Raw genomic sequence first — 112,019 nt, 5'->3', positions numbered from 1 at the left:
CGCGGGACTCGATCTACCTCAGCAGCCGCACGCCGCTGGTCAGCGAAAACGGCAGCAGCCCGTTGTTACGCGAAGTGGTACAGGCGGTCGGGCGTTTCAATGACCACGACACCAGTGACTGGATCAGCGAAGGACTGGCCGAGTATTACGCCATTGAGCTGATGCGTCGGGCCGGTGGCATCACCGACGAGCGCTATCAGGCAATACAGGCGCGATTGGCAAAGGAAGGTAAGGGCGTGACCAGCCTGCGCGGCGAGCACGTCAGTGGCGCGACGGTGTCGCGGGCGGTGGTGGTGTTGCAGGAACTGGACCGCGAGATCCGCGTGAAGACTCATAACAAGCGGTCGCTGGATGACCTCGCGCAAGCGGTGATGCGGGCCAACCGCATCACCACCGCGGAGTTCGTGCAGCTGGCCGAGAGCATTATCGGCGAGCCCTCAGTGGTGCTGGATTCCAAACTGCTGCGCTGATCCTAAGCCCGCTCCCACAGTTTGATCTCCATCACATGGAAGATCAGACTGAGGTTTTAACCGCCTTCTCAGCCGCCACTTCCGCCTTGGTCTTCAAGTTCTGTAGCTCTGCCCCGGCACGTTCGATCTTCGTCCGCACGGTGTTCATCTCCTGACGACCTTGCGCCAGCTTGTCCTTGAGCGAACTGTGCCCGGTGACACCCCGCACCAGCGCCACACCGCCGATCGCCACCTGGATCAAGCCGAAAATCCCGCCACGGCGCAGGCCTTTGCCCACCATCATCACGCCACCGGCCACCGAGCCGATGCGCTCCCAGCCGTGCACGTTTTGCTGCGGCTGCGTTTCAAACGGGGTGTGCTCGATGATAGGTCGCAAGGTTTTGCTGTCGCTCATGATCTGTCTCCAACGAGGGCTAGTGATAAATAGCTGACTGCCCGCAGGTGCCGGATGTTCCGAAAATATCAGTATTTGGGGCCCGAACGGGTGTTGTTGCCCTTGGCCAAGCGGTCATAGAGCACCACGTTGACGGTGGCGGCGAGGTTCATGCAGCCGGTGGTCGGGATGTAGATCACGTCCTCGCACCAGTCGCGGATCTCTTTGTCGAGGGAGCCGTCTTCCGGGCCGAAGATGTACAGCGCGCGGTCAGGGTGGGTGTATTCGGGCAGGGGCCGAGCGCCTTCCACCAGCTCCACGGCGACGGGGATGCAGCCCAGGGGCAGGATCTTTTTCAGGTCATCGATGCCGATCAGCGGAATGTCGTGGTGGACCTTCTTGGTGTCGGTGATGAAGTCCCGCGCGCGCTCGTAACGCACGCCGGTGTAAAACACCGAGGCCACGCCGTAGCAGCCGGCGGCACGCATGACCGAACCGACGTTTTCGGGGGATTTGGGGTTATACAGACCGATGCAGCTGTAGCGTTTATTGCCCACGGGGAGGGGTGCCTTGGAGGAAAACGGCGATTATACGGCCTTGGAGTGATGCCGTGGTTGGCCGATCGCCTTCGCGAGCAAGCCCGCTCTCACATTTGAATGTGTTCACAGACCAAAAGTGTGGGAGCTGGCTTGCCTGCGATGAGGCCGTTACAGCCGACGAAGGCCTTCAGTCGTCCTTCTTCATCAGACCGGCCAACGCCGCAAACGGATTATGCGTGGCCTTGGCAATCGTCGGGCTGCTGGTGGAGCCGTCGCCGAAGTATTGCTGGTCGGTATAGCGCGAGTGTTCGTTGTCGTGGCAATACAGGCACAGCAACTCCCAGTTGGAACCGTCCTGGGGATTGTCATCATGATTGTGGTTGCGGTGGTGTACGGTCAGCTCACTCAGGCGTTTGCCGGAGAACTCACGGGCGCAGCGGCCGCACACGTGGGGGTACATCTTCAAGGCTTTGTCGCGGTAGCCCATTTCCCGGTCGCGCTGGGCATCGGCAAGGATGCGATCCAGCTTGGCGGTGTGGGAGGGCGGGTTGGTCGAGCTCATCATGGCTCCTGGCTATTTGATGGTTCACGGATAGGGTTGATTCTAGCCGCTCGCGTTGCAAATAACCGCTTCACTTTATCGATAAGGATCTGAAACTCATGCGTCTGCATTCATGGACTGTTGCACTGTTGCTGTGTGGGCTCACGGCCCAAGCCCAAGCGTTCTCTACCCCTCAGCCCGGTCAGGTGATCGAGGTGGCCCTGGAGCAATTGCACCCGACCCAGGCCGTGGTGGGTTTCGATCAGATCTACTACAGCCTTGGCCTGTTCGCCGATAAACCCAACAAGGTCTTCGATGAATACTGCGAAACCAACGGCCAGGGCGAGGCCGACAACGTGCCCAAGGGCGCGGACCTGCAAAAGCCGGCGAGCTTCACCTGCAAGGATCCGGTGGGCACCCATCCTGACGACATGAAAACCGTGGTAGTCGGCCCCGGCGGCCAGTTGTACCTGACCGACGGTCACCACAGCTTCACCACCTTGTGGGAAGCGCCCGGCGGCGGACCTCGCCTGAACATGTGGGTCAGGGTCACCGACGACTTCAGCAACAGCCCGACCATGGCCAACTTCTGGCAGCGCATGGAGGCCGCGCGCAAGGTCTGGCTCAAGGACAATCAGGGCCAGACCCTGCCGCCCGAGCAGTTGCCGGCGCACCTGGGCTTCAAGAACCTGCAGGACGACACCTTCCGCAGCCTGGTGTATTTCACCCGCAAGGCCGCGTATGGCAAACCTGATGCTGGCGAGATCGCGCCGGAGTTCCTGGAGTTCTATTGGGGCAACTGGCTGCGCACGCAAATTGATCTGGGCAAGTACAACCTGAACAAGAAGGCTGGCTACAAGGACGCGATAGAAGCCGTCGCCAAGCGCATGGTCAGCCTGGCCCCGGGCTCACCGGTCGGCGACAGCGGTTTCACCGCCCATCAACTGGGCGGCATGACGACGCTGGACCGCGATGAATTGGAGAAAACGTTCGACAAAAAAGTGCCGTACGTGATCGATTACCGTAATTCCCAACCATAGCGCAGATCAACAATGTGGGAGCGGGCTTGCTCGCGAATGCGGTGTTTCAGTCACTGATGTGCTGAATGACACACCGCATTCGCGAGCAAGCCCGCTCCCACATTAGACCTGCAGTGTGATCAGCCCTTGAGCTTCTCCGCAATCCAGATGGTGTGCCGTGTGCCCTTGTTGCCGTGGGCAAACACCTGCACTTCCTCGGCCTTGAAACCGGCCTTGCGCAGTTTGTCGCTGAACAGCTTGTCGGCGCTGGCTGACCACACGGCCAGCACGCCTTTGGGGCGCAGGGCCTTGGCGCAGGCGGCCAGGCCAGCGGCCGAGTAGAGCCAACTGTTGGCCTTTTGCGTGAGGCCTTCGGGGCCGTTGTCCACGTCCAGCATGATTGCGTCAAAGCCTTGGGGCTCGGCTTGCAGCACCTTGGCCACGTCTTCCATGCGGATCACCGTGCGCGGGTCCAGCAACGGTCGGCCGGATTTTTCGCCCAGCGGCCCCCGGTTCCATTCCACGACGCCCGGCACCAGTTCTGCGACGACCACTTCAGCGCTCTTGCCCAAGTGCTTGAGGGCTGACGCCAGGGTAAAGCCCATGCCCAAGCCACCAATCAATACCCGTGAGCCGGGGCGCCCAGCGACTTTGCGGCAGGGGATTTCCGCCAGCGCATCTTCAGAGCCGTGCATGCGCGTGTTCATCAACTGGCCACCGTCGCCGCCCTGGATCTTGATGACGAAATCTTCACCGTATTCGAACAGGCACAAGGCACCGCCGTTGTCGGGGATCGGGGTGGTGTCCAGCAGAACAAAACGTTTCATGGGAATCTCATTGGGAAGGGCATTCTTGCGCGGTTGGGAGTAGCCTTACGATATTCCGGTCAGGCCATGGAGCCATCGATGAAGTGCAGCATTCTAACGGTCATTGTGTTGAGCGCGCTCGCCTCAGGTGCGGCGCAGGCTCAGGAGTTGCAAACCGTACCGGTCGCGCCCGCCCCAACCCCAGGCGCGCCGGGCACTCCGACGCCGACGTTATACCCGCAAGTCACCCCGCCCGCCGTGCCCAAGACCAATGGCTCGCCACCCTTGGTGCCTATCGTGCTGCCAACGCCACCCAAGGACCAGACGGTGCCGGGCCTGCAAAATGACAGCAAGCCGAAGACGCCTGGCGGTTAGATCTGTTGCGAGAGTAATTGCCCGTCGGCCATGCGCAGGCGCTTGGACAGGGCGATAGCTATCGCGCGGATGATCTTGGCGGCGACCCTGGGCGCCTCGTTGAGCATCTTTTCCAGGGAGTCCTTGCCCAGGTTCAGCAGCACGCAGTCACTGGCCGCTACGCAACTGGCGGAACGCCGCTCGCCGTCGAGTACGGCCATCTCGCCAAAGGCCCGGCCGCTGCGCAGGGTCGCGATGGTCAGGCGCTGACCTTCGTGGTTGGTTTTCTGCACCGCCACCTGGCCGCTGTGGAGGATGCACATGAAGGTGCCGGCATCGCCCTCAAGGAAAATCACCTCATCGCGGGCAATGCTGCTGATATTGAAATAGCCGGCGGCGACATGAAAGTCTTCCGGCAACAGCGGGTCGAACAGGCCGCAATCCATAAGCATGTCGCGGATTTCGGTTTGTAAAGAAGAACTCATGAGTGTCGGTAATGCCATGGCAGCAATCTTGATCCATCAATCAGTAGGCAGTCCTGTGTTCAGACAGAACCGCCCCGCTAAGTTCCTTAAACCAGCCCCAGCGCCTTGAACACAAAGCCATATTCGAGTGCTACGTCACGTAACCCCTGGTAACGACCGCTCATGCCACCGTGGCCGGCGCCCAGTTCGGTCTTGAGCAACAGAAGGTTGTCGTCGGTCTTGGTGTCGCGCAACTTGGCCACCCACTTGGCGGCTTCCCAATATTGCACGCGGCTGTCGTTGTAGCCGGCGATCACCAGCAGGTGCGGGTAGCCCTGGGCGCGAACGTTTTCGTAGGGCGCATAGGCCTTGATGCGTGCGTAGACGTCCGGCTCTTCAGGGTTGCCCCACTCGTCGTATTCGGTGATGGTCAACGGCAGTTCCGGGTCGAGCATGGTGTTGAGCACGTCGACGAAGGGCACTTCGGCAATCGCCGCCTGGAACAGCTCAGGGCGCTGATTGAGCACCGCGCCGATCAACAGGCCACCGGCACTGCCGCCGCTGATGGCCAGTTGCTTGGAGGTGGTCAGACCCTCGGCGATCAGGTGTTCGGCACAGGCGATAAAGTCACTGAACGTGTTCTGTTTGTGCGCCTGCTTGCCATTGCGGTACCAGGCTTCGCCCAACTCCCCGCCGCCACGCACGTGGGCGATGGCAAACGCCACGCCACGCTCCAGCAGGCTCAGGCGTGCGTGGGAGAACCACGGGTCCAGGCTCGAACCGTAGGCGCCATAGCCGTACAGATACAGTGGCGTGGCTTTACCCAACTGGTCGCGCTTGACCACCAGGCTGATCGGTACCTGGGTGCCATCTGCCGAGGTGGCCCATAGCCGTTGGCTCACGTAATCGTCGGCGTTGAACACGCCGAGTACCGGGGTTTCCTTGAGCACCTGTTGCGCGCCGCTGGCCAGTTCCAACTGACGAACCTGGGCCGGGCGGTTCAGGGCTTCATAGCGCAGGCGGATCTTGTCGCTGACAAACTCCAGGCTGTTCTGTACGTAGAGGCTGTAGGCGGCGTCAGGTAATTCCACGCGATAGGCCGGCAAGCCCTGTGGATGCACTTCGATCACCGGCAGGCCACCGATGCGCAGGCTCAGGGTCATGGCGTGGGTGTTGAGGCTCACGCCGTCGAGCATCACCTCGTCGCTGTGGGGGATCAGGTTCTGCCACTCAGCTTCGGTCGGCACATCGCCAATGTCGGTCGCCACGAACAGGGCGTAGTTGATGCCATCACGGTTGCTGCGGATAAACCAGGTCCACGCGCCATTCAGCTGGCCGTGATCGACATCGTATTCGTGGTCCTCGACCCGTGGCGCCAGGCACGTAAAGTCCAGCTGCGGCTGATCGGCGTCCAGGGCCCAGACTTCGCTGGTGGTCTTGCTGCCCAGTGACAGCAGCAGCTGGCGCTCGGAGCTGGAACGGTAGCAATGCAGGAAGAAGCGTCCGTCCGGCTCATGGAACACTTCCTGCGCTGCCGTGCCGTCCAGGCGATAGCGATACAGTTTGTGCGGGCGGTGGGTGTCGTCCAGCTCGCCGAAGAACAGGGTCAGGCTGTCGTTGGCCCAGGTCATGCTGCCGTCGCAGTGTTCAAACTCCAGTTCGCTGACTTTACCGGTGGCCAATTCCTTCACGTAGAGGGTGTAGATCTCTTCACCGCTGGTATCGAGGCTGTAGGCCAGGCGCTGGTGGTCGGGGCTGATACTGAAGGCGCCAAGGGAGAAGAAGCCACCATTGGCTAGCTCGTTCGGGTCCAGCAGCAATTCTTCGCTGCTGTCATCCACCTGGTTGCTGTCGTCGGCCGGGCGACGGCAGCGGTAGTGGCGGGCGTATTCGTCACCGGCGGTGGTGCGGGTGTAATACAAATACGGGCCCCACGGCGAAGGCAACGACAGATCGGTTTCGAGAATGCGGCCCTTGATCTCCTCGAACAGGGTTTCGCGCAGCGCTGCCTGGTCGGCGAGCTGGGCTTCCTGCCAGGCGTTTTCAGCCTTGAGGTAATCGAGCACCTCAGCACTGTCGCGCACTTGCAGCCAGGCGTACGGGTCTGGGCCTTGGGCCTTGCGGGCAATCGGAGCGGTCGATACGGGCATGGGATTATTCTCTATCGGGCGGACGGTGGCAGGCATTGCAGCCGCGACACGCAAAAGCCGTTATCATAGCCGCCTGTTTGCCAACCTTGCCATGGACACCATGACCGAGAACGACTATCTGATCGCTTGGGGCCTTTACGCCTTCGCCGCTTTGGGCTGCCTGTTGGTGTGGTGGCGCATGACCCGCTGGATCTGGCGCTGGCTGCGCGAGCCGCTGCTATTGCTGATGGCGGTGCTGCTCTTCAGCCCGACCATTGTCGACCCGGTCAAGACCCAGTTCGCGCCGGCCGTGGCGATCACGGCCCTGGACCTGGTGCTCAAGGTCGGCAACAACGCCTGGCGGGCCATTTCCGATCTGTTCATGTACACCATGATCGCCTTTGGCGTGTACCTGGTGTTTGCGCTGATCCGCTGGCCCATCGAACGGGCCGCCAACGCCCGCCGTGAGCGCAAGGCCGCTGCTGATGCCGCCCTGGCCGCCGAGCCGGATCAAGATGACGATGACGTGCCTATGCGGCGTCCTGCGCCGGTGAGCGGTATGCGCGTCGAACCGCGCCTTTAACGTTGTCCGCCCTGCTGCGAGAGCCCTGGCATGTGTGAATTATTGGGCATGAGTGCCAACGTCCCCACCGATATCGTGTTCAGCTTCACCGGGCTGATGCAGCGCGGTGGGCGCACCGGTCCGCACCGTGACGGTTGGGGCATCGCCTTCTACGAAGGCCGTGGCCTGCGCCTGTTCCAGGACCCGGCCGCCAGCAGTGAATCGGAAGTCGCGCTGCTGGTGCAGCGTTACCCGATCAAAAGTGAAGTGGTGATTGGTCATATCCGCCAGGCCAACGTCGGCAAGGTCAGTTTGGCCAACACTCACCCGTTCGTTCGCGAACTGTGGGGCCGTAACTGGTGCTTTGCCCACAACGGCCAACTGGCCGACTTCACCCCACGCGCCACTTTCTACCGCCCGGTGGGCGATACCGACAGCGAAGCGGCCTTCTGCGATTTGCTCAACCGTGTGCGCGAAGCCTTCCCTGAGCCAGTGGACATTGAAGACGTCCTGCCGGACCTGATCGCCGCCTGTGCCGAATACCGCAGCAAAGGTGTGTTCAACTGCCTGCTCAGCGACGGCGACTGGCTGTTTTGCTATTGCTCGACCAAATTGGCCCAGATCACCCGTCGCGCCCCGTTTGGTCCGGCACGCTTGAAAGATGTCGACGTGATCGTCGATTTTCAGGCCGAAACCACGCCTAATGACGTGGTGACCGTGATTGCCACCGAACCTTTGACCGATAACGAAAACTGGACCCGCTACGAACCGGGCCAATGGAGCCTGTGGCGACGCGGTGAATGCGTCAGCCAGGGCATCACCGAGTAAGGATATTGACCATGTTGCTCAGTTATCTGCGGTTGGTGCTGTTTGCGATTGGCCTGTTGGTCGGCGTGCAAGTGCCGGGCTTCATCAACGACTACGCCAAGCGCGTCGAAGCTCATTTGATCGAGGCCCAGACCGGTCTCAGTGGGTTTGAGACCACTGCCCGGCAGTTCTTCAACGGTGACTTGAAGGCGTTGGTCGCGCATTACCGCGCCAGCGATGACCCGGTGTTCCAGAGTGACGCCAACAGCCTGGGCGCCATGCTGGATCGCCAGGTGGCGTTGGACAAGCAATTCCAGGCCATGCAAGGCCCGTGGTATATCCGCGCCCTGCAAGTGGCGGTGGCGGCGGACCCGGATATCCGCCAGGAAACCTGGAACGGCTACAGCTACCAGATCCTGCTCACGCCTGAGGCCATGGGCTGGGGGTTGGGCGGAGCGATGCTGTTGTCGTTTGGCATCGAATGCCTGTTCCGCCTGATCGACTGGGTCGTGCTGGGCGGCAAGCGCCTGCGCCAGAGCCGGCCGATCGAAGAGCGCGACCTGAAAGGTTTGTAAACCATACGCAGATCCAACTGTGGGAGCGGGCTTGCTCGCGAATGCGGTAGATCAGTCACAACATCTTTGACTGACACGCCGCATTCGCGAGCAAGCCCGCTCCCACATGTTTAATCCGGTTTCCTCAGTAAGGTTGGTGTGCTCAGTACCATCCGCTCTTCACCGACTTCTTCGGCATACCGCGCCACCACCTTCTGGCACAACCCCACAATCTCCTCCACCAACTCCACCCCCACGCGCCACGACACCACCACCTGCAAGTTCGGCAGTTTCTGCGCCATCGGCAACATCACCAATTCCCCACGCGCCAGTTCTTCGCTGACCAGCACCGGCGGCAGCGCGCCTATGCCGAAACCATCGCGCAGCAAGCGGGTGATGGCCGATACTGAATTCACGCAGTTCATCCGTGGCGCGGCCACGCCGTTGGCTTGCATCAGGCTGATGACGTCCTGGTGCGGGTGGGAGTTTTTCGAGTAGGTGATGATGCGTTCCTGGGCCAGTTCTGCGAGGGAGGCGTAGTCACGGTTGTAGATCGACTGGCTGGCGACGATCCAGGCCATGGGGTGGCTGGCCAATTCCAGGCTGCGTACGGTTTCGAGGCGCACCAGGTCGGTTTGCAGGATCAGGTCGAGGAAGCCTTTTTGCAGCTGATCGCTGAGGTTCAGCGCGGTATCGGCGACCAATTCGATCTCTACCAGGGGGAAGTGGTCCATCAGTTCCGCCACCAGCGGGCTGAGCCAGGTGTGGATAACCGTGTCCATCGCGCCTATCCGAATGCGCCCGACCTTGCTGCTGGTGGTCTCCAGGGACTGTTTCAGGCCCTGCATGGTCACCATCATCTGCTCGGCATAATCGAGCACTTTCAAACCCTCAGGGGTCAGGCTCACGCCGCGTGAGTCGCGTAGAAACAACTTCACCCCCAGTTCGCTTTCCAGCACCGCAATACGGCTGGAGATCGACGCCTGGGTGGTGAACAACTTCTCGGCGGTCAGGCGGAAACTCTTGAGCTTGGCTACCCAGACGAAGGTTTCGAGGAACTTCAAATTCATGGGATCAACTTTTTCTTATGCATGGATCGGTTTTTATTAGTTGGACGCCGTACCGGGCCAGCGCCAAAAATCGAGCCATTCCACGATAAGCGCCGTTGGGGTGTCAGGACAAGTTGCGAGTTCTGCGTAAATAATCCCACACTACAAAAAAATAAAGCCTACAGGAGCGACAGTCCGTGAGCCGTCTTTTACTCAATTGCGATATTGGCGAAAGCTTTGGCAACTGGACCATGGGTCTGGACGCCGAGGTCATGCCGTTCATTGATTGCGCCAACGTGGCGTGCGGTTTCCATGCCGGCGACCCGAGCATCATGCGCAAGACGGTCAGCCTGGCGTTCAAACAGGGTGTGCAAGTCGGTGCGCACCCGGCGTATCAGGACCTGCAAGGCTTTGGCCGTCGCTCGATGGCCTACACCCCTCAGGAAATCCAGGATCTGCTGCACTATCAGATCGGTGCCCTCGACGGCATCTGCCGGGCACAAGGCGGGCGTGTCAGCTACGTGAAGCCTCACGGAGCGATGTACAACGACATGATGGCCAACCCCGCACAGTTGCGTGCGGTGATGCAGGCCGTGGCTGCCTACGGCGACCTGCCACTGATGCTGCTCGCCACGCACGACAACAGCGCGGCCCAGGCCTTGGGTGACGAATACGGTGTAACCCTGTGGTTCGAAGCCTTCGCCGACCGGGCCTACGATAACAAGGGCCACCTGGTCTCGCGCCAGTTGCCCGGCGCCGTGCACCACGATTCCGACACCATTCTGCAGCAAGCCCTGACCATTTCCCGGGGTGAACCGCTGACCGCCAGCGACGGCAGCCCGTTGGTCCTGCAGGCCAATACCTTGTGCGTACACGGCGACAACGCCAGCTCGGTCGCCGCCGTGCAACGCATCTGCGAGGCATTGAAGCCAGCATGAAGCCTCGGATTGAAGTGGTGGCCATCGACTGCCTGATGGTGCGCCTATTTGATGCCATCGCCGAAGCCAATATGCCGTGGATGCTTGCCGCCACCCAGCGCTTGCGCAGCGATTTTGGTGCGGCCTTGGTGGACCTGGTGCCGTCCTACACCACGTTGATGGTGCATTACGACCTGACGGCATTGAGCCCGGCCCAGGCGCGGGAGTTGATCGACCTGGCCCTCACCGATCTGCAGCCACAGGCCCAGGGCAGTGGCCAGTGCCATGTGCTGCCGGTGTGGTACGACCTGAGCGTCGGCCCCGAACTGACCCTGCTTAGCCAGCGCAGTGGCCTGTCGGTGGATGAAGTGATCCGCCGCCACAGTGCCCACGAATACCAGGTGTTTGCCCTCGGCTTCGCCCCTGGCTTTGCCTTTATGGGCCTGGTGGATGAAAGACTCGCCGCGCCACGTCTGAACACCCCACGCAAACGCGTGGCGGCCGGCAGTGTCGGCATCGCCGAACGGCAAACCGCCGCTTACCCGGTGGTCTCGCCGGGCGGCTGGAACCTGATAGGCCGCACCCCGGCCCGACTCTTTGACCGCGAGCGCGAGGGCTACAGCCTGATGCAGCCTGGTGACACGGTGCGCTTCGAGCCCGTCGATCACGCTCAATTCATCACATTAGGTGGCGATGACACGCCGTTGGAGGCGCAGGCATGAGCCGCTTGATCATTGAGGCCAGCACGCCGCTGTGCCTGTTGCAGGACGGCGGCCGTTTTGGCGTGCGTCACCTTGGCGTGACCCAGGGCGGAGCGCTGGACTGGGTGTCGATGTCCTGGGCCAACTGGCTGCTGGGCAATGCGCTGGACGCGCCGGTGGTGGAAATCACCCTGGGCGGTTTTACCGTGCAAGCCGACGATTATTGCCTGCTGGCCCTGGCCGGAGCGGACTTGGGCGCGTACATCGACGAACGCCCCATCAGCCCCGGCCGCAGTTTCATCCTGCAAAAGGGCCAGCGCCTGCGTTTCACCCAGCCATTCAAGGGGGCGCGGGCCTATCTGGCCGCGCCGGGCGGCTTTGATGCGCCGGATGTGCTGGGCAGTTGCGCCACCGTTGTGCGTGAGGAACTGGGCGGGGTGGACGGCTTTGGCAAGGCATTGGCCGAAGGCGGGTGCTTGGCGTATTCCGGCACAGGCGGCGCAATGAAGGTTCTCAGCGATTTAACCCTGCCAACCAAAGCACCGTTGGACGTGATTGTCGGCGCACAAATCGGCCAGTTCAGTGGGCAAAGCCTGTTCGATGCATTCAACACTGAGTGGGCCCTCGACAGTCGCGCCGATCGCATGGGCATGCGTTTGTTGGGCACGCCGTTGCAGTATCAGGGGCCGTCGTTGATCTCCGAAGGCATTCCGTTGGGGGCGATCCAAGTGCCGCCGGATGGGCAGCCGATTGTGTTGCTCAATGATCGGCAGACCATCGGTGGCTACCCGCGTCTGGGGGCACTGACGCCTCTGTCGCTGGCGCGGCTGGCGCAATGCCTGCCAGGAGAGAAAGTACGCTTGACGCCAGTGGTGCAGGAGACGGCGCATCGTCAGCAACTTGAATGTCTACGCCAGTTCATTTGACCGCTGAGGCAGTGGGACACTCGCAGAGATATCCCACACTACCTGAGTCCTTTGCCGTATTGGTTTGCAAGGTGGCGCATGGAAGTCTTGAGGGTGCATTCACTATCAGGATTCAACATGCGCTACATGAAGATCTACGCACACGACGTGCTCGATAACGATGTACCCGATGTGGTCACACTTGAGTTTCACGACGACACCTGCACGCCGACGCTTGTTCATCAAGCCACGACGTTCGATATCACTGATGACGGGCAGTTGGACTGGGTGATCGCCGATGATGTGAATCAGGACGGCGTCGTCGATGCTGTCGACCGTGCACAAGCGATTGAGCTGGCCCAACTGTTTCTTGAGTTCAATTGGTTCAGTCTCGACGAACCTTTCGATAAATATTTGAAAGTATTTGCCCGAGATTTTGATGGTAACGGCGTGCCTGACACCGTGCGGCTGCATTTTCATCAAGGCGAGGGCGCCCCGACCGATGAGAGTATTGCCTACACCGCGGCGATTTATGCTGATGGAAATGGCCTTGCCGGGGTTTCGATCAACCAGGACGTCAACAATGACCGTAAGGTCGACAGAAAGGACGCCGAGCTGGTCAAACAGTTTTCCGCGCTGTTCCTGAAGTGCGGCTGGATCGACGCCGGGACCGCTTGATGGCAGACCTGTAGCCGCAGCGTGCGGCTACAGGGAGCGGGCTACTTCGACAAGAAACGCATCCCTTCTTCCAACCCGCGCAGGGTCAGCGGATACATCTGATCCTCCACCAACTCCCGCACAATCCCGGTCGACGCTGTATACCCCCAAGTGTCCTTTGGATACGGGTTAATCCAGATCAGCTTCTTGTACTTGGCCATGAAGCGCTGCATCCACACATACCCCGGCTCTTCATTCCAGTGCTCGACGCTGCCGCCGGCCTGGGTGATTTCATACGGCGCCATCGACGCATCGCCGATAAAAATCACTTTGTAGTCCGCACCGTACTTGTGCAGCACGTCCTGGGTGGAGGTGCGTTCCGAGGTGCGGCGCTGGTTGTTCTTCCACACTGATTCGTACACGAAATTGTGAAAGTAGAAATACTCCAGGTGCTTGAACTCGGTCTTGCACGCCGAGAATAGCTCTTCGCAGATCTTCACGTGGGCATCCATCGAGCCGCCGATGTCGAACAGCAACAGCAGCTTGATGGTGTTGCGCCGCTCGGGGCGCATCTGAATATTCAGCAACCCGGCATCGCGGGCGGTGTGGTCGATGGTGCCGTCGATGTCCAGCTCTTCGGCCGCACCCTGGCGTGCGAATTTGCGCAGGCGACGCAGGGCGATCTTGATGTTGCGCGTGCCCAGTTCCACCTGATCGTCGAGGTTCTTGTACTCGCGCTGGTCCCACACCTTCACGGCCTTGCCCTGACGCTTGCCGGCATCACCGACACGGATGCCTTCCGGGTTGTAGCCGCCGGAACCGAACGGGCTGGTGCCGCCGGTGCCGATCCACTTGTTGCCGCCGGCATGGCGTTCCTTCTGTTCTTCCAGGCGTTTCTTGAAGGCTTCGATCAGCTTGTCGAGGCCGCCAAGGGACTGGATCTGCGCGCGTTCTTCCTCGCTCAGCGAGCGTTCAAACTCCTTGCGCAGCCAGTCTTCCGGGATCAATGCCTGCAAGTGGTCGTCGAGTTTTTCCAGGCCGTTGAAGTAGGCGCCGAACGCCCGGTCGAACTTGTCGAAATGCCGCTCGTCCTTCACCAATATCGCCCGGGCCAAGTAGTAAAACTCGTCCATGTCGGCGAAGGTCACGCGCTGTTTCAGCGCGTTGATCAGGTCGAGCAGCTCGCGCACCGACACCGGCACCTTGGCGGCGCGCATCTCGTTGAACAGGTTGAGCAACATCAGCGATTACCGCGACGGCTCATGAACGCCAGACGCTCCAGCAACTGTACGTCCTGCTCGTTCTTGACCAGCGCACCGGCCAGCGGTGGGATGGCTTTGGTCGGGTCGCGTTCGCGCAGCACGGCTTCGCCGATGTTGTCGGCCATCAGCAGCTTGAGCCAGTCGACCAACTCCGAGGTGGAGGGCTTTTTCTTCAGGCCCGGCACTTTGCGTACGTCGAAGAACACGTCCAGCGCTTCGCTGACCAGGTCTTTCTTGATGTCGGGGTAATGCACATCGACGATTTTTTGCAGGGTGGTGCGGTCGGGGAAGGCGATGTAGTGAAAGAAGCAGCGGCGCAGGAACGCGTCCGGCAGCTCTTTTTCGTTATTGGAGGTAATGATGATGATCGGCCGTTTCTTGGCCTTGATGGTCTCGTCGATTTCGTAGACGTAGAACTCCATCTTGTCGAGTTCCTGCAGCAGGTCGTTGGGGAACTCGATGTCGGCCTTGTCGATTTCATCGATCAACAGGATCACCCGCTCCTCGGATTCGAACGCTTCCCAGAGCTTGCCCTTCTTCAGGTAATTGCGCACGTCATGCACCTTGTCCACGCCCAGCTGCGAGTCGCGCAGGCGGCTGACCGCGTCGTACTCGTACAGCCCTTGGTGGGCCTTGGTGGTGGACTTGATGTGCCAGGTGATCAGCTTGGCGCCGAAGGACTCGGCCAATTGCTCGGCGAGCATCGTCTTGCCGGTGCCAGGCTCGCCCTTGACCAGCAACGGCCGCTCCAGGGTAATGGCGGCGTTGACGGCCAGTTTCAGGTCATCGGTAGCCACATAGGCCTGGGTGCCTTCGAACTTCATCGGTGTCTCCTCGCATTCATCAATGCCCGGACTATACCGCGCAGCCCCGGCGACTGTGAACGCAGGCGGCTTATTCAGTCTCTGAATGACCAGTCACCTTCAGTCCGCCGAGGGCTTGGGTTGTTCATAGCGGGCATTGAACGCCTGGATGAACCCGTTGCGCAAAATCGCCAAAAATGCGGAAAACGCGCTGACATTTTGCTGGTGCACGCTGCCACTGAGTTCAACGCGGGTGGCAAACTGGTTTTTCGCCTGGTTTTTCAACACGGTTTCGCTGGCGCCGACCACGGCCTCCCAGATCGAGCGGAAGATGTTTTTGTCTTTGTTTTCCACATCCTGTTGCCAATCGAACACTTCTACATCGCGCATCAGCGGTTTGATGTAGCCGGTCAACTGACCTTTTTCCGCCTGGGCTTCGATCACCACGTCGCCGGTGCCGGCCTTGAAGTCGAATTTGCCGTAGGCCGACGCGAAATCATTCATGCGCTTGAGCTGCAAGTCTTTGGCGCGGAAACGGAACTCGAAATTCTCGAAATCACTCAGCGGGTCGAACGTGGCGGTCGCTTCCAGCGGTGCCTGGCCCTGAAGCAGCGCCTTGCCCTCAAAGCGGGCGTCTCGCTTGCCTTTGACGTCGACCACGTTGGTCAGGTTGTAGAAGCTCGCGTTGACGTCCGTGGCGTTGATGTTGACCGGTGGTTTGGAGTTGAAGTTGTGAAAGGCGATCTTGCCGTCTTCGATGCGCACTTCGTCGAGTGTGATGGGCGCCAGCTTGCTCAACTGCTCGCGCCAGTCGGTGCCTTTACCGGTCTGGGACGCCTGCTGGTTGGCGCCGCCGTCGACGAAGTTCACTTCAGGCTGGATAAACAGCACCTTGGCCACCACCGCATGGTCGTACCACAGTGAATGCCAGCTCACCGCCAGGTCGACCAACGGCGCCTTGACGAACGGTACGGGCACTTTACCGTCGACCTTGATGATCTCCAGGCCGTTGATCCGGTAGGCACCGCGCCACAGGGCCAGGTCCACGTCGGTCACCTGGCCACGGTAGTCGCCCATGTTGGCGAGCTTGTCATTCAAGTAGTTACGCACCAGATAGGGCAGGGCGATGCTCAACGCGACCAGTAGCACCAGTATTCCGGCAACGGTCCATAGTGGCCAGCTGTAGCGACGTTTCATGGGGAGGTCCTCTGTCCGTATAGGAGGTGGACTGTTGCGAGGGGCGCAACGTTCCTCCGACTGGACGCTTCGCGGCACGAGGCATACCCTTGTTGCCTTCCTGAAGACTGCCCAATAGGACCCGTCATGAGCCGCATCTTTGCAGACAACGCGCACTCCATCGGTAACACGCCCCTGGTTCAGATCAACCGGATCGCACCGCGTGGCGTGACCATCCTGGCCAAGATCGAAGGGCGTAACCCAGGCTACTCGGTGAAATGCCGCATTGGCGCAAACATGATCTGGGACGCTGAAAGCACCGGCAAACTCAAGCCGGGCATGACCATTGTCGAACCCACCTCCGGCAACACCGGTATTGGCCTGGCGTTTGTCGCTGCGGCCCGTGGCTATAAGTTGCTGCTGACCATGCCGGCCTCCATGAGCATCGAGCGGCGCAAGGTGCTCAAGGCCCTCGGCGCCGAATTGGTGCTGACCGAGCCGGCCAAGGGCATGAAGGGCGCGATCGAAAAAGCCGGCGAAATCGTCGCCAGCGACCCGGCCACTTACTTCATGCCGGCTCAGTTCGAAAACCCGGCCAACCCGGCCATCCATGAGAAAACCACTGGTCCGGAAATCTGGAACGACACCGACGGCGCCGTGGATGTGCTGGTCGCGGGCGTGGGCACTGGCGGCACCATCACCGGTGTTTCACGCTATATCAAGAACATCGCGGGCAAGCCGATCCTGTCGGTGGCCGTCGAGCCGATCGCATCGCCAGTGATCACCCAGGCGCTGGCCGGTGAAGAGATCAAGCCCAGCCCGCACAAGATCCAGGGTATTGGCGCCGGTTTCGTACCGAAGAACCTCGATCTATCGATGGTCGACCGCGTGGAGCTGGTGACCGACGACGAATCCAAGGCCATGGCTCTGCGCCTGATGCAGGAAGAAGGGATTCTGTGCGGTATCTCCTGTGGCGCCGCGATGGCTGTGGCAGTGCGCCTGGCCGAGAAACCGGAGATGCAGGGCAAGACCATCGTGGTGATTCTGCCCGACTCCGGTGAGCGCTACCTGTCGAGCATGCTGTTCAGCGATTTGTTTACCGAGCAAGAAAACCAGGCTTGATTTGAGTCAGCGCCGAACACCCGGGCCTTCTGCATAATGGCCCAACTGTTTATCATGGCCGGCTGCTACGTCTGCTGTTGGCCAGGCGCTTATTTCCAGGAGTTGCTGCATGACCTTTTCTTTGGCCGCCAAGCTGTCGGTGCTGGCGTTGTTTATCGGCAGCACGTTGTATGTGCACCTGCGCGGCAAGGCGCGTTTGCCGATGTTGCGCCAGTTCGTTAACCATTCGGCGCTGTTCGCCCCCTATAACGCCCTGATGTACCTGTTTTCGGCGGTGCCGTCCAAGCCGTACCTGGACCGCAGCAAATTCCCGGAACTGGATGTGCTCAAGGACAACTGGGAAGTGATCCGCGAAGAGGCCATGCACCTGTTCGACGAGGGTTACATCCGCGCGGCCGAAAAGAACAACGACGCCGGTTTCGGCTCGTTCTTCAAGAAGGGCTGGAAGCGTTTCTACCTCAAGTGGTACGACAAACCCCTGCCATCGGCGGAGGCGCTGTGTCCGAAAACCGTGGCGTTGGTGAGCAGCATTCCTAACGTGAAAGGCGCGATGTTCGCGCTGTTGCCGGGCGGCAGCCACCTCAACCCGCACCGCGACCCGTTTGCCGGTTCCCTGCGTTATCACTTGGGCCTGTCCACGCCGAACTCCGACGCCTGTCGTATCTTTGTCGATGGCGAGGAGTACGCCTGGCGCGACGGTGACGACGTGATGTTCGACGAAACCTACGTGCACTGGGTCAAGAACGAGACCGAGCAGACCCGTGTGATTCTGTTCTGTGACATCGAGCGTCCGCTGAGCAACCGCGTGATGACCCGTATCAACCGTTGGGTCAGCAAGCAGTTGGGGCGCGCGACTGCGCCGCAGAACCTGGATGACGAACGTGTGGGCGGGATCAACCAGGCGTATGCCTGGAGCAAGACGTTCAGCGACAAGTTCAGCGGTGTGGTCAAGCAGTGGAAGCGCAAGCATCCGAAGGCTTACCGCATTGCGCGGCCAGTGCTGGCCGTAGTGGTGCTGGTGCTGCTGTGGAAGTGGCTGTTCTGATCGGAGCGCAGTCAAACATGTGGGAGCGGGCTTGCTCGCGAATGCGGTGGATCAGTCGAAACATCTTTGACTGACATACCGCATTCGCGAGCAAGCCCGCTCCCACATTGGTTTGCAGTGTTGCTCAGGACGCGATCAGTTGGCGCAGCACGTAGTGCAGGATGCCCCCCGACTTGAAGTACTCCACTTCATTGAGCGTATCGATCCGGCACAGCACTTCGACCTTCTCGCTACTGCCATCCTCCCGCGTAATCACCAGCGTCAGGTTCATCCGTGGCACGATCTCCACGTCGGTCAGCCCAAGAATGTCGATCTTCTCCTTACCCGTCAGCTTGAGCGACTTGCGGTTCTGATCCAGCTTGAACTGCAACGGCAGCACACCCATGCCCACTAGGTTGGAGCGGTGAATCCGCTCGAAACTCTCGGCGATCACCGCCTTGACGCCCAGCAGGTTGGTACCCTTGGCCGCCCAGTCACGGCTTGAGCCGGTGCCATATTCCTGGCCGGCCACCACCACCAGCGGCGTGCCTGAGGCCTGGTATTTCATCGAGGCGTCGTAGATTGGCATTTTCTCGCCGGTGGGGATGTACAGCGTATTGCCGCCTTCCTCACCGCCGAGCATCTCATTGCGGATACGGATGTTGGCAAAAGTGCCGCGCATCATCACTTCATGGTTGCCCCGGCGTGAACCGTAGGAGTTGAAGTCGCGCGGTTCCACGCCTTGTTCGCGCAGGTAGCGGCCGGCGGGGCTGTCGGTCTTGATGTTGCCGGCCGGGGAGATGTGGTCGGTGGTGACCGAGTCTCCCAGCAACGCCAGCACATTCGCGCCTTTGACGTCCTTGATCACCGGCAGAGGCCCGGCAATGTCGTCGAAGAACGGCGGGTGCTGGATGTAGGTGGAGTCTTTCTGCCACACGTAGGTCGCAGCTTGTGGCACTTCAATCGCTTGCCACTGCTCGTCACCGGCAAACACTTCAGCGTATTCCTTGTGGAACATGCCTGTCGTGACTTGAGCAACGGCGTCGGCGATTTCCTGGCTGGTGGGCCAGATGTCCTTGAGGTACACCGGATGACCGTGCTGATCGTTGCCCAACGGTTCGCTGCTGATATCGATGCGCACGGTGCCCGCCAAGGCGTAGGCCACTACCAGCGGCGGCGACGCCAGCCAGTTGGTTTTCACCAGCGGGTGCACGCGGCCTTCAAAGTTGCGGTTACCCGACAGCACCGAAGCCACGGCAAGATCGGCCTTCTGGATGGCTTTCTCGATCGGCTCGGGCAGCGGACCCGAGTTACCGATGCAGGTGGTGCAGCCGTAACCCACCAGGTCGAAGCCCAGCTTGTCCAGGTACTCGGTAAGGCCCGCTGCCTTGTAGTAGTCGGTGACCACTTTGGAGCCTGGGGCCAGGGAGGTTTTAACCCAAGGTTTGCGCGTCAGGCCCTTTTCCACGGCCTTTTTCGCCAGCAGCCCGGCCGCCATCATCACGCTGGGGTTGGAGGTGTTGGTGCAGGAGGTGATTGCAGCGATCACCACCGCGCCGTTTTTCAGGCGATAGGTCTGGCCGTCGTATTCATAGTCGGTTTCGCCCACCAGGTCGGCATTGCCCACGGCAACCCCGCCGCCGCCTTCGCTTTCCAGGCGGCCCTCTTCCTTGTTGGTGGGTTTGAATTGCAGGTCGAGGAAGTCGCTGAAGGCCTGCCCGACATTCGGCAGGGCGACACGGTCCTGCGGGCGTTTTGGTCCGGCCAGGCTGGCTTCGACGCTGCCCATGTCCAGGGCCAGGCTGTCGGTGAACACCGGCTCCTGGCCGGCGTTACGCCACAGGCCTTGGGCCTTGGTGTAAGCCTCGACCAGCTTGACGGTTTCGGTTGGACGGCCGGAAAGGCGCAAGTAGTCCAGCGTCACCTCGTCCACCGGGAAAAAGCCGCAGGTGGCGCCATATTCCGGGGCCATGTTGGCGATGGTGGCGCGGTCGGCCAAGGGCAGGTCGGCCAGGCCGTCGCCATAGAATTCGACGAATTTACCCACGACGCCTTTTTTGCGCAGCATCTGGGTCACGGTCAGCACCAAGTCAGTGGCGGTGATGCCTTCCTTCAATTTGCCCGTGAGCTTGAAGCCGATCACTTCCGGGATCAGCATCGACACCGGTTGGCCAAGCATCGCCGCTTCTGCCTCGATCCCGCCCACGCCCCAGCCGAGTACGCCGAGGCCGTTGATCATGGTGGTGTGGGAATCGGTGCCGACCAGGGTGTCCGGGAAGGCGTAGGTGCGGCCGTCCTCGTCTTTGGTCCAGACCGTGCGGCCGAGGTATTCGAGGTTGACCTGGTGGCAAATGCCCGTGCCCGGTGGCACCACGCTGAAGTTGTCAAAGGCGCTCTGGCCCCAGCGCAGGAAGGCGTAGCGTTCGCCGTTGCGCTGCATTTCGATGTCGACGTTCTGCTCGAAAGCGCCGGTGGTGCCAAACTTGTCGACCATCACCGAGTGGTCAATCACCAGGTCTACGGGGGACAGCGGGTTGATGCGCTGCGGGTCGCCCCCGGCCTTGGCCACGGCGGCGCGCATGGCGGCCAGGTCGACCACGGCGGGTACGCCGGTAAAGTCTTGCATCAATACGCGGGCGGGGCGGTACTGGATCTCACGGTCGGACTGGCGTTCCTTGAGCCAGGCGGCAATGGCCTTGAGGTCGGCGCCGGTGACAGTCTTGTTGTCTTCCCAGCGCAGCAGGTTTTCCAGCAGCACCTTGAGTGACATCGGCAGCTTGTCCAGGTCACCCAGGCTCTTGGCGGCTTCGGGCAGGCTGAAGTAGTGGTAGGTTTTACTGTCTATTTCAAGGGTCTTAAGGGTTCTCAGGCTATCAAGCGATGACATGACACGACTCCTTATGGTCCGCACGGCTACGGACCTGACGGGACGAACAGAGCTATCAACTTAGCCCTGTTTTCATTAGCAGGCTAATAACTGGACTCTATCGTTAAGTCCAAGGTTCCGAACTCGGCTATCATGCGCGCGTTTTCATGACAGGACTTGCGCTACAGCAAGCCCAGTTGCCAGGAGATTCAATGAACACCCTTTTTATGCACTGCCGCCCGGGTTTTGAAGGCGAAGTCTGTTCCGAGATCGCGGAGCACGCCGCGCGCCTGAACGTTTCCGGCTACGCCAAGGCCAAGACCGGCAGCGCCTGCGCCGAATTTGTCTGCACCGAAGAAGACGGCGCCCAGCGCCTGATGCACGGCCAGCGTTTTGCCGAGCTGATCTTTCCACGGCAGTGGGCGCGCGGAGTGTTCATCGACCTGCCGGAAACCGACCGTATCAGCGTGATCCTCGCCCACCTGCGCGAATTCCCGGTGTGTGGCAGCCTGTGGCTGGAGATGGTCGACACCAACGACGGCAAGGAACTGTCGAACTTCTGCAAAAAATTCGAAGTGCACCTGCGCAAAGCCCTGTTGAACGCCGGCAAACTGGTGGACGACCCGAGCAAACCGCGCCTGCTGCTGACCTTCAAGAGCGGCCGCGAAGTGTTCATGGGCCTGGCCGAATCGAACAACTCGGCGATGTGGCCGATGGGCATCCCACGCCTCAAGTTCCCCCGTGAAGCGCCGAGCCGTTCCACCCTCAAGCTGGAAGAGGCCTGGCACCACTTCATCCCCCGCGACCAGTGGGACGAGCGTCTGCACGGCGACATGACCGGTGTCGACCTCGGCGCAGCGCCCGGCGGTTGGACCTGGCAACTGGTAAACCGCGGCATGCTGGTGACGGCCATCGACAACGGGCCGATGGCTGAAAGCCTGATGGACACTGGTCTGGTGCAGCATTTGATGGCCGACGGTTTTACCTTCGTCCCCAAGCAGCCGGTGGACTGGATGGTCTGCGATATCGTCGAAAAGCCGGCGCGTAACGCGGCCTTGCTCGAAACCTGGATCGGCGAGGGGTATTGCCGCGAGGCGGTGGTGAACCTGAAGCTGCCGATGAAACAGCGCTACGCCGAGGTGAAGCGCCTGCTGGAGCGTATCGAAGACGGCTTCAAGGCACGCGGCATCCGCGTGGAGATCGGCTGCAAGCAGCTGTACCACGACCGTGAGGAAGTGACCTGCCATTTGCGTCGGTTGGTGGATGTGAAGAAAACCAAGGCCCGCTGAGCCCTTGAGGTGATCACAGGGCCCATGGGGGAGCGAGCTTGCTCGCGAAAGCGGTATAACTGTCGAAATTTATGGTGAATGTGCCCGCGTCTTCGCGCTCCCACAGGAGATCGGGTTAGTTTCAGGAGTGAAGTATGAGTCATGCAGAAGAACTGCCCGTCGACGGCACCTTGGACGCCACCGGCCTCAACTGCCCGGAGCCGGTGATGATGCTGCACCAGCACATCCGCGACCTGCCACCAGGCGGTTTGCTCAAGGTGATCGCGACCGACCCGTCCACGCGCCGCGATATCCCCAAGTTCTGCGTGTTCCTTGACCACGAGCTGGTGGATCAACAGGAGCAGGCCGGTACATACCTGTACTGGATCCGCAAAAAAGCCGACTGATCACACGATCGATTCAGCCCCGTGCTTTATCGGCGCGAATGCGCCGGCGTGCGCTGCGCGCCAGGCGCACCAGCAACATTCCTGCCGCACAGCTCAGGCCCACGATCAGCCCTTGCCATAAGCCGCTTGGGCCGCTTGGCTCGCCCAGCCAGTTTGTCAGCCCCAGGGCATAACCCACCGGCAGGCCTACGCCCCAATAGGCGAACAAGGTCAGTACCATGGTCACGCGTGTGTCCTGGTAGCCGCGCAGTGCACCGGCCGCCGTGACTTGGATCGAGTCGCTGAACTGGAACAGTGCCGAGAACACGATCAGCATCGAAGCCAAGTGAATGACGACCGGGTCTGGTGTGTAGATCGCCGCGATCTGCTCGCGAAACAGCAGCATCAGGCTGCAGGACAGGCAGGCGTAGGCCAGCGCCGTGCCCATGCCGACGCCAGCCGCAAAGCGCGCTTCACGCGGTTCGCCACGCCCGAGGGCCTGGCCGACCCGCACGGTGACGGCCATGCTCAGGGAGTAGGGGATCATGAACACCAGCGAGCTGACGTTCAGCGCGATCTGATGGCCTGAGACCACGGTGGCGCCCAGGCTGCCAATCAGCAGGGCAATCACCGCGAAGATGCTCGATTCGGCAAAGATCGCGATGCCGATGGGCAGGCCGATGCTCAATACACGCTTGATCACCGCCCATTGCGGCCAGTCGAAACGCTTGAACAGTTCGCTGCTCTGGTAAGCCGGGCCCCAGCGGGTCCAGACGGCCAGGCCGAGCATCATCACCCACATCGCAATGGCTGTGGCCCAGCCGCAACCGACGCCGCCCATGGCCGGCACACCCAGGTGGCCGTAGATGAAGATGTAGTTCAGCGGGATATTCAATGCCAGGCCACACAGGCCCATCACCATGCTCGGCCGCGTGCGGCCCAGGCCGTCACTGAAACAGCGCAGCACGTAATACAGCGCAATGGCCGGCATGCCAGCGGCGATGCCGTGCAAGTAGCCCATTGAGGGCTCGATCAGGTCCGGCTCCACGTTCATCACATGCAGGATCGGTTCGGCGCACAGCAGCAACAGCGATGCAGTGATGCCGACCACCACTGCCAGCCACAAGGATTGACGCACCAGCGGCCCGATCTCACTGAACTGGCCGGCCCCGTAGCGCTGCGCGACTTTGGGCGTGGTGGCCAGTAGCGTGCCGGTCATCAGCAGGTACACCGGGATCCAGATCGAGTTGCCCAGGCCCACGGCCGCCAGGTCCTGAGGGCTGACGCGCCCGGCCATCACCGCATCGACAAAGCTCATCGCGGTCGTCGCCAGTTGGCCGATCATGATCGGCAAGGCGAGCGTCAACAGGCCGCGCACTTCCCGGCTGATGCGGGCGGGACGGGTGAGGGTGGCGGTAGCAGTGTTCACGTACAGGTGTCCAATAGAAGGAAGCGCAAGGACGGCGGATTCTACGCATTGACGCATCGGTCAGGAAAAAACCTGTGTTAGCGATTTGTAAGCGAGGGCTGCGATCCCTGTACACTGCGGGTCCGCCAAAGGAGCCTGCCATGCTGATTGTTGCCGACGAAAATATTCCGCTGCTCGATGCATTCTTCCAGGGATTTGGCGAGATTCGCCGCGTCCCCGGCCGTTCCATCGACCGCGCCACGGTCGAGCAGGCCGACGTGCTGCTGGTGCGCTCGGTGACCAACGTCAACCGCGCCCTGCTGGAGGGGACGAAGGTGCGCTTCGTCGGCACCTGCACCATCGGCACCGACCACTTGGACCTCGATTACTTCAAGCAGGCTGGCATCCAGTGGTCCAGTGCCCCCGGCTGCAACGCCCGTGGCGTGGTGGACTATGTGCTGGGCAGCCTGATGACCCTGGCTGAAATCGAAGGCGCCGACCTCAATCACCGCACCTATGGCGTGGTTGGCGCCGGTGAAGTCGGCGGACGGCTGGTCAAGGTGCTCAAAGGGCTGGGTTGGAACGTGCTGGTCTGCGACCCGCCACGGCAGATCGCCGAGGACGGCGATTACGTCAGCCTGGACCAGATCATCGAGCAATGCGATGTGATCAGCCTGCACACCCCGCTGACCAAATCCGGCAACGGTTCCACTTGGCATTTGTTCGATCGTCAGCGGCTCAACCAGCTCAAGCCCGGCACTTGGCTGATCAATGCCAGCCGTGGCCCGGTGGTGGACAACGCCGCCCTGCGCGAGGTGTTGCTGGCGCGCGAAGACCTGCAAGCGGTGCTGGATGTGTGGGAGGGCGAGCCTGAAGTGGACGTGGACCTGGCGGACCTCTGCGTGCTGGCCACGCCGCACATCGCTGGCTACAGCCTGGACGGCAAGCAACGCGGCACTGCGCAGATTTATCAAGCGTTCTGCACGCACCTGGGTCAGGAGCCCGGCATCCAGTTGAGTGATTTGCTGCCGCAGCCTTGGTTGGCCGAGGTGCAGTTGAATGCGTCCACTGACCCGGCCTGGGCGCTGGCGACCCTGTGCCGCAGCGTGTACGACCCGCGTCGCGATGATGCGGATTTCCGGCGTAGCCTGGTAGGAACGGTGGAAGAACAGCGCAAGGCGTTTGACCTGCTGCGCAAAAACTACCCTGAGCGCCGTGAGATTGATGGCTTGAGGGTGAGCATCAACGGTGAGTCGGCCGCGTTGTCGAATATCGTCAGCGCATTGGGCGCCGCGGGCGTTTAGACCCCGATAAAAAAACCGGCCACCTGGGCCGGGTTTGAAAGAGCGTCGGCGCTTCAGCCTTGCCGGGCAGGCTTAACCAGTCGCTGTTCCAGTTCGCTGCACGCTTGCTGGATCATCTCTTCGGTAATCTGCACTTCGCGGCCTTGGGCGTCGATATACGAGCAAGGCAATTGCTGCGGCTGGCGGATCACTTCAATCTTGGCATCGCTGCTATTTTGCAAGGTCATGGCCTGTCTCCTCATCAGGTGTGTACCTACTCTGCTTATTACTCTAAGCCGCCCGCGTGACCAGGCTGTTACAACTCCCTGTCGGGTCAGCGGTTCGAACACCCAGTCCACCAGAAACCGCTATAAATTTCCAGCTGGGGGTTAGACCGATAGCCTCTAGGGCTCAGCATCGGCGGGCATAATTAACCTGACTCATTGTTATTTACCCAAGTTCCCCCAATGTTGTGAGGTAGACACTTATCTCCCCTGCGCAGGTGATGCCCTCCATGTTCTCAGTCCGTCAACGCCGTGCGATTCGCCTGGCCAGCCGCTTCATTGCGCCCTACCGCTGGCACGCGCTCGGCGCGCTGTTGGCGCTTATCGTCACCGCCGGTATTACCTTGTCGATGGGGCAGGGCATCCGATTGCTCGTGGACCAGGGTTTCATGACCCAGTCGCCGCACCTGCTCAACCAGTCCATCGGCCTGTTCATGATGCTGGTGCTGGGGTTGGCAGTGGGTACGTTTGCGCGGTTTTACCTGGTCTCGTGGATCGGCGAGCGGGTGGTGGCGGACATCCGTCGGCAAGTGTTCAACCACCTGATTTATCTGCATCCGGGCTTTTACGAGAACAATCGCAGTTCGGAGATCCAGTCGCGGCTGACCACTGACACCACGTTGCTGCAATCGGTAATCGGCTCGTCTTTATCGTTGTTCCTGCGTAATGCCTTGATGGTCATCGGTGGCATCGTGTTGCTGTTTGTCACCAACCCCAAGCTCACCAGCATCGTGGTGGTGGCACTGCCACTGGTGCTGGCGCCGATCCTGATCTTCGGCCGACGTGTACGCAGCCTGTCGCGCCAAAGCCAGGACCGCATCGCCGACGTGGGCAGCTATGTGTCCGAGACCCTCGGCCAGATCAAAACCGTGCAGGCCTACAACCACCAGGTGCAGGACGAACAGCGTTTCGCCGTGACCGTGGAAGAGGCCTTCACCACCGCGCGCAAACGCATCGCCCAGCGCGCCTGGTTGATTACCCTGGTGATCATGCTGGTGCTCGGCGCCGTCGGGGTGATGCTGTGGGTCGGTGGCATGGATGTGATCAACGGGCGCATTTCCGGCGGTGAGCTGGCGGCGTTTGTGTTCTATAGCCTGATCGTCGGCAGCGCGGTCGGCACCCTGAGCGAAGTGCTCGGCGAGTTGCAGCGCGCCGCTGGTGCCGCCGAGCGCATTGGCGAGTTGTTGCAGTCGAGCAACGAAATCCAGGCGCCCGCCACCGGCACCGTCCAATTGCCGGAGCGGGTCAGCGGGCGCATGGCGTTGCAAGACCTGCGGTTTTCCTATCCCTCACGTCCCGACAGCTATGCCATCGACGGCCTGAACCTGACCATCAACCCCGGTGAAACCCTGGCCCTGGTCGGCCCGTCCGGCGCGGGCAAATCGACGATTTTTGATCTGTTGCTGCGCTTCTACGACCCCCAGCAAGGCCGCATCCTGCTGGAGGGCCACCCGCTGACCGAACTCGACCCCATGGACCTGCGCCGTCACTTCGCCTTGGTGTCCCAGAGCCCGGCGTTGTTTTTCGGCAGCGTCGAAGAGAACATCCGCTACGGCAACCCGACGGCCACCACCGAGCAGGTCGAGGCCGCCGCGCGCATTGCCCACGCCCATGACTTCATCCTGCAAATGCCCGACGGCTACCAGACCCACCTGGGCGATGGCGGCATGGGCCTCTCCGGCGGCCAACGCCAACGCTTGGCCATCGCTCGGGCGCTGCTGGTGGACGCGCCGATTCTGCTGCTGGACGAGGCCACCAGCGCCCTCGATGCCCAGAGCGAACACCTGATCCAGCAGGCCTTGCCGCAATTGATGCAAGGGCGTACCACGCTGGTGATCGCCCATCGACTGGCCACGGTGAAGAACGCCGACCGCATTGCGGTGATGGACCAGGGCAAGCTGGTGGCGGTAGGCACGCATCAGCAGTTGATTGCGAGCAATCCGCTGTATGCGCGGTTGGCAGCGTTGCAGTTCAGTGATGGGGTGGAGGAAAGCGCCTCGCACTAAATCTCACCCCAAAAAAAATGCCCGCATTGAGAAATGCGGGCATTTTTATATGGCGCGCAGCTTCAAACTTGCTGTTTAAAGCTGCCTTTATTACTGATCGTCAAAATACCGCTCATGCCAATCCACCAGCGGCTGTGGTGAGTTGAGCTTCTGGCCGTAGATCACCGAATAAGACAGCACGTTCTGCACATACTGGCGGGTTTCGTCGAACGGGATGCTTTCCACCCACACGTCAAAACTCAGGTGATCCGCGCCGCGCAGCCATTGGCGCACGCGGCCGGGGCCGGCGTTGTAGGCGGCGGAGGCGAGCACACGGTTACCGTTGAACTGGCTGTGCACCTGGCTCAGGTAGGCGGCGCCGAGCTGGATGTTTTTGTCCGGGTCCAGCACTTGGGCGGGGGAGGCCAGGGGGATGCTGAACTTGCGTGCGGTTTCCTTGGCGGTACCGGGCATCAGTTGCATCAGGCCGCTGGCGCCGACGCCAGAGCGGGCGTCATCCATGAAGGCGCTTTCCTGACGGGTAATCGCGAACACCCAGCTGGAGTGCAGGCCGCGCACCTTGGCTTCGCGCACCAGGGTGTCGCGGTGCGCCATCGGGAAGCGGATGTCCAAGTCATCCCAGTACTGCGCCTGGCTGATGGTGCGGATCGCCGGGAAGTACCATTTCATGTCGTAGGCCAGCTTGGCCTGGGCAACCATCTCGTCGCGGTTGAAGTGACGGCTCACGTGGTACCACTCACGGCGGCCATCCACCACCTGGCCACGTGCGTAGAACTCCAGGGCACGACGTACGCCCGGGGTGTTACGCACCTTGCTGACCAGTGCCTGGCTCATGAGCAGCGGTTTGTTCTTCAGCTGGTACGGGGCCTTGGAGCGATCCGCCGCCAGGAACCCGTAGAAATCGCGTTCTTGCGCCAAGTGTTTGTACAGGACCAGCGCTTGCGGGTTCTTCGGCTCGGCCAATTCCAGACTGCGGGCCTGCCAGTAGCGCCAGCGGTTGGTGGTGGCCAGGTCCTGGGGAAGCTTGCGGGTCAACTGGTAGGCGTCTTCCCAGCGCGCCAGGCGCAGCAGCAGGCGCAGGCGCCACTCGGAGACGGTGTTGTCGCGCAGTTCGGGATCGTACTTGGTCATCACCTCAAGGGCGCGCGGGTCATAGCGCTTGGCCAGAGTGAGACCGATTTCGCGGGCGATCGACACTTTTTCGTCACGGGAGAAGTGCATGCTGCTGGCGTAGCCGTCGAGCAAGGCCATGGCCTTGTCGGGATCCTGGCGTGCCAGGCGGCGCAGGCCCAGGCCCACGGCGTCAGACATGGCCTCAGTAGCCGGCAGGAAGCGTGAAGGGTCGCTGAGCATGTCGGGCTTCTGCGCCACGTCCACCATCAAGCGGCCTTGGGCGCCGAGGGTGGGCAGGGTTTTCACCAGGCTGTTGGCCAGCGCGTAGTTGCGCGCTTCGGCGGCGAGTTTGGCGCGATCCCAGATCTTCTGTTCAGTGAGTTGGCCGTCAGCCGCCCACTGCCCGAAGGTGACATCGCAGGCCGCCGGTTGGGACTTGCCGGTCATCCACAGTTTTTCGGCGGTCTTGTAGCCTTCCGCTTTCAGGTTGTGGGTGAGCTGGAACTGGCCATGCAGGCAGTCGAGTTCGACGAAATTGAGCTTGGCGTCGTAGTACTTTTCAAAGGTCTGCCAGTCGCCACGCTCGGCCAACCAGCGCAACCAGCGCAGCTTCATCCAATTGGCCTGGGGCAGGTCGCCGTTTTTGGCGAGGAACTGCTCGATTTCCTGGTTGCTCGCGGTTTTCAGGCGTGCCGTCAGTTCGTCATAGGCCAGGTACGGTGTCAGCGGGTAGTCGGCCAGGGCTTGGCTGTATTGCATGTAAGGCCCGGTATCGCCCTTGGCCAAGGCGCGTTTGGCTTCATCGTAATATTGACGTTGGGTGGTGAGGTCCACGGCCTGTGCGGATTGAACGGCGGTGGCGGAAAGAAGCAGACAAGATAAAAAGTTGAAAAGGCGGCTGCGCATGAGACGTCCGTGCAGAGAAATCACGACTAGCATCGGCACCGCCGACACTGATTGCCCCTAGCTTAGCCTTTTGCCCAACGCAGACGAAAGCTTTGCCGGGCGGTTCGTTCAAGTTCGTTGGAAATGTCCTACAGAACGTGTCGGTAGCGAAAATGCCAGCCGCATCCCACCCCTAACTCAGGTAGAATGCGCGCCCAGTTTTTGGAGAAGCGTATGACCCTGCTCAAATTCAGCGATGTGTCCCTTGCTTTCGGCGCTATGCCGTTGTTGGACAAGGTGTCCTGGCAGATCGCCCGTGGTGAGCGGGTGTGCATCATCGGCCGCAACGGCACCGGCAAATCCAGCATGATGAAGCTGGTCAAAGGCGACCAGAAGCCCGATGACGGCTCCGTATGGCGCGCGCCGGGCCTCAAGATCGGCGAATTGCCGCAAGAATTGCCGGTGGCCGACGGACGGACAGTGTTCGACGTGGTTGCCGAAGGCCTCGATGGCGTCGGCGCGCTGCTCGCCGAATACCATCACCTGGCACAGAACTGTGTCACCGAAGACGACCTGAACAAGCTGATGCACGTCCAGCAAGACCTCGAAGCCCGTGATGGCTGGCGCTTGCAGCAACTGGTCGACAGCACCTTGAGCCGCCTGCAACTGCCGGCCGACAAGACCCTCGCCGAGTTGTCCGGTGGCTGGCGTCGTCGTGTGCTGCTGGCCCAGGCCCTGGTGTCCGAGCCGGACCTGTTGCTGCTCGATGAACCTACCAACCACCTGGACATCGGCGCGATTGCCTGGCTGGAGGAAGCCCTCAAGGAGTTCCAGGGCGCTGTGCTGTTCATCACGCACGACCGTTCCTTCCTGCAGAACCTGGCGACCCGCATCCTTGAGTTGGACCGTGGTGGTCTGATCGACTGGAACGGCGACTACGCCAGCTTCCTGGTACACAAGGAAGCCGCGCTGGCCGCCGAAGAAACCGCCAACGCGCTGTTCGACAAGAAGCTGGCCCAGGAAGAAGTCTGGATCCGTCAAGGCATCAAGGCCCGCCGCACCCGTAACGAAGGTCGCGTACGTGCCCTGAAAGCCCTGCGGGTCGAGCGCAGCGAACGTCGCGAGCGCACCGGCAAGGCCAATATCCAGCTGGACACCGCCGACAAGTCGGGTAAGCAGGTGATGGTGCTGGAGAACGTCAGCTTCCATCACCCGGACGGCCCGTTCCTGATCAAGGACTTCTCCATGGTCCTGCAGCGCGGCGACCGTATCGGCCTGCTGGGCGCCAACGGCACCGGCAAGACCACTTTGCTCAAGCTGATGCTCAGCGGTCTGCAGCCGACCAGCGGCACCGTGGAAGAGGGTACGCGCATCGACGTGGCTTACTTCGACCAGTTGCGCCACCAGTTGGACCTGGAAAAAACCGTGATCGATAACGTCGCCGAAGGTCGCGACTTCATCGATATCGACGGCCAGAGCCGCCACGTCCTAAGCTACTTGGGTGACTTCCTGTTCAGCCCGCAGCGCGCCCGTACACCGGTGAAAGCCTTGTCCGGGGGGGAGCGTGCGCGCCTGCTGCTGGCCAAGCTGTTCAGTAAGCCGGCCAACCTGCTGGTCCTCGACGAACCGACCAACGACCTCGACGTGGAAACCCTCGAGCTGTTGGAAGAAGTGCTGCTGACCTTCAACGGCACTGTGCTGATGGTCAGCCACGACCGGGCATTCCTCGACAACGTGGTCACCAGCACCCTGGTCTTCGAAGGCGAAGGCAAGGTGCGTGAATACGTCGGTGGTTACCAGGACTGGCTGCGTCAGGGCGGCTCGCCGCGTCTGCTGGGCGTGACCGAGAGCAAGTCCGGCAAAGCTGACCTGAATTCGGCGGTGGTGGCGCCGGTGGCGGCTGCTACGCCGGTTGTGGAGTCGGCGCCGGTTGGCAAGAAGAAGCTCAGCTACAAGCTGCAGCGTGAGCTGGAAGCCTTGCCGGGTGATATCGACGCCAAGGAACAGCAGATTGCCGCGGTAGAAGCGGAGATGGCTGACGCGGGTTTCTACCTGCGTCCGGCGGCGGAAACTGCCAAGGTGATTGCTTCCCTGGAGAAACTGAATCAGGAGTTGGAAGTGCTGGTTGAGCGTTGGGCCGAGCTGGATGCCTGAGTGATCTGCACGTAATAAAAAAACCCGGTGTTCATTTTCATGAGCACCGGGTTTTTTATATGAAATACAGTTGAAAATGTGCTTAAGAGGATTTCACCAGCTTCACGGCCAGCACATCACACGGCGCGCCATGCAATACATCATTGGCAGTGGAGCCCAGCAATAACGCCAGGCCATGCCGGCCATGGCTGCCCACCACGATCAGGTCGCAGTTTTGTTCCTTGGCCAGATGGTGGATTTCCTGGCGCGGTTGGCCGTAAGTGAGGTGGGAGTTTTCCTTGGTCACTTCGGGGTATTTGAGAATCAACCGGTCCAGGCGCTCTTTGGCCTGATCGAACTGTTGTTGCTGCAACTGGGAAAGGTCCATGGGCACGTCACCCCCAAAGGCCATGGCCATTGGTTCGACGATATGCACCAGCGACAGTTTGGCACCGCTGGCGATCGCGAAGGCGCGGGCGCGCTTGATGACTGGATCGCACTCTTCGGTCAGGTCGACAGCGACCAGAATATGTTCGTAGGACATGGGGCGTTCCTCCAGGGGACTGCAATAAGTTCAGTATGGCTGCTTTCAAGCGGATGGGGTTGCGTCAGATCAAATCCGCTCATCTAGAAATTCGGGAGTACACATATGACGGTCTGGATAGTGGTGTCAATCCTTGTGGTGGTTCTGAGCCCTCTGGCATGGCTGCGCCCGTCGCGCCATCAGAGCGGGCGCATGGCCCTGCGCATGGAAGCACGCCGTATCGGCCTGGCCATGCAGTTGGCGCCCCAGGAGTGGCCCCATTGGCTCAAGCAGGAGCCGCCGAGCCCCTGTGCGCAGTACTGCCGGCCACGGCGCGGGAGCACGCCGGCCATCTGGAGTTACTGGCAGTTGGAGCCGGGTGTGTGGGTCAATCAGTGGCGTGAAGTGTGTGTCGATGAGAAGTTGTTGCCGCATTTTGCAAAGCTGCCGACCAACGTCTACAAGGTCGAGGCCGACAAGCAGATGATTGCGTTGTATTGGGGCGAGAAGGGCGAGGCGAGTGTGTTGAAAGATATCGATGTGTTGCTCAAGGCGCTTGCCTAAAAGCCAGGCAATAAAAAGCCCGACATCATCATCGGGCTGGAGTTGGCCAGGCAGGCCGGTAAATCTGTGTTTCCCGCGTCGGATGTTCATCCAGGCGCGTCAGGGTTGTCGCTAGCCTAGCGGTATATCCCGTTCTGTACAGCCTTTTCCCAGATCTTTTCTATTATTGATTTCGTGAATAGTTGAATATTGACGAATCACGGGCTTATGGTCGGGGTTCTGAAATGACTGGAAAGTCGCGTTTTTCCTAGCCTTTCGAGCGATTGACAATTGCCCGGAATTGGATGAAGGTGGCGTACCCAAATCAAACGGGCGTATGAATTGAGCGTTTGTCTGTCAGACGACTCATACAGAATCCCGACTATCGCATTGGCGGGTGTGCCTGGCGGATTGGCGTGAACATTGGCGAATTCATCAATGTCCAGCCAGAGGCCAGCGTCCAATGTGTACTGTTCAGCTTCCATATCGTGGAGATCAGTTGATGATTTACGAAGGTAAAGCCATCACGGTTAAGGCTCTTGAAAGTGGCATCGTCGAACTGAAATTCGACCTCAAGGGTGAGTCCGTCAACAAGTTCAACCGTCTAACCCTGAATGAATTGCGTCAGGCCGTAGACACCATCAAAGCTGATGCTTCGGTCAAGGGCGTGATCGTCTCCAGCGGCAAGGACGTGTTCATCGTCGGCGCTGACATCACCGAATTCGTCGACAACTTCAAGCTGCCCGATGCCGAGCTGGTGGCTGGCAACCTCGAAGCCAACAAGATCTTCAGCGATTTTGAAGACCTCAACGTACCGACCGTCGCCGCGATCAACGGCATCGCGTTGGGCGGTGGCCTGGAAATGTGCCTGGCGGCGGACTTCCGCGTCATGTCGGCCACTGCCAAGATCGGCCTGCCTGAAGTCAAACTGGGCATCTACCCAGGTTTCGGCGGCACCGTACGCCTGCCGCGCCTGATCGGTGCCGACAACGCTATCGAATGGATCGCCGCCGGTAAGGAAAACAAGGCTGAAGACGCCCTGAAAGTCGGTGCTGTCGACGCTGTAGTTGCCCCGGATAAACTGGCCGAAGCCGCACTGAACCTGATCAAGGGCGCCATCAGCGGCGAATTTGACTACAAGGCCAAGCGTCAGCCGAAGCTGGAAAAACTCAAGCTCAACGCCATCGAACAAATGATGTCGTTCGAAACCGCCAAAGGTTTCGTGGCTGGACAGGCCGGCCCGAACTACCCGGCGCCGGTTGAAGCGATCAAGACCATCCAGAAAGCCGCGAACTTCGGTCGCGACAAAGCCCTGGAAGTGGAAGCGGCTGGCTTCGTCAAACTGGCGAAAACCTCTGCAGCCCAGAGCCTGATCGGCCTGTTCCTGAACGATCAGGAACTGAAGAAAAAGGCCAAGGCCTACGACGAAATCGCCAAGGACGTGAAACAGGCTGCCGTACTCGGCGCCGGTATCATGGGCGGCGGTATCGCTTACCAGTCGGCGTCCAAAGGCACGCCGATCCTGATGAAAGACATCAACGAGCACGGGATCGAGCAAGGCCTGGCGGAAGCCGCCAAGCTGCTGGTCGGTCGCGTGGACAAAGGTCGCATGACCGCCGCGAAAATGGCTGAAGTGCTCAACGGCATTCGTCCTACGCTGTCCTACGGCGATTTCGGTCATGTCGACCTGGTGGTCGAAGCGGTTGTCGAGAACCCTAAGGTCAAGCAAGCCGTACTGGCTGAAGTGGAAGCCCAGGTCAAAGACGACACCATCCTGGCTTCCAACACCTCGACCATTTCCATCTCGCTGCTGGCCAAGGCCCTCAAGCGTCCGGAAAACTTCGTCGGCATGCACTTCTTCAACCCGGTGCACATGATGCCGCTGGTGGAAGTGATCCGTGGCGAGAAGTCCAGCGAGCTGGCCGTTGCCACCACCGTTGCCTACGCCAAGAAAATGGGCAAGAACCCGATCGTGGTCAATGACTGCCCGGGCTTCCTGGTCAATCGCGTGCTGTTCCCGTACTTCGGCGGTTTCGCCAAGCTGGTCAGCGCTGGTGTGGACTTCGTGCGCATCGACAAAGTCATGGAAAAATTCGGCTGGCCAATGGGCCCGGCGTACCTGATGGACGTGGTCGGCATCGACACCGGCCACCACGGTCGCGACGTCATGGCTGAAGGCTTCCCGGATCGTATGAAAGACGACCGCCGCTCGGCGATCGACGCGCTGTACGAGGCCAAGCGCCTGGGCCAGAAGAACGGCAAGGGCTTCTACGCCTACGAGGCTGACAAGAAGGGCAAGCAGAAGAAAGTGGCCGATCCGTCGGTGCACGAAGTGCTCGCTCCGGTCATCTACGAACAGCGTGAGGTGTCCGACGAGGACATCATCAACTGGATGATGATCGCCCTGTGCCTGGAAACCGTGCGTTGCCTGGAAGACGGCATCGTCGAGACCGCCGCCGAAGCCGATATGGGCCTGGTGTACGGTATTGGTTTCCCTCCATTCCGTGGTGGTGCACTGCGTTACATCGACTCGATCGGTGTGGCTGAGTTCGTTGCCCTGGCTGACAAATACGCTGATTTGGGCCCGCTGTACCACCCGACCGCGAAGCTGCGTGAAATGGCCAAGAACGGCCAGAGCTTCTTCGGTTAAGCGCCCAGACGACTAGAGCGAGAATATTTATGAGCTTGAATCCAAGAGACGTGGTGATTGTCGACTTCGGTCGCACACCGATGGGCCGCTCCAAGGGCGGCATGCACCGCAACACCCGTGCCGAAGACATGTCGGCACACTTGATCAGCAAAGTGCTGGAGCGCAACACCAAGGTCGACCCGAACGAAGTCGAGGACGTGATCTGGGGCTGCGTCAACCAGACCCTGGAGCAGGGCTGGAACATCGCGCGCATGGCGTCGCTGATGACCCAGATCCCGCACACTGCCGCGGGCCAGACCGTGAGCCGTCTGTGCGGTTCGTCGATGAGCGCGCTGCACACCGCCGCCCAGGCGATCATGACCGGCAACGGTGATGTGTTCGTGGTAGGTGGTGTGGAGCACATGGGCCACGTCAGCATGATGCACGGCGTCGATCCTAACCCGCACATGTCGCTGTACGCGGCGAAAGCCTCGGGCATGATGGGCCTTACCGCGGAAATGCTTGGCAAAATGCACGGCATTACCCGCGAAGCCCAGGACGCGTTCGGCTTGCGTTCCCACCAGCTCGCCCACAAGGCGACCCTGGAAGGCAAGTTCAAGGATGAAATCATCCCGATGAACGGTTATGACGAGAACGGTTTCCTGAAACTGTTCGACTACGACGAAACCATTCGTCCGGATACCACCCTGGAAAGCCTGGCGGCCCTCAAGCCAGCGTTCAATCCAAAGGGCGGCACCGTGACAGCCGGTACTTCGTCGCAAATCACCGACGGTGCTTCGTGCATGATCGTGATGTCGGCGCAGCGTGCCCAGGACTTGGGTATCCAACCGCTGGCCGTGATCCGTTCGATGGCCGTGGCGGGTGTGGACCCGGCAATCATGGGCTATGGTCCAGTACCGGCCACACAAAAAGCCTTGAAGCGCGCGGGCCTGACCATCAACGACATCGACTTCTTCGAGCTCAACGAAGCTTTCGCCGCACAGGCCCTGCCGGTGCTGAAAGATTTGAAAGTACTCGACAAGATGAATGAGAAGGTTAACCTGCACGGCGGCGCGATTGCCCTGGGCCACCCATTTGGTTGCTCCGGTGCACGTATCTCCGGCACTTTGCTTAACGTGATGAAGCAAAATGGCGGCAACCTCGGGGTAGCCACCATGTGCATTGGTCTCGGCCAAGGCATTTCCACCGTCTTCGAACGCGTCTAAGCGTTGGGTTGACGGAAGCCGGGGCCCAGTGCCCCGGTTTTTGTTTTTGGGTGGTTTTGTATTTTTTTTTTAACAAATTTTGTAAGAGGGCCAGAGCATGAAAGTCGAACCAGGGCTCTACCAGCATTATAAAGGTCCGCAGTACCGTGTTTTCAGTGTGGCGCGCCACTCCGAGACCGAAGAAGAAGTGGTGTTCTACCAAGCACTGTATGGCGATTACGGCTTTTGGGTGCGTCCTTTGAGCATGTTCCTGGAGACCGTCGAAGTTGACGGCGAGCAGGTCCCGCGCTTTGCTTTGGTCCAGGCCGAACCCAGTCTTTTTTCAGGGCAATAACGGCGGGTCGCGCAGAATGCTGCGCTTGACCTCACCTTGTTGCCACTATATATAGCGTTGCCGCGACAGGCGCCAACTGCCTTTCACTTCTCGAATTCAGGAATTTTCCGATCCATGGGCAAATCGCTGGTCATTGTGGAATCCCCGGCTAAGGCCAAGACCATCAACAAGTACTTGGGCAACGAGTACGTGGTGAAGTCGAGTATCGGCCATATCCGAGACCTGCCCACCAGCGGTTCGGCTAGCGCCAGTAAGGAGCCAGCCGCCAAGCGCGGCAAGGCGGCTGCGGGCGAAGGTCCGGTGCTCACCCCTAAAGAGAAAGCGCGCAAGCAGCTGGTCTCGCGCATGGGTGTGGACCCGGATCATGGCTGGAAGGCCAAGTACGAAATCCTTCCAGGCAAGGAAAAGGTCATCGAAGAGCTGCGCCGGCTCGCCAAGGATGCCGACACCATCTATCTCGCAACGGACTTGGACCGCGAAGGGGAAGCCATTGCCTGGCACCTGCGGGAAGCCATCGGCGGCGACGACAGCCGCTACAAGCGTGTGGTGTTCAACGAAATCACCAAGAAGGCCATCCAAGAGGCCTTCTCCAAACCCGGCGAACTGGACATCGACCGCGTCAACGCCCAACAGGCCCGTCGTTTCCTCGACCGCGTCGTGGGTTACATGGTCTCGCCACTGCTGTGGGCCAAGATCGCCCGTGGGCTGTCCGCCGGCCGTGTGCAATCGGTTGCGGTGAAGCTGGTGGTGGAGCGTGAGCGCGAAATCCGTGCGTTCATCCCCGAAGAGTACTGGGAAGTCCACGCCGATCTGGGCACTGCCAAGGGCGCCAACGTGCGCTTTGAAGTGGCCCGCGAGAAAGGCGAGGCCTTCAAGCCGCTGAACGAAGCCCAGGCCATGGCGGCGCTGGAAAAGCTCAAGTCTTCCAGTTACAGCATCGTCAAGCGTGAGGACAAGCCGACCAGCAGCAAGCCATCGGCACCGTTCATCACCTCCACCCTGCAACAGGCCGCGAGCAACCGCCTGGGCTTTGGGGTGAAGAAAACCATGATGATGGCCCAGCGCTTGTACGAAGCCGGCTACATCACTTACATGCGTACCGACTCCACCAACCTGTCGGTGGACGCGGTCGCGATGGCGCGTACTTATATTGAAGAAGAGTTCGGCAAGAAGTACCTGCCCGAGAAACCGAACGTCTACAGCAGCAAGGAAGGCGCACAAGAGGCTCACGAAGCGATCCGTCCTTCCGACGCCAATACCACGCCTGCCAAGCTGAGCGGCATGGAGCGCGACGCTGAGCGCCTCTACGAGCTGATCTGGCGCCAGTTCCTGGCCTGCCAGATGCTGCCGGCGCAATACCTGTCCACCACCGTCACGGTGGCGGCTTCTGACTTCGAGCTGCGTGCCAAGGGCCGTATCCTCAAGTTCGACGGCTATACCCGTGTGATGCCGCAAATTGCCAAGCCTGGCGATGACGATGTGCTGCCGGACATGGCCCAGGGCGATACGCTGAAGCTGATCACGCTCGACCCGTCCCAGCACTTCACCAAGCCGCCGGCGCGTTATTCGGAAGCCAGCCTGGTGAAAGAGATGGAAAAACGCGGTATCGGTCGTCCTTCGACCTACGCGGCGATCATCTCCACCATTCAGGACCGTGGCTACGTTGCGCTGCACAACCGTCGTTTCTATTCGGAAAAGATGGGCGACATCGTCACCGAACGCCTGTCGGAAAGCTTCTCCAACCTGATGGACTACGGCTTCACCGCCGGCATGGAAGAGAACCTCGATGACGTGGCCCAGGGCGAACGCGACTGGAAAAACGTGCTGGACGAGTTCTACGGCGACTTCAAGAAAAAACTCGAAGTAGCTGAAAGCCCTGAAAGCGGTATGCGCGCCAATCAGCCGGTGATGACTGACATCCCGTGCCAGACCTGCGGCCGCCCGATGCAGATTCGTACGGCGTCCACCGGCGTGTTCCTCGGTTGCTCGGGCTACAGCCTGCCGCCGAAAGAGCGCTGCAAGGCCACCGTCAACCTGGTGCCGGGTGACGAAATCGCTGCCGATGACGAGGGGGAATCCGAGTCGCTGGTACTGCGTGGCAAGCACCGTTGCCCAATCTGCAGCACGGCGATGGACGCCTACCTGCTGGATGAAAAGCATAAGCTGCATATCTGCGGTAACAACCCGGATTGCAACGGCTACGAGATTGAAGAGGGCACCTATCGCATCAAAGGCTACGAAGGTCCGAGCCTGGAATGCGACAAGTGTGGCAGCGAGATGCAGCTCAAGACTGGCCGTTTCGGCAAGTTCTTCGGCTGCACCAACCCGACGTGCAAGAACACCCGCAAACTGCTGAAAAGCGGTGACGCGGCGCCGCCGAAGATGGACCCGGTGAAGATGCCTGAACTCAAGTGTGAGAAGGTCAACGACACCTACATCCTGCGTGACGGCGCTTCGGGGCTGTTCCTGGCTGCCAGCCAGTTCCCGAAAAACCGCGAGACCCGTGCACCGCTGGTGCTGGAGATCGTGCCGCACAAGGACGAGATCGATCCGAAGTACCACTTCCTGTGTGAAGCGCCGAAGAAGGATCCGGATGGTCGCCCAGCCGTGATCCGTTACAGCCGCAAGACCAAGGAGCAGTACGTGCAGACCGAAGTGGACGGCAAGCCTACTGGCTGGAAAGCGTTCTACGACGGCGGCAAGTGGAAGGTCGAGGACAAGCGCCAGGGCGCTTGACCCGTCGGATGCGCTGAAGATCCAATGTGGGAGGGGGCTTGCCCCCGATAGCGGTATATCAGTCGACATGTGTATGACTGATGCGCCGCAATCGGGGGGCAAGCCCCCTCCCACATTTGGATCAGTCTGGATCTGAACGTCGAGTTTTGACCCCCATAAGCAGCGGTTTATTGCACTTGCAGTAGGCTCGGCTGATCCGTGACACTGTTCAGCCAGCATCACGCTTATTCGTTGTGGAGATTGCCGTTATGGCCAACGAACTCTATACCCGTACCAACCAGAAAATTTACTTCGCGGGTTTATCCCTGGAAGCCCTTGGTCGCGCCGAGGAAGGGAAAGAGATGAACGCCATCGCGCTGGTCCAGGCGGGGCGTGAAGCAGCATTGTTCCACCTGTACGGTGCCTTGCTGGGTCTGTGCCATGAAATCGCCGGGTTCTACCGTTTGCCCCAGGCGGGTTCGCCTCGTGCAGAGATGATCATGAACCGCGAAGTGCTGGACTCGATGGCGATTCCTGAGCTGGCTGAGCTGGTTGAGATGGCCCAAAGCCCCGACAGCTGGGTCGCACGCCTGCTCAAGGCGCATGCCGATATGTTCCAACCGCCGCGTATTCCCCATGTGCCCAAGGGCGATGTGACTCAACCGTTGATCGTGGCGGTTGCGGTTGAAGAGGATGAGCCCAAGCCGTTGAGCCGGGAAGAGCTGGAAAGCTGGCGCCAGGCACTGAAAAAGATGGCGCTGCGCTTTCGCGAAGGCCTCAACGAGTGCTGAGGCGGCGTCACTGACTTACACCGATCAATCTGTGGGAGCTCGCTCCCACATGTGAACCGGGTCATCCTGGCACCATTCATCAAGCCGCAACGAAACCTGGCCAGATCCTCAGCGAAACGCAGCGGATGACTGATATAATCCCGGCCTTTCGTGGAGAACAGACTTTTATGCCGACGTCCTTTCTGGAAATTGTTGAGTTGCCTGACGGCCGAATCGAGCTGCGTCGGGCTGAGGACGAGGGTTCTCTGGTCATTCTGGATTTTTCCGAGGACGCCAAAGTGTTCCTGCAGGGCCAGCACGTGGAAGTGGCTAAAGCCATGTTGAGCGTGGGCGTGCAGATGGCAGGTCGCCTGGCAGAAGGCGAGCCGGAGAAAGAAGACGGGCCGCGCGTTCTTCACTGAGTTCCAGTGAGAAGAGGACGTGCTGTGGTGAGCGGGCAAGCTGGCTCACTGCAGAATCCCGCTCACCACGGACGTTCGTGGAGTGCGGGACTGCCCACGGGGCTTTGGCCGCTCAGTACTTATCCCAATCGAATATTCAAGCTCTGAGCATCGCCCGTGCGCGCGGCACTGATCAGTTGTTGCTTGGCACTGACACTCAGTGGATTCAACCAGCTCACCACCGTATGGCTGCGGCCCAGACGCAGGGCTTCGCAGGTCAATTGCTGCGCACTTTGCGCGCCGCGCGGTTGCAGCAGCAGGATGCGCTCGCGGTTGAGGCCGGCGTCCCGTAGCCAGGCTTGGGTCAGGCTGGCGGGTGGGGCGATCAGCGTCAGCCAGCGCGCGTCCTGCTCTTCGCTCAATTCGCGTAGGATCGGCGCCAGCAGGCTCAGGCAGCTCCCCGCTGCACCGCGCAACGACAATTCACTGAACGCCTCAGGCTCGGCGCTCCAGGGCGCTTCGACCGTTTCCTTGAGAATGGGCGCAAGGGGTTGGGCCATGAAGGCCTCGAACAGCGACAGTTGTGTGTGTTGTGGGGTGTGGACGAGCTGCATGATGCCTCCTTTAGCGGCGAATGACGCCGACGCTCAAGCCTTCGATCACCAGGTCCTGATCTTTCAGGTTCACTTCAATCGGGGCGAACTCAGGGTTCTCGGCCAGGAGCCAGACCTTGCTGCCTTCGCGCTTGAAGCGTTTGACGGTGACTTCATCGCCGATACGGGCGACGACGATCTGGCCATTACGGGCTTCGCGGGTGGTGTGGACGGCCAGCAGGTCGCCATCGAAGATGCCCACGTCCTTCATGCTCATGCCATGGACCCGCAAGAGGTAGTCGGCGCGCGGATGGAAGAAGGTCGGGTTGATGTTGCAGGATTCCTCGACGTGCTGCTGCGCCAGGATCGGCGCACCGGCAGCGACGCGACCGATGATCGGCAGGGTCGATTCGTCGGCCTTGGCTTCGAAGCCAGGGATGCGGATACCGCGCGAGGCACCGGGGGTCATTTCGATCGCGCCTTTGCGAGCGAGGGCCTTGAGGTGTTCTTCGGCGGCATTGGGGGACTTGAACCCCAGTTCCAGCGCAATTTCCGCTCGCGTCGGCGGGTAGCCGTTGTCATCGAGGCAGCGCTTGATAAAAGCCAGAATCTCAGCTTGGCGTGGCGTCAGTTTTAGCATGTTGATCGCTCTGTTTTTTTATACAGTGACTGGGATTATATACAGTGGACTGCGCTTGGCAATCCTCCTTTTCGAGTGCGCCGCTGGACGGTCATCGTGCAGGCTTCCCACACGCCAGAGATAGCGCTGCCTACAGAGGCGTAAGGATGTGATTAAATAGCGATGAAATACATGACTGCCCGGCCGGAAAGCGAACCCGCAGGCTTGACAAGACACAACCTGAAACGTATGTTTCAAACAAGTGTTTGTCAGGCGGAGTAGCCATGGCCCAGTCGGAAACCGTTGAACGCATTCTCGATGCTGCCGAGCAATTGTTTGCGGAAAAAGGATTTGCTGAAACGTCGTTGCGGCTGATCACCAGCAAGGCTGGGGTCAACCTCGCTGCTGTGAACTACCATTTCGGTTCGAAAAAGGCCCTGATCCAGGCGGTGTTTTCGCGCTTCCTGGGGCCGTTCTGCACCAGCCTTGACCGTGAGCTTGAGCGTCGCCAGGCCAAGGCTGACCACAAGCCGACCCTGGAAGAATTGCTGGAAATCCTCGTTGAGCAGGCCCTGGTGGTTCAGCCCAGGAGCGGCAACGATTTGTCGATCTTCATGCGCCTGCTGGGCCTGGCGTTCAGCCAGAGCCAGGGGCACCTGCGGCGTTATCTGGAAGACATGTACGGCAAGGTATTTCGTCGCTACATGTTGCTGGTCAACGAAGCCGCTCCGCGTATTCCACCGATTGAACTGTTCTGGCGCGTGCACTTCATGCTCGGTGCCGCCGCGTTCAGCATGTCCGGGATCAAGGCGTTGCGGGCGATTGCCGAGACTGATTTCGGCGTCAACACCTCCATTGAACAGGTCATGCGCCTGATGGTGCCGTTCCTGGCCGCTGGCATGCGCGCCGAAACCGGTGTGACCGATGCCGCCATGGCCGCCGCCCAATTGCGTCCACGCAGCAAGTCCGTGCCAACACCCGCCAAGGTTTGACCGCGCCGGGTGGGCGCGGCCGCTTGCATCCGCTAAGCTAGCGGCCCATGCCGAATTCAGCTATTTACTCGCAACCCGTTGTGCTCACCGTGCCTGGTGAGGGCAACGGGTTGTGTGCGTTATTTAAGGAAGGTTTATGACTGCTGCCCTGCAAGGTTCTTTGATGGTCGACGTTGCCGGCACCTGGCTCACGGCCGAGGACCGCCACCTGCTGCGCCAGCCTGAAGTGGGTGGCCTGATTATCTTTGCGCGCAACATCGAGCATCCGCGTCAGGTGCGGGCGTTGAGTGCGGCGATTCGTGCCGTGCGTCCGGACCTGCTGTTGGCCGTCGACCAGGAAGGCGGCCGCGTACAGCGTCTGCGTCAGGGGTTTGTGCGCTTGCCGGCCATGCGTGCCTTGGCGGATAACCCCAACGCCGAATACCTGGCCGAACAGTGCGGCTGGATTATGGCGACTGAAGTGTTGGCCGTTGGCTTGGACCTGAGCTTCGCCCCGGTGCTGGACCTGGACTACCAACGCAGCGCCGTGGTCGGCACCCGCTCCTTCGAAGGCGACCCCGTGCGCGCCGCCGTGCTGGCCGGTGCCTTTATCCGTGGCATGAACAGTGCCGGCATGGCGGCCACCGGCAAGCATTTTCCTGGTCACGGTTGGGCCGAGGCCGATTCCCACGTTGCCATTCCCAATGATGAACGCAGTCTTGAGCAGATTCGTGCGCATGATCTGGTGCCTTTCGCGCGCTTGAGCAAGCAATTGGCGGCGGTGATGCCGGCCCACGTCATCTACCCGCAAGTCGATGCCCAGCCAGCCGGGTTCTCACGCCGCTGGTTGCAGGACATCCTGCGCGGCGAATTGCAGTTCGATGGGGTGATTTTCAGCGATGACCTGTCCATGGCCGGTGCCCATGTGGTGGGCGATGCCGCCAGTCGCATCGAAGCGGCGCTGTCGGCAGGTTGCGACATGGGGTTGGTATGCAATGATCGCGCGGCTGCTGAGCTGGCGCTGACCGCCGCCCAGCGCATGAAGGTCAAGCCATCAGCTCGAATCGCACGCATGCGCGGCCAGGCGATTGCGTCGACGGACTACAAGCAGGACCCGCGCTGGTTGGCGGCGCTTACCGCGTTGCGGGATGCTCAGTTGATCGGCTGAACACCGCGTCGCGGCTATCGCAGGCTTGCCTGCGATAGCGGTCTAACCGTCAACGCTTCTCTTGCTTGTGCGGCAATGGCGCAAACAACGCTTCAATGTCCTCATTGCCCAGTTGCCAGTCCCCGGTGGTGCGCCCGTCCAGTACGCCCGCTGCCAGGTCGGATTTCTCCTTCTGCAGGTGTTGGATTTTCTCCTCCACCGTGCCTCGGGCAATCATCTTGTAGACGAACACCGGCTTCTCCTGACCGATGCGATAGGCGCGGTCGGTGGCCTGGTTTTCCGTGGCCGGGTTCCACCAAGGATCGTAGTGGATCACCGTATCGGCTTCGGTCAAGTTCAGGCCGACGCCCCCGGCCTTCAAGCTGATCAGAAAAATCTGTAGCTTGCCGCTCTGGAAATCCTTCACCGGTGTGCGTCGATCCCTTGTCTGGCCGGTGAGCAGTGCGTAGGCCACGCCACGTTTTTTCAGCTCGACTTCGATCAGGCTCAACATCGAGGTGAACTGGGAAAACAGCAGGATCCGCCGGCCTTCCTCAAACAGCTCCGCAAGCATTTCCATCAAGCTATCAAGCTTGCCCGAGCTGCTGCCACGGGCGGGCAGGGTTGCATCGTTGACCAGGCGCAGGTCGCAGCACACCTGGCGCAGCTTCAGCAGTGCCTCAAGAATGATGATCTGGCTGCGTGCCACGCCCTTGCGAGTGATCTCGTCGCGCACCTTTTTGTCCATGGCCAGGCGCATGGTTTCGTACACGTCGCGCTGGGCCTCATTGAGGTCGACCCAGTGGATGATCTCGGTCTTGGGTGGCAGCTCTGTTGCCACCTGCTCTTTGGTGCGGCGCAGCAGGAAGGGTTTTATCCGACCGTTCAGGTGTTGCAATCGCACATCGCTGGCGCGCTTTTCGATGGGCGTGCGGTAGTCGCGGTTGAAGCTTTTTACGTCGCCCAGCCAGCCTGGGAGCAGGAAGTGGAACAGCGACCAGAGTTCGCCCAAATGGTTTTCCAGCGGCGTGCCGCTCAGGCACAGGCGCTGTCGTGCATTCAGCTCACGTGCGGCCTGGGCCGCCTTGCTGGACGGGTTCTTGATGTACTGGGCCTCATCGAGGATCAGCACATGCAGGGGCAGGGCTGAGAGCTGTTCGATGTCCTTGGGCAGCAGGGCGTAGGTGGTCAGCAGCAGGTCATAGTCCTGCAGGGTCGCGAAATGTTTCTTACGTGCTGCGCCATACAGTGCCAACACGTTGAGTTGCGGTGTGAAGTGCGCTGCCTCATCCAGCCAGTTGGGAATCAGGCTGGTGGGCATTACCACCATGCACGGTCGATCCAGGCGCCCGGCGATTTTCTCCGTGAGAATATGCGCTAGGGTCTGCAGGGTTTTGCCCAGTCCCATGTCATCCGCCAGTATCCCGCCAACCTCCAGCTGGCGCAGTGACTGCATCCAGCTCAAGCCTTCCAGCTGGTACGGACGCAAGGTCGCGTTCAGCCCTTCGGGGGCCACGCAGGTGAAGTCCTTGATGTCTCGGAGGCGCTGGGCAAAGTTGCGGATCTTCTCGCCACCTTCCCATTGCAGCGGTAGATCTTCCAGCGGGTTCAACCGAATCGCGTCGGCCTTCGCCAGGCGCAGTGTGGTGGTACCGGCGTCCTGCAGGTAGAACTCGCCGAGGGTAGCCAGCACCGGTTTCAGACGACCGTAGGGCAGGGCGACTTGCAGCGGACCATGCCCGCCATTGGGCAGGCCGGGGATGTTCACCAGGATCAGTTCATCATCGCGGCGGCGTGCGAGTTTTTCCGGGTTGAGGATCTCGGTGTGGGAGCGCATCAGGTTCAGCAGGATCGGCAGCAGGCTCAGCCGCTCACCGTTGACGATAATTCCCAGCTCCAGGTCGAACCAATCGCGCTCCGGGCCTTCATCGACGGTGGCGTACCAGTCATCGACGGCGCTCAGGTCGAAGCCGAAATCCTCATCGATCTGCAACTCCCAACCCTCGGCGCGCAAGGTCGGTGATGCATTGAGGGTGAAGTTCAGCCAGGCGCTGTCATTGACCATCTCGAACAGCTCGCCGGCGCTTTCCGGCAGCGCCTTGCTCTGGCGCGTGGCGATCTTGAAACCCAGTAGGCGCAGTTGTTCCCGGTACGGCTGCTCAAGCTCCGGATGCCGCTTGATGCGCAGGCTTTGGGTTTCCTGGCGCACGATGATGTCGGCGTTTTTCTGCCCGCTGACATAGTTGCCCAAGTAGTTGAACGACAGCGCCGCGCGATGCTGGATATAGCGCTGCATCTTGCCGTTGCGCGGTTCAAAGGCACTGAACTCGACACTGGCGAGCCACAAGCGCGGCACGGGCACGACATCCTCCATCACCACCTGCGGCAACGCCACCCGGTTTTCCAGCACGGCCTGGAGTTTTTCCAGCAGCTCGGCATCTTGTGCAGCGGCCGGGTAGGCCAGGGTTTCCTGGACCTTGAGCAGCACCGCCGCGATATGTTTGCAGTTGGTGTGCACCGGGCAAGTGCAGCGGCTGTCCACCAGGATCAGCGTGCCTTTGGCCGATTCGCGCAGCGAAATGGTCTGCCGGTAGACGTTGCCGCCCGAGCCTTCGCAACTGGCGACAATGGTGCTGTCACCGCACTCGACAATGCGCACCCGGTTCTCCAGGGCATAACGTCGCCCGCGCTCCAGGCTTTGCTCTTTAAAGCGATTGGCCCACGAAGGGGCCAGGGGTTTGGTCAGCGACGCTGTCAGGGGCATGGCGCTGGATCAGTCCTGGATGTCGGGCGGTGGCGCGCTGGGGGGCTTGGCGGTCAGCGAGGTGATCTTGATCAGCAACGCCAGGTGGCCGCCGTCCAGGTAGTTGAGCTGGTTGTTCTTGGTGCGCACATCGGTCTGGCTCAAGTGTTCGCTGGCGATCACGCTGCCGTTGGCGTCGAACTGGTTGATCCAGAAGTTCGCATCGATATCGGTAAAACGCCCCAATTGCAGGCTCAACACGCCCTCGATGGGAAACTGGCCGAACTGCTCCTGGCCGTCGGTGATGGCGACTTTGACCGGCTGATCGCCGAGGTTCTGCTCCCAGGCCTTGTGCGCCAGCACCGTGTAGCTTGAGTCGGCACGCAGCTTGTCGACGATATTACTCAGGCGCGGCGGGCTCAACTTATCACCCAGGCGCACGGCGCCGGCATCCCAGTTTTCCGGCGCGGCGCGGCTGTTGATCACCGGCTCCGCGTTCTGGCGCACCAGGATCATTTCCACCTGGTAGGGGCTGTCGGCGAACGCCGCAGGTGCCGCTACCACCAACAACAGGCTCAAAATGCGGAACAGGCGCATCGGGGCGTCCTTCAAGCAGATTTCGGGATGAGGCGCTCGAACAACGCCTCCAATGTATTAAAGCGTTCTTCGGCACGTTCCATCGGCACCATGAACTTGAACAGCGTAGCCCCTTCGAACTTGTAGCGGTTGGGCTGGCCCTGGATCAGCTTGATCAGCACCAGTGGATCCACCGGTGTCTGCGCCTCAAACTCGATGCGCCCACCCTGCGGCCCGGCGTCGACTTTCTTGATGCCAAGCTGCTCGGCCTGCAATTTCAGCAGGGTCAGGCGCACCAGGTTCTTGGTCGGTTCCGGCAACAGGCCGAAGCGGTCGATCATCTCCACTTGCAGGTCCTTGAGACCTTCTTCGTCGGTGGCCGAGGCGATGCGTTTGTACAGGATCAGCCGCGCATGCACATCCGGCAGGTAGTCTTCGGGAATCAACGCTGGCAAGCGCAGGTTGATCTCCGGACCGCCGCCCAGCGGTTGATCGAGGTTCGGTTGCTCGCCTTTGCGGATGGCTTTCACCGCGCGCTCAAGCATCTCCATATACAGGGTGAAACCGACCGCCTGGATCTGCCCGCTCTGGCCGTCGCCCAACAGTTCACCGGCACCACGGATTTCCAGGTCGTTGGTGGCCAGTACAAAACCGGCGCCCAGGTCCTGGGTGTTGGCGATGGCTTCCAGGCGCTTTTCGGCGTCGGAGGTGATCTGTTGGCGCGGCGGCGTCAGCAGGTAGGCATACGCCTGGTGGTGACTACGCCCCACCCGGCCGCGCAGTTGGTGCAGTTGGGCCAGGCCGAACTTGTCCGCCCGTTCGATGATGATGGTGTTCGCGCTTGGCACGTCGATACCGGTCTCGATGATGGTCGAGGCGATCAGCACGTTGAAGCGCTTGTGGTAGAAGTCGCTCATCACCTGTTCGAGTTCGCGCTCGCGCATTTGGCCGTGGCCGATGGCGATACGCGCCTCCGGCACCAGCTCGGCGAGGTCGGCGGCGCATTTCTCGATGGTTTTTACGTCGTTGTGCAGGTAGTAAACCTGCCCGCCGCGCAGCAGTTCGCGCAACAGCGCTTCCTTGACCGTGCTCTTGTTCTGCTCCATCACGAAGGTGCGCACCGACAGGCGACGTGCCGGCGGCGTGGCGATGATCGACAGATCGCGCATGCCCGACACCGCCATGTTCAGCGTGCGCGGAATCGGTGTGGCGGTGAGGGTGAGGATGTCGACTTCGCTGCGCAGGGCCTTGAGCTGTTCTTTCTGACGCACACCAAAGCGGTGTTCTTCGTCGATGATCACCAGGCCCAGGTTCTTGATCTTCACATCGTCCGACAGCAGCTTGTGCGTGCCGATCACGATGTCGATCTTGCCTTCGGCCAAATCGGCGATGGCCGCATTCACTTCCTTGGCCGATTTGAAGCGGCTCATGACTTCCACGGTCACTGGCCAGTCGGCAAAGCGGTCGCGGAAGCTGTTGTAGTGCTGCTGGGCGAGCAAGGTGGTGGGGACCAGAATCGCTACTTGCTTGCCGCCATGCACGGCAATAAAAGCGGCGCGCATGGCCACTTCGGTCTTGCCGAAGCCCACGTCGCCGCAGACCAGGCGGTCCATGGGCTTGGGCGCGAGCATGTCGGCGCGCACGGCTTCGATGGTGGTTTGCTGGTCCGGGGTTTCCTCGAAAGCGAAGCCGGCGCTGAAGGTGGCGTAGTCGGCTTTCGGGTCGGCAAACGCGTAACCTTCGCGCGCCGCGCGGCGTGCATAGATGTCGAGCAGTTCGGCGGCGACGTCGCGCACTTGTTCGGCGGCCTTGCGCTTGGCTTTCTGCCAGGTCTCCGAGCCCAAGCGGTGCAACGGCGCCAGGGCGTCGTCGCTGCCAGTGTAGCGGGCGATCAAATGCAGGTTGGCCACCGGTACATAGAGCTTGGCGCCCTCGGCGTATTCCATGGTGAGGAATTCGGCGGCCTGGTTGTCGATCTCCAGGGTCTGCAAGCCCAGGTAGCGGCCGACGCCGTGGTCGATATGCACCACCGGCGCGCCTTCGCGCAGCTCGGTGAGGTTCTTGATCACGGCATCGTTGTTGGCATCGGCGCGTTTTTCACGACGGCGGCGCTGCATCACACGCTGGCCGAACAGCGGGCTTTCGGCAATCAGCGCTAGAGCCGGATCATCCAGCAACAGGCCTTCGTCCAGTGGCGCGATGGTGATCGCCAGGCGCTCTTTGCTTTTGACAAAATCGGGCCAGCTGTCGACGGTTTTCGGTCGCAGCTTCAGGCGTTCGAGCAGTTCCAGCAGCACTTCGCGACGGCCTGCGGATTCGGCGGTAAACAGCACGCGGCCAGGGAAGTCGCCGAGGAAGTTGGACAGCGCTTCCAGCGGTTGCGTGGCTTTGGCCTGGATCGCCAGGTCCGGCAGTGTTGCCGCCGGGAAGCGTTCACGGCCAGCGCCGGTTTCCACATCCTGTTGGCTGGCGACCACACGCGGCCAGCTTTTCAGGCGCGCGAAGCAGTCTTCCACTGGCAGGAACAGTTCTGCAGGCGGCAATAAAGGACGGGACGGATCGACGCGGCGCTCTTCATAGCGGTTACGCACGTCGTTCCAGAAGTTTTCTGCGGCCTGTTCGATACCCGGCAGCGAGAACACCTGGGTGTCCTGGGGCAGGTAATCGAAAAGGGTGGAGGTTTCGTCAAAGAACAACGGCAGGTAGTACTCGATACCGGCCGGGGTAATCCCGCTGCTGAGGTCCTGGAAGATCGGGCAGCGGCGGAAGTCCACGTCGAAGCGTTCACGGAAGCGCGCCTTGAAGCGGGTGACCGCGTCTTTTTGCAGCGGGAATTCCCGCGCGGGGAGCAGCTTGACCGAGTCGACTTTATCAATGGAGCGCTGGTTTTCCGGATCGAAGGTACGCAGGGTCTCGATTTCGTCATCGAACAGGTCGATGCGGTACGGCAACTTGCTGCCCATCGGGAACAGGTCGATCAGCGCCCCGCGCACGGCGAATTCGCCGTGCTCGTACACCGTGTCCACGCAGCGGTAGCCGCTGGCTTCCAGGCGCGTGCGCATCTGTTCCACGTCGAGCTTCTGACCGATATCCAGCACCAGGCTGCTGCCCAGCAGGAACTTGGTCGGCGCCAGACGATGCAGCGCCGTGGTAATAGGCACCACCAGCACGCCATGGGCCAGTTCCGGCAGGCGGTACAGGCTGGCGATACGCTGGGAGATGATGTCCTGGTGCGGCGAGAACAGGTCGTAGGGCAGGGTTTCCCAGTCGGGGAAGTGCAGCACCGGCAAATCGGGGGCGAAGAAGCTCAGCTCCTGCTCCAACCGTTCGGCGCTTTGGCTGTCGGCGGTGAGCAGCAGGGTAAAGCGCTTGGCTGCGCTGGCAGCCTCGGCGATGGCCAGGCTCAGGGCGGCACCGGGCAGGTTGCCCCAGTGCTGTTTACCTGCCGCGGCAGGGAGAAGCGGTAGACGCAGAACGGGCACGGAAGGTTGAGCTCCAAGCGTTGCGACAAAGTCGGTAATTGTAACGGCCCAAGGTGCCGCCTGTCAGTTTCTGACTGAGCCTATTACGGTTTATGGGAAATGTAGTGGCTAAGACAAACAATGGCGGGTTTTGACTCAATATGTAGTGCCAAAATGTACGCGTTTTTCGGAGGGTTACGGACAAGTTGTCTTGCGCGTGCCATTAGTGGCCTTCTGGAACCCGCGTATTTACTGGGCTGTAGCGGGGTGTCAATTTTCCGCAAGGGCTTTTTGTTGCTGAAGGCGCATTGCTCCGGGGGCGGTCGGGCGGCATAATGTAGCCCCTTTTTTCAGCCCCTACATGTGGAAGGTTCCCGTGACTCAGAAGCCCGACCAGTGTCTTGGTGAATGGATCGACCGTGAAGCACTCGCAGAAGCGATGATCCCGCTTATCGGTCAGCTGTACCGCAATAACAATGTGGTGAGCTCGATCTATGGCCGCAGCCTGATCAACCAGTCCGTCATCGCGATTCTCAAAGCCCACCGCTTTGCGCGTCACCGTTCCGCCGACGACAGCGAACTCTCCGTCCACGAAACATTCCCACTGCTTAAGGCCATGAGCGAGCTCAAGCTCGGCGCGGCATCGGTAGACCTGGGCAAGCTGGCCTACAAATTCCGCAAGGAAGGCGCCGGCCGTACCGCCGAGCAGTTCGTGCGTGAAGAAATGGCCGATGTGGTTGGCCAGCAAAACGCCGCTGCCCGCAAAGGCACCGACGTTGTGCTGTACGGCTTCGGTCGTATCGGCCGCCTGCTGGCACGCATCCTGATCGAAAAAACCGGTGGCGGCGACGGCCTGCGCCTGCGGGCCATCGTGGTGCGTAAAGGCGCCGAGAACGACCTGACCAAGCGTGCCAGCCTGCTGCGCCGCGATTCGGTACACGGCCCGTTCAACGGCACCATCGTCATCGACGAAGAAAACAACACCATCACCGCCAACGGTAACCTGATCCAGGTGATCTACGCGAAGAACCCGTCCGAGGTGGATTACACCCAGTACGGCATCAAGGACGCCCTGCTGGTGGACAACACCGGTGTATGGCGTGACGCCGAAGGTCTGGGCCAGCACTTGGCCTGCCCGGGTGTTGACCGCGTTGTCCTGACCGCGCCTGGCAAAGGCAAGCTGAAGAACATCGTTCACGGCATCAACCACGCTGAAATCACCGCTGACGACAAGATCGTTTCCGCCGCTTCCTGCACCACCAACGCCATCGTGCCGGTGCTGAAGGCTGTGAATGACAAGTTCGGCATCGTCAACGGCCACGTTGAAACCGTTCACTCGTACACCAACGACCAGAACCTGATCGACAACTTCCACAAAGGCGATCGCCGTGGCCGCAGCGCTGCGTTGAACATGGTGATCACCGAGACCGGTGCTGCCACCGCTGCTGCCAAGGCCTTGCCTGAGCTGGCCGGCAAACTGACCGGTAATGCGATCCGCGTTCCGACGCCAAACGTGTCGATGGCCATTCTCAACCTGAACCTTGAGAAAGCCGCTACCCGTGAAGAGATGAACGAGTACCTGCGCTACATGGCGCTGCACTCCGATCTGCATAAGCAAATCGACTTCGTCAACTCGCAGGAAGTGGTCTCCACCGACTTCGTGGGCTCGCGCCACGCCGGTGTGGTGGACGCCGAAGCGACCATTACCCAGGACAACCGCGTTGTACTGTACGTGTGGTACGACAACGAGTTCGGCTACAGCTGCCAGGTGGTTCGCGTGATGGAAGACATGGCCGGGGTCAACCCGCCTGCGTTCCCGCGCTAAGCATTAGCGTTGAATGAAAAAGCCCCGACTGGTTCGGGGCTTTTTTTATGGCTGGGGGTTTTGTGTTGTTTGGTGGGGCCTCTTCGCAGGCAAGCCAGCTCCCACATTCTCATAGGTGCATACATTCAAATGTGGGAGCTGGCTTGCCTGCGATGGGGCCTTCAGTCCAAAAGCTTGTTGCGCAGGCTGGCGGACAACCCCTCGGGCGCCAACCAAATCCCGAGGTATGCCCGCGCCAGCGCGTCATCGCGGCTGCTGAACACCACTTGCCCATTGATCTCCAGGTGCAAGCCACGCCCTGGTCGATAATCCAGGGCGTATCGATCACCGGCTTGAATATTACGAAAGCGAGCATGCAGTTTTTCCAGTTCCGGCTTCAAGCTCGCGTTGGCTTGCTGGCGTTCCAGCGTTGTATTAGCCGCCTTGATCACGTCATTGCGGTCGATGTCGCGAAAGTAATACAGCGTCAGGCGCAGCGCTTTTTGTTGTGCCCAAGCCTGCTTGGCGCTCAGGTCGGACGGGGCATACAGCGCAGCCGCGTAAACATCCGCCCAGAGGTAAGTGAGCACCGCCTGGTTTTTCAACGTCAGTTGCTGGGACTGCGCCGGAAAATCGGCCTGCTTCAGCCGATCCGCCTCATTGGCCTGCACCATGATGGACAGCATCAGTAATAAACAGAAAACGACGTGTCGCATAATTGCCCGTCCTGTAAGGGTGCTTGTCGGCAGTGTAATTGCAAATTCCTGATGTTGTAGTAAAGGCAAGACTGGCCTACGACGCGACCAAGGGTTAATGTTCGCGGCGTTGAGCCTTATATAGACTGTGCCCCGGTTCACACACTTGAGCCAAATTGTCCTTCATGACCGCTGGCCGCGGCATGATTTAGCCCGGCGTCCAACCGTACGCCTGGCCTGTTCTGAGGAGTACGCATGGCTGTCTACAACTACGACGTGGTGGTACTGGGTTCCGGCCCGGCTGGAGAAGGTGCGGCGATGAACGCCGCCAAAGCGGGGCGCAAGGTGGCGATGGTCGATAGCCGTCGCCAGGTCGGCGGTAACTGCACCCACCTGGGCACCATCCCGTCCAAGGCCTTGCGTCACTCCGTGCGCCAGATCATGCAGTTCAATACCAACCCGATGTTCCGGGCCATTGGTGAGCCGCGCTGGTTCTCGTTCCCGGACGTGCTCAAAAGCGCCGAGAAAGTCATCTCCAAGCAAGTCGCCTCGCGTACCGGCTACTACGCCCGTAACCGCGTCGACTTGTTCTTTGGCACCGGCAGCTTCGCCGACGAGCAAACCATCGAAGTGGTCTGCCCCAACGGCGTGGTCGAGAAGCTGGTGGCCAAACACATCATCATCGCCACGGGTTCGCGTCCGTATCGTCCGGCAGACATCGATTTCCACCACCCGCGTATCTACGATAGCGACACCATCCTGAGCCTGGGCCACACCCCGCGCAAACTGATCATCTACGGCGCCGGGGTGATCGGCTGTGAATACGCCTCGATCTTCAGCGGCCTGGGTGTACTGGTCGAACTGGTGGACAACCGCGACCAGTTGCTGAGCTTCCTCGACTCGGAAATTTCCCAGGCGTTGAGCTACCACTTCAGCAACAACAACATCACTGTGCGCCACAACGAAGAGTACGAGCGGGTCGAAGGCCTGGATAACGGCGTGATCCTGCACCTCAAGTCCGGCAAGAAGATCAAGGCCGACGCCTTGCTGTGGTGCAACGGCCGCACTGGTAACACCGACAAGCTGGGCATGGAAAACATCGGGGTCAAGGTCAACAGCCGTGGCCAGATCGAAGTCGATGAGAACTACCGCACCTGCGTGACCAACATTTACGGCGCCGGTGATGTGATTGGCTGGCCGAGCCTGGCCAGTGCCGCCCATGACCAGGGCCGTTCAGCCGCTGGCAGCATTGTCGACAATGGCAGCTGGCGCTATGTGAACGACGTACCGACCGGGATCTACACCATTCCGGAGATCAGCTCGATCGGTAAGAACGAGCACGAACTGACCAAGGCCAAGGTGCCTTACGAAGTGGGCAAGGCGTTCTTCAAGAGCATGGCGCGTGCGCAGATCGCCGGTGAGCCGCAAGGCATGCTGAAGATCCTGTTCCACCGTGAAACCCTGGAAGTCCTCGGCGTGCATTGCTTCGGCTACCAGGCCTCGGAGATCGTGCATATCGGCCAGGCGATCATGAACCAGCCGGGCGAACTCAATACCCTCAAGTACTTCGTCAACACCACGTTCAATTACCCGACCATGGCGGAAGCCTATCGGGTAGCGGCCTACGACGGCCTCAACCGGCTTTTTTGAGCGGCTCCGGCCGGTGGCCTGAGCCGGCCGGGGAGACCGATTTCAGTAATTCCCGAGGGTGGCAGTGGCCAAACCGGGAAAGTCTGTAATCAGGCTATCTACGCCGAAGTCGGCGAGCCTGCGCATCAGCGCAGGTTCGTTGACTGTCCACACGGACACGTGCAAGCCCTGGCGCTGGGCTTTTTCCAGACGTTCAGGGGTGCACAACGTCCAGTTCAGCGCCAGAATCTCACAGCCGTAGTTCTGCGCGACCTTTAGCGGGTCGAGCCAGGCGTATTCTGCGACCAGGCCGCGTGACAGGTCGGGGGTGAGTTCAACGGCTGCTTTCAACACTTCCCGCGAACTTGAGGTGACGGTGACTTTGTCCATCAAGCCAAAGCGCACGGCCATTTCGCGAATCGCCAGCACGGTGGTGGCGGCGCGGGTGCGTGAAGCGCTTTTGACCTCCAGTTGCCAGTGATCGAAATCGCACTTTTCGAACAGCTCTTCCAGGCGCGGGATCGGGCAAGGGTTGACCCAGCCCGGTCCACCCTTGCGCGCGTCCATTTTCACCAGGTCCGCCGCCGAGTACTCGACGACTTTGCCGCGCCGGTCGGCGGTGCGCTTGAGGGTCGGGTCGTGGATGACCATCAGCTCGCCGTCCATGGACAGGTGCAAATCCAGTTCGCAGCGGCGTACACCGTGCTTGAGGCACTCCTGGAAGCTGGTCAGGGTGTTTTCCGGTGCTTCGCCTTTGGCACCGCGGTGGCCGTAGATCAGGGTCACAGTTGCTCCTTTACGCCAGATCGTCTGGCGGGGTGAGTGCGAGAATTCAAATGTCTTGGGCGTCGCTCTGTTCCCGCGCCAGGCGCCGTTCCTGGGCCTGTTTCTGCAGGATGTAGCGCGCCAGCAGTTGGCGTTGGGCGTCGGTCATGGCTTCGAATTCCGTGCCGACGTCGAAGCCTGCGCCTTTGGGTTCGCAATGCGTGACTCGCGCGCGCAGCAGCAGGCCGAGCGCCTGGGGCATTAGCACCAGCTTGACCGCCAGGTGTGCGCCGGCCGGCAGGGGAGTGGGGTGCTGGAAATCGATGCCACCTTCGGAAATGATCACCGGTTGCGGTGCGCCGACCTCATCCAGCAGGCCGCGCGCCATGATCTGGCTGAGCAGATCCAGGCGTTTGTTCTGCACGCGGAGGAAGGCCGCGAGGGTGCGATCCTTCTCACTGAGCTGGCGCAGCAGGTGCTGGGCTTCGAATTCACTCAGGTGCAATTCACTGAGTAAATTGAACAGTGGAGAATCATCCAGCAACACTTCCTTGCTCGCCGCCTCGGGGGCAGACAGGCTTTTGATTTGAAGTGCGATCATGTCGTCGATACGGTAGTATTCGCGGCGTTCTTCTTCATCTAATGTCGACATGGCGAACCCCAGCTAGCGGTAATGGTCAGAGTGTAAAGCTGCTTACCAGACCCCGCCACCGGGACGTCTTCTTTTCCTCCGAACAAGCCCCGACATGTTCAGACCTCTCTTCGTATTTATCGGCACGCGTTATACCCGTGCAAAGCGTCGCAATCATTTTGTGTCGTTCATTTCCCTGACGTCGATGATCGGGCTCGCCTTGGGCGTGGTCGTGATGATCGTGGTGCTGTCGGTGATGAATGGCTTCGATCATGAGATGCGTACCCGCGTGCTGGGCATGGTGCCCCACGCGACCATCGAGGGCGATGCGCCCATCAGCGACTGGCAGAGCCTGGCCGACAAGGTCAAGCAGAACCCCAAGGTGCTGGCCGTAGCGCCGTTCACCCAGATGCAGGGGTTGCTGACCAACGATGGCAAGGTGCAGAAGATCCTGCTCAATGGCATCGACCCGGCCCAGGAACGCAACGTCTCGATCATCGACAAGTTCATGTTGTCGGGCAAACTCGATGACCTGGCGCCCGGCAGCTTCGGCATTGTCATCGGCGACAAGGCCGCGGCCAAGCTCGGCGTGGGCCTTGGCGACAAGCTGACCTTCGTCGCGCCGGAAGTCACCGTGACCCCGGCCGGCATGTTCCCGCGCATGAAGCGCTTCACCGTGGTCGGCACCTTCCACGTCGGCGCCGGCGAGATCGACGGCTACCTCGGCCTGACCAACCTCACGGACCTGGCGCGCCTGCATCGCTGGCAGCCGGACCAGGTGCAGGGCCTGCGCCTGAAGTTCGCCGACCTGTTCGATGCGCCGCGCGGCGCCTGGGAAATTGCCCAGCACCTGGGCGAGTCCCAGTACTACGCCCGCGACTGGACCCGTACCCACGGCAACCTGTACCAGGCCATTCGCATGGAAAAAGCCATGATCGGCCTGTTGTTGCTGCTGATTGTCGCCGTGGCGGCCTTCAACATCATCTCCACGCTGGTGATGGTGGTGAACGACAAGAAGGGCGATATCGCCATCCTGCGTACCCTCGGCGCCACGCCGGGGCAGATCATGGCGATCTTCATGGTGCAGGGCACCGTGATCGGCGTGGTCGGCACCTTGATCGGCACGGCCGTCGGCATTCTGGCCGCGCTGAACGTCAGTGCGGCCATCGCTGGCCTCGAAACCCTGATCGGCCACAAGTTTCTCAACGCCGACGTTTACTTCATCGACTACTTGCCGTCCCAGGTTCAGGCCCAGGACGTGTTGATGGTGGGCGGCGCCGCGTTGGTCCTGAGTTTCCTTGCCACCCTGTATCCAGCCTGGCGCGCGGCACGTACCCAGCCAGCACAGGCCTTACGTTATGAGTGAATCGGGCATGAGTGAAAAAGCAATCCTGAGCTGCCGCAACCTGGGCAAATCCTACGAGGAAGGCCCGGAATCGGTGGTGGTGCTGTCCAACCTGCAACTCGAACTGCATCCGGGCGAACGCGTGGCGATCGTCGGCAGTTCCGGTTCCGGCAAAAGTACCTTGCTGAACCTGCTGGGCGGCCTTGATACGCCGTCCCAGGGCAGTGTATGGCTGGCCGGCGAAGAGCTGTCGGCCCTGGGTGAAAAGGCCCGCGGCCAGTTGCGCAACCGTTCGCTGGGCTTTGTGTACCAGTTCCACCACCTGTTGCCGGAATTCACCGCGCTGGAAAACGTGTGTATGCCGTTGTTGATCGGCAAGACCGCAATCCCGGAAGCCCGCCAGCGCGCCAAGGCCCTGCTGGAGCGCGTCGGCCTCGGTCATCGCCTTGAGCACAAACCGGCTGAATTGTCCGGCGGCGAGCGCCAGCGTGTGGCCATCGCCCGCGCCTTGGTGAACAACCCAGGGCTGGTGATGCTCGATGAGCCGACCGGCAACCTCGACTCCCATACCGCCCAGGGCATTAAGGACTTGATGCTGGAACTGAGCACCCAGATGCGCACCGCGTTCCTGGTGGTGACCCATGACATGAGCATGGCCCGCCAGATGGACCGCGTGTTGCACCTGCAGGAAGGTCATCTGGTCGCCATCTGACCCGTTTCAAGCCCGGCGCTTCAAGCGTCGGGCTTTTTCATTTTTTCAACGGTGCCCGCGAATGTTCAGACCGTTATCGATTTTTATCGGCACGCGCTATACCCGCGCCAAGCGCCGCAACCGTTTTGTCTCGTTTATCTCGATGACCTCGATGATCGGCCTCGCCCTGGGCGTCTTGGCGATGATCGTGGTGTTGTCGGTGATGAACGGCTTCCAGCGCGAAATGAGCTCGCGCATCCTCGGCATGGTGCCCCATGCGACCATCGTCGGCGTGAACCCGATCGACGATTGGCAGCCCGTGGCCGCCGCCGCGATGAAGAATCCGCAAGTGACTGCCGCAGTCCCCTTCACGCAGATGGACGGCATGTTCTCCTACAAGGGCGCGATGCAACCGATCGAGATCAGCGGCATTGACCCGGCGCAGGAGGGCAAGGTGTCGATCGTGGCCCAGCACATCGTGCGGGGAAAACTGGATGACCTGAAACCTGGCGAGTTTGGCGTGGTGGTCGGCGAAATCACTGCCCGGCGTTTCCGCCTGAATGTGGGCGACAAGCTCACCTTGATCGTGCCGGAAATCAGCACCGCACCGGGTGGCATCACGCCACGTATGCAGCGTTTGAATGTCGTGGGCATTTTCAAGGTGGGCGCCGAGCTGGATGGGTCCATGGCCATGATCCACATGGCCGACGCCGCAGAGATCCAGCATTGGCAACCGAACCAGGTACAAAGCGTGCGCCTGGCGGTGAAAGACCTTTACGCAGCCCCCAAGGTCTCGTCGGACATCGCCGCCAGCCTGGGCGCCGCCTACAAACCTGACGACTGGACCCACACCCAGGGCAGCCTGTTCAGCGCGATGAAGATGGAAAAGACCATGATCGGCCTGCTGTTGCTGATGATCGTCGCCGTAGCGGCGTTCAACATCATTGCTACCTTGATCATGGTGGTGAACGACAAGGGCGCGGACATTGCGATTTTGCGCACCATCGGCGCCACGCCACGGCAGATCATGGCGATCTTCATGGTGCAGGGCACAGTGATCGGTATCGTCGGTACCTTGATTGGCGGCGTACTGGGCGTGATTGCGGCGCTGAACGTGAGCGAGCTGGTGGGCTGGGTCGAGCGGGTCACCGGGCAGCATATTTTCAGTTCGGATGTGTATTTTGTCAGCAACCTGCCTTCTGAACTGCAAGGTGGGGATGTGGTGCTGATTTGCACGGCGGGGTTTGTGTTGAGCTTCCTGGCGACGCTGTATCCGGCGTATCGGGCGGCGAAGATAGAGCCGGCGCATGCGCTGAGGTATTCCTGAAGCTTTAGATCGCTATCGCAGGCAAGCCAGCTCCCACACTTTGACTTGTGAATACATTCAAAATGTGTGAGCTGGCTTGCCTGCGAAAGGGCTGGCCCAGCTTGTATCAATCCCCCTTGGGCAACTCGATCACAAACCGCGTCAACCCCACCTCAGACTCACAAAAAATCCTCCCCCCGTGCGCCCGCACAATCGACTGGGTAATCGCCAACCCCAGTCCCGCATGCTCGCTGCTACCTTCACGCCGTGCGGGATCCGCCCGATAAAAGCGGTCAAACAACTTCGGTAACAGCTCCGGTGGAATGCCTTCCCCCGTGTTCTCAACCGTCAACGTCACACCTTCCGTCATCCGCACCCGCACTTCGCCGCCCGCTGGCGTGAACCGCAGCGCGTTATCCAGCAAGTTCGACAGGGCCCGGCGCAGCATGCCGCGATCACCCAGGGTATGGGCAGTACCTTCGCGAATCAGGCTGACTTGAGCGTCTTCCGCCAGTAACGCGAAAAACTCAAGCAAAGCATCCACCTCATCTGCCAGCGCCAAAGGCACGCGTTTAGGCATGAGCAAGCCATGGTCTGCCTTGGCCAGGTACAGCATGTCATTGACCAATTGCGCCATCCATTGCAGCTCTTCCAGGTTGCTGTGCAGCGCCTCGCGGTAATCCTCCAGCGGGCGCGGCTGGGTCAGGATGACTTGGGTCTGGGTCAGCAGGTTCGACAGTGGCGTGCGCAGTTCATGGGCGATGTCGGCGGAGAACGCCGAGAGGCGCTGGAACCCATCGTCCAGTCGACCCAGCATGGCGTTGAAGGCTTGGGCCAGTTCGGCCAGTTCTACGGGCATGTGTTGCTGGGGCAAACGCTGGGTCAGGGAGTGAGCCGACACACTGGCGGCCACTTCACCCATGCGTCGCAACGGCTGCAACCCACTGCGCGCGGCCCAGGCGCCGAGCAGGGCGGTCGCCAGGGCTGACAGGCCGACGGTGAGCCAGATCAGGTGCTGCATGCGCTGCAGGAAATGCTGGTGGTGGGTGATGTCGAGCATCAGCGTCAGCAGGGGGGAGTCGGGTTGGCCTGGCGTGAGTGGCGCGTTGTACACCCGATAGTCGGTGCCGGCATTTTGCAGGCTGTGCAGGCCGGGCGCGTCGGGCAAGTTCACGCCTGGCGCATCGTCCAGCCAACGCTGGCCGGCGGCGGTGATACGCACCCGCAGCTCGGGCTGGTGATTGAGTTCGGCGCGCAGTTGCGCTTCACGTCTGGCGAAGGTGCCCGGCGAGTCGACACCCTGCAACGTACCGCGCAGCGCCACCAGTTGGCTGTCGAGTTGTTGCTGGTCCAACTCAATGAAGTGCGCCTCGCTGGCGTGGTTGAACAGCACCCCGGCGATCAGCGACACCACCGCGGTGCAGGCAGCAAACAGCAGCGCCAGGCGGCTGGCAAGGGACAGACGCTTGATCAATTGAACCGCTCCTCCAGCACATAACCCATGCCACGTACGGTGTGGATCAGTTTATTGGGGAAGTTATCGTCGACTTTCAGGCGCAAGCGGCGGATCGCCACTTCGATGATATTGGTGTCGCTGTCGAAGTTCATGTCCCACACCTGGGAGGCGATCAGCGATTTGGGTAGCACCTCGCCCTGGCGCCGAAGCAGCAGTTCCAGCAGGGAAAATTCCTTGGCTGTCAGGTCGATGCGCTGGCCGTCCCGTTCAACGCGGCGGCGGATCAGGTCCAGGCGCAGGTCGGCCAGTTGCAGCGCGGTTTCCTGGGGCGTGCTGCTGCCTCGGCGCAACAGGCTGCGCACCCGCGCCAGCAGTTCGGAAAAGGCGAAGGGCTTGACCAGGTAATCGTCGGCGCCCAGCTCCAGGCCATGCACGCGGTCTTCCACGGCGTCGCGGGCGGTGAGGAATAGCACTGGGATATCCAGCCCGGCGCTGCGCACAGCCTGGAGAATCTGCCAGCCGTCACGGCCCGGCAGCATCACGTCGAGGATCAACAGATCGTAGTCACCGGTCAGCGCCAGGTGCTGGCCGCTGGTGCCGTCGGCCACCAGTTCGGTGGTAAAACCCGCCTCGGCCAGGCCCTGGCGCAGGTAATGGCCGGTTTTGGGTTGGTCTTCGACGATCAGCAGTTTCATGGGCGGCTCTTGGCAACGGTGGACGACGGCTTTATACCTTGAGTGCCAGGGCAGGGGACCAACCTGACAAAGTTGTAATCTAGCAGTCAGCTGGCTGGCAGCGGCGCAATCTTAGAGTGCCGCCCAAGCTGTTCATATATTTCAGGAGAAGACAGATGGCGTTGCGCACACCCCTGTTATTGGCAAGTTGCCTGCTGGCGTTGAGTGTTGAAGCAATGGCCGATGCCGCCCACACCTATGCTTTCGGTGAAGCGGCGCCGGCGAGCAAAGCCACGCGTACGGTGGAAGTGACGTTGCAGGACATTTCCTTTTCGCCCAAGTCCCTGGACGTGAAAGCCGGTGAGACGGTGCGCTTCGTGCTGGTCAACAAGGGCCAGTTGCTTCACGAATTCAACCTGGGCGACGCGGCCATGCATGCCGAACACCAGAAGGAAATGCTGCAGATGCAGGCCAGCGGCATGCTGATCGACACGGGCATGGGCAAGATGGACCATGCAGCAATGGGGCATGGTGCGATGAAACACGATGATCCCAATAGCGTATTGGTCGAGCCCGGTAAAACTGCCGAGCTGACCTGGACGTTCACCCAGGCCACGGGCCTGGAGTTTGCCTGCAACCTTCCGGGGCACTACCAGGCGGGCATGGTCGGCAAGCTCAACGTCGATTGATCCGCTGGCGCTTAGGCGCGGGGGCAAAGGCTGGTAGACTGGCGCGGTTAATTTAGCCAGGTTTCCGCCATGCATCCCGCAGCCGAACATTCGCCGCTGGGCAAGTCCAGTGAATACATCTCCACCTACACCCCTTCGTTGCTGTTCCCGATCCCACGTGCCACCAAATGGGCCGAGCTTGGCCTGAGCGCCGAGACCCTGCCTTACAAGGGTGTGGATTTCTGGAACTGCTTCGAACTGTCCTGGCTGCTCCCGTCGGGCAAGCCGGTGGTGGCCATCGGTGAGTTCAGCATCCCGGCCGACTCGCCGAACATCATCGAGTCCAAGTCGTTCAAGTTGTACCTCAACTCGTTGAACCAGACTGCGTTTGCCGATACGACCAGCCTGGAAGCCGCTTTGCGCACTGACCTCAGTGCTGCCGCCGGCAAGCCGGTGAGCGTGCGTATCCGCAGCCTGGCCGAGATCGAGGCCGAAGGCGTGATGGCCTTGCCAGGTGTGTGCATCGATGAGTTGGATATCAGTGTCAGCAACTACGAGCATCCGCGCCCGGAACTGCTGCGTTGCGATGACTCACGTGTTGTCGAGGAGAGCGTGCACAGCCACCTGCTTAAATCCAACTGCCCCGTGACCAGCCAACCGGACTGGGGCAGTGTCGTGGTGGAATATCGCGGTTCGGCGCTGGATCACGCCAGCCTGCTGGAATACATCGTGAGCTTTCGCCAGCACTCGGACTTCCACGAACAGTGTGTGGAACGCATCTTTTTGGACTTGCAGCGTTTGCTGAAGCCGGAGAAGTTGACGGTGTATGCGCGCTATGTGCGGCGCGGCGGGCTGGATATCAACCCGTATCGCAGCACTGAGGATGTGGCGTTCCAGAACGTGCGCCTGGCTCGTCAGTAGCTATCACGCAAATCAAATGTGGGAGCGGGCTTGCCTGCGAGGGCGGTGTATCAGTCACCTGATGGATGACTGAATGATCGCTATCGCGGGCGTGCCAGCTCCCACATTGGTCTCTGTGCTTGCCTTGGGGATTGGTTTAGATCCCGATATTGCCCAAGGTGATCATGATATTGCGCAAGGTCCCGGAAATCACCGGGTGCTCAGCATCGAACTCGATGGCCGCTTGATTCACATCGTCGGAAATACTGGGGGTTTGCGTAGCCGGTTCCAATTCGAGTTGTAATTCGAACTTGGCAATCAAGGCTTCCAATGCATCACGTTTTTCTTCCGACAGCGGCGGTTCCTGTTCCAACTGCCCGCGCAGGATCTCGACCTGTTCTTCCAGTTTTTTGCGATCAGGCATGACGTGTTTCCTTTATATCGATAGGCACTGGCATAGACCGCGGCACGCCGAGAAAGGTCTACGGGCTGACCTTTAGATTAATCCACTGGCGTCGACTGTGCATGATCCGTGTCAGGGCTTTTCGCCTTTGAGCTGGCGCAGGCTGATATCGGCGAGGCATGTGCCGAGTTCGCCCAAGTGATCGATTACCGAGTGCACGCCCAGCCCGTAAAGGGCAACGGTGGCCTTGCCGCGCTTATGTTCGCGTTCCTGTTCGCTCAGCGCCTGCCATTGTTCGGGCGCCATGCCGCACAATGAGCCGCAGGAGGCCAGGCCGATGGTCCACAGCCCGGCATTGAGCCCTGATTGCAACAGGCGCGGTTCGCCACTGACCAATACGCAGCCTTCCAGGCGTTCGATGTTCAGTTCCATCAAGGCTTGCCAGCAGGCGTGGGGCGCGGGCCAGCGAATGGAGGAGGGCGACGTCGCCTTGAGCCAGTCGGGCAGTCCGGCGGCGAGTGGGGTAGTGATGGAGGGGGGAGTTCATCCAGCCAGGCGCAGGGTACGCCTTGCTCCTTGAGGGCTCGCAGGATTTTCAGCGCGCCCGGTGTGGCTTGGGAGTCCGGGGAGGGCGAGTCGGTGCGCGCCCGGGAACCGAAGTCCACCAGGCAGCCACTCAGGCCAAACAGGACGGCAGTCAAAGTGGGAGCGCTGGCGATGGCTATCTCGGCGTGAGGCATGTCGACATCCCTGAAATAGCGCCAACGCTATCGAGCCGGGATGACAAGTCGATGACAGGATTGTTAATTGTAGGAATTTTGTCCATTTTAGGTCTGACGATTCCTAGTTGCTGCCCAATTGGCGACTTCCGTCATATACTGACGGCCTTATTCAGGGCATAGCGCCCATGACAGACCATTCAAGGAGCAAAAGCTATGCGCTGGAGCCACTATTTCGCTCAGTTGTCGGTGTGTGCCACTGTCTTACTGGCGCCTTTCGCCGCACAGGCTGCATCGGAAGACGATCCATGGGAAAGCGTCAACCGCCCGATCTTTACCTTTAACGACACCGTTGATACCTATGCGCTCAAGCCATTGGCCCAGGGCTATCAGTTCGTGACCCCGCAGTTCGTGCAGGATGGCATTCACAACTTCTTCCGCAACATTGGCGATGTGGGCAACCTGGCCAACAACGTGCTGCAACTCAAGCCGCATAATGCCGGTGTCGACACCGCCCGTTTGCTGGTCAACACCACCTTCGGCGTGCTGGGCTTCATCGATGTCGGCACCAAAATGGGGCTGCAACGCAGCGACGAAGACTTCGGCCAGACCCTCGGCTACTGGGGTGTCGGCAGCGGTCCGTACGTGATGCTGCCACTGTTGGGCCCAAGCACCTTGCGTGACGCGCCGTCCAAGTACGTGGACAGCTACACCCAACCGTACCGCTACATGAACGATATCGGCTGGCGCAACAGCACCTTTGGCCTGAACATCGTCGACACCCGTGCCAGCCTGCTCGACAGCGAGAAGCTGATCACTGGTGACAAGTACACCTTCATTCGTAACGCTTACCTGCAGAACCGTGAGTTCAAGGTCAAGGACGGCAAGGTCGTTGACGACTTTTAAGCTGTGACGTTTTGAAATGAAAAAGGCGACCCACTTGGGTCGCCTTTTTTGTGCGCGGTTTCAGCGCATTTTCAGGATCTTGAGGCCCAGGTGCTGGTCTTCGCCTGTGGCCCTGGTCCACACCACCTGGGTATCGGCCTCCAGGCCTTTCAGTGCCGCGTGCTCCGAATCGATGCGCACGGTCAACAGGTCGCCTACATTGAACTGGCGTGGCGCCTGCACCTGCATGCCGGAGCTGGACAGGTCCACGCACACCCCGGCGATCTCTTGTCCTGCGTGGATCAGCGACACATCGGCATCCACGCGCATGCGGATGAAATCGCGTTTTTCGGCGTAGTCGCGCTCGTGTTCGCTCATGGGCTTCATCCTTACTTTGTGTTGTGGTCGTGCCTGTTCTTATAACTCCCGGTGATTTGCGGTGTAAAGACGCTCGGCGACCATCGGCATGAGCTTGAAACCCCTGACGGATGGGAGTACCGTCTGCGCCTTAGAAGGGCACCTCTGCTTTACCGTTGTGCATGGGGAAAATCCCAATGCTTTGTAGGACAGAGAGGCTAGAAAGCGAATCCAGTACGTGCGCCCGACCCTTGTCGCGCCACCTACGCCAACCTAATTCTGGCGCCGTTTGCCCACATGCAAAAAACCAGTGCCACGCTGCTGATAATCGATGACGACGAAGTAGTGCGCGCGAGCCTCGCGGCCTATTTGGAAGACAGTGGCTTCAGCGTCCTGCAGGCCGGTAATGGCCAACAGGGTCTCCAGGTATTCGAGCGCGACCAGCCCGACCTTGTGATCTGCGACCTGCGCATGCCCCAGATGGGCGGCCTGGAGCTGATTCGCCAGGTGACTGAGCTCGCCCCGCAGACGCCGGTGATTGTCGTGTCGGGCGCCGGGGTGATGAACGATGCTGTCGAAGCCTTGCGCCTGGGTGCCGCCGATTATCTGATCAAACCCCTGGAAGACCTGGCGGTGCTGGAGCACTCGGTGCGCCGTGCCCTGGATCGTGCGCGCCTGTTGGTGGAAAACCAGCGCTACCGCGAAAAGCTCGAAACCGCCAACCGCGAACTCGAAGCCAGCCTCAACCTGCTCCAGGAAGACCAGAATGCCGGTCGCCAGGTGCAAATGAACATGCTGCCGGTCAGCCCCTGGACCATCGACGACTTCCAGTTTGCCCACCAGATCATCCCGTCACTGTACTTGTCGGGTGATTTTGTCGATTACTTCCGTGTGGATGAGCGACGTGTGGCGTTCTACCTGGCCGACGTCTCCGGCCATGGCGCTTCCTCTGCTTTTGTCACCGTGTTGTTGAAGTTCATGACCACGCGGTTGTTGTTCGAATCCAAGCGCAATGGCACCTTGCCGGAGTTCACGCCCTCCGAGGTACTGGGCCACATCAACCGGGGCCTGATCAGCTGCAAGCTGGGCAAGCACGTGACGATGGTCGGCGGCGTGATTGATGAAGAAACCGGTCTTTTGACCTACAGCATTGGCGGTCACCTGCCGATGCCGGTTTTATACACTCCAGACAGTGTGCGTTACCTGGAAGGGCGTGGTCTGCCGGTAGGCTTGTTCAACGAAGCCACCTACGAAGACCACATCCTGGAATTGCCGCCGACGTTCAGCCTCACGCTGATGTCAGACGGCATCCTGGACCTTCTTCCAGAGCCTACACTCAAAGAGAAAGAAGCCGCCTTGCCCCAAAAGGTCAAGTCGGCGGGCGGCAGCCTGGATGGCCTGCGGCAGGTTTTTGGATTGGCCACGCTAGGGGAGATGCCGGATGATATCGCCCTATTGGTGTTGAGCAGGAATCTTTGATGAGTACCGGAAGAATCCAATTCGCCGAGCAAGACGGGACGTTTGTCCTGAAGTTTGTCGGCGAAGTGCGCCTGACCTTGTGTTCGGCGCTGGATGCGACGATTGAGCGGATCTTCACAGCGCTGAACTTCTCGGCGATCGTGATCGATCTGACCGAAACCCGCAGCATCGATAGCACCACTCTTGGCCTGCTGGCCAAGTTGTCCATTCTGTCTCGGCAGAAGGTCGGCCTGTTGCCGACTGTGGTCACCACCCACGAAGACATCACCCGTCTATTGCAGTCGATGGGCTTTGACCAGGTGTTCAACATCGTTGACCGCCCAATTCCCTGCCCGGAATGCCTCACCGACCTGCCGTCGCAAGACCAGTCCGAAGAGATCGTACGGGTCAAGGTGCTGGAAGCGCACAAGATCCTCATGGGCCTCAACGAGTCCAACCGCGAAGCCTTCCACGACCTCGTCAACGCCCTCGAGCGCCACTGATCCTCAATTGAAATGTGATCAAAATGGGGGAGGGGGCTTGCCCCCGATTGCGGTATGTCAGTCATAAATATGCTGACTGACCCACCGCCATCGGGAGCAAGTCGAATCGTCGCACCGCCCCTCCCACATTGGATTTGTGACTGGCTTGAAATTGGCAGCACAAAAAAGGGCGACACCCGCCAAGGTGCCGCCCTTTTTGCTGCTATCTGCCCTTACAGCTTGGCCGACAGCAGCGCCTCCAGCTTCTCCTGGTCCCGAGCAAACTGACGAATACCTTCCGCCAGCTTCTCAGTCGCCATCGCGTCCTCGTTGGACTCCCAACGGAACTGCGCTTCAGTCAGATGCACGCGGGCTTCACCGGCATGGCCTGGCGACAACTTGCGCTCCAGCTTGCCTTCATCCGCCGCCAGCTTCTCCAGCAAGTCCGGGCTGATGGTCAGGCGATCACACCCAGCCAGCTCTTCGATCTGGCTCAGGTTGCGGAAGCTCGCGCCCATCACCACGGTCTTGTAGCCGTTGGCCTTGTAGTAGTTGTAGATGCGCGTCACCGACTGCACGCCCGGGTCTTCAGCACCGGTGTAGTCGTTGCCGTTGGCCTTTTTGTACCAATCGTAGATTCGACCCACGAACGGCGAGATCAGGAACACGCCAGCCTCTGCACAGGCCACGGCCTGGGCGAAGGAGAACAACAGCGTCAGGTTGGTCTGGATGCCTTCTTTTTCCAGCTGCTCGGCGGCGCGGATGCCTTCCCAGGTGGAGGCGATCTTGATCAGTACGCGGTCGCGGCCAACGCCGGCTTTGTCGTACAGGTCGATCAGACGGTGCGCGCGCTTGAGTACGGCGTCAGTGTCGAACGACAGGCGGGCATCCACTTCAGTGGAAATACGGCCCGGCACCACTTTGAGGATCTCTTGACCTACCGCCACCGCAAAGCGGTCGCTGGCCAGGCCCACATCACCGTTGCAGTCCTTTACGCACTCATCCAGCAGCTTGGCATAGCCTGGGATCGAAGCGGCCTTGAGCAGCAGGGAAGGGTTAGTGGTGGCATCTTGCGGCTTGAGCTTGGCGAGGGTAGAAAAATCGCCGGTATCGGCTACGACGGTGGTGAATTGCTTGAGTTGTTCCAGCTTGGAAGTCATGGGCGTGCTCTGTCCTGTGGGTCTGATGACATTACCCGAGCGCCGGCAGGCGCTCAAGGGCGCAAATGCGTTCGATCGTTTGCGAGGGCAACAACCTGAAAACAGCCGTTTGAATCACCGGCCGTGGTGCTAGATAGGAGGCCAAAATCACCATCGGGTTCAACCTAACTTCCACCCGATCCACTCGGTCGACCTGTGGAAGCTGGCTTGCCTGCGATAACGGCCCACAGCCACCCCGGTCTTCCTGATGGACACACGTCTACATGTGGGAGCGGGCTTGCTCGCGAATGCGGCCTGTCAGCCCCCCCCCAATAAACCAACGTACACCCACGCCATCACCGCCCCTCCAACAACGCCCCGGCCTGATCCAGCAACGCCAACGGATCGCTTGCCTTATGAATATCCACCGACAATAACTGCCTGAACTTGCGCGCCCCCGGGAAACCGGTGCCCAGCCCCAGGATATGCCGAGTGATATGGTGCATCGACCCACCCGAAGCCAAATGCTCCGCAATATAAGGCCGCAACTGCACCAACGCCTCTGCGCGACTGATCACCGGCGCCTCACTGCCAAACAACTGCTGATCCACTTCTGCCAGCAAATAGGGATTGTGATAAGCCTCCCGGCCCAGCATCACCCCATCAAACACCTGCAAATGCTCGTGACACTGCTCCAATGTCTTGATCCCACCGTTGAGCACAATCTCCAGCTCTGGAAAGTCCCGCTTCAACTGAGCCGCCACGTCATACCGCAACGGCGGAATGTCGCGGTTCTCCTTCGGCGACAACCCCTCCAGAATCGCAATCCGCGCATGCACGGTGAAACTGGTGCAGCCTGCGTCCTTCACCGTCCCGACGAAATCACACAACTGCGCATAACTGTCCCGCCCATTGATCCCGATGCGATGTTTCACCGTCACCGGAATCGACACCGCATCGCGCATCGCCTTCACACACTCCGCCACCAACGCCGGATGCGCCATCAGGATCGCGCCGATCATGTTGTTCTGCACCCGATCGCTGGGGCAGCCGACGTTCAGGTTCACTTCATCGTAGCCAGCGGCCTCGGCCATGCGCGCGCAAGCGGCCAAATCGGCGGGGACACTGCCGCCCAGTTGCAGTGCAAGCGGGTGCTCGGCTTCGTTGTGGCGCAGGAAACGGTCATGGTCGCCATGGAGGATCGCGCCGGTGGTGACCATCTCGGTGTAGAGCAGGGCGTGCTTGGAGAGCAGGCGCAGGAAGAACCGGCAGTGGCGGTCGGTCCAGTCCATCATAGGTGCAACGCTAAAGCGCCGAGACAGTGCGGGGCTTGATTCTGCTGGGCTAAAGCTCTGTTTATCTAGCATTTTACTCAACGTGTTCTTGGCGAGTTTTAGGGCGTTTTCAGGCGTTTTTAGGCTCGGTGGTACGATGTACCACCTCAAAACTGACGCGTACCACCTTCAAAATGGCAACTATCAGGGCAAGAAAACTGGCGGATGGGACTGTGAGCTACACGGCTCAAATCCGCATCAAACGCGACGGAGTGCAAGTCTACCAAGAGAGCCAGACCTTCGCCCGTAAACAGGCTGCCCAGGCGTGGACGCGCAAGCGCGAATCGGAGCTGGACCAGCCAGGTGCGATCGAGCGGGCCAGCCGGTAGGGCGTCACCGTCAAAGACATGATCGACCAGTACCTGTTGGAAGTGGGAAAGGCCAGGCCGTTGGGCAAAACCAAGAAGGCCACGCTTGAAGCCATCGGCAAGATGGACATCGGCCAACTGAACGATATCGACGTCACCACCCAATGCCTGGTCGACTTTGCACTCTTCCGAATGAGCCGCGAGGGTGGCGGCGTTCAGCCACAAACTGCTGGCAACGACCTGACGCACCTCGGCGCCGTTCTGGCGATCGCCAAAGATGCTTGGGGTTACCAGGTCGATCCGCTCGCCATGGGCGGCGCCCGCCGAGTACTGCGCAAGCTGGGCTACAACCTAAAAAGCCGCGAGCGTGAAGCGGCGGGAGAGGGGAGCGGTTTGTAGGGGTATTGGGGTGTCTGAGCCAGCGAGGCGAATGGGGCGCAGTTTATCAGGGATGGGTCTAGGGTGTGGGAGAGGCTTGTGCGCTTCTCACCACCTCGCGTTGCACATTGCTACGTGTGGAATGTGCCGGATCGGAGGGAGGCCAGTACGTTAGATATCGTGGTCTGACCCAGATATCCCCCCGATATCCCCCGTTTGCCAGTCTGGATATGCATAAATGCATATTTTTTGTTGCGGTCTTTGCTGTGTATGCATACAGTGTGTGTGCGGCATGATGAAGAGTGCAGCAGACGGGGATTTTTGTTCGTTGAGCTTCTCAGAAACAGAGAGCTTCAGAGCCGAAGCCGTTCATCAGAGGGTAGTAAGGTGATGGGGTAATCAGCCGTTCACTTTACTGAAATATGAGAGCTATCGTACTGAATATAGCGAAAAGGAAATTCACTATGCCTATGATTGGCGACACGCTTTATCTTCCAGAAATTAAAATCAACGATATTAATAAATATGAACCACAGACATTCGGAGGCGAAGGTGGTGACAGTGATTTCTCACATAGTCACACTGGACAGCTAATTAACGTTGCAACGCGTACTTATATACTTAGCACATACCCCCCCATTATTTCCCAAAATGTTAAGGATCAAGAGGCGAGCTTTGCAACGAATCTTCAGTTGATGCCCGAATCTATTGCAAAAAGCATTACTGCAATAGAACAAAATGACGGCGGTCCCGCGGGCGAAGTCGAGAAAATCGAACAGCATATTCGTTCGGTAGATACGCTAATCACTCAAAAATCACAGGCTGCTGCTGCTCAAAAAGCGATTGCTGATAAGTACTACTATGGAGATTTCTTTCGTTTCCCGACTATGCAATTTATTAAAGATGCAATCAGCGGGAGCAAGACAAACTACCCTCCAGATAAAAATTATAAAGAATGGTACACCTCACTTGAGGCTGCGTATGCTGCAAAATATATCAATCGGGAGATCGATTATTTAAATGTCCTGAAGCAGAATCTTCAAGCACAGGCTAACCAAGCACGTGCAGACGCTGAGGCCAAACGTTTTGCCGATGAGGCGGCAGCAGCTGAGGCTGCTAGGGTAGCTGCTGAAGCCGCAGCACTTAAAGCAGCTCACACGTTCAGGCTTCCCGCAGCCGGTGCTATGCAACTGAGTACGGCTGCAGGCTCTATTGCCGTCACGGCAGGTTCAGGCGTTACGTTGGAGGCGGCGATTCAAGCGGCTAAGGTAGCGCTGAGTACAGTTGTGAGTGCGGCCACGGCAGTCGGTATTGGAGCTTTGACGTATTCAGAGTCCCTTGGCAACGGGGAGCTGCCCGCGACAATGCTGGATCTGCCCGCTAAGGAACTGGCGCCTAGCCTGCCTGATAATCTTCTCGAGGTAGCGGCGGCTGGTGGGACGGTTGATGTGCTATATCGGCTTTATGGTGATCAATCGAAGTATTCGGTAGTGGCCACCCAGGTCACTGGTGGACTAGCCCCAACTGTTCCGGTAAGGGCATTGGTGCTTGATCCTGTGGCCAACGCCTATACGTTTACTACAACCGATACACCGCCGATCACCCTGACATTTCCAATTGCGGCACCAGGTGATAGTTCAACAGCGACCCCAGCGCAACCAGTGGAAAATCCGGTATACACCGGCATCACGCTGACGCCAATTGAGGTCAAAGCTGAGCCGTTTCCGATTGCCAAGCAGTTGTCCATCCGAGATGGTATCTACGTGTACCCCGCAGATTCGGGTTTGCCGCCGATTTATGCGGTATTTAGTAGTCCGTACGAAGGCGCTACCACCAAAGGTGAACACAGCGGACGGATGTACAATCCTGATAAAGCCGGAGGGCCAACCCTAGATCTTGATTGGACAACGGCAACGGTGACTCAGGAAGGTATTGATCTGGTTAAGTTGCATACGTCACGATTCGATCCATCAGACGCTAATATAATTATGCTTGACCGACTTGAGAAAATTTTGAGTGGTCAGATATCTATTACTGATATTGATAAACGTTTTTACACACATGAAATTCGAGAGCTCGAGCGGTATAGGGCATTGGGCGTCGCAGATGGTGGGAAACCGAATGATGATACCATCTGGAATAGTGCCCATACTGCTACCTTGGAGGACTATAAGCTAAAAGACGGATTTAACTTATTTTACACGCCAGAAGCGATAGAAGCTGACGACGCGCAAGTAGAGAGGGAAGAAAAATGAGTGTTATTACTAAAATAGTGCAATCGGAAACGCCCGAAGATGTCATTCTTTTCGCAACTCGGAGTGAAAGTGGCATCTCATACCCAAGATTAGATGGGCTGTACAGTCGAAACGGCTGGATCAATATTGGCAATAATCTTGAGCTTATGAAATTGGTTCACAATATGGCGCTAGAGGGATTAGTTTTATATAAAGACTTAACCCTGACAAAAGGGCCAAACTGGAGAAGCCCTACATTCTTGACTGAGAATAAATACACTTTTGATTAATATATAGGCCTGCAGAAGAAAACCCAGCTCAAGCTGGGTTTTCTTTTGCCTGGACATTGAAGAATTATTCCTCTCCGTATGCTGGATACTATTGATGCTTGTGCTTTTTAGGCATGCTCAAATGGGTCATGGGCATGAGATTTTATTTTCGTATTACAAGGATCTGAGTGCCTTTTCAAGAGGCGTCACGACAAATGTCTAAAACCCAATGGACAAAACAGGACTACCGGGGTAATTGCAAATAGCGTGAGTCCGCCACAATGGAATGCGAACCAGCTCCATCGGATGCAAGCCTACCTGTCATCAATCTGAGCCGGGGAGTTTGATTGGTTGCAGTAAATATGAGCTAGAAATGCTGCTGAATGCCAGCCCGCGTGTTCCAAACGCGAGCCGCTACATTTAGGTTCACGCGCGCGCACTCACCCACAGAGCGTCAGATGTTGACGTTTGCAGGGGATGTTGGGATTGGAGCGACAGGCATTGACAATAAGCACCGTGACGCGACCATTCGGATGTGGTTTTGTCGGCCAGGCGAGAGCTATCTCAGGAGGTGAGTGGTGCGAAACTGGTACGGGGTTTTTTTATGGTGCGCTACAGGTCAAGTGTTACAAGGCCTGTAGAATTAGGAGTTCCAATCCATCATGGTGGCGATGGAGAAGCGGCTGGAGAGGACTTGCGATGGAGCTATGGCGGAAGGCATTGGAATCTTGGATGGAGAATACGAGGGTGGGCAGTTTATCAGAAATGGGTCGGACGGGGCTGGGTGTTGATCCTGCGGCGCGAGACCTAAAATTTTAAAAAAATCTGTCCCTTTACTACTGACCGTTAACACTCCGACGTAAATTATCTATGTAATTTAACGACTCTCTTAATTAGCTAGATACAAAGCTACGAAAATAATTTAGTCCTAGAGCTTTTTAATTATCAGCTTTTTAACTGCTCTCTTATGCTAGTCCATAGTTCTTCCAACAAGACTCTATATGTTTCGTCTTTCTCTGGAACTGGATGAATCAAGAGATCTCTGAGGGTTGCTTCGTACAGCCATTTACCATCCAAGGTGAGTCCTTGGAGAAGCTTCTCGCTGATGGATTTTTTATTTTCTCCTAGCAGATGGGCACAATAAGCTTGGTTTCCAAGTGGTACTGAGATATCTGATACTTCTGCGATAGCTTCATCAAAAAGATTTGCTGCTTGTTTTAAAGCATCCTTTCGGAAGTGCAAATCAGCCCATTTCGCTTTTGCTTGGCAAAGGAGAGCAAATGCCTTGGCGTTCTTTAATTTTCCTATTTCGTCTTTGATTTCTGAATCGTCCCATTCTCCAAATTGAGCAATAGTATGATCGAAAATTTGATTTGCTTCATTTGTTCGGTCTGCGGAAGATAAAAGACCAATTTTACGACTTCTTACAGTAATTAGATGCTTCACAATTTCTTGGGTGTCAGCATCATCAAAGCGCGAAAGAAAATATTCGCATAATTCAAATGCTTGATTGTCTAAGTTTTTAATTGATAGACCAATAATCTTGTTGGTGAGTGCGTGAGCCATGTATTCGCTATGTGAAAGTATTTCATTTTTTTCAAGTCGGGAAATAATTATATCAAGCAAAGCGTCTGCTTCGTCGAAACGCCCTAATAGTCCCAAACACCCGGCTTTTCCGTTTAACGCTTCAGCGACCGATGATTTCATATCCTCACCTTCTTTGCCATCGAATCGTTTGATGAACTCATCATAAATACCAATGGCTTGCTCATAGCGTTTGAGCTCTGTCATCGCTGCACCTGCGTTAGACATAGCCTGTGATACTTGTTGCGGGGTGGCGGACTTTACATCAGCCGCGTCGCGCCAAAAACGAGCCGCCCGTTCCGTTTCGCCCTTGCGGTAGGCATCAAATGCGCGGTTGTTCCAATCTCTGAACGTATAAGTTGATTCTGGTTTGTTTGTTGCTGCAGTTGCCGCCTCTGCAAGCGCACTGGCAGCAGTTTCGGAAATTTTAGCTTTAGATATATCTTGCCCGCTAACGGACAATTGTATCTCTTTAATCGCTAAATCCGCGCCGTCTTGGACTCGCTGAATGTGTAAGTTAAATCCAACCTCTGCTTGGTTTTCTAGGGCTTGTAATTTTTCTTGAAGCGCGTCTAATCGAGTTTGTAACTCGTCGGCGTGCACGCCAAACCATTCGTTGGCTGTAACTTTAGCCTCTTTTCGAGCTTCCTTCTGGGCTTCTGTCTGTGCCTCGCTGCGCGCTTTGCGCGAGACTGAGAAATAACCAGCTAGACCTGCTAATGGAAGTATTATACCGAGTGCTGTAAGCAAGATTCCCAACAGGCTCAGGCTTTGATCTATATGTGAGTTTTGGGTGTCTAAGCGTTTATCTTGAATGTCTAAGCGAGAAGACAGAGCCTGAATGTCTTTTTGTAGAATATCGCGCGTATTTTCTAAGCGAATTTGAGCGAGCTCTTTATAAGAGGTAAAGGCTAACTCCTCCTTTTTTACAGCAGCACTGTAGCTAATCGAGGGGGCATACCCTAAAACAATAAGTATGATTATACGAACTGTTGCTCCCACCGCTCCCTGGTTAGATACCGTCAACGCCTCGTACTCCCATAATTTTTGAGAAGCATATCATCACGGCGGTGGTGAATCTCATTAAACCTTGGGTGATGGTACAAAAGTGGTACGAAGAAATTCGACCCACGATAGAGCTGGCGTCCTCCAAGGCTCTGACAAAAAAGTCGTTCAATCCATCATGAGAGCGACGGAGAAGCGGCGGGAGAGAGTGGCGGTTTGTAGGGGCATTTGGGGTCTGAGTCAACGAGGCGAATGTCGCGCAGTTTATCAGGGATGCATCTTGGCTGTCCGAGAGCACTGTTTCGCGCATTCAACACTTCGAACGGGAACGGTAGCCGCTTGTGGATTTTCGAGCCCGATATAGTTTGCTTCGTCTTCCAGATGCTTGAGTGCGCTTTCAAGCCACTCAACTCGCATGCCGACGCCAGCTCTGAACGCGCCTAGTTGCCATATGGTCATCGGTGGCGAATTTGCCTAGCTCGGCTTCTTTCACTGCCAACTCGATCTGAGCTGTCGGCGTTTTTTCGTGCTCGATGTCGTCGTGCAGAACCTGCATCGCCAGGTCACTCAGAGTCTGGCCGTTGGTTTTGACCAGGTCGGCAAGACCCCAAGGCGGCAACCTGAACCCGCGCTGTCCCCCTGCAAAGTTTCATAATTCCCTGCGCCGTTGAGGACTACGCTCCTGCTTAAGAGAGGACCTCCGCGCCTCCCGTCCACAGGGAACTGAAAACATGATTTCCAACCTCGTCAAAGTCGCGATGATTGCTGGCACGTTGCTGTTGGCCGCTTGTTCGTCGGGCTCATCAGGCTTGAACAGCGATCCGTGCTTTTCAGGCGGATGCCAGGCGTTTGGGGACCACAGCCCCAGCAAGGCCGCCAAGATGAATTTTGGCGGCAGCGGGCTGGGGAGTAGTTATGGGGAGTATGGGGCGGGGTTGTTGCATGATGATTGATGGGGGCGGGCAGTCATTATTTATTGACTGGCCCACCGCTATCGCGGGCAAGCCCGCTTCCACATCAGAGTGCCCACATTAGGGCTGTGGTGGTCTGGGAAGTGTCACTGCCCGCCTTTCATGCGACGGGCTATCAGGTAGATGCCCAGGCCAACCAGCGCTGTCGCGGCGCCGATGTAGCCGGTGCTGGTCCAGCCGTATCCGGCCGTAATCGCCATGCCGCCGAACCATGGCCCCAGCGCGTTCGCCAGGTTGAACGCCGCGTGGTTGGACGCTGCCGCCAGGCTCGGGGCTTCGTGGGCAATATCCATCAGGCGGATTTGCAGCGGTGCGGCCAGGGCCACCATGGTGCCGACCAGACCCATGCTCAGCAGCACGCCCCACAGCGACGATGCGGCGAAGGGGAAGAACAGCAGCACGGCCATGGACCACACCAGGATCAAGCCCACTGCACGGAACTGCATGCGATCGAACAGTTTGCCACCGGCGATGTTGCCGATGATGCCGCCCACGCCAAACGCCGCCAGGCCGAAGGGAATCCACTGCGGCGACACTTTGGTCACTTCCAGCATCGTCGGCGCCAGGTAGCTGAACACGCAGAACATCCCGGCAAACCCAATCGCACCAATCGACAAGGCCATCCACACTTGAGGCTTGGTGAAAGCGCGCATCTCCTTGCGCGGGTCGCTGCGTTGTTCGTCGTGGCGATGGGGCACGTACTGCCAGACGAGCGCGATGGTGCACAGGGCAATCACGCTGACCAGCGCAAATGCCGAGCGCCAGCCAAGGTGCTGGCCAAGGAAGGTGGCGATGGGGTTGCCGAGCAGCATGGCCAGGGTCAAGCCCATCATTACGCGGGCCACGGCGCCGGCGCGTTTGTCGTTGGGTACCATGCTGGACGCGACGACGGCAGCGATGCCGAAGTAGGCGCCGTGGGGCAGGCCGCTGATGAAGCGAAAGGCCACCAGCGAACCGAAGGTCGGGGTGAACGCAGTGGCCAGGTTGCCGAGGGCGTACAGGCCCATCAGCAACAGCAGCATGTGTTTACGCAGCAGCTTGGCACCGAGGATGGCCAGCAGCGGGGCACCAACCATGACGCCCAGGGCGTAGGCGCTGATGGCGTGGCCGACCTGGGGTTCGCTCAAACCCAGGTTTTGGGCGATGTCGGGCATCAACCCCATGATGGCAAATTCGCCAGTACCGATCGCGAAGGCGCCCACGGCCATGGCCGCTTCCATTTTGGCGGCGCTGCGCGCGGGCAGCACGTGCCCGGGTGTTTGCTGGATAGTCATGGGTAACTCTATTGGGATGGATTGCACGAAGGAGAGCCGCCGATGCTACGCAAGCAGCGGCAAAGGTGTCTAGAACAGCCTTTTGCGTGAGAGTTCCGGGCCTGTGACCTCAGGTCGCGCCTGCCACGCTTGACATCGACGGGTTAAAACCCGCGATTTAGAGCTGTCAATTGGCCAAACAGCGCATAACGGCCTTTTGCCGTGATATTCTGCGCGCCGTCTTGGTCTAGTCTTTCTCTGGTGCGTACATCCGTATACGTCCCAGCGATTGGCTCTCGCCCAGGTAGCTGAAGCCAATAATGATAAGAAGTCAGCGCAGAAGGGACATAAACAGTGAGGTCGATACGTCGGCCTTGTGTGCCCACCCTGCGGCTCTCTCGTGAATGTGCAAACCCCGCGGTGCGTTGCCTGGCGCAGCGTGATAGAGGGTTGCCCATGATCAGGGGCGGTAGGGCGGATGGCGTTTTATCATAGGTGCTACTGATGTTTAAAAAAGTAAACACTGCCCTGCTGGGGCTGGCTTTGTCGCTGGGGATCAGCTCCGTTCACGCGGAAGAGGCAAAGAAAGTCGATGTGCTGCTGATCGGCGGCGGCATTATGAGTGCGACCCTGGGTGTATGGCTCAATGAGCTGGAGCCGGGTTGGTCGATGGAAATGGTCGAGCGCCTCGACGGCGTCGCCGAAGAAAGCTCCAACGGCTGGAACAACGCCGGTACCGGTCACTCGGCCCTGGCTGAGCTGAACTACACCCCTGAAGACAAGAACGGCAACGTTGAGATCCCGAAAGCGGTCGAGATCAACGAAGCGTTCCAGATCTCCCGTCAGTTCTGGGCCTGGCAGGTCCGTCAGGGCGTGCTGAAGGACCCGCGTTCGTTCATCAACACCACACCGCACATGAGTTTTGTGTGGGGCGATGACAACATCAAGTTCCTGAAAAAACGCTACGAAGCCCTGAAAGCCAGCCCGCTGTTCGCCGGCATGCAGTACTCCGAAGACCCGGCGCAGATCGCCAAGTGGGTTCCGCTGATGATGGAAGGGCGTGACCCGAACCAGAAAATCGCGGCCACCTGGAGCCCGCTGGGTACCGACATGAACTTCGGCGAGATCACCCGCCAGTTCGTCGCTCACCTGCAAACCACCCCTAAGTTCGACCTGAAACTGTCGAGCGAAGTGCAGGACATCACCAAGAACGCCGACGGTTCGTGGCGTGTGAGCTACAAAAACCTGAAAGATGGCACCAAGACCGAGACCGACGCCAAGTTTGTGTTCATCGGCGCGGGCGGCGGTGCACTGCACTTGCTGCAAAAGTCGGGCATTCCTGAAGCCAAGGAATACGCTGGCTTCCCGGTAGGCGGCTCGTTCCTGGTGACCGATAACCCAACCGTGGCCGAGCAACACCTGGCCAAGGCCTACGGTAAAGCTTCGGTTGGCGCACCGCCGATGTCGGTTCCGCACCTGGACACCCGTGTCCTGGATGGCAAGCGCGTGATCCTGTTTGGCCCATTCGCCACCTTCTCGACCAAGTTCTTGAAAGAAGGCTCGTACCTGGACCTGCTGACCAGCACCACCACCCACAACATCTGGCCAATGACCAAAGTCGGTATTCGCGAATACCCACTGGTCGAGTACCTCGCCGGCCAACTGATGCTGTCGGACGACGACCGCTTCAAGGCGCTGCAAGAGTACTTCCCGAACGCCAAGCAATCCGACTGGCGCCTGTGGCAAGCCGGTCAGCGCGTGCAGATCATCAAGCGTGACGAAGAGCAGGGCGGCGTGCTGAAACTCGGCACCGAAGTCGTCAGCTCCGTCGACAACACCATTGCCGGCCTGTTGGGCGCATCGCCAGGCGCGTCCACCGCGGCTCCGATCATGCTGACCGTGCTGCAGAAAGTGTTCAAGGACAAGGTGGCGACCCCTGAGTGGCAGACCAAGCTGCACCAGATCGTACCGAGCTACGGCACCAAGCTGAACGACAGCCCTGAAGCGGTCGCCAAGGAATGGGCCTACACCGCCGAGATCCTGCAACTGCCTACACCGCCTGTGATTCCGCAAGTGGCTGCACCAAAGGCCACCGAGGCTGCCAAGCCTGCGGCTGAGCCGAGCAAGCCGGCGTCTGACCTGGCGCTGTAAGCCAAGCCTGATGTTAAAAAGCCCGCTGACCGGTAACGGTCAGCGGGCTTTTTTAGGCGTGCCGTTCAGACCTTGAAATGCCTGACTTGCTCGTGCAAGTGCAACGCCAGCGCATTACCGGTATCGCACAGCAGGTACAGATGCTGCGCCGGCAGAGGCGGCAGCTCTGTCATGTGCATCAGCCCTTCGCCCATACGGCTTTCTTCCATCAGGCCCACCGCCACGCCACTGCGCACGCAGGCTTCGACCGCTGATGAGTTGGGGCTTTCCAGCAGCACACGGTGGAAAATCCCATGGTCTTTCAACGCCTGCAAGGCCGCCGCACGATACGGGCAGCCGACGACAGGCACGGTGATCGGCAGCGCCGCGTTCGGCGGATAACTGAAATGCTCGGCCGCCACCCACAGCGGCTGAACCGGCCCCAGGCGCTCGCCCTGTGCCAGTGGTTGGGCACTGACGGTGATAGCTAGGTCGAGCTGGTTGGCCATAAACAAATTCAACAGTTCACCGCTGGTACGCGCTTCGACTTCCAGCTCCAGCAACGGGTTGTCAGCGATCAACTGCGGCAGCAAATCCTGCATAAACGCCGGTGCGTAGGTGTCGGGAATGCCCAAGCGAATTTTTCCCTGCATGCGCTGTGGCATCAGCGAGATCAGCAGGCGGTCATGACTCTTGAGGAATTCGGTGGTTTCGACCAGCAGTTTCCTGCCGTACAGGGTCAGCTCAACGCCTTGATTGCTACGGCTGAACAGGCGTTGGCCGACCTGATCCTCCAACTTTTGTATCTGTGTCGTCACGGTGGAGGCACTGCGGTGCACATGCTCGGCTGCTTCGTTGAACCGCCCAAAGCGCGCCACGGCATGGAACGTTCGCAACAGGTCGATATTCAGTTGTTTGGCCATGATTCCACTATTGCGAATTGATAGTGCAGTTTATTCAAATATACAGAAGCATGTGCTGCCCTTAGCCTTTCAGTCAACTTGGACTGACGGGCAGGCTTCATGACGCGACCAACCTTAAAGCGGCTGTTGTTGCAGGTGGCATTTGTACTTTCATGGAGCTCTGGCTATATCGGCGCCAAACTGGGTACGCAAGGCGGCGGTGCCTTCAATCTGCTGTTCTGGCGCTTCCTGCTGGTCTCGCTGTGCCTGGGGCTGTTATTGAACGTCAGGTTACTGAAGGTTTCTTGGGTGCAGGTTCGCCATTACGCCGTCATCGGATTTCTCTCGCAGTTCCTGTACCTGAGTTGCCTCTACGTCGCGATCCAGAATGGTTTGTCTCCCGGCATCGCTGCAATCATCGCGGCGACGCAACCGTTAATGACGGCGGCGCTGTCGAGTGGCAGCGCGGCTGAACGCAGTGGCGGCTGGCAGTGGACGGGGCTGATGATCAGCTTCGTAGGCGTATCCATCGTGATCGCTGGGCAGTACGGCGGTGGTGGGGAGGGCGTCGGCCTGGTCATGTACCTGTTGCCCCTGGCCGCCGCGTTGGGGCTGACGCTGGCTACCCTGTATGAGCGCCGCACCGTTCAACGCCAGGACGCAGGCTTGGTGCTGCCGCTGTTCATCCAGTCGTTGCTGACCTTGATCGGTTTTACCGGCGCCGTGCTCTACACCGATACGCTAAGTATTCCCCACGACCCTGACGTGTTGATCTCAATTGTCTGGCTCACCCTGTTCTCCACCTTCGTCGCCTATTTGAGCCTGTGGATGCTGCTGCGCGTGATGACCGCGACCCAGGTGGCGGCGCTGGTCTACCTGGAACCGCCGGTCACCCTGGTATGGGCGGCGCTGATGTTTGGCGACGTGATCCAGGTCTCGACCTACGCCGGCATTGCCGTGGTCGTCGGCGGGCTGTTGTTGATACGCCGCAAGCGACCGACCGTCGCCTGCGCCTCTTGAGGACTGCGGGTTCAGCAAGCTGACAGACATCACCTGTTAAAAATACTCAGGGCCGAGCAGGAGCGAGGTTGAAACAAGGGGGCATTTTTTAACGGTGCAGGTAGTGGGCGTCAACGCCCGAGGGTTTTTTATGTTGCTACGTTATGCAGCATTGGTAGCCATGGTCGTCGCGGCATCCGGGTGTGTGCAAGAGCGCGTCGTGCACGAGCGCAGGCCGGTGCAACGTGAGTATGTCGAAGTCGTCGCGCCGCAACCGCCGCCAGTGCAAGTGATCGAAGTCGAGCCGCCGGTGCGCTACGGCTATATATGGTCGCGCGGTTACTGGCGTTGGGAAGGCGGACGCTATGTCGCGGTGCATGGCCACTGGGAGCCGGTGCGCGAGGGGTACCGCTACGTGCATCCGCATTGGGTGCAGCGTAATGATGGGTATCACTGGCAGGGTGGGGGCTGGGTTCGCTGAGTCAGGCTAAATCGGCTTTTGGGTGCCCAGGAGCCGAACCTCCCGCAGCAGTGCAGCACCGAGTTGATCGCTGCCCAGTTCCTGGTAGCCCACTATCCTGGTCGCGCCGTTCTCTTCAGCCTGGATGATGATCACCGGCGTTTCCTTGCCGGTGGCCTCGTCTACGTGCAGGGCGTACTGCGGGACATCCACGTTGATCGGTGTTCCCGCCGGTTTGCCTTGCACATTGATCAGGAACGCCGCGCAGCCGCTGTCGATATCTGCACTTGTGGCGGCGCGCCCGCTGACGAAGCAGGTTTTGGGCAAGTCGGGCCAGGCGATGGTGTCGGCCAGGGTGAGGGTTGGCGCCAGGGCCATGGCGGCGAGAAGCAGCGTGCGCACGTTGGTCGTTCTCTTGATCGGAGTAGAGGCGTTTTTTACCAAAGCCCGGAACTCCCCGCAACGCGGAGGCTTCAGGCGAGGCGTTTCATGCCCGTTCCCTTGGCCGCGTCGAGGTCAAAGGTGACGGTGTACTCACAGCCTGCCGCATGGGCGCAGCGTTCGATCAGGTAGTCGGCGAAATCGGCTTTACCGGCCGTGAATCGGCGCAGCGCCTGCCAGATGATTTCGGCATGCTCAACGGTCAGCTCACGGGTACGCAGCAGCGTTTCCAGCACCGTCACCACGTCGCTTTTGGTCGATTGATAGCAGCTTTGCAGTACCCAGACCAACTCCACCACGGACACCAGGCTGACGAAGCCCGGTGAAACGGTGGTCAGCGATTCGATCAAGGCAGAGGCCTTGGGTGATTGCACGGGGTCATCCTGGGTGACGTAACGCACCAGCACATTGGTATCGAGCCCAATCATCCGGCCTTGGCTCCCTGCGCGGCGATGGCGCGGTTCATGTCTGCGATCGATACGGCCTGTGCGGGCTTGCGGATAAGCCCCTTGAGATCCTGGACGGTTCTGCTCGCGGCAATAATGGAAAACGTGCCGTCTTCCGTTTCGACAAATTCAACCCGGTCGCCCGTTTCCAGGCCAAGTGCGGTGCGCACTTTTACAGGGATGGTGATTTGCCCTTTTGAGGTCAGTGTGGCAGTCGACATCGTGAAGATCTCCATCGTGATATTCCTTACCCTAAGGTAAGGATTTATGAAGGGCAAGATCCGTTGGTCCATAGGTCGCTCGCTGGTGTGAGTAGGTGGGAACAGGTAAAACCCTAGCTCGAACGTTGCACGCTCACACGCCCGCCTCAGGCCCAAAGAGATACAAGCTATGACCGACCGCCATCTGATCATTCCTGCCACCATGCAACCCATTGTCGAGCGCGCCGGCTACGTGCCAGCGGTAAAGGTTGGCAACACTCTTTACTGCGCGGGCCAGGTCGGCCGCACTCCGCAACTGGCCGTGATCGAAGATCCCGAGGCGCAATTCATCGCCGCCTGGGGAAACCTGCGGGAAGTATTGGAGGAGGGTGGTTGCCGCTTCGAAGACGTGGTGGACATGACGACCTACCACGTCAACATGAGCCAGCACATGGCAGTTTTCCGTGACGTGAAAAACCGCCTGTTCCCACGCGGGCATTGCGCCTGGACCACCATCGGGGTGTCCGAACTGGCACACCCCGGTCTGCTGGTGGAAATCAAATGCGTGGCGGTGCAGCGCTAGCTTATTGAACCACTCGATAACATGGCACATACGCCGCGCCGCCTGGCAGCTTCATGCGGTGCTGGGCGACAAACGCCTGTAGCAGCTCGTCCAGCGGTTTCATGATGGCCGGGTCACCGTGGATTTCGTAAGGACCGTTCTGCTCGATCAGGCGGATGCCTTTGTCCTTTACGTTACCGGCCACGATCCCGGAGAACGCACGGCGCAAGTTGGCGGCGAGTTCGTGGGGCGGCAATGCGTGGCTCAGTTGCAGGCTCGCCATGTTCTCGTGGGTCGGGTCGAACGGGCGCTGGAAGCCTTCGTCGATCTTCAGTAGCCAGTTGAAGTGGAACGCGTCGTTGCGCTCGCGGCGGAACTGCTTCACGGCCTTGAGGCCGACGGTCATCTGGCGCGCCACTTCGGCCGGGTCATCGATGATGATCTGGTAGTGCGCTTGCGCCGCTTCGCCCAGGGTGGCACCGACGAATGCGTGCAACTGTTGCAGGTACGGCGCGGCATGTTTCGGCCCGGTGAGGATGACCGGGAAGGGCAGGTCGCGGTTGTCCGGGTGCATCAGGATGCCCAGTAGGTACAGGAACTCTTCGGCCGTGCCCGCACCGCCCGGGAAGATGATGATGCCGTGGCCGACGCGAACGAAGGCTTCCAGGCGTTTTTCGATGTCCGGCAGGATCACCAGCTCATTGACGATCGGGTTCGGCGCTTCGGCGGCGATGATGCCCGGCTCGGTCAGGCCAAGGTAGCGCCCGCCGGTAATGCGTTGCTTGGCGTGGGAAATGGTCGCGCCTTTCATAGGACCTTTCATCACGCCGGGGCCGCAGCCCGTGCACACGTCGAGGCTGCGCAGGCCCAGTTCGTGGCCGACTTTCTTGGTGTATTTGTATTCTTCGGTATTGATCGAGTGCCCGCCCCAGCACACCACGATTTTCGGCTCGACACCGGGGCGTAGCGTACGGGCGTTGCGCAGCAGGTGGAACACATAGTCTGTGATGCCCTGGGAGTTGCTCAGGTCGATGCGCTGGCTGTCCAACTCGTTTTCGGTGTAGACGATGTCACGCAGGGCGCTGAACAGCATTTCGCGGGTGCTGGCGATCATTTCGCCATCGACGAAGGCATCGGCGGGGGCGTTCAGCAATTCCAGGCGCACGCCACGGTCCTGTTGATGAATGCGCACTTCGAAGTCTTTGTAGGCGTCGAGAATGGTCTTGGCGTTGTCGATGTGCGCGCCGGTGTTGAGGATCGCCAGGGCGCACTGGCGGAATAGGGTGTAGATGCTGCCGGTACCGGCTTCGCTCAGTTGCTGGACTTCACGTTGGGACAGGGTTTCGAGGCTGCCTTTGGGGCTGACGGACGCATTGATGACTTGACGTTGGGGCATTCTGATTCCTTGAAAGCGCAGCCACCGCACCCACGAGGGGCCGCGATGGCTTGAGAATGATGGGCGCCGAATTCGGTCGCTCGAGACGGATATTTACCTCAGGCGCAAGGCAGAGCGCAAACACCGTCCAACACCATCATGCCGCAGAACTTACTGAATCAGCTTCCAGTTTTTGTAGAAAACCCGACGCAGGGTAAAGGCCATGCCGGCAAACCCCGCGATCACGGCGTTGAGAACCTGGGGCACCGGTGTCGGTCGCACGATATCGATAAACAGGCAGTAACGCTTGGCATCATTTTTGTTGAAAGAGGCGTGCATCAGGGTGTCATCGAAAATAAACAGCGGGTCGTCGTGCCAGTAATGCTTGTGCCTGCCCACCTGGATGTAGACGCCCTCGTGATGGGGCGCCGGTGCCATGTTGTAGAGCACGCGGAACATCATGCGCAGGGGGCCGAAATGAAATGAGGTGGAGCGGTTTTCATTGAATACCGACACGCCAATGGTTTTCACGAACGGTAGTTTTCTGCGCAGTCTCGGAATGTCGAGGGTGGTCTCGATGGGTTGGCCATACCACTGGAAAAACAACATGCCGCGCTTCTTCTCGGCCATGCGTTCGTCCAGGTAACCAATGATTTCGTCCTTGTGGGCCATGGCGTCTTCGATCACCTGTTGCAGCTCTTCACGCCAGGCTGGCGGTAGGTCGGCCATGGTGTAAACGTGTCGGTTACGCGAGCTCAACAGGTCGAACAGGGTATTGAACGGCGCCAGCAGCCAGGTGTTGCGGCCGCTGCCGATAAAATATTTCTTGATGGTGGGCGCGTCGTACAGGCCATTGCGCAGGAAGTCGTAAATACCGCAGATCACCACCAGCCCGAGAAATACCAATGTGGTTTCGGGGAACATATCAATAATCAGCAGGACGCCGAGTACCCAGGCGACCGATGCCGCTTTTTTACGCAAAGCAGGCTTGTTCATGACACTCAGCTCCAGCAGGACGCCATTCGACAGGTCCGGATCCGTGGCCGCGAGTGGTGGGGTTTTGAAACATATTGAAACAACTGCGTCATGATAAGGCGTTCGGCGCTGGAGAGGCGTTTTAAATATTGCAAAATTGTGAAGGCTCTACACAGTTTTTAACGCTGGCTGCGTTGAGCGGATTGGATTTTGTAAACAGAAGATTTGCGACTATCGTGACGCTTCGGTTTTTTGGACGTCATAGACCGGTACGATTGAAGTTGAATGGCCACCACTGGCCTTCGGCACCTTGGAAGAGGCAGAAATTTTATGATCATCAAACCGCGGGTTCGTGGCTTCATCTGTGTGACCGCTCACCCTGTTGGCTGTGAAGCGAACGTCAAAGAGCAGATCGACTACGTCACTCAGCACGGCGTCATCGAAGGCGGCCCGAAAAAGGTCCTGGTCCTCGGTGCATCCACCGGTTACGGCCTGGCCGCGCGCATCAGCGCTGCGTTTGGCTGCGGCGCCGATACCCTGGGCGTGTTTTTTGAGAAAGAAGGCGAAGAAGGCAAGCTGAGTTCCGCCGGCTGGTACAACAGCGCCGCATTCGAGAAATTTGCAGTCGAGAAAGGCCTTTACGCCAAGAGCATCAACGGCGACGCGTTCTCTGACGAGATCAAGCGCCTGACCATCGAAACCATCAAGAAAGACCTGGGCAAGATCGACCTGGTCGTCTACAGCCTGGCCGCGCCACGCCGTACCGACCCGCAAGGCGTGGTGCACAATTCCACCCTTAAGCCGATCGGCAAGGCTGTGACCCTGCGTGGTATCAACACCGACAAGGGCGTTGTGGTCGACACCACCCTGGAGCCTGCAACCCAGGAAGAAATCGACGGCACCGTCAAAGTGATGGGCGGCGAAGATTGGCAGCTGTGGATCGACGCCCTGCGTGACGCCGACGTGCTGGCCGAAGGCGCCAAGACCACCGCGTTCACCTACCTTGGCGAGAAGCTGACCCAGGACATCTACTGGAACGGCTCCATCGGCGAAGCCAAGAAAGACCTCGACAAGAAAGTCCTGACCCTGCGCGACAACCTCGCTGCACTCAAGGGCGATGCCCGTGTATCGGTGCTCAAGGCCGTGGTCACCCAGGCCAGCTCGGCCATCCCGATCATGCCGCTGTACCTGTCTCTGCTGTTCAAAGTGATGAAAGAGCAGGGCACCCACGAAGGTTGCATCGAGCAGGTCTACGGCCTGTTCAAGGACAGCCTGTACGGCAGCCAGCCGAAACTCGACGCCGACGGCCGCCTGCGTGCCGACCTGGCCGAGCTGGAACCGAAGGTCCAGGACGCCGTGGCAGCCCTGTGGAACCAGGTCACCGACGACAACGTCAACGAGATCAGCGATTTTGCCGGCTACAAGGCTGAATTCCTGCGCTTGTTCGGTTTTGAAATCGATGGCGTGGACTACGATGCTGACGTGAACCCGACCGTGAAGATCAACGGTCTCATCTCGGCATAATCGCTGGGGTCGACAGCAGCCTCGATAAATCTGTTATCAGGCTGCTGTCTGGTTTGCGCCCAAGGTGCTCAATCTTGGCGAAAGGTCGACGCCAGCCGCTCCTGCGCATGGGTGAAACCAGAGCGTTTGATGCCAGTTACTTCTTTCTCCCAAAGCGGATTAACAGCAACGTGATAGCCGCTGTCTTTGGCTGTTGTTATCAGTTCCGCCATTTCCTTGCTGTTGTTGATGATGCTGACCTCGTCAAAGCGCCCAAGCTTTGTGGGTAGAAAGAAGGTTGCCGGGTAGTTGGCGGCGACTTCCGTCGCGGGGCTACCGGAGTCCGCATTGTGGTGTACCACCCGCTCTCCATTGCCGACCAAACGGTGATTGATCAGCTCAATCATTTGCTTTATCCGTGGCGTGGCATTGCCCAGATCGGGGTCTTCCTTTTGATAGAAGTGTGCGGCGCTTTCATAGTCTGCGCGTAACGCTTGCGGCACTTGAAAGGTGCTGGGGTCAGGTCGTTGCTGCCTGTAGCGATCGATTCGGTGAGTGAAAACACTGTGCGCTATGTCGGGCACCGGGATTCTGTCCTGTGGGCCAAAATCGCTGAGGTGGGGCGCGACCATGTGCAGGTCATAATCGGCCGTCAGTGCCTTGCCTCCTTCGCGTTTTGCCAGCACTTCAATGGGTTTGCCTTCGTGGAAGATCAGATAGCTATCTTCTGAGGGCGATGTGCGTTTGCCTTCGAATGCATACATCTGCTGGCTGGGGCCTTGGGCACTGAAACGCAGCGTGTCGCTGTGTGTCTTTGTTGTCAGGTCGGTGATCTGGCCGAGTTTCATCAGTTCGCCGAGGCGGTGGCTCGAAATACTCAGAGGCACTGCGACGGCATGTCCATCGCGGATGCACTCCTGGATTTGTTCGTTGGCGCGAGTCACTTTTGCGGGCGCGTCCTCCTTGAGTTTTTCAAGCTTGCTGAACGCTTGGTTCGTACAGATCAGGCCAGCCTGCGGTCCCCAGTTGGCACTTTTTCCCTTGATGTGAAAATCCTTGGTGGGGTGGCCGGCCTCTATCAACCCGGTAGCCACGGTTTCTACGGGACGTACACCGATGATGGAGTTGGTATCCACCGCGATATTTTGCAAGGGCGCAAGATGGCTCGGCACTATTCCGGTCTGCCCCCTGACGCGTTCAAGTGCGAGATTTACCGAGTTGTTCGTCTCTTGGGCGATGCCAGTCGACCGACTGGCTTGAGCGCTCAGTACTACGTGCAGGCTGAGTGCGGAAGGTGAAATAGCAGGGGAGATGATGTCTCTCATTGAATGTCTCCAAGTCATGTTTCATCGGCATGTTGGATGATCCCTTCCAGACCCGAGCATTCCCTCGATTGCAGGGCAGACACTAGAGCCATTTTTTAGGGGCGGGGCGAAAAAAGTATGTCTGGCTGTACGGCGCCGAATCGACGAAAGACGGTGCAAGTCTCGAATGCCGGGGGTTACAGCGCTGCTGGTAGTGCGCGTTCCATGACATTATCGGAAGGGGCCTACAGTTGATTGCTTGCCGCCGCGTGTCATTGCTGTAGGAGACTGTCGCAGCACATTAGTTAATTGGGAGGCGCATATGACCGTGCGTGCAGTGGTTTTTGATTTCGGCGGGGTTCTGTTCGATTGGAGCCCGCAGCACCTTTACCGCACGCTGATTGCCGATGATGGCGAACGGCAGTGGTTTCTCGAGAATATCTGTACCCAGGCGTGGAACACCGAGCAGGATGCCGGTCGCTCCCTGACCGAAGGCACCCGCAGCCTGATCGAGCAACACCCGCATCATGAACGCCTGATCCAAGCCTATTACGATCGCTGGCACGAAATGCTGCGTGGCCCGTTGACGGAAGGCGTGGCGATCCTCGAGGCGCTGCACCAGGCCGATATGCCGCTGTTCGGGCTCACCAACTGGTCGGCTGAGACCTTCCCGTATGCGCGGGCCAACTACCCCTTCCTCCAATTTTTTCGCGATATCGTGGTGTCCGGCGAGTTGAAACTCATCAAGCCTGACGCAGCGATCTACGACGCCAGCCTCAGCCAGGTACGGGCCCACCTGCCAGATATCCAGGCGGCGGAAGTGGTGTTTATCGATGATGTTGCCGGCAACATCGAAGCAGCCATCGCCCTCGGTTGGCGGGGGATTCATCATGTGTCCGCCGAGCGCACTGCCGCTCAATTGCGAGAATGGGGCGTGGGCTTTTAGCGCGCCCATTTTTCCATGGCGAAATCCACGAAGGCGCGCAGCTTGGGCAGCCGATAACGGTCCTGGCCGTAGAGCAGATGCATGGGGCGGCTGGGGAGTCGATAGGTGGTGAGCAAGGCCACCAGCTTGCCGCTCTCCAGATCCGGCTGCACCAGGGCATCGGCCAGCATGATGATGCCCATGCCGTTGACGGCCGCCTGGCGTAGGCCTTGCGAGCTGTTGATGGTCAAAGAGCCGGATACTGGAACCTCCACCTCGCCGCTCTCGCCGGTCATGCGCCACAGTTTGTCGGCGTCGCGCCAGTTGTCACTCGCCGGGTAGGCGAACGCCAGGCAGTCGTGGTGCTGCAGGTCATCGGGGGTCTGAGGTGTACCACGTCGCGCCAGGTAATCAGGTGACGCGCAGAGGGTGAGGGTGTAGGCCTGCATTGGCCTGGCGATCAGACTGGATGTTTCCAGTTCGCCAAGGCGAATCGCCGCGTCGAAGCCGCTGTCGACCAAGTCCATCCGCTCATTGCTCAGTACCACGTACAGATTGATCAATGGGTAGCGTCGGGAAAATTCGCTCAAGGCCGGTGTAAGGCGTTCGGTGCCGAACACGGGGGGCGCGGTGATGCGCAGGGTGCCTTTGGGGACATCACTGTGGGCTTGCTCGGCAAGCTGTTCGGAGTCGGCTACCAGCCCCAGTACTTCCAGGCAACGCTGGTAATACTGGCCACCAAATTCAGTGAGACTTTGTTTGCGTGTGGTGCGTTTGAGCAGGCTGACGCCCAGCCGCTGCTCCAGCGCACGTAGGTGGTTGCCGACCATGGTGGTAGACATCCCGCAGGCTTGGGCTGCCGCCGTCATGCTGCCGGTCTCGACCACTTTCACGTACACCGACATTGCCTGGAACAGATCCATTATCAAGCCCTGGTTTAAAGTCATTGCAGGAATGCGCAGTTTATCCAGCTCAGGTGGCTAACGATACTGCAGTCATCACTACGATGCACTGGAGCCCGCACCATGACCGCCGCCTGCCTGATGACCACTTATCAACCCTTGGCCCTGAGCTTTACCCGCGGCTTGGGTACGCGCCTATGGGACCAGCAAGGTCGCGAATACCTGGATGCGGTGGCCGGTGTGGCGGTGACCAATGTCGGCCATTCGCACCCCAGGCTGGTGGCGGCTATCAGCGAGCAGGCGGGCTTGCTGTTGCACACGTCCAATCTTTACAGCATCGACTGGCAACAACGGCTGGCCCAGCGCCTCACTCAGTTGTCAGGCCTGGATCGCGCGTTCTTCAATAATTCCGGCGCCGAGGCCAACGAAACCGCGCTTAAGCTGGCGCGCCTGCATGGCTGGAAAAAGGGCATTGAAGCGCCGTTGGTGGTGGTGATGGAGAACGCCTTTCATGGCCGAACCCTCGGCACCCTGGCCGCGAGCGATGGCCCCTCGGTCCGCCTGGGCTTCCAACAGTTACCGGGGGATTTTCTCAAGGTACGCTTTGGTGATCTGGCGGCACTGGAAGCGATCACCAAGGCATTTGGTCCGCGCATCACCGCGGTGCTGCTGGAACCGATCCAGGGTGAAAGTGGTGTGCTGCCGGCACCGTCGGGTTACCTGCAAGCCTTGCGCGATCACTGCACACGCCAGGGCTGGCTGATGATGCTTGACGAGATCCAGACCGGCATCGGCCGCACCGGCACCTGGTTCGCCTTCCAGCATGAAGGCATCGTCCCGGACGTGATGACCCTGGCCAAAGGCCTGGGCAATGGCGTGCCGATCGGCGCGTGCCTGGCTCGGGCCGCGGTGGCCCAATTGTTTACACCGGGCAGTCATGGCAGCACGTTTGGCGGCAACCCGCTGGCGTGTCGGGTCGGATGCACCGTGCTGGACATCATCGAAGAGCAAGGCTTGCTGCAGAACGCAGCACAACAGGGCGAACGCTTGTTGGCCCGGTTACGCGTGGAATTGAATGAGCATGCGCAGGTCGTGGCGATTCGTGGCCAGGGGCTGATGATCGGTATCGAGTTGGCCAGCCCCTGCCGGGACCTGGCTCAGCGCGCCGCCCAGGAGCACGGGTTGCTGATCAACGTCACGCGGGGCAAGATCATTCGCCTGTTGCCGCCGCTGACCCTGGATACTCAGGAGGTCGAGATGATCGTGCGGGCCATTACCCGGTTACTGGCGTAGGGCCGTTAAGCCACTCCTGGTTCAGGGTCTCGGTATCGCCCAGGTACTCCAGCAGCCAAGTCATGGCCGGGGACAGCTTGTTCTGTGCCCACGCCACGCAAGACGGGCTGGCCGGAAACGGCCGGCTCAATTGCAGCGCCACCAGCTCACCGCGTTCGATCCACGGCAACACCTGATGCGCCGGCGCCATGCCTACACACAGACCGTCGCGCAAGCAATCGATCGCGGATGCCCAATTCGGCACCACCAGCCGACGCTGGTTATCCAGTGTCCAGGTGTCACGCTTGGGTAGGTTGCGCGAGGTGTCGGTCATGCACAGGGAGGCAAAGGGACGCAGCTGATCGTCGCTCAATAATCCTTCGACGCTGGCCAGCGGGTGTCGCGCGCTGACCACGCACAGCCAATTCAACAAACCCATATCGCGGAAGGTGAAGTGGCTGGCCACCGGCACCGCGCTGGTCGCGCCGATCACAATGTCGGTGCGTTCATCTGCCAGGGCATCCCACACGCCGTTGTACACTTCGTACTCCAGCAGCAACTCGACCTCGGGAAACTGTCGATAGAAGTCCAGCACCAGCTGCCGACAGCGTTGGGGTTTGACGATGGAGTCCACCGCGACCTTCAACTGGCCACTCCAGCCATTGGCGACCTGCTGGCACAGGCGCCGGGTGCCGAGCATTTTCTTCATCACGCCACGGGCTTCGTCGATAAACAGGCGGCCGGCGGGCGTCAGTTCCACGTCCCGGTGGCGTCGCACGAACAAGGGCACCGCTAGCCACTCTTCCAGCTGGCGCACGGTATAGCTGACGGCCGACGGCACTCGATGCAGTTCCTGAGCTGCGGCGCTGAAGCTGCCATGGCGTGCCACGGCGTCAACCACATCCAGGGAATATTCGGACCACATGCTGACTGCCTTCAAATTTATTGATAAGAGTGTCCAATTATTATCGCTTCACAGAGAATCTGTCAGCTTCATAATGGGCGCCAGTCAGCAAATAGTTTGATGGCAGAATGAACAAGGCTTCAATGAAAAACTCTTTTGGCTTCACTTGGTATCTGGCGGGACTGAGCATGCTCGGTTACCTCGCCATGGACATGTACTTGCCGGCATTTGGTGCCATGGGCGAGCAGTTGCAGATTGGCGCTGGCGCAGTAGGTGCCAGCTTGAGTATTTTCCTCGCCGGCTTTGCGGTGGGGCAGCTGTTGTGGGGGCCGTTGTCCGACCGCTTGGGGCGAAAGCCCATCCTGCTCGCCGGCCTGAGCCTGTTTGTGTTGGGCTGCGCGGGGATGTTCTGGGTCGAGACCGCGCCGCAATTGCTGGCGCTGCGCTTTATCCAGGCGATTGGTGTGTGTTCCGCCGCCGTGAGTTGGCAGGCACTGGTGATTGATCGCTACCCGGCCGACAAGGCCCATCGCGTGTTCGCCAGCATCATGCCGCTGATGTCGTTGTCGCCAGCGCTGGCGCCGCTGTTGGGCGCGATGGTGCTGAATCACTTCGGTTGGCAGGCGATCTTCGGCGTGTTGCTGGGGGTGTCGGTGCTGTTGCTGCTGCCGACCGTATTCCTGCGTGGCATGCCGAAACGCCCGACGGAGGGGCGCGAGCCGGTGCGCCTCGGTTATGGACAGTTGCTCACGTCCCGCGTATTTACGGGGAATGTGATGATTTTTGCCGCCTGCTCGGCCAGCTTCTTCGCCTGGCTGACGGCGTCGCCCTTCATCCTCGGCGGCATGGGCTACAGCCCGAATGATATTGGCCTGAGTTACGTATTGCCTACGTTGGCGTTCCTGGTCGGTGGCTACAGTTGCCGCAGCGCCTTGCAGCGCTTCCAGGGCAAGACGCTGTTGCCCTGGTTGCTGCTGGCGTACTGCATCAGCATGGTGGCGCTGTACCTGGTCGCCACCTTGACGGTGCCAACCCTCACCACCTTGTTGATTCCGTTCTGCCTGATGGCGCTGTGCAACGGTGCCAGTTACCCCATCGTGGTGGCGAATGCGCTGATGCCGTTTTCGGAAAATTCCGGCAAGGCGGCGGCATTGCAAAACACCCTGCAACTGGGCCTATGTTTTCTCAGCAGCCTGGTGGTGTCGTCGATGCTTGACCAGCCGCTGCTGATTACCGCGATCGTGATGCTGGCGACCGCGCCGCTGGCCGTGCTGGGCTACTGGCTGGCGCGGCCGAAAGCCGACAATTCAGTCCTGGCACCGAATCTGAAGTAACTACGCGGTCAAAACTGTGGGGGCTGGCTTGCCTGCAATAGCATCGGCTCGGTGTACCTGACACACCCAATCGCCCGCATCGCAGGCAAGCCAGCTCCCACGGTTTGATCGGGCTTCTTCAGTTAGAACGTCACTTCCAGGTTCACCGTCGGCGTCGATGTGCGGCTACCCCGGCCGCCATCCACGCCAAACTTGTTATGCCAATACTCGTAACCCACCCCAAGGTACAGGTTCGGCTTGACGCTTTTGCCCGGTCGCACCGCCACCATTAGCGCGGTGCGCATCAGGGCCTCCGGCGCGGTGTCGCGGCCGTGGTAGTCCTCGCCTTTTTCCCCGACGTAATTGATAAACCCCTGGAATTTCGCCGCATGGTTGGCGATTTCGAATGGGCGCATCCACGTCAAGTTGAGCAGGTAAGTGTCGTCGAAGGTGTGGTTCGACTCCTGCGCGCCGGGGATGCCGGTGTGGTTCCTTTCCTTGTAGTACATCAGGCTCAGGTCGAGTACGCCGACAGTGTTGAACTTCAACGTCGGGCCGATCACCAGCGCGCGTTTTTTGGCTGAGGCGAAGTTGTTGTTGCGGTTGGCGTCAAAACCCAGCGTCAGCGCGTAGTCCTTGACCAGGCCGGTGCCGAGCGGCACATCGAATACCCGCGACGCATACAGCTGGTGGCGGTACACCGCATACACCTCACTCCCGCCATGATCGGTGCCCTTGCGCGGGTCGCGGCTGTCGGACAGAAACACATCGAGGTTGAGGAAATTGCTGCCGTACTGGTAGCCGCTTGCGTGAGTGAAGCTGTAGATGCGCTTGCTGAATTCGTCGGGGTTATTCGGATTGGTGAACTGCTGGCCGTAGCGAAATCCTACGCTGTTGTTCATCCACTCTACTGCGACGGCCTCCCCGCCGCCGAGAAGGGTAAGCGCGACGGTGGCGCCCTGTAGTGCCTTTTTCATTGTTATGGGTCCTTTGGCGTTCTGGCTCATCACGGTCGGATTGTTTTTGTAACGCCGTTGGAGGGTAACTTGTCTGATTGATTGTATACAACTCTATGGACATCCACTCCAAACATTGCATACAGTGGCCGCACAACAAAAACAGAGAACCCCTCACCATGACTATCCCGAAGGCGTCACCGCAGCGGCCAGAAGATGAGAATCTCGGCGTCGCCGCCAACATGGCTTACGGTCTGCAACATGTACTCACGATGTACGGCGGAATCGTTGCGGTCCCCCTGATTGTCGGCCAGGCGGCCGGGTTGTCCCCGGCGGATATCGGCCTGCTGATCGCTGCGTCGCTGTTTGCCGGCGGCCTGGCCACGCTGCTGCAGACCTTGGGTCTACCGTTTTTTGGCTGTCAATTGCCGCTGGTGCAGGGCGTGTCGTTTGCCGGCGTGGCAACCATGGTGGCGATTGTCGGCAGTGATGGCGCCGGCGGTGTGCCGGCGATTCTTGGGGCGGTGATGGCCGCGTCGTTTATCGGGTTATTGATAACCCCCGTTTTTTCACGGATCACCAAGTTTTTCCCGCCGTTGGTCACTGGCATTGTGATCACGACCATCGGCCTGACCCTGATGCCCGTTGCGGCGCGCTGGGCCATGGGCGGCAACAGTCGCGCGGCGGATTTCGGCAGCATGTCCAACATCGGCCTTGCGGCGTTGACCCTGGTGCTGGTGTTGCTGCTGAGCAAAATCGGCAGCGCAACCATCTCGCGCTTGTCGATCCTGCTGGCGATGGTTATCGGCACGGTGATTGCGGTGTTCCTTGGCATGGCCGACTTCTCCGGCGTGACTCAGGGGCCGATGTTCGGTTTCCCAGCGCCATTCCATTTCGGCATGCCAACCTTCCACGTTGCTGCGATCATCTCCATGTGCATCGTGGTGATGGTGACCCTGGTCGAGACCTCGGCGGACATCCTGGCGGTGGGCGAGATCATCGACACCAAGGTCGATTCCAAACGCCTGGGTAACGGCCTGCGCGCCGATATGCTGTCGAGCATGTTTGCACCGATCTTCGGTTCGTTTACCCAGAGTGCGTTCGCCCAGAACGTCGGGCTGGTGGCGGTTACCGGGGTCAAGAGCCGCTTTGTGGTGGCCACCGGTGGGCTGTTTCTGGTGATTCTTGGGCTGCTGCCCTTCATGGGCAGGGTGATCGCGGCGGTGCCGACCTCCGTGTTGGGCGGTGCCGGGATAGTGCTGTTCGGCACCGTGGCGGCCAGTGGTATCCGCACGCTGTCGAAGGTGGATTACCGCAACAACATGAACTTGATTATCGTGGCCACTTCCATCGGTTTTGGCATGATCCCAATTGCGGCACCGAGCTTCTATGATCACTTCCCGAGCTGGTTCGCGACCATTTTCCATTCGGGTATCAGCTCGTCGGCGATCATGGCGATCCTGTTGAACCTGGCGTTCAACCACTTCACCGCCGGTAATTCGGACCAGCAGTCAGTGTTTGTGGCGGGAACCGAGCGCAGTCTGTGCTTCCGAGATGTGTCGGAACTGCGTGATGGGGATTACTTCAAGGGCGGCAAGTTGTTTGATGCCGAAGGGAGAGAGATTCCGTTGGTGGCGGATGTGTCGAGGAAAGCGCACAAGGCAGAGACCACCGAGGTCTGACGCCGAACAGGGGCGCAGTGTGGGAGCTGACTTGCCTGCGATAGCAAGGGCGAATTCACCGCCGTCATCGCAGACAAGCCAGCTCCCATATTGGAAACTATCCGGCCTTGTGTTCTTTGTAATGCACAGAACACACCTCATCCAGAAACTTCACCACGGTGCCCATGCACGCCTGGCGCTCCTCCACATGGGGCATGTGGCTGGAGTCTTCAAACAGTGCCCAGCGCACATCGGCGATTTCATCCAGGAACGGTTTGACCACCCGTGGCGTGGCTTCGTCGTGTCGGCCGGAGATCACCAGCGTGGGCACGTTAATCGCCGACAGACGGCCAATGGAAGTCCAGTCTTTCAAGCTGCCTATCACGTGGAATTCGGTCGGGCCGCTCATGGCGTGGTACACCGTCGGGTCTGAATCGACCGCGGCGAACGTGCGCGCCACTTCCTCCGGCCACGGGATGACTCGGCACACGTGCTGGTCATAAAACACCCTTGAGGCGGCGAGGTATTCCGGGTCCAGGTAAGTGCCGGTGGCCTCGTGCTTGAGCAGGGTTTCATGCACACCTTCCGGCAACAATTTGCGCAGTCGGTTGGCTTCGCTGACCCAAGTGCGCATGCAGGTCGGCGAGTTGGCCGGGATGAACGCGCGCAAGCCCTTGGGCTGCAGGATCGCGTGTTCACTGCCGAGCATGCCGCCCCAGGATTGGCCGAGAATCGCGTAGTTATCGCTGATCTGCAGGTGGTCCAGCAGGTTGTTGAGTTCTTCGAGGAACAGGCCCACGGTCCAGAAGGACGGATCTTTTTCGGGTAGATGAGTAGAGCGGCCGTTGCCCAACTGGTCGTAGTGGATCACGGCGTGGCCGCTGGCGGCGACGTCCTTGAACGCGTCAACGTAATCATGGGTGCAACCGGGGCCGCCGTGGATAACCACCAGGGGAGTGCGACCGCTCGACAAGTCACCGGTGACGCGGTACCAGGTCTGGTAGGCGCCAAACGCCGCATACCCTTCGCGGATTTTTTCGATGAATTCCATTTCGTACCCTGCTCTGAAAAAAGGCTCAGGGACACGATAATGCGTGGGCGAAATTTAAGTAACTAGCAAAACAGCTAGGTTTTGCCGGTGGTCAGTCGTCTAGCAGGCGGTAATGGGTGGCGCGCACCACCGCCTGCACGCGGTTCTTGGCCCCCAGCTTGTGCATCGCCGAGGCCAGGTGCAAGGTGACCACCGCCAGAGAGCGGCTCAATTGCGTGGCGATTTCGGCAGCGGTCAGGCCATCGGCGGCCCATTTGAGGCACTCGCGTTCGCGTTTGGTCAGGTGGATATGCGGATAAGTGCGCAGTTCCTTGCTAAACAGCGGGTAGGCTGCTTCCTGCAAGGCATGGGAAATCAGGCTGAAATCCGACAAGGTCTGCTGCACATCCTGCAGCACGCTGCGGGCCTTGCCCGTTCGTAGTCCGGTCAGCGACGCGAAGCCGCCCCGAGGCAGGTGGATCGGTACGCTGACGCCGCAGGTCAATTCCTGGTCGTGCAAGTAGGACGACACCGGCGCATGGCAGGGATCGATGATCTTTTGCAGCGGGGTATCGACCTTGACGTCGTAGGACCATACGAACGGTGACACCGTACTCAGGGCCAGATGTTGCACCGGGTCGATCTGGTAGAACCCTTCGCTGCACCACAAGGCGTGCCAGTCGGGCGGCGTATTGCGCAGTGCGAGCACCGAGGGTGTGATCAATGCGCCATCCTGATCGATCGGCACGGGGGTGTAGTCATACACCAATGCATCGAAGCCCAGTTGCTGGGCGAGGATAAACGTATTGTCCATCTGCTCATCCAGGCTCCTGCCCGGCATCAGACGGTGATTTAACGCAGTCAGCTTGGCCAGCATCCGTTCTGCTCCCGAATTCATTTGAATCTCGACTTGCTGCAAGTAGAATGCCACGCCCCGGCGAAGGACTGCCAGGCTAAACCTATAAGAAATACTAGGTTATGGCCGCACGACATCCTAGGTAGTGTTGGTCTGATCAACGGCCGCTGCCTGCCAGCCCGACACTAGACAAGGAATGTATGCATGTGGCGTGAAATTGCCCCCGACCAGCAGTACAACGTGCAAGTCGACGGCCATAACCTCGTGGTTTACAGCTTTGGCGAAGGCGATGAGGTGCTGTTGTGCCTCAACGGCGGGCCAGGCTTGCCGTGTGACTACTTGCGAGACGCCCATGGCTGGCTCAAAGACCATAACCTGCGAGTGGTTGCATTCGACCAGCTTGGCACGGGCGCATCAGCCAGGCCCACCGACGTTTCTCTGTGGGAAATCCGCCGTTATGTCGAAGAAGTCGAAACCGTGCGCCAGGCCCTGGATCTCGGTCGCGTGCACCTGCTCGGGCATTCCTGGGGCGGCTGGCTCGGTATCGAATATGCCATCCATTATCCCGACGCGCTGAACAGCCTGATCCTGGAAAATACCGTTGGCGACATTCCGCACCTGTCCCAAGAGCTGGAACGCCTGCGCGGCGCCCTTGGCAGCGAGACGGTAGCCATGATGCAACGCCACGAAGCCATGGGCACCCTGGACCACCCGCAGTACCAGGCCGCGATCACCTTGCTCAACTATCGTCACGTGTGCCGCCTGGACGAGTGGCCCGCACCGGTCAAACGCTCCCTTGACGACTGGAACATGGGCCCCTACGAAACCATGCAAGGCCCCAACGAATTCCTCTACATCGGCAACCTCAAGGACTGGAACCGCATCCCTGAGATGGCCGATTTCAAGATGCCGATCCTGATCACCACCGGCCAGCATGACGAACTCACCCCAGCCTGCGCCATGCGCATGAAACTGGCGGCCCGACACGCCGAACTGCACGTGTTCCCCAACAGCAGCCATATGCCTTTCTATGAGGAGCCCCATGCGTATTTTCCGGTGTTGCTGGACTTCCTTGCGCGTCATCGGGGCTGACGGATGAACCTGGCGCGCTACCGTTTTGTCTTGTACCGGCCGCTGCAATTGCTGCCGGTGCTGTTTGGCATCAGCCTGATCACCTTTGTGCTGGTGCGCTCGATTCCCGGCGACCCGGCGCGTGCTTTGCTGGGTTCGCGCAGCACGCCGGACGCTTTGCTGAAAATCCGCGCCCAGTACGGCCTCGACCAGCCGTTGTGGCTGCAATATTTCTACTTTCTGAAGAACCTGCTCAAGGGCGACCTTGGCCAATCGCTGCTGTACAAGGTCGATGCGCTCAAGCTGATCGTCACGCGTATTGAACCCACCCTGGTACTGGTGCTCGGCAGTGTGGTGCTGGCGCTGCTGATCGCCGTGCCGTTGGCGACCTTCGCCGCACGCAACAAGGGTGGCTGGGCGGATAACCTGATTCGCGTGTTCACCACGGTTGGCCTTGGCATGCCGGCGTTCTGGCTGGGCTTGATGCTGATCCTGTTGCTGAGTGTGCAGTGGGGCCTGTTTCCGGTATCCGGTTACGGCCGGACCTGGTTGGATAAAGCGCATCACATGGTGCTGCCATGCCTGACGATTGCCCTGGCGTTGTCGGCGGTGCTGGTGCGCAACTTGCGGGCGAGCATGTTGATGGAACTACAGGCCGACCACGTGACCGCCGCCCGGGCGCGTGGGTTGTTGGAAGCCGCAGTGTTTCGCCGTCATGTGCTACCCAATTCCCTGGTGCCGGCGGTCAATCTGCTGGCGGTGAACATCGGTTGGCTGATCAGCGGCACGGTGGTGATCGAAAGCCTGTTCGCCATCCCCGGCATCGGCCAATTGTTGGTACGCGGGATCTTCACCCGCGATTACATGGTGGTGCAGGGCGTGGCCATGGTGCTGGCTTGCGCGACGGTGATCGTCAACTTCATCGCTGACGTCGTGACCGTGGCCCTCGACCCGCGAGTGAAGATGCAATGAGCAGTCGTCCGTTGATTGCCCCTTGGCGCTTGCGCCTGCGCTTTGGTTTGCGCAATGGCCGGCTGACGGCTGCGTGGGGTTTGTTGATTCTGCTGGCATGGCTGGTGCTTGCGCTGTTTGCACCGTGGATCGCGCCATATGACCCGATTGCGCAGAACACCGATTTCAGTTTGCTCGGCCCCAGCCTTGCTCATCCATTTGGCACCGATAACTACGGAAGGGACATTCTTTCGAGGGTTATCTGGGGCGCGCGTATAGACCTCCAGTTAGCCATCGTCGGGGTGATCTTCCCGTTCATGATCGGCACCTTCATCGGCGCGGTCTCCGGTTACATCGGCGGGCGTTTCGACAGTGTCTGCATGCGTGTGATCGATGTGATCCTGGCCTTCCCGTTCCTGGTGCTGATGCTGGCGATCATGGCCATTCTCGGCCCAGGCTTGAAGAGCTTCTACATCGCCATGGCCTTGGTGGGCTGGGTGTCCTACGCGCGGCTTATCCGCTCGCAGATCCTGGTGCTCAAGGAAAGCGACTTTGCCCTGGCCGCCAAAAGCCTGGGCTTTGGCCATGGGCGGATTCTGTTCCGGCACCTGCTGCCCAATGCGATGTTCGGCTCCATCGTGTTTTCCATGTCGGACGCGGTGTTGGTGCTGCTCAATGGCGCCGCCGTGAGTTACCTGGGCCTGGGCGTGCAACCGCCGACCGCCGAATGGGGCACGATGGTGGCCGAAGGACAGGCCTTCATCACCACTGCCTGGTGGATCTGCACCTTTCCGGGGCTGGCCATCGTGACCTTGGCCATGGGGTTCAGCCTGCTCGCCGATGGCGTGGCGCAAGTGTTGGGGGATCGCTCATGAGCCTGTTGCAAGTGCGCGACCTCAGTGTGATTGCCAACAACGCAGGGCGTGATGTGACCTTGGTCGATCGCGTGTCTTTCGATTTGGCCGAGGGTGAGATCCTCGGGCTGGTGGGGGAAAGCGGCTCGGGCAAGACCATGGCCTGTCGCGGTTTGATGCGCCTGCTGCCATCGCCCAACCTGCGCGTGCAAGGCGGTGCGGTCCGGCTGGGCGGCCAGGACCTGCTGTCATTGGATGACGCTGGCATGCGGGCGGTGCGTGGCGGTCAGTTGGGCATGATTTTCCAGAACCCCAGCAGCCACCTCGACCCGCTGATGCGCATCGGCGAGCAGATTGCCGAGGGCATCCGCCTGCATCAAGGTGCGTCGAAAAAAGACGCGCGCCTGCAGGCCATCGAGGTACTGCGCCAAGTGGGCATCCCCGATCCCCAGGCGCGGGTCGACAACTACCCCCAAGAGTTTTCCGGCGGCATGCGCCAGCGCGCGATGATCGCAGTCGCCTTGGGCTGCAACCCGAAAGTGCTGATCGCTGACGAGCCGACCACGGCGCTGGATGTGACGGTGCAGGCGCAAATCCTGCGGCTGTTGCTGGAACTGCGCGACCAGCGTGGCCTGTCGATCATCATGATTACCCACGACCTTGGCGTGGTTGCGCAAACCTGTGACGCCATCGCCGTGATGTACGCGGGGTGCCTGTGCGAGCACGGCAGCAAATACGATGTGCTGGCGCAACCGCAGCACCCGTACACCGCCGGCTTGATCGACTGCCAACCTGCTCACAGCAGCGGCCACGCTTTGCTGCGCACGATTCCCGGGCAGCCGCCGCTGCTGGACGCCTTGCCTGCCGGCTGCCGGTTCAACCCGCGCTGCCCGCAAGTCGGGGCCTTGTGCACCGAAGTGCTGCCGGAAGGCCAGCGAGTCGCCTGTCATTACCCGTTGGGAGCGCAGCCATGAGCCTGTTGCAGATCAAGGACCTTGAGGTGAAGTTCGCCGCGTCCGGCACCGGCTTGTTCGGCTTGAACAAACAGTGGGTGAGGGCGGTGAACGGTGTATCGCTGAGCTTGGCGGCGGGTGAAACCCTCGGGTTGGTCGGTGAGTCCGGCAGCGGTAAAAGCACCTTGGGCCGCGCCATTTTGCACCTCAACCCGATCAGCGCCGGACAGGTGCTGTTTGATGGCATCGACATGGCCCACGGCAGCGCCATCGACATCACCCGGCTGCGCCATGAAACCGCAATGATCTTCCAGGACCCGTACGCCGCACTGAACCCGCGGCATACCATCGGCGAAACGATTGCCGAAGTACTACGCGTGCAACGCAAGGTTGCGCCGGAGCGGATATCAGATCGCGTCAATGAACTACTCGATCTGGTCGGCCTGCGGCCCGAATTGGCCAGTCGTAAACCCGGCTCACTCAGCGGCGGTCAGTGCCAGCGCGTCGGCATCGCCCGGGCCTTGGCGGTGGAGCCGCGCCTGATCATCGCCGACGAGTGCGTGGCGGCGCTGGACGTGTCGATCCAGGGCCAGATCATCAATCTGTTGCTGGAACTGCAGCAGCGCATGCACCTGGCGATCCTGTTCATCGCCCATGACCTGGCTATCGTGCGTCGCCTGTGCGATCGCGTGGCGGTGATGTACCTGGGCAAGATCGTTGAGGAGGGGCCGGTGGAGTCGGTCTTCACGGCGCCACGCCATCCGTACACGGCGGCGTTGATCCAGGCGATTCCCGAGATCGATCCGCATCGGCCGTTGCCGACAGAGCCCTTGCCGGGTGAGCCCCCGAGCCCGCTGAACTTGCCTACAGGCTGCGCCTTTCACCCACGTTGTCGGCATGCCCGGACCATGTGTTCCGTGGTGTTGCCGCCGACGCATTTCCTGCACGAGCATCGGTACAGTTGCGTGCTTGAAGAACCTTTGCTTTAACCCTCTGCCATTCATTAACAAGGAGTTGTGATATGCAATCGCGCCACTTGAAGTTGCTCGCCGCCGCTACATTGACCGCATGGTCCCTGACTGCCGGCCTGGCGCAAGCCGCCGGTGTACTGACCATCGGCTGCCGTGAGGACAGCACCACGTTCGACCCGATCAAAAGCGCGCAAAACCGCGACACCTGGGTCTTCGCCAACGTCTACGACACCCTGGTGCGCGTCGATAACCTGGGCACCAAGATGGAGCCGGGCCTGGCAGAAAGCTGGGAAATTTCCAAGGATGGCCTGACCTACACCTTCAAGCTGCGTGATGCGAAGTTCTCCGACGGTTCGGCGATCACCGCCGACGATGCAGCGTTCAGCCTGCTGCGCATCCGCGACAACAAAGCCTCGCTGTGGGCAGACCCTTTCAACCTGATCAACACGGCCAAGGCGTCAGATCCGAAAACCCTGGTGGTCACCCTGAAGACCCCGGCTGTGGCCTTTCTCTCGCAACTGGCGTCGCCGACGGTGTCGATCCTGTCGGAAAAAGCCATGACCAAGATGGGCGAAGACGCCTACTCGGAAAACCCCGTGACCTCCGGCGCGTTTACCGTGGACGAGTGGCGCAAGGGTGATCGCGTCATCCTGAAAAAGAACCCGAACTTCTGGCAGGCCAAGAACGTGAGCCTGGATGGCGTGGAGTGGGTCTCCGTCACCGACGACAATACGCGCATGCGCATGGTGCAGAACAACGAGCTGGACACGGCGATCTTCGTACCGTTCTCGCGGGTTGAAGAGCTGAAGAAAGACAAGAACGTGGTGATCCATGCCGACCCGTCCACCCGTGAAGATCACCTGCTGATCAACCACGAGCATGGCCTGCTGGCCAAGCCAGAAGTACGTCAGGCACTGGACATGGCCATCGACAAACAATCGCTGGTGAAGACCGCCACTTACGGTCAAGGCACCGTGGCTTATTCCTACATTCCAAAGGGCTCGCTGTACCACTACGCCAACAACCTGCAACGCCCGTACGACCCGACCGCCGCCAAGAAGCTGCTGGAGCAGGCCGGTGCCAAGGACTTGAAGCTCAACTACGTGGTCAATGCCGGCAACGAAGCCGACGAGCAGATTGCGGTGATCATCAAGGATCAATTGGCGAAGGTCGGCGTGACTGCCAACCTGCAAAAGGTCGACCCGACCCAGAGCTGGCAGATGCTGGTGGACGGTGAGTACGATATTTCGGTGATGTACTGGACCAACGACATCCTCGACCCGGACCAGAAGACCACCTTCGTGCTGGGCCACGACACCAACCAGAACTACATGACCCGTTACAAGAACGACAAGGTCAAGGCACTGGTGGCGCAAGCACGCATCGAGGCTGACCCGGTCAAGCGTGAGCAGATGTATGTGGAACTGCAGAAACTGGCGAAACAGGATGTGAACTGGATCGACCTGTACTACAGCCCCTACATCAACATCTCACGCAAGAACGTGAGCAACTTCCTGCAGAACCCGTTGGGGCGCTTCACCCTTGAGGAAGTAGTGAAGAACTAAGAGCCAGAGAACACCGCAATACAAATGTGGGAGGGGGCTTGCCCCCGATAGCGGTGGGTCAATCACAGATACAGTGACTGACACCCTGCAATCGGGGGCAAGCCCCCTCCCACATTTAGTTCCGGTTGTGTCAGTTGTTACTGCGCGTCAAACGCCTGCCCATTGATGCCGGTACTGTCCGGCCCCATCAGGTACAGGTACACCGGCATGATCTCTTCCGGCGCCGGCCTTTCCATCGGGTTTTCCCCCGGATACGCCTGGGCCCGCATGCTGGTGCGAGTGCCGCCGGGGTTGATGCTGTTGGCGCGTACCGCGGCCACATCCTCCAGTTCATCGGCCAGGGTTTGCATCAAGCCTTCGGTGGCAAACTTCGACACACCATAGGCGCCCCAGTAAGCCCGACCCTTGCGCCCGACACTGCTGGAAGTGAACACCACCGACGCATCCTGGGACAACTTGAGCAGCGGCAGCAGCGTGCTGGTCAACATGAACATCGCGTTGACGTTCACGTGCATCACGCGCATGAAATTCTCGCCGGACAATTGCTCGATCGGCGTGCGTGGGCCGATGATCGAGGCGTTGTGCAGCAGGCCGTCGAGGTGGCCGAATTCCTTTTCGATCATCGCGGCCAGTTCATCGTACTGATGGGGCAGGGCGGTCTCCAGGTTGAACGGGATCACCACCGGTTGCGGCTGGCCCGCCGCTTCGATTTCGTCATACACCTGGGCCAGGTTGGCTTCGGTCTTGCCCAGCAACAGCACCGTGGCACCATGGGCGGCATAGGTTTTCGCCGCCGCCGCGCCGATCCCGCGACCGGCACCGGTCACCAGGATCACCCGGCCTTTGAGCAGTTCTGGACGTGCGGAGTAATCAAACATAAATAGCCTCGACAAAATTCAAGGTGATACAGCTCTCAATGTGGAATCCAATTCCTGTGGGAGCTGGCTTGCCTGCGATAGCGGTCTGTAAGCTGGCATATGTGCTGGCTGACACTGCGCTATCGCAGGCAAGCCAGCTCCCACATTGACCTCAGTGTTTGCAGGGGCGGCAAACAATTAGCAGCTGCACAGCGCGTTATCCAATACCTTGCGCAGTTCCAACGGGTGATCCACCACCACATCGGCGCCCCAATGGCGTGGGTTGTCGTCCGGGTGGATGTAGCCGTAGGTGACCGCTGCAGTGCGCGTGCCGGCGTCGCGGCCGGATTCGATATCGCGCAGGTCATCACCCACGAACAGCACGCTGGCCGGGTCCAGGTCGAGCATCTTGCACGCCAGGATCATCGGCTCCGGGTCCGGCTTGCTGTTCTTCACGTGATCCGGGCAGATCAGCAGCGCCGAGCGCTCGGCCAGGCCCAGTTGCTGCATGATCGGCTCGGCAAAGCGCAGTGGCTTGTTGGTCACCACGCCCCAGATCAGCTTGGACTTCTCGATGTCCTCCAGCAGCTCGGCCATGCCGTCGAACAGTTTGCTGTGGACCGCGCAGCCCACAAGGTAGCGTTCGAGGAATTCCTGGCGCAGTTCTTCAAAGCCTGGAGATTCCGGGTCCATCGAGAAGGTCACGGCCACCATCGCCCGCGCACCGCCGGAGATTTCATCGCGGATGTGCTGGGGGTTGATCGGCGCCAGGTCGCGGTCGGCGCGCATGGCCTGGCAGATGGCGATAAAGTCCGGCGCGGTATCCAGCAGGGTACCGTCCATGTCGAAGAGAACCGCTCGCAACTTCACAGGCTCACTCCTCGCGCAGGGTCTGGATCATGTAGTTGACGTCAACGTCGTTGGCCAGCTTGTAGTGCTTGGTCAGCGGGTTGTAGGTGAGGCCGATGATGTCCTTGACGGTCAGCCCGGCCTGGCGGCTCCAGGCACCCAGCTCGGACGGGCGGATGAATTTCTTGAAGTCATGGGTGCCGCGCGGCAGCAGCTTCATGATGTATTCGGCGCCGATGATCGCGAACAGGTAGGCCTTGGGGTTGCGGTTGATGGTGGAGAAGAACACCTGGCCCCCCGGCTTGACCATGCGGAAGCAGGCGCGGATCACCGAGGACGGGTCCGGTACGTGTTCCAGCATTTCCAGGCAGGTAACCACGTCGAACTGCTCGGGCATCTCTTCGGCCAGGGCCTCGGCGGTGATCTGGCGGTATTCCACGTTCACGCCGGATTCCAGCTGGTGCAGCTGGGCCACGGCCAGGGGCGCTTCGCCCATGTCGATGCCCATTACGGTGGCGCCGCGCTGCGCCATGGCCTCGCTGAGAATGCCGCCGCCGCAGCCTACATCCAGCACCTTCTTGCCGGCCAGGTTGACGCGTTCATCAATCCAGTTGACCCGCAGCGGGTTGATGTCGTGCAGGGGCTTGAACTCACTCTCACGGTCCCACCAGCGGTGAGCCAGGGCTTCGAATTTGGCGATTTCGGCGTGGTCGACGTTGCTCATGGTGAATCCTCTAAATCTGATAAATCGGTTTGTCAGTCCTGAACCTCAGGGTTCAAAACCTTCGTTATTCGTGGTGCCCGCTGATGCGCTGGCCCCAGGCGATGGCCGTGGCGGTCAACTGTTGTTCATCCATGCGGGTCAATTGCCGGTCGTCGAGCAATTGCTTGCCGGCGACCCAAAGGTGTTTCACGCAATCGCGTCCGGTGGCATATATAAGCTGTGAGACCGGATCGTAGATCGGTTGTTGCGCCAGCCCGGAAAGATCGAAGGCCACGATATCCGCCGCCTTGCCGACCTCCAGCGAGCCAATTTTGCTTTCCAGGCCCATGGCCCGCGCACCGTTGAGCGTCGCCATGCGCAAGGCGCGATGGGCATCCAGCGCGGTGGCCGAGCCGGCGACGGCCTTGGCCAACAGTGCGGCGGTGCGGGTTTCGCCCAGCAGGTCGAGGTCATTGTTACTGGCAGCGCCATCGGTGCCGATGGCCACGTTCACGCCAGCCTGCCACAGACGCTCCACCGGGCAAAAGCCGCTGGCCAATTTCAGGTTGGATTCCGGACAGTGAACGATGCTGGTGTTGCTTTCTACCAGCAAAGCCAGGTCATCCTCGCTGATTTGGGTCATATGAACGGCCTGGAAGCGCGGCCCCAACAGCCCGAGGCGACCCAGACGCGCCAATGGCCGTTCGCCAGTCTGCTCGACCGCTTGCTGCACTTCAGAGGCGGTTTCGTGAACATGCATGTGGATCGCGGCGTCCAGCTCTTCGGCGATCACCCGGATTTTCTCCAGGTTGTCATCACACACGGTGTAAGGCGCGTGCGGGCCGAAGGTGATCTTGATGCGTGGGTGGTGCTTGAGATCGCCGAACAGCTCGACGCCTTGGCGAATCGCCTCGTCGGGCGTACTGGCGCCGGGGATCGGGAAGTCGAGGATCGGAATTGCGATCTGCGCGCGGATGCCGCTGTTGTGCACGCAGTCACTGGCGACTTTGGGGTAGAAGTACATGTCGGAGAAGCAGGTGATGCCGCCCTTGAGCTGTTCGGCGATGGCCAGGTCGGTGCCATCGCGCACAAAGGCTTCATCGACCCACTTGGCCTCGGCAGGCCAGATGTGTTTTTCCAGCCAGGTCATCAGCGGCAGGTCGTCGGCCATGCCGCGAAACAGGCTCATCGCCGCATGTCCGTGGGCGTTGATCAGGCCGGGGCTGAGCAGCATGCCCGGCAGTTCGCGCACTTCGTTGGCCACCAGCTTGAGCGCTGCCGCCCGTGGCCCGATAAAGGCAATGCGCCCATCGCGAATGCCCAGGCCATGTTCCTTGAGCACCACGCCAGCGGGTTCGACAGGCACCAGCCATGTAGGCAGCAACAATAAGTCGAGCGGGGCGGCAGTGGCGGTCATCGCAGGCTTCTTCCCAGGCAGCTATAAAAGAAGGGCGAAGTATACCCGAGCGTCCTGGCTGGCGGATCGCTATAATCGGCGGCTTTGTTTATGAGTGCGGAGTAAGGGATGCGCGATCGACTGTTGGCAGCGGAGAAAGTGAAGGCCATCGATTGGCGTGATGGCGCGCTGTACCTGCTCGATCAGCGTGCCTTGCCATCCCGGGAAAGCTGGGTGGCTTGCTCTACGGTCGATGATGTGGCGGCGGCCATTCGTTCGATGGTGGTGCGCGGTGCACCGGCCATTGGTATCAGCGCGGCGTATGGCCTGGTGCTGGCGGCGCGTGAGCGGATCGCCGAGGGCGGTGACTGGCAGGCAGCGTGGGAAGAAGACTATGCACTGTTAGCCGATACCCGACCGACCGCGTCGAACCTGTTCTGGGCGTTGAAACGCATGCGTGACCGCCTGGATCGCGTCAAAAAGCACGCCGACCCGCTGGCGGTGCTTGAAGCAGAAGCCATTGCCATCCATGAAAGTGATCGCGAAGCCAATCTCACCATGGCTCAACTGGGGGTCGATTTGATCCGCAAGCACCAGGGCAATGCCCAGGCGATCCTCACCCACGGCAACGCTGGCGCCCTGGCGACCGGCGGTGTGGGTACGGCGCTCGGGGTGATTCGTGCGGCCTATCTGGAAGGCATGGTCGAGCAGGTCTACGTCAATGAAACCCGGCCCTGGCTGCAAGGTTCGCGGCTGACCGCCTGGGAGCTGGCGGGCGAGGGCATCCCTGTGACGGTGAATGCCGATTCCGCTGGCGCGCATATCCTCAAGACCAAAGGCGTGACCTGGGTGATCGTCGGTGCTGATTGCATTGCCGCCAATGGCGACGTGATCAGCAAGATCGGTACGTACCAGTTGGCAGTGTGTGCCATGCACCACGGCGTGCGGTTCATGGTGGTGGCGCCGAGTTCGACCCTGGACATGATGATGGCAACTGGCGATGACGTAGCGCTGGAAGAGCGCGACGCCGGTGAGTTGCTGGAAGTCGCCGGCCAGCGCTTCGCCGCGGATGTCGTCGCCTTCAATCCAGTGTTTGACGTGACCCCGGCCGACCTGATTGACGTGATCGTGACCGAAAAAGGCATCGTCGAACGGCCGGACACCGCCAAGCTGGCCAAGTTGATGTGCCGTAAACGCCTGCATTGAGGGCGTTGGCGCCTGTCCGATTGCATTCGCGAGCAAGCCCGCTCCCACATTTTGAATGTGTTCACCACTCAAATGTGGGCGCGGGCTTGCTCGCGAAGGGGTCTATAAGTCAAGAAAACCTTCGGATCTGCCTTCAAAAAATAGCACGACCCTGCCTCTGAGCCCCTCTCGTCGCCCTCAAGCCTGTCATCCGTCAACTTACTATGCTCCATGCGCATCAGGGGGATAGGTGCGTGGCGGCGATTGTGATAACATCCGGCGGTTTCCAGGGTCGCCCCGAGGGGTGGCCTATAACGTGCAGATCCGTGTCATAACTCGTTGATTTGTCGTAAGTCGTTGTCAGGCACTCTGCCGGCAGCGGCGAGCTTCGTTCGTCCCATATGGATGTGACGAGGTTTCACCCGAAAAAGGAATCAGGCTTCTCATGGGCGAACTGGCCAAAGAAATCCTCCCGGTCAATATCGAAGACGAGCTGAAACAGTCCTACCTCGACTACGCGATGAGCGTAATTGTCGGTCGGGCACTGCCTGATGCGCGCGATGGCTTGAAGCCCGTGCACCGGCGTGTGCTGTTCGCGATGAGCGAGCTGGGTAACGACTGGAACAAGCCGTACAAGAAATCTGCCCGTGTTGTCGGTGACGTGATCGGTAAGTATCACCCTCACGGCGACACTGCGGTGTACGACACCATCGTTCGGATGGCCCAGCCGTTTTCCCTGCGCTACCTGCTGGTAGACGGCCAGGGCAACTTCGGTTCGGTCGACGGCGACAACGCCGCGGCCATGCGATACACCGAAGTGCGCATGACCAAGCTGGCGCATGAGCTGCTGGCCGACCTGCATAAAGAAACCGTGGACTGGGTGCCGAACTACGACGGCACCGAAATGATCCCGGCGGTCATGCCGACCAAGATCCCCAACCTGCTGGTCAACGGTTCCAGCGGTATCGCCGTGGGCATGGCCACCAACATCCCGCCGCACAACCTCGGTGAAGTCATCGACGGTTGCCTGGCCCTCATCGACAACCCGGAGCTGACCGTCGATGAGCTGATGCAATACATCCCCGGCC

104 protein-coding genes and 2 pseudogenes (2 of these 106 cut by a window edge) are annotated in these 112,019 nt (G+C 59.7%); 57 read left to right on the top strand and 49 right to left on the bottom strand.

Going from position 1 to position 112,019, the window contains the following annotated elements; genetic code table 11:
- Positions 1 to 470: the 3' end of a hypothetical protein gene (locus AB4O08_RS05075; protein ID WP_029529208.1), read on the top strand. 751 nt of this gene lie to the left of the window's left edge; 470 of the gene's 1,221 nt are visible here — the last part of the coding sequence; the start codon falls outside the window, past its left edge; the stop codon is at positions 468 to 470.
- A 43-nt stretch (positions 471 to 513) separates the two neighbouring features.
- Here the strand turns inward: AB4O08_RS05075 and AB4O08_RS05070 are convergent, their stop codons facing one another.
- The 3 genes from AB4O08_RS05070 to AB4O08_RS05060 all read right to left on the bottom strand — a co-directional run bounded on the left by AB4O08_RS05070 (position 514) and on the right by AB4O08_RS05060 (position 1,944).
- Positions 514 to 864 (bottom strand): YgaP family membrane protein, encoded by a 351-nt coding sequence (locus tag AB4O08_RS05070; RefSeq protein WP_021491006.1) that lies wholly within the window; start codon positions 862 to 864, stop codon positions 514 to 516.
- 68 nt (positions 865 to 932) lie between these two features.
- Entirely contained in the window at positions 933 to 1,400 is a 468-nt protein-coding gene (locus AB4O08_RS05065) for an RNA methyltransferase (RefSeq protein WP_010212123.1), read from the bottom strand.
- Between the two features lie 169 nt (positions 1,401 to 1,569).
- Positions 1,570 to 1,944: a YajD family HNH nuclease gene (locus tag AB4O08_RS05060; protein ID WP_010212122.1), complete on the bottom strand. Its 375-nt coding sequence runs from the start codon at positions 1,942 to 1,944 to the stop codon at positions 1,570 to 1,572.
- Positions 1,945 to 2,042: 98 nt separating this feature from the next.
- On the opposite strand from AB4O08_RS05060, the gene AB4O08_RS05055 reads away from it, so the two are divergent.
- Positions 2,043 to 2,963 (top strand): ParB/Srx family N-terminal domain-containing protein, encoded by a 921-nt coding sequence (locus AB4O08_RS05055; protein WP_460114734.1) that lies wholly within the window; start codon positions 2,043 to 2,045, stop codon positions 2,961 to 2,963.
- Between the two features lie 119 nt (positions 2,964 to 3,082).
- On the opposite strand, the gene AB4O08_RS05050 is transcribed toward AB4O08_RS05055, so the two are convergent.
- Positions 3,083 to 3,769 (bottom strand): spermine/spermidine synthase domain-containing protein, encoded by a 687-nt coding sequence (locus AB4O08_RS05050; protein WP_010212120.1) that lies wholly within the window; start codon positions 3,767 to 3,769, stop codon positions 3,083 to 3,085.
- 78 nt (positions 3,770 to 3,847) lie between these two features.
- On the opposite strand from AB4O08_RS05050, the gene AB4O08_RS05045 reads away from it, so the two are divergent.
- The gene (locus tag AB4O08_RS05045) at positions 3,848 to 4,123 is read left to right on the top strand and encodes a hypothetical protein (RefSeq protein ID WP_010212119.1); all 276 of its coding nucleotides are present in this window, start codon (positions 3,848 to 3,850) and stop codon (positions 4,121 to 4,123) included.
- Here AB4O08_RS05045 and AB4O08_RS05040 read toward each other — a convergent pair.
- Positions 4,120 to 4,605, bottom strand: a complete 486-nt coding sequence (locus AB4O08_RS05040) for a cyclic nucleotide-binding domain-containing protein (protein WP_021491003.1) — start codon at positions 4,603 to 4,605, stop codon at positions 4,120 to 4,122. The genes AB4O08_RS05045 and AB4O08_RS05040 overlap by 4 nt on opposite strands.
- A gap of 68 nt (positions 4,606 to 4,673) precedes the next feature.
- Positions 4,674 to 6,716, bottom strand: a complete 2,043-nt coding sequence (locus AB4O08_RS05035; RefSeq protein WP_021491002.1) for a S9 family peptidase — start codon at positions 6,714 to 6,716, stop codon at positions 4,674 to 4,676.
- A 25-nt stretch (positions 6,717 to 6,741) separates the two neighbouring features.
- On the opposite strand from AB4O08_RS05035, the gene AB4O08_RS05030 reads away from it, so the two are divergent.
- The 3 genes from AB4O08_RS05030 to AB4O08_RS05020 are packed head-to-tail and all read left to right on the top strand — an operon-like array spanning position 6,742 to position 8,639.
- Entirely contained in the window at positions 6,742 to 7,278 is a 537-nt protein-coding gene (locus AB4O08_RS05030; protein ID WP_010212114.1) for a hypothetical protein, read from the top strand.
- Positions 7,279 to 7,308: 30 nt separating this feature from the next.
- On the top strand, positions 7,309 to 8,085 hold the full coding sequence (locus tag AB4O08_RS05025; RefSeq protein ID WP_010212112.1) for a class II glutamine amidotransferase: 777 nt from the start codon (positions 7,309 to 7,311) through the stop codon (positions 8,083 to 8,085).
- Between the two features lie 11 nt (positions 8,086 to 8,096).
- Positions 8,097 to 8,639, top strand: a complete 543-nt coding sequence (locus tag AB4O08_RS05020; RefSeq protein ID WP_010212110.1) for a DUF2937 family protein — start codon at positions 8,097 to 8,099, stop codon at positions 8,637 to 8,639.
- A 110-nt stretch (positions 8,640 to 8,749) separates the two neighbouring features.
- Here AB4O08_RS05020 and AB4O08_RS05015 read toward each other — a convergent pair whose 3' ends face one another.
- Positions 8,750 to 9,688 carry a LysR family transcriptional regulator gene (locus tag AB4O08_RS05015; RefSeq protein ID WP_010212109.1) on the bottom strand — a complete coding sequence of 313 codons (939 nt, stop codon included), beginning with the start codon at positions 9,686 to 9,688 and terminating at the stop codon, positions 8,750 to 8,752.
- A 176-nt stretch (positions 9,689 to 9,864) separates the two neighbouring features.
- On the opposite strand from AB4O08_RS05015, the gene AB4O08_RS05010 reads away from it, so the two are divergent.
- From AB4O08_RS05010 to AB4O08_RS04995, 4 genes are all read left to right on the top strand, one after another.
- Complete coding sequence (locus AB4O08_RS05010) at positions 9,865 to 10,605, top strand: 5-oxoprolinase subunit PxpA (RefSeq protein ID WP_045791197.1); 741 nt, start codon at positions 9,865 to 9,867, stop codon at positions 10,603 to 10,605.
- A complete protein-coding gene (pxpB, locus tag AB4O08_RS05005) occupies positions 10,602 to 11,306 on the top strand; it encodes a 5-oxoprolinase subunit PxpB (RefSeq protein WP_010212105.1) in 705 nt (234 codons plus the stop codon). Before AB4O08_RS05010 ends, pxpB begins: the two co-directional genes overlap by 4 nt.
- The gene (locus AB4O08_RS05000) at positions 11,303 to 12,211 is read left to right on the top strand and encodes a 5-oxoprolinase subunit C family protein (RefSeq protein ID WP_010212104.1); all 909 of its coding nucleotides are present in this window, start codon (positions 11,303 to 11,305) and stop codon (positions 12,209 to 12,211) included. The genes pxpB and AB4O08_RS05000 overlap by 4 nt, the downstream gene beginning before the upstream one ends.
- Before the next feature lie 117 nt (positions 12,212 to 12,328).
- Positions 12,329 to 12,868, top strand: coding sequence for a hypothetical protein (locus AB4O08_RS04995; RefSeq protein WP_010212102.1), 540 nt, complete (start codon positions 12,329 to 12,331; stop codon positions 12,866 to 12,868).
- Between the two features lie 41 nt (positions 12,869 to 12,909).
- On the opposite strand, the gene AB4O08_RS04990 is transcribed toward AB4O08_RS04995, so the two are convergent.
- The 3 genes from AB4O08_RS04990 to AB4O08_RS04980 form a co-directional block, all read right to left on the bottom strand.
- Positions 12,910 to 14,088, bottom strand: a complete 1,179-nt coding sequence (locus AB4O08_RS04990) for a vWA domain-containing protein (RefSeq protein ID WP_460114733.1) — start codon at positions 14,086 to 14,088, stop codon at positions 12,910 to 12,912.
- Positions 14,088 to 14,933, bottom strand: a complete 846-nt coding sequence (locus tag AB4O08_RS04985; protein WP_003210690.1) for an AAA family ATPase — start codon at positions 14,931 to 14,933, stop codon at positions 14,088 to 14,090. The genes AB4O08_RS04990 and AB4O08_RS04985 overlap by 1 nt, the downstream gene beginning before the upstream one ends.
- 99 nt (positions 14,934 to 15,032) lie before the next feature.
- Entirely contained in the window at positions 15,033 to 16,109 is a 1,077-nt protein-coding gene (locus tag AB4O08_RS04980) for a DUF748 domain-containing protein (protein WP_010212099.1), read from the bottom strand.
- Positions 16,110 to 16,235: 126 nt separating this feature from the next.
- Between AB4O08_RS04980 and cysK the strand changes: the two genes are divergently transcribed.
- Both cysK and AB4O08_RS04970 read left to right on the top strand, forming a co-directional pair.
- Positions 16,236 to 17,210, top strand: a complete 975-nt coding sequence (cysK, locus tag AB4O08_RS04975) for a cysteine synthase A (RefSeq protein WP_044286832.1) — start codon at positions 16,236 to 16,238, stop codon at positions 17,208 to 17,210.
- A gap of 109 nt (positions 17,211 to 17,319) precedes the next feature.
- Complete coding sequence (locus tag AB4O08_RS04970) at positions 17,320 to 18,255, top strand: aspartyl/asparaginyl beta-hydroxylase domain-containing protein (protein ID WP_047541514.1); 936 nt, start codon at positions 17,320 to 17,322, stop codon at positions 18,253 to 18,255.
- 124 nt (positions 18,256 to 18,379) lie between these two features.
- On the opposite strand, the gene acnA is transcribed toward AB4O08_RS04970, so the two are convergent.
- Complete coding sequence (gene acnA, locus AB4O08_RS04965) at positions 18,380 to 21,121, bottom strand: aconitate hydratase AcnA (protein ID WP_460114732.1); 2,742 nt, start codon at positions 21,119 to 21,121, stop codon at positions 18,380 to 18,382.
- Between the two features lie 191 nt (positions 21,122 to 21,312).
- On the opposite strand from acnA, the gene rlmM reads away from it, so the two are divergent.
- Positions 21,313 to 22,389, top strand: a complete 1,077-nt coding sequence (gene rlmM, locus AB4O08_RS04960) for a 23S rRNA (cytidine(2498)-2'-O)-methyltransferase RlmM (protein WP_021490997.1) — start codon at positions 21,313 to 21,315, stop codon at positions 22,387 to 22,389.
- A gap of 134 nt (positions 22,390 to 22,523) precedes the next feature.
- On the top strand, positions 22,524 to 22,775 hold the full coding sequence (tusA, locus tag AB4O08_RS04955) for a sulfurtransferase TusA (RefSeq protein ID WP_010212093.1): 252 nt from the start codon (positions 22,524 to 22,526) through the stop codon (positions 22,773 to 22,775).
- A gap of 13 nt (positions 22,776 to 22,788) precedes the next feature.
- Here tusA and AB4O08_RS04950 read toward each other — a convergent pair whose 3' ends face one another.
- Positions 22,789 to 24,183: an MATE family efflux transporter gene (locus AB4O08_RS04950; RefSeq protein WP_021490996.1), complete on the bottom strand. Its 1,395-nt coding sequence runs from the start codon at positions 24,181 to 24,183 to the stop codon at positions 22,789 to 22,791.
- A 140-nt stretch (positions 24,184 to 24,323) separates the two neighbouring features.
- Here AB4O08_RS04950 and pdxB point away from each other — a divergent pair, with 140 nt between their 5' ends.
- Positions 24,324 to 25,466, top strand: a complete 1,143-nt coding sequence (pdxB, locus tag AB4O08_RS04945) for a 4-phosphoerythronate dehydrogenase PdxB (RefSeq protein ID WP_021490995.1) — start codon at positions 24,324 to 24,326, stop codon at positions 25,464 to 25,466.
- A gap of 53 nt (positions 25,467 to 25,519) precedes the next feature.
- On the opposite strand, the gene AB4O08_RS04940 is transcribed toward pdxB, so the two are convergent.
- Positions 25,520 to 25,693 (bottom strand): PA1571 family protein, encoded by a 174-nt coding sequence (locus AB4O08_RS04940; RefSeq protein WP_010212086.1) that lies wholly within the window; start codon positions 25,691 to 25,693, stop codon positions 25,520 to 25,522.
- Between the two features lie 257 nt (positions 25,694 to 25,950).
- Between AB4O08_RS04940 and AB4O08_RS04935 the strand changes: the two genes are divergently transcribed.
- Entirely contained in the window at positions 25,951 to 27,735 is a 1,785-nt protein-coding gene (locus AB4O08_RS04935; RefSeq protein ID WP_162098515.1) for an ABC transporter transmembrane domain-containing protein, read from the top strand.
- Between the two features lie 90 nt (positions 27,736 to 27,825).
- On the opposite strand, the gene AB4O08_RS04930 is transcribed toward AB4O08_RS04935, so the two are convergent.
- Positions 27,826 to 29,754, bottom strand: a complete 1,929-nt coding sequence (locus tag AB4O08_RS04930) for a transglycosylase SLT domain-containing protein (protein ID WP_021490993.1) — start codon at positions 29,752 to 29,754, stop codon at positions 27,826 to 27,828.
- Between the two features lie 213 nt (positions 29,755 to 29,967).
- Between AB4O08_RS04930 and AB4O08_RS04925 the strand changes: the two genes are divergently transcribed.
- Positions 29,968 to 31,887: an ATP-binding cassette domain-containing protein gene (locus AB4O08_RS04925; RefSeq protein WP_010212078.1), complete on the top strand. Its 1,920-nt coding sequence runs from the start codon at positions 29,968 to 29,970 to the stop codon at positions 31,885 to 31,887.
- A gap of 82 nt (positions 31,888 to 31,969) precedes the next feature.
- Here the strand turns inward: AB4O08_RS04925 and AB4O08_RS04920 are convergent, their stop codons facing one another.
- A complete protein-coding gene (locus AB4O08_RS04920; RefSeq protein WP_010212077.1) occupies positions 31,970 to 32,410 on the bottom strand; it encodes a universal stress protein in 441 nt (146 codons plus the stop codon).
- A gap of 105 nt (positions 32,411 to 32,515) precedes the next feature.
- On the opposite strand from AB4O08_RS04920, the gene AB4O08_RS04915 reads away from it, so the two are divergent.
- From AB4O08_RS04915 to AB4O08_RS04885, 7 genes are all read left to right on the top strand, one after another.
- Positions 32,516 to 32,953 (top strand): hypothetical protein, encoded by a 438-nt coding sequence (locus AB4O08_RS04915; protein WP_010212076.1) that lies wholly within the window; start codon positions 32,516 to 32,518, stop codon positions 32,951 to 32,953.
- A 481-nt stretch (positions 32,954 to 33,434) separates the two neighbouring features.
- The gene (gene fadB, locus AB4O08_RS04910; RefSeq protein ID WP_005786151.1) at positions 33,435 to 35,582 is read left to right on the top strand and encodes a fatty acid oxidation complex subunit alpha FadB; all 2,148 of its coding nucleotides are present in this window, start codon (positions 33,435 to 33,437) and stop codon (positions 35,580 to 35,582) included.
- A gap of 29 nt (positions 35,583 to 35,611) precedes the next feature.
- Entirely contained in the window at positions 35,612 to 36,787 is a 1,176-nt protein-coding gene (fadA, locus tag AB4O08_RS04905) for an acetyl-CoA C-acyltransferase FadA (RefSeq protein ID WP_021490991.1), read from the top strand.
- A 97-nt stretch (positions 36,788 to 36,884) separates the two neighbouring features.
- Positions 36,885 to 37,121 (top strand): DUF1653 domain-containing protein, encoded by a 237-nt coding sequence (locus AB4O08_RS04900; RefSeq protein ID WP_010212074.1) that lies wholly within the window; start codon positions 36,885 to 36,887, stop codon positions 37,119 to 37,121.
- A 114-nt stretch (positions 37,122 to 37,235) separates the two neighbouring features.
- On the top strand, positions 37,236 to 39,857 hold the full coding sequence (gene topA / locus AB4O08_RS04895; RefSeq protein WP_010212072.1) for a type I DNA topoisomerase: 2,622 nt from the start codon (positions 37,236 to 37,238) through the stop codon (positions 39,855 to 39,857).
- Positions 39,858 to 40,105: 248 nt separating this feature from the next.
- Complete coding sequence (locus AB4O08_RS04890; RefSeq protein WP_010212070.1) at positions 40,106 to 40,627, top strand: DUF6586 family protein; 522 nt, start codon at positions 40,106 to 40,108, stop codon at positions 40,625 to 40,627.
- Positions 40,628 to 40,794: 167 nt separating this feature from the next.
- Entirely contained in the window at positions 40,795 to 41,028 is a 234-nt protein-coding gene (locus AB4O08_RS04885) for a hypothetical protein (RefSeq protein WP_010212068.1), read from the top strand.
- 119 nt (positions 41,029 to 41,147) lie between these two features.
- Here the strand turns inward: AB4O08_RS04885 and sulA are convergent, their stop codons facing one another.
- Both sulA and lexA read right to left on the bottom strand, forming a co-directional pair.
- Positions 41,148 to 41,621, bottom strand: a complete 474-nt coding sequence (gene sulA / locus AB4O08_RS04880; protein ID WP_010212066.1) for an SOS-induced cell division inhibitor SulA — start codon at positions 41,619 to 41,621, stop codon at positions 41,148 to 41,150.
- Between the two features lie 10 nt (positions 41,622 to 41,631).
- Complete coding sequence (gene lexA, locus AB4O08_RS04875) at positions 41,632 to 42,240, bottom strand: transcriptional repressor LexA (RefSeq protein ID WP_003172575.1); 609 nt, start codon at positions 42,238 to 42,240, stop codon at positions 41,632 to 41,634.
- A gap of 263 nt (positions 42,241 to 42,503) precedes the next feature.
- Here lexA and AB4O08_RS04870 point away from each other — a divergent pair, with 263 nt between their 5' ends.
- The gene (locus tag AB4O08_RS04870) at positions 42,504 to 43,211 is read left to right on the top strand and encodes a TetR/AcrR family transcriptional regulator (protein ID WP_010212061.1); all 708 of its coding nucleotides are present in this window, start codon (positions 42,504 to 42,506) and stop codon (positions 43,209 to 43,211) included.
- Between the two features lie 136 nt (positions 43,212 to 43,347).
- The gene (gene nagZ / locus AB4O08_RS04865) at positions 43,348 to 44,358 is read left to right on the top strand and encodes a beta-N-acetylhexosaminidase (protein WP_010212060.1); all 1,011 of its coding nucleotides are present in this window, start codon (positions 43,348 to 43,350) and stop codon (positions 44,356 to 44,358) included.
- Between the two features lie 49 nt (positions 44,359 to 44,407).
- On the opposite strand, the gene AB4O08_RS04860 is transcribed toward nagZ, so the two are convergent.
- The 3 genes from AB4O08_RS04860 to mfd are packed head-to-tail and all read right to left on the bottom strand — an operon-like array spanning position 44,408 to position 51,138.
- Positions 44,408 to 47,101, bottom strand: a complete 2,694-nt coding sequence (locus AB4O08_RS04860) for a DEAD/DEAH box helicase (protein ID WP_044286839.1) — start codon at positions 47,099 to 47,101, stop codon at positions 44,408 to 44,410.
- Positions 47,102 to 47,110: 9 nt separating this feature from the next.
- Positions 47,111 to 47,677, bottom strand: a complete 567-nt coding sequence (locus AB4O08_RS04855) for a CsiV family protein (protein ID WP_010212058.1) — start codon at positions 47,675 to 47,677, stop codon at positions 47,111 to 47,113.
- An 11-nt stretch (positions 47,678 to 47,688) separates the two neighbouring features.
- The gene (gene mfd / locus AB4O08_RS04850; RefSeq protein WP_021490986.1) at positions 47,689 to 51,138 is read right to left on the bottom strand and encodes a transcription-repair coupling factor; all 3,450 of its coding nucleotides are present in this window, start codon (positions 51,136 to 51,138) and stop codon (positions 47,689 to 47,691) included.
- Between the two features lie 340 nt (positions 51,139 to 51,478).
- On the opposite strand from mfd, the gene AB4O08_RS04845 reads away from it, so the two are divergent.
- Positions 51,479 to 52,942, top strand: coding sequence for a glyceraldehyde-3-phosphate dehydrogenase (locus AB4O08_RS04845; RefSeq protein WP_021490985.1), 1,464 nt, complete (start codon positions 51,479 to 51,481; stop codon positions 52,940 to 52,942).
- 161 nt (positions 52,943 to 53,103) lie between these two features.
- Here AB4O08_RS04845 and AB4O08_RS04840 read toward each other — a convergent pair whose 3' ends face one another.
- Positions 53,104 to 53,637: a chalcone isomerase family protein gene (locus tag AB4O08_RS04840; protein WP_044286840.1), complete on the bottom strand. Its 534-nt coding sequence runs from the start codon at positions 53,635 to 53,637 to the stop codon at positions 53,104 to 53,106.
- 234 nt (positions 53,638 to 53,871) lie between these two features.
- Here AB4O08_RS04840 and sthA point away from each other — a divergent pair, with 234 nt between their 5' ends.
- Positions 53,872 to 55,266 carry a Si-specific NAD(P)(+) transhydrogenase gene (gene sthA, locus AB4O08_RS04835; protein WP_010212052.1) on the top strand — a complete coding sequence of 465 codons (1,395 nt, stop codon included), beginning with the start codon at positions 53,872 to 53,874 and terminating at the stop codon, positions 55,264 to 55,266.
- Between the two features lie 42 nt (positions 55,267 to 55,308).
- Here the strand turns inward: sthA and AB4O08_RS04830 are convergent, their stop codons facing one another.
- On the bottom strand, positions 55,309 to 56,031 hold the full coding sequence (locus tag AB4O08_RS04830) for a glycerophosphodiester phosphodiesterase (RefSeq protein WP_010212050.1): 723 nt from the start codon (positions 56,029 to 56,031) through the stop codon (positions 55,309 to 55,311).
- Positions 56,032 to 56,077: 46 nt separating this feature from the next.
- Positions 56,078 to 56,662, bottom strand: coding sequence for a PilZ domain-containing protein (locus tag AB4O08_RS04825; RefSeq protein ID WP_010212049.1), 585 nt, complete (start codon positions 56,660 to 56,662; stop codon positions 56,078 to 56,080).
- 94 nt (positions 56,663 to 56,756) lie between these two features.
- Between AB4O08_RS04825 and AB4O08_RS04820 the strand changes: the two genes are divergently transcribed.
- From AB4O08_RS04820 to AB4O08_RS04810, 3 genes are all read left to right on the top strand, one after another.
- Entirely contained in the window at positions 56,757 to 58,007 is a 1,251-nt protein-coding gene (locus AB4O08_RS04820; protein ID WP_010212047.1) for a lipoprotein-releasing ABC transporter permease subunit, read from the top strand.
- Positions 58,008 to 58,014: 7 nt separating this feature from the next.
- Positions 58,015 to 58,698, top strand: a complete 684-nt coding sequence (gene lolD, locus AB4O08_RS04815) for a lipoprotein-releasing ABC transporter ATP-binding protein LolD (protein ID WP_017477213.1) — start codon at positions 58,015 to 58,017, stop codon at positions 58,696 to 58,698.
- Positions 58,699 to 58,759: 61 nt separating this feature from the next.
- Positions 58,760 to 60,004 (top strand): lipoprotein-releasing ABC transporter permease subunit, encoded by a 1,245-nt coding sequence (locus AB4O08_RS04810; RefSeq protein WP_010212046.1) that lies wholly within the window; start codon positions 58,760 to 58,762, stop codon positions 60,002 to 60,004.
- A gap of 106 nt (positions 60,005 to 60,110) precedes the next feature.
- Here AB4O08_RS04810 and AB4O08_RS04805 read toward each other — a convergent pair whose 3' ends face one another.
- Together AB4O08_RS04805 and AB4O08_RS04800 are read right to left on the bottom strand one after the other, a co-directional pair.
- The gene (locus tag AB4O08_RS04805; protein ID WP_021490983.1) at positions 60,111 to 61,457 is read right to left on the bottom strand and encodes a heavy metal sensor histidine kinase; all 1,347 of its coding nucleotides are present in this window, start codon (positions 61,455 to 61,457) and stop codon (positions 60,111 to 60,113) included.
- Complete coding sequence (locus AB4O08_RS04800; RefSeq protein ID WP_010212042.1) at positions 61,454 to 62,134, bottom strand: heavy metal response regulator transcription factor; 681 nt, start codon at positions 62,132 to 62,134, stop codon at positions 61,454 to 61,456. The genes AB4O08_RS04805 and AB4O08_RS04800 overlap by 4 nt, the downstream gene beginning before the upstream one ends.
- Positions 62,135 to 62,289: 155 nt before the next feature.
- Between AB4O08_RS04800 and copI the strand changes: the two genes are divergently transcribed.
- Both copI and queF read left to right on the top strand, forming a co-directional pair.
- Positions 62,290 to 62,802 (top strand): copper-resistant cuproprotein CopI, encoded by a 513-nt coding sequence (gene copI / locus AB4O08_RS04795; protein ID WP_460114731.1) that lies wholly within the window; start codon positions 62,290 to 62,292, stop codon positions 62,800 to 62,802.
- A 69-nt stretch (positions 62,803 to 62,871) separates the two neighbouring features.
- Positions 62,872 to 63,702 (top strand): NADPH-dependent 7-cyano-7-deazaguanine reductase QueF, encoded by an 831-nt coding sequence (gene queF / locus AB4O08_RS04790; RefSeq protein ID WP_042570744.1) that lies wholly within the window; start codon positions 62,872 to 62,874, stop codon positions 63,700 to 63,702.
- A gap of 136 nt (positions 63,703 to 63,838) precedes the next feature.
- On the opposite strand, the gene AB4O08_RS04785 is transcribed toward queF, so the two are convergent.
- Complete coding sequence (locus AB4O08_RS04785) at positions 63,839 to 64,105, bottom strand: DUF4404 family protein (protein ID WP_010212034.1); 267 nt, start codon at positions 64,103 to 64,105, stop codon at positions 63,839 to 63,841.
- A gap of 111 nt (positions 64,106 to 64,216) precedes the next feature.
- Positions 64,217 to 64,824, bottom strand: a pseudogene (locus tag AB4O08_RS04780) (HAD family phosphatase).
- 195 nt (positions 64,825 to 65,019) lie between these two features.
- Between AB4O08_RS04780 and AB4O08_RS04775 the strand changes: the two are divergent.
- Positions 65,020 to 65,709: an MlaA family lipoprotein gene (locus AB4O08_RS04775; RefSeq protein WP_010212030.1), complete on the top strand. Its 690-nt coding sequence runs from the start codon at positions 65,020 to 65,022 to the stop codon at positions 65,707 to 65,709.
- Between the two features lie 60 nt (positions 65,710 to 65,769).
- Here the strand turns inward: AB4O08_RS04775 and AB4O08_RS04770 are convergent, their stop codons facing one another.
- Positions 65,770 to 66,066 carry a PilZ domain-containing protein gene (locus AB4O08_RS04770; RefSeq protein WP_010212028.1) on the bottom strand — a complete coding sequence of 99 codons (297 nt, stop codon included), beginning with the start codon at positions 66,064 to 66,066 and terminating at the stop codon, positions 65,770 to 65,772.
- A 276-nt stretch (positions 66,067 to 66,342) separates the two neighbouring features.
- Between AB4O08_RS04770 and rssB the strand changes: the two genes are divergently transcribed.
- Both rssB and rssC read left to right on the top strand, forming a co-directional pair.
- On the top strand, positions 66,343 to 67,524 hold the full coding sequence (gene rssB, locus AB4O08_RS04765; protein ID WP_010212027.1) for a two-component system response regulator RssB: 1,182 nt from the start codon (positions 66,343 to 66,345) through the stop codon (positions 67,522 to 67,524).
- Entirely contained in the window at positions 67,524 to 68,006 is a 483-nt protein-coding gene (rssC, locus tag AB4O08_RS04760) for an anti-sigma factor antagonist RssC (protein ID WP_010212025.1), read from the top strand. Before rssB ends, rssC begins: the two co-directional genes overlap by 1 nt.
- Before the next feature lie 212 nt (positions 68,007 to 68,218).
- On the opposite strand, the gene tal is transcribed toward rssC, so the two are convergent.
- Positions 68,219 to 69,145, bottom strand: coding sequence for a transaldolase (tal, locus tag AB4O08_RS04755; RefSeq protein WP_010212023.1), 927 nt, complete (start codon positions 69,143 to 69,145; stop codon positions 68,219 to 68,221).
- 335 nt (positions 69,146 to 69,480) lie between these two features.
- A complete protein-coding gene (gene dusA / locus AB4O08_RS04750; protein WP_021490980.1) occupies positions 69,481 to 70,491 on the bottom strand; it encodes a tRNA dihydrouridine(20/20a) synthase DusA in 1,011 nt (336 codons plus the stop codon).
- Positions 70,492 to 70,592: 101 nt separating this feature from the next.
- Here dusA and AB4O08_RS04745 point away from each other — a divergent pair.
- The 3 genes and pseudogenes from AB4O08_RS04745 to AB4O08_RS04735 all read left to right on the top strand — a co-directional run.
- A pseudogene (locus AB4O08_RS04745) lies at positions 70,593 to 71,138 on the top strand (site-specific integrase); the annotation flags it as partial.
- Positions 71,139 to 71,839: 701 nt separating this feature from the next.
- On the top strand, positions 71,840 to 73,399 hold the full coding sequence (locus AB4O08_RS04740) for an S-type pyocin domain-containing protein (RefSeq protein WP_080662758.1): 1,560 nt from the start codon (positions 71,840 to 71,842) through the stop codon (positions 73,397 to 73,399).
- Positions 73,396 to 73,668, top strand: a complete 273-nt coding sequence (locus AB4O08_RS04735) for a hypothetical protein (RefSeq protein ID WP_080662756.1) — start codon at positions 73,396 to 73,398, stop codon at positions 73,666 to 73,668. Before AB4O08_RS04740 ends, AB4O08_RS04735 begins: the two co-directional genes overlap by 4 nt.
- A gap of 924 nt (positions 73,669 to 74,592) precedes the next feature.
- Here AB4O08_RS04735 and AB4O08_RS04730 read toward each other — a convergent pair.
- Positions 74,593 to 76,257 carry a tetratricopeptide repeat protein gene (locus AB4O08_RS04730; RefSeq protein ID WP_021490977.1) on the bottom strand — a complete coding sequence of 555 codons (1,665 nt, stop codon included), beginning with the start codon at positions 76,255 to 76,257 and terminating at the stop codon, positions 74,593 to 74,595.
- A 385-nt stretch (positions 76,258 to 76,642) separates the two neighbouring features.
- Complete coding sequence (locus AB4O08_RS04725; RefSeq protein WP_233094869.1) at positions 76,643 to 76,855, bottom strand: CopG family transcriptional regulator; 213 nt, start codon at positions 76,853 to 76,855, stop codon at positions 76,643 to 76,645.
- A gap of 112 nt (positions 76,856 to 76,967) precedes the next feature.
- Between AB4O08_RS04725 and AB4O08_RS04720 the strand changes: the two genes are divergently transcribed.
- Positions 76,968 to 77,189, top strand: a complete 222-nt coding sequence (locus AB4O08_RS04720) for a hypothetical protein (protein WP_047541536.1) — start codon at positions 76,968 to 76,970, stop codon at positions 77,187 to 77,189.
- A 104-nt stretch (positions 77,190 to 77,293) separates the two neighbouring features.
- On the opposite strand, the gene AB4O08_RS04715 is transcribed toward AB4O08_RS04720, so the two are convergent.
- Positions 77,294 to 78,481, bottom strand: a complete 1,188-nt coding sequence (locus AB4O08_RS04715; protein WP_021490974.1) for an MFS transporter — start codon at positions 78,479 to 78,481, stop codon at positions 77,294 to 77,296.
- A gap of 483 nt (positions 78,482 to 78,964) precedes the next feature.
- On the opposite strand from AB4O08_RS04715, the gene mqo reads away from it, so the two are divergent.
- Complete coding sequence (gene mqo / locus AB4O08_RS04710; protein WP_460114730.1) at positions 78,965 to 80,611, top strand: malate dehydrogenase (quinone); 1,647 nt, start codon at positions 78,965 to 78,967, stop codon at positions 80,609 to 80,611.
- 65 nt (positions 80,612 to 80,676) lie between these two features.
- Here mqo and AB4O08_RS04705 read toward each other — a convergent pair whose 3' ends face one another.
- Complete coding sequence (locus AB4O08_RS04705) at positions 80,677 to 81,513, bottom strand: LysR family transcriptional regulator (protein ID WP_010212009.1); 837 nt, start codon at positions 81,511 to 81,513, stop codon at positions 80,677 to 80,679.
- A gap of 99 nt (positions 81,514 to 81,612) precedes the next feature.
- On the opposite strand from AB4O08_RS04705, the gene AB4O08_RS04700 reads away from it, so the two are divergent.
- Both AB4O08_RS04700 and AB4O08_RS04695 read left to right on the top strand, forming a co-directional pair.
- Complete coding sequence (locus AB4O08_RS04700) at positions 81,613 to 82,512, top strand: DMT family transporter (protein WP_010212007.1); 900 nt, start codon at positions 81,613 to 81,615, stop codon at positions 82,510 to 82,512.
- Positions 82,513 to 82,642: 130 nt separating this feature from the next.
- Positions 82,643 to 82,972, top strand: a complete 330-nt coding sequence (locus tag AB4O08_RS04695; protein ID WP_010212005.1) for a YXWGXW repeat-containing protein — start codon at positions 82,643 to 82,645, stop codon at positions 82,970 to 82,972.
- 6 nt (positions 82,973 to 82,978) lie between these two features.
- Here the strand turns inward: AB4O08_RS04695 and AB4O08_RS04690 are convergent, their stop codons facing one another.
- The 3 genes from AB4O08_RS04690 to AB4O08_RS04680 form a co-directional block, all read right to left on the bottom strand.
- The gene (locus AB4O08_RS04690) at positions 82,979 to 83,353 is read right to left on the bottom strand and encodes a hypothetical protein (protein ID WP_460114729.1); all 375 of its coding nucleotides are present in this window, start codon (positions 83,351 to 83,353) and stop codon (positions 82,979 to 82,981) included.
- Between the two features lie 71 nt (positions 83,354 to 83,424).
- Complete coding sequence (locus AB4O08_RS04685) at positions 83,425 to 83,820, bottom strand: PIN domain-containing protein (protein WP_460114728.1); 396 nt, start codon at positions 83,818 to 83,820, stop codon at positions 83,425 to 83,427.
- Complete coding sequence (locus tag AB4O08_RS04680; protein ID WP_021490968.1) at positions 83,817 to 84,074, bottom strand: AbrB/MazE/SpoVT family DNA-binding domain-containing protein; 258 nt, start codon at positions 84,072 to 84,074, stop codon at positions 83,817 to 83,819. Before AB4O08_RS04680 ends, AB4O08_RS04685 begins: the two co-directional genes overlap by 4 nt.
- Positions 84,075 to 84,228: 154 nt before the next feature.
- On the opposite strand from AB4O08_RS04680, the gene AB4O08_RS04675 reads away from it, so the two are divergent.
- On the top strand, positions 84,229 to 84,621 hold the full coding sequence (locus AB4O08_RS04675) for a RidA family protein (RefSeq protein ID WP_047541540.1): 393 nt from the start codon (positions 84,229 to 84,231) through the stop codon (positions 84,619 to 84,621).
- A gap of 1 nt (position 84,622) precedes the next feature.
- On the opposite strand, the gene ppnN is transcribed toward AB4O08_RS04675, so the two are convergent.
- Together ppnN and AB4O08_RS04665 are read right to left on the bottom strand one after the other, a co-directional pair.
- On the bottom strand, positions 84,623 to 85,996 hold the full coding sequence (gene ppnN / locus AB4O08_RS04670) for a nucleotide 5'-monophosphate nucleosidase PpnN (protein ID WP_010212000.1): 1,374 nt from the start codon (positions 85,994 to 85,996) through the stop codon (positions 84,623 to 84,625).
- 150 nt (positions 85,997 to 86,146) lie between these two features.
- Positions 86,147 to 86,971 (bottom strand): aspartyl/asparaginyl beta-hydroxylase domain-containing protein, encoded by an 825-nt coding sequence (locus AB4O08_RS04665; RefSeq protein ID WP_010211999.1) that lies wholly within the window; start codon positions 86,969 to 86,971, stop codon positions 86,147 to 86,149.
- Between the two features lie 309 nt (positions 86,972 to 87,280).
- Here AB4O08_RS04665 and fabV point away from each other — a divergent pair, with 309 nt between their 5' ends.
- Positions 87,281 to 88,474: an enoyl-ACP reductase FabV gene (fabV, locus tag AB4O08_RS04660; RefSeq protein WP_010211998.1), complete on the top strand. Its 1,194-nt coding sequence runs from the start codon at positions 87,281 to 87,283 to the stop codon at positions 88,472 to 88,474.
- A gap of 68 nt (positions 88,475 to 88,542) precedes the next feature.
- Here the strand turns inward: fabV and AB4O08_RS04655 are convergent, their stop codons facing one another.
- Positions 88,543 to 89,778: an anthrax toxin-like adenylyl cyclase domain-containing protein gene (locus AB4O08_RS04655; RefSeq protein WP_010211997.1), complete on the bottom strand. Its 1,236-nt coding sequence runs from the start codon at positions 89,776 to 89,778 to the stop codon at positions 88,543 to 88,545.
- 301 nt (positions 89,779 to 90,079) lie between these two features.
- Here AB4O08_RS04655 and AB4O08_RS04650 point away from each other — a divergent pair, with 301 nt between their 5' ends.
- Positions 90,080 to 90,703 (top strand): HAD family hydrolase, encoded by a 624-nt coding sequence (locus tag AB4O08_RS04650; RefSeq protein ID WP_010211995.1) that lies wholly within the window; start codon positions 90,080 to 90,082, stop codon positions 90,701 to 90,703.
- On the opposite strand, the gene AB4O08_RS04645 is transcribed toward AB4O08_RS04650, so the two are convergent.
- Complete coding sequence (locus AB4O08_RS04645) at positions 90,700 to 91,605, bottom strand: LysR family transcriptional regulator (protein WP_010211994.1); 906 nt, start codon at positions 91,603 to 91,605, stop codon at positions 90,700 to 90,702. The genes AB4O08_RS04650 and AB4O08_RS04645 overlap by 4 nt on opposite strands.
- A gap of 102 nt (positions 91,606 to 91,707) precedes the next feature.
- Here AB4O08_RS04645 and AB4O08_RS04640 point away from each other — a divergent pair, with 102 nt between their 5' ends.
- On the top strand, positions 91,708 to 92,877 hold the full coding sequence (locus AB4O08_RS04640) for an aspartate aminotransferase family protein (protein WP_010211993.1): 1,170 nt from the start codon (positions 91,708 to 91,710) through the stop codon (positions 92,875 to 92,877).
- On the opposite strand, the gene punR is transcribed toward AB4O08_RS04640, so the two are convergent.
- Positions 92,858 to 93,781: a DNA-binding transcriptional activator PunR gene (punR, locus tag AB4O08_RS04635; RefSeq protein ID WP_010211992.1), complete on the bottom strand. Its 924-nt coding sequence runs from the start codon at positions 93,779 to 93,781 to the stop codon at positions 92,858 to 92,860. The two genes, AB4O08_RS04640 and punR, sit on opposite strands and share 20 nt — an antisense overlap.
- A gap of 122 nt (positions 93,782 to 93,903) precedes the next feature.
- On the opposite strand from punR, the gene punC reads away from it, so the two are divergent.
- A complete protein-coding gene (gene punC, locus AB4O08_RS04630) occupies positions 93,904 to 95,094 on the top strand; it encodes a purine nucleoside transporter PunC (RefSeq protein WP_010211991.1) in 1,191 nt (396 codons plus the stop codon).
- Positions 95,095 to 95,216: 122 nt separating this feature from the next.
- Here punC and AB4O08_RS04625 read toward each other — a convergent pair whose 3' ends face one another.
- Complete coding sequence (locus tag AB4O08_RS04625; protein ID WP_010211988.1) at positions 95,217 to 96,050, bottom strand: hypothetical protein; 834 nt, start codon at positions 96,048 to 96,050, stop codon at positions 95,217 to 95,219.
- A 158-nt stretch (positions 96,051 to 96,208) separates the two neighbouring features.
- Between AB4O08_RS04625 and AB4O08_RS04620 the strand changes: the two genes are divergently transcribed.
- Positions 96,209 to 97,711 carry a nucleobase:cation symporter-2 family protein gene (locus AB4O08_RS04620; RefSeq protein WP_010211987.1) on the top strand — a complete coding sequence of 501 codons (1,503 nt, stop codon included), beginning with the start codon at positions 96,209 to 96,211 and terminating at the stop codon, positions 97,709 to 97,711.
- 97 nt (positions 97,712 to 97,808) lie between these two features.
- Here AB4O08_RS04620 and AB4O08_RS04615 read toward each other — a convergent pair whose 3' ends face one another.
- Positions 97,809 to 98,741 (bottom strand): proline iminopeptidase-family hydrolase, encoded by a 933-nt coding sequence (locus AB4O08_RS04615; RefSeq protein WP_010211986.1) that lies wholly within the window; start codon positions 98,739 to 98,741, stop codon positions 97,809 to 97,811.
- Between the two features lie 91 nt (positions 98,742 to 98,832).
- Positions 98,833 to 99,597 (bottom strand): LuxR family transcriptional regulator, encoded by a 765-nt coding sequence (locus AB4O08_RS04610; RefSeq protein ID WP_010211985.1) that lies wholly within the window; start codon positions 99,595 to 99,597, stop codon positions 98,833 to 98,835.
- 183 nt (positions 99,598 to 99,780) lie between these two features.
- Between AB4O08_RS04610 and AB4O08_RS04605 the strand changes: the two genes are divergently transcribed.
- The 6 genes from AB4O08_RS04605 to AB4O08_RS04580 are packed head-to-tail and all read left to right on the top strand — an operon-like array spanning position 99,781 to position 105,941.
- Complete coding sequence (locus AB4O08_RS04605) at positions 99,781 to 100,668, top strand: proline iminopeptidase-family hydrolase (RefSeq protein ID WP_305437116.1); 888 nt, start codon at positions 99,781 to 99,783, stop codon at positions 100,666 to 100,668.
- Between the two features lie 3 nt (positions 100,669 to 100,671).
- The gene (locus tag AB4O08_RS04600) at positions 100,672 to 101,619 is read left to right on the top strand and encodes an ABC transporter permease (RefSeq protein WP_010211982.1); all 948 of its coding nucleotides are present in this window, start codon (positions 100,672 to 100,674) and stop codon (positions 101,617 to 101,619) included.
- The gene (locus AB4O08_RS04595; RefSeq protein ID WP_021490954.1) at positions 101,616 to 102,473 is read left to right on the top strand and encodes an ABC transporter permease; all 858 of its coding nucleotides are present in this window, start codon (positions 101,616 to 101,618) and stop codon (positions 102,471 to 102,473) included. The genes AB4O08_RS04600 and AB4O08_RS04595 overlap by 4 nt, the downstream gene beginning before the upstream one ends.
- The gene (locus tag AB4O08_RS04590; protein WP_010211978.1) at positions 102,470 to 103,426 is read left to right on the top strand and encodes an ABC transporter ATP-binding protein; all 957 of its coding nucleotides are present in this window, start codon (positions 102,470 to 102,472) and stop codon (positions 103,424 to 103,426) included. The genes AB4O08_RS04595 and AB4O08_RS04590 overlap by 4 nt, the downstream gene beginning before the upstream one ends.
- On the top strand, positions 103,423 to 104,394 hold the full coding sequence (locus AB4O08_RS04585) for an ABC transporter ATP-binding protein (protein ID WP_010211976.1): 972 nt from the start codon (positions 103,423 to 103,425) through the stop codon (positions 104,392 to 104,394). Before AB4O08_RS04590 ends, AB4O08_RS04585 begins: the two co-directional genes overlap by 4 nt.
- A 32-nt stretch (positions 104,395 to 104,426) precedes the next feature.
- The gene (locus AB4O08_RS04580) at positions 104,427 to 105,941 is read left to right on the top strand and encodes an ABC transporter substrate-binding protein (protein ID WP_460114727.1); all 1,515 of its coding nucleotides are present in this window, start codon (positions 104,427 to 104,429) and stop codon (positions 105,939 to 105,941) included.
- 137 nt (positions 105,942 to 106,078) lie between these two features.
- On the opposite strand, the gene AB4O08_RS04575 is transcribed toward AB4O08_RS04580, so the two are convergent.
- The 4 genes from AB4O08_RS04575 to AB4O08_RS04560 all read right to left on the bottom strand — a co-directional run bounded on the left by AB4O08_RS04575 (position 106,079) and on the right by AB4O08_RS04560 (position 109,767).
- Entirely contained in the window at positions 106,079 to 106,819 is a 741-nt protein-coding gene (locus tag AB4O08_RS04575; RefSeq protein WP_010211973.1) for a YciK family oxidoreductase, read from the bottom strand.
- Between the two features lie 177 nt (positions 106,820 to 106,996).
- Positions 106,997 to 107,668, bottom strand: a complete 672-nt coding sequence (gene mupP / locus AB4O08_RS04570; protein ID WP_021490951.1) for an N-acetylmuramic acid 6-phosphate phosphatase MupP — start codon at positions 107,666 to 107,668, stop codon at positions 106,997 to 106,999.
- 4 nt (positions 107,669 to 107,672) lie between these two features.
- Positions 107,673 to 108,371, bottom strand: coding sequence for a bifunctional 2-polyprenyl-6-hydroxyphenol methylase/3-demethylubiquinol 3-O-methyltransferase UbiG (ubiG, locus tag AB4O08_RS04565; RefSeq protein WP_010211967.1), 699 nt, complete (start codon positions 108,369 to 108,371; stop codon positions 107,673 to 107,675).
- 64 nt (positions 108,372 to 108,435) lie between these two features.
- The gene (locus tag AB4O08_RS04560) at positions 108,436 to 109,767 is read right to left on the bottom strand and encodes a TRZ/ATZ family hydrolase (RefSeq protein ID WP_010211965.1); all 1,332 of its coding nucleotides are present in this window, start codon (positions 109,765 to 109,767) and stop codon (positions 108,436 to 108,438) included.
- A gap of 108 nt (positions 109,768 to 109,875) precedes the next feature.
- On the opposite strand from AB4O08_RS04560, the gene mtnA reads away from it, so the two are divergent.
- Positions 109,876 to 110,952 (top strand): S-methyl-5-thioribose-1-phosphate isomerase, encoded by a 1,077-nt coding sequence (gene mtnA / locus AB4O08_RS04555; protein WP_021490949.1) that lies wholly within the window; start codon positions 109,876 to 109,878, stop codon positions 110,950 to 110,952.
- Between the two features lie 424 nt (positions 110,953 to 111,376).
- A protein-coding gene (gyrA, locus tag AB4O08_RS04550; protein WP_010211963.1) for a DNA gyrase subunit A crosses the window boundary here: on the top strand, positions 111,377 to 112,019 show its start. Its footprint extends 2,012 nt past the window's final position; the window shows 643 of its 2,655 coding nt (coding positions 1-643); its start codon is at positions 111,377 to 111,379; its stop codon lies off the right edge, out of view.

This window comes from Pseudomonas sp. H3_E07 (genome assembly GCF_054668895.1).
This window is presented reverse-complemented; position numbering and strand designations above follow the sequence as displayed.

What these genes read in the sequence shown, in the direction of transcription:
- AB4O08_RS04860 (WP_044286839.1), bottom strand. Translation starts at nt 47,101, where the DNA reads ATGCCCCTGACAGCGTCGCTGACCAAACCCCTGGCCCCTTCGTGGGCC.
- AB4O08_RS04715 (WP_021490974.1), bottom strand. Translation starts at nt 78,481, where the DNA reads ATGACTATCCAGCAAACACCCGGGCACGTGCTGCCCGCGCGCAGCGCC.
- sulA (WP_010212066.1), bottom strand. Translation starts at nt 41,621, where the DNA reads ATGCAGCTCGTCCACACCCCACAACACACACAACTGTCGCTGTTCGAG.
- AB4O08_RS04785 (WP_010212034.1), bottom strand. Translation starts at nt 64,105, where the DNA reads ATGCCTGATCGCAAAAAACTGGAAGAACAGGTCGAGATCCTGCGCGGG.
- AB4O08_RS04645 (WP_010211994.1), bottom strand. Translation starts at nt 91,605, where the DNA reads ATGGATCTGTTCCAGGCAATGTCGGTGTACGTGAAAGTGGTCGAGACC.
- AB4O08_RS04995 (WP_010212102.1), top strand. Translation starts at nt 12,329, where the DNA reads ATGCGCTACATGAAGATCTACGCACACGACGTGCTCGATAACGATGTA.
- ubiG (WP_010211967.1), bottom strand. Translation starts at nt 108,371, where the DNA reads ATGAGCAACGTCGACCACGCCGAAATCGCCAAATTCGAAGCCCTGGCT.
- AB4O08_RS04685 (WP_460114728.1), bottom strand. Translation starts at nt 83,820, where the DNA reads ATGATTGGGCTCGATACCAATGTGCTGGTGCGTTACGTCACCCAGGAT.
- AB4O08_RS04735 (WP_080662756.1), top strand. Translation starts at nt 73,396, where the DNA reads ATGAGTGTTATTACTAAAATAGTGCAATCGGAAACGCCCGAAGATGTC.
- AB4O08_RS05035 (WP_021491002.1), bottom strand. Translation starts at nt 6,716, where the DNA reads ATGCCCGTATCGACCGCTCCGATTGCCCGCAAGGCCCAAGGCCCAGAC.
- rlmM (WP_021490997.1), top strand. Translation starts at nt 21,313, where the DNA reads ATGAACACCCTTTTTATGCACTGCCGCCCGGGTTTTGAAGGCGAAGTC.
- AB4O08_RS04820 (WP_010212047.1), top strand. Translation starts at nt 56,757, where the DNA reads ATGTTCAGACCTCTCTTCGTATTTATCGGCACGCGTTATACCCGTGCA.
- tal (WP_010212023.1), bottom strand. Translation starts at nt 69,145, where the DNA reads ATGACTTCCAAGCTGGAACAACTCAAGCAATTCACCACCGTCGTAGCC.
- AB4O08_RS04800 (WP_010212042.1), bottom strand. Translation starts at nt 62,134, where the DNA reads ATGAAACTGCTGATCGTCGAAGACCAACCCAAAACCGGCCATTACCTG.
- rssB (WP_010212027.1), top strand. Translation starts at nt 66,343, where the DNA reads ATGCAAAAAACCAGTGCCACGCTGCTGATAATCGATGACGACGAAGTA.
- AB4O08_RS04925 (WP_010212078.1), top strand. Translation starts at nt 29,968, where the DNA reads ATGACCCTGCTCAAATTCAGCGATGTGTCCCTTGCTTTCGGCGCTATG.
- sthA (WP_010212052.1), top strand. Translation starts at nt 53,872, where the DNA reads ATGGCTGTCTACAACTACGACGTGGTGGTACTGGGTTCCGGCCCGGCT.
- AB4O08_RS04615 (WP_010211986.1), bottom strand. Translation starts at nt 98,741, where the DNA reads ATGGAATTCATCGAAAAAATCCGCGAAGGGTATGCGGCGTTTGGCGCC.
- lexA (WP_003172575.1), bottom strand. Translation starts at nt 42,240, where the DNA reads ATGCTAAAACTGACGCCACGCCAAGCTGAGATTCTGGCTTTTATCAAG.
- AB4O08_RS04640 (WP_010211993.1), top strand. Translation starts at nt 91,708, where the DNA reads ATGACCGCCGCCTGCCTGATGACCACTTATCAACCCTTGGCCCTGAGC.
- acnA (WP_460114732.1), bottom strand. Translation starts at nt 21,121, where the DNA reads ATGTCATCGCTTGATAGCCTGAGAACCCTTAAGACCCTTGAAATAGAC.
- dusA (WP_021490980.1), bottom strand. Translation starts at nt 70,491, where the DNA reads ATGCTAGATAAACAGAGCTTTAGCCCAGCAGAATCAAGCCCCGCACTG.
- AB4O08_RS04665 (WP_010211999.1), bottom strand. Translation starts at nt 86,971, where the DNA reads ATGAACAAGCCTGCTTTGCGTAAAAAAGCGGCATCGGTCGCCTGGGTA.
- AB4O08_RS04590 (WP_010211978.1), top strand. Translation starts at nt 102,470, where the DNA reads ATGAGCCTGTTGCAAGTGCGCGACCTCAGTGTGATTGCCAACAACGCA.
- AB4O08_RS04585 (WP_010211976.1), top strand. Translation starts at nt 103,423, where the DNA reads ATGAGCCTGTTGCAGATCAAGGACCTTGAGGTGAAGTTCGCCGCGTCC.
- AB4O08_RS05040 (WP_021491003.1), bottom strand. Translation starts at nt 4,605, where the DNA reads ATGGCATTACCGACACTCATGAGTTCTTCTTTACAAACCGAAATCCGC.
- AB4O08_RS04580 (WP_460114727.1), top strand. Translation starts at nt 104,427, where the DNA reads ATGCAATCGCGCCACTTGAAGTTGCTCGCCGCCGCTACATTGACCGCA.
- AB4O08_RS04595 (WP_021490954.1), top strand. Translation starts at nt 101,616, where the DNA reads ATGAGCAGTCGTCCGTTGATTGCCCCTTGGCGCTTGCGCCTGCGCTTT.
- AB4O08_RS05055 (WP_460114734.1), top strand. Translation starts at nt 2,043, where the DNA reads ATGCGTCTGCATTCATGGACTGTTGCACTGTTGCTGTGTGGGCTCACG.
- AB4O08_RS04935 (WP_162098515.1), top strand. Translation starts at nt 25,951, where the DNA reads ATGCCCTCCATGTTCTCAGTCCGTCAACGCCGTGCGATTCGCCTGGCC.
- AB4O08_RS04810 (WP_010212046.1), top strand. Translation starts at nt 58,760, where the DNA reads ATGTTCAGACCGTTATCGATTTTTATCGGCACGCGCTATACCCGCGCC.
- AB4O08_RS04620 (WP_010211987.1), top strand. Translation starts at nt 96,209, where the DNA reads ATGACTATCCCGAAGGCGTCACCGCAGCGGCCAGAAGATGAGAATCTC.
- punR (WP_010211992.1), bottom strand. Translation starts at nt 93,781, where the DNA reads ATGTGGTCCGAATATTCCCTGGATGTGGTTGACGCCGTGGCACGCCAT.
- fabV (WP_010211998.1), top strand. Translation starts at nt 87,281, where the DNA reads ATGATCATCAAACCGCGGGTTCGTGGCTTCATCTGTGTGACCGCTCAC.
- AB4O08_RS04610 (WP_010211985.1), bottom strand. Translation starts at nt 99,597, where the DNA reads ATGCTGGCCAAGCTGACTGCGTTAAATCACCGTCTGATGCCGGGCAGG.
- AB4O08_RS05015 (WP_010212109.1), bottom strand. Translation starts at nt 9,688, where the DNA reads ATGAATTTGAAGTTCCTCGAAACCTTCGTCTGGGTAGCCAAGCTCAAG.
- AB4O08_RS05000 (WP_010212104.1), top strand. Translation starts at nt 11,303, where the DNA reads ATGAGCCGCTTGATCATTGAGGCCAGCACGCCGCTGTGCCTGTTGCAG.
- punC (WP_010211991.1), top strand. Translation starts at nt 93,904, where the DNA reads ATGAAAAACTCTTTTGGCTTCACTTGGTATCTGGCGGGACTGAGCATG.
- AB4O08_RS04770 (WP_010212028.1), bottom strand. Translation starts at nt 66,066, where the DNA reads ATGAGCGAACACGAGCGCGACTACGCCGAAAAACGCGATTTCATCCGC.
- AB4O08_RS04990 (WP_460114733.1), bottom strand. Translation starts at nt 14,088, where the DNA reads ATGTTGCTCAACCTGTTCAACGAGATGCGCGCCGCCAAGGTGCCGGTG.
- fadB (WP_005786151.1), top strand. Translation starts at nt 33,435, where the DNA reads ATGATTTACGAAGGTAAAGCCATCACGGTTAAGGCTCTTGAAAGTGGC.
- topA (WP_010212072.1), top strand. Translation starts at nt 37,236, where the DNA reads ATGGGCAAATCGCTGGTCATTGTGGAATCCCCGGCTAAGGCCAAGACC.
- AB4O08_RS05020 (WP_010212110.1), top strand. Translation starts at nt 8,097, where the DNA reads ATGTTGCTCAGTTATCTGCGGTTGGTGCTGTTTGCGATTGGCCTGTTG.
- AB4O08_RS05050 (WP_010212120.1), bottom strand. Translation starts at nt 3,769, where the DNA reads ATGAAACGTTTTGTTCTGCTGGACACCACCCCGATCCCCGACAACGGC.
- AB4O08_RS04870 (WP_010212061.1), top strand. Translation starts at nt 42,504, where the DNA reads ATGGCCCAGTCGGAAACCGTTGAACGCATTCTCGATGCTGCCGAGCAA.
- AB4O08_RS04930 (WP_021490993.1), bottom strand. Translation starts at nt 29,754, where the DNA reads ATGCGCAGCCGCCTTTTCAACTTTTTATCTTGTCTGCTTCTTTCCGCC.
- pxpB (WP_010212105.1), top strand. Translation starts at nt 10,602, where the DNA reads ATGAAGCCTCGGATTGAAGTGGTGGCCATCGACTGCCTGATGGTGCGC.
- AB4O08_RS04855 (WP_010212058.1), bottom strand. Translation starts at nt 47,677, where the DNA reads ATGCGCCTGTTCCGCATTTTGAGCCTGTTGTTGGTGGTAGCGGCACCT.
- AB4O08_RS04940 (WP_010212086.1), bottom strand. Translation starts at nt 25,693, where the DNA reads ATGACCTTGCAAAATAGCAGCGATGCCAAGATTGAAGTGATCCGCCAG.
- AB4O08_RS04675 (WP_047541540.1), top strand. Translation starts at nt 84,229, where the DNA reads ATGACCGACCGCCATCTGATCATTCCTGCCACCATGCAACCCATTGTC.
- AB4O08_RS05060 (WP_010212122.1), bottom strand. Translation starts at nt 1,944, where the DNA reads ATGAGCTCGACCAACCCGCCCTCCCACACCGCCAAGCTGGATCGCATC.
- AB4O08_RS04655 (WP_010211997.1), bottom strand. Translation starts at nt 89,778, where the DNA reads ATGAGAGACATCATCTCCCCTGCTATTTCACCTTCCGCACTCAGCCTG.
- AB4O08_RS05070 (WP_021491006.1), bottom strand. Translation starts at nt 864, where the DNA reads ATGAGCGACAGCAAAACCTTGCGACCTATCATCGAGCACACCCCGTTT.
- AB4O08_RS04650 (WP_010211995.1), top strand. Translation starts at nt 90,080, where the DNA reads ATGACCGTGCGTGCAGTGGTTTTTGATTTCGGCGGGGTTCTGTTCGAT.
- copI (WP_460114731.1), top strand. Translation starts at nt 62,290, where the DNA reads ATGGCGTTGCGCACACCCCTGTTATTGGCAAGTTGCCTGCTGGCGTTG.
- AB4O08_RS04985 (WP_003210690.1), bottom strand. Translation starts at nt 14,933, where the DNA reads ATGAAGTTCGAAGGCACCCAGGCCTATGTGGCTACCGATGACCTGAAA.
- AB4O08_RS04920 (WP_010212077.1), bottom strand. Translation starts at nt 32,410, where the DNA reads ATGTCCTACGAACATATTCTGGTCGCTGTCGACCTGACCGAAGAGTGC.
- AB4O08_RS04680 (WP_021490968.1), bottom strand. Translation starts at nt 84,074, where the DNA reads ATGGAGATCTTCACGATGTCGACTGCCACACTGACCTCAAAAGGGCAA.
- AB4O08_RS04885 (WP_010212068.1), top strand. Translation starts at nt 40,795, where the DNA reads ATGCCGACGTCCTTTCTGGAAATTGTTGAGTTGCCTGACGGCCGAATC.
- queF (WP_042570744.1), top strand. Translation starts at nt 62,872, where the DNA reads ATGCATCCCGCAGCCGAACATTCGCCGCTGGGCAAGTCCAGTGAATAC.
- AB4O08_RS04560 (WP_010211965.1), bottom strand. Translation starts at nt 109,767, where the DNA reads ATGACCGCCACTGCCGCCCCGCTCGACTTATTGTTGCTGCCTACATGG.
- cysK (WP_044286832.1), top strand. Translation starts at nt 16,236, where the DNA reads ATGAGCCGCATCTTTGCAGACAACGCGCACTCCATCGGTAACACGCCC.
- AB4O08_RS04900 (WP_010212074.1), top strand. Translation starts at nt 36,885, where the DNA reads ATGAAAGTCGAACCAGGGCTCTACCAGCATTATAAAGGTCCGCAGTAC.
- AB4O08_RS04740 (WP_080662758.1), top strand. Translation starts at nt 71,840, where the DNA reads ATGCCCGAATCTATTGCAAAAAGCATTACTGCAATAGAACAAAATGAC.
- AB4O08_RS04825 (WP_010212049.1), bottom strand. Translation starts at nt 56,662, where the DNA reads ATGTCGACATTAGATGAAGAAGAACGCCGCGAATACTACCGTATCGAC.
- nagZ (WP_010212060.1), top strand. Translation starts at nt 43,348, where the DNA reads ATGACTGCTGCCCTGCAAGGTTCTTTGATGGTCGACGTTGCCGGCACC.
- AB4O08_RS04775 (WP_010212030.1), top strand. Translation starts at nt 65,020, where the DNA reads ATGCGCTGGAGCCACTATTTCGCTCAGTTGTCGGTGTGTGCCACTGTC.
- AB4O08_RS04890 (WP_010212070.1), top strand. Translation starts at nt 40,106, where the DNA reads ATGGCCAACGAACTCTATACCCGTACCAACCAGAAAATTTACTTCGCG.
- mqo (WP_460114730.1), top strand. Translation starts at nt 78,965, where the DNA reads ATGTTTAAAAAAGTAAACACTGCCCTGCTGGGGCTGGCTTTGTCGCTG.
- AB4O08_RS04695 (WP_010212005.1), top strand. Translation starts at nt 82,643, where the DNA reads ATGTTGCTACGTTATGCAGCATTGGTAGCCATGGTCGTCGCGGCATCC.
- AB4O08_RS04700 (WP_010212007.1), top strand. Translation starts at nt 81,613, where the DNA reads ATGACGCGACCAACCTTAAAGCGGCTGTTGTTGCAGGTGGCATTTGTA.
- rssC (WP_010212025.1), top strand. Translation starts at nt 67,524, where the DNA reads ATGAGTACCGGAAGAATCCAATTCGCCGAGCAAGACGGGACGTTTGTC.
- AB4O08_RS05025 (WP_010212112.1), top strand. Translation starts at nt 7,309, where the DNA reads ATGTGTGAATTATTGGGCATGAGTGCCAACGTCCCCACCGATATCGTG.
- mtnA (WP_021490949.1), top strand. Translation starts at nt 109,876, where the DNA reads ATGCGCGATCGACTGTTGGCAGCGGAGAAAGTGAAGGCCATCGATTGG.
- AB4O08_RS05045 (WP_010212119.1), top strand. Translation starts at nt 3,848, where the DNA reads ATGAAGTGCAGCATTCTAACGGTCATTGTGTTGAGCGCGCTCGCCTCA.
- AB4O08_RS04720 (WP_047541536.1), top strand. Translation starts at nt 76,968, where the DNA reads ATGATTTCCAACCTCGTCAAAGTCGCGATGATTGCTGGCACGTTGCTG.
- AB4O08_RS04845 (WP_021490985.1), top strand. Translation starts at nt 51,479, where the DNA reads ATGTGGAAGGTTCCCGTGACTCAGAAGCCCGACCAGTGTCTTGGTGAA.
- ppnN (WP_010212000.1), bottom strand. Translation starts at nt 85,996, where the DNA reads ATGCCCCAACGTCAAGTCATCAATGCGTCCGTCAGCCCCAAAGGCAGC.
- AB4O08_RS04605 (WP_305437116.1), top strand. Translation starts at nt 99,781, where the DNA reads ATGTGGCGTGAAATTGCCCCCGACCAGCAGTACAACGTGCAAGTCGAC.
- fadA (WP_021490991.1), top strand. Translation starts at nt 35,612, where the DNA reads ATGAGCTTGAATCCAAGAGACGTGGTGATTGTCGACTTCGGTCGCACA.
- AB4O08_RS04625 (WP_010211988.1), bottom strand. Translation starts at nt 96,050, where the DNA reads ATGAAAAAGGCACTACAGGGCGCCACCGTCGCGCTTACCCTTCTCGGC.
- AB4O08_RS04980 (WP_010212099.1), bottom strand. Translation starts at nt 16,109, where the DNA reads ATGAAACGTCGCTACAGCTGGCCACTATGGACCGTTGCCGGAATACTG.
- AB4O08_RS04705 (WP_010212009.1), bottom strand. Translation starts at nt 81,513, where the DNA reads ATGGCCAAACAACTGAATATCGACCTGTTGCGAACGTTCCATGCCGTG.
- AB4O08_RS04600 (WP_010211982.1), top strand. Translation starts at nt 100,672, where the DNA reads ATGAACCTGGCGCGCTACCGTTTTGTCTTGTACCGGCCGCTGCAATTG.
- AB4O08_RS04840 (WP_044286840.1), bottom strand. Translation starts at nt 53,637, where the DNA reads ATGCGACACGTCGTTTTCTGTTTATTACTGATGCTGTCCATCATGGTG.
- lolD (WP_017477213.1), top strand. Translation starts at nt 58,015, where the DNA reads ATGAGTGAAAAAGCAATCCTGAGCTGCCGCAACCTGGGCAAATCCTAC.
- AB4O08_RS04915 (WP_010212076.1), top strand. Translation starts at nt 32,516, where the DNA reads ATGACGGTCTGGATAGTGGTGTCAATCCTTGTGGTGGTTCTGAGCCCT.
- AB4O08_RS04970 (WP_047541514.1), top strand. Translation starts at nt 17,320, where the DNA reads ATGACCTTTTCTTTGGCCGCCAAGCTGTCGGTGCTGGCGTTGTTTATC.
- pdxB (WP_021490995.1), top strand. Translation starts at nt 24,324, where the DNA reads ATGCTGATTGTTGCCGACGAAAATATTCCGCTGCTCGATGCATTCTTC.
- AB4O08_RS04575 (WP_010211973.1), bottom strand. Translation starts at nt 106,819, where the DNA reads ATGTTTGATTACTCCGCACGTCCAGAACTGCTCAAAGGCCGGGTGATC.
- tusA (WP_010212093.1), top strand. Translation starts at nt 22,524, where the DNA reads ATGAGTCATGCAGAAGAACTGCCCGTCGACGGCACCTTGGACGCCACC.